General features: G+C 68.3%; 103 protein-coding genes (2 of these 103 cut by a window edge). 40 read left to right on the forward strand and 63 right to left on the reverse strand.

The window, feature by feature from the left end:
• From EZE58_RS08565 to EZE58_RS08590, 6 genes are all read right to left on the reverse strand, one after another.
• Positions 1–745, reverse strand: partial view of an SDR family oxidoreductase gene (locus EZE58_RS08565; protein WP_009380125.1) — the 5' portion only. The gene continues 29 nt to the left of window position 1, outside the view; 745 of the gene's 774 nt are visible here — the first part of the coding sequence; it begins with the start codon at positions 743–745; its stop codon lies off the left edge, out of view.
• Between the two features lie 26 nt (positions 746–771).
• Positions 772–2,115: an MFS transporter gene (locus EZE58_RS08570; protein ID WP_063248708.1), complete on the reverse strand. Its 1,344-nt coding sequence runs from the start codon at positions 2,113–2,115 to the stop codon at positions 772–774.
• A 76-nt stretch (positions 2,116–2,191) separates the two neighbouring features.
• Positions 2,192–3,322: a LacI family DNA-binding transcriptional regulator gene (locus EZE58_RS08575; protein WP_167560280.1), complete on the reverse strand. Its 1,131-nt coding sequence runs from the start codon at positions 3,320–3,322 to the stop codon at positions 2,192–2,194.
• A 54-nt stretch (positions 3,323–3,376) separates the two neighbouring features.
• On the reverse strand, positions 3,377–4,306 hold the full coding sequence (locus EZE58_RS08580; protein ID WP_009380136.1) for a universal stress protein: 930 nt from the start codon (positions 4,304–4,306) through the stop codon (positions 3,377–3,379).
• Entirely contained in the window at positions 4,303–5,748 is a 1,446-nt protein-coding gene (locus EZE58_RS08585) for an amino acid permease (protein WP_095375236.1), read from the reverse strand. The genes EZE58_RS08580 and EZE58_RS08585 overlap by 4 nt, the downstream gene beginning before the upstream one ends.
• A gap of 179 nt (positions 5,749–5,927) precedes the next feature.
• Positions 5,928–6,482, reverse strand: a complete 555-nt coding sequence (locus EZE58_RS08590) for an ABATE domain-containing protein (RefSeq protein WP_119296982.1) — start codon at positions 6,480–6,482, stop codon at positions 5,928–5,930.
• Between the two features lie 85 nt (positions 6,483–6,567).
• Between EZE58_RS08590 and EZE58_RS08595 the strand changes: the two genes are divergently transcribed.
• From EZE58_RS08595 to EZE58_RS08605, 3 genes are all read left to right on the forward strand, one after another.
• Entirely contained in the window at positions 6,568–7,803 is a 1,236-nt protein-coding gene (locus EZE58_RS08595) for an MFS transporter (protein WP_009380142.1), read from the forward strand.
• Positions 7,804–7,875: 72 nt separating this feature from the next.
• Entirely contained in the window at positions 7,876–8,319 is a 444-nt protein-coding gene (locus EZE58_RS08600; protein WP_197464151.1) for a metalloregulator ArsR/SmtB family transcription factor, read from the forward strand.
• Position 8,320: 1 nt separating this feature from the next.
• Positions 8,321–8,812 (forward strand): SRPBCC family protein, encoded by a 492-nt coding sequence (locus EZE58_RS08605; RefSeq protein WP_009380144.1) that lies wholly within the window; start codon positions 8,321–8,323, stop codon positions 8,810–8,812.
• A gap of 64 nt (positions 8,813–8,876) precedes the next feature.
• Here EZE58_RS08605 and EZE58_RS08610 read toward each other — a convergent pair whose 3' ends face one another.
• The gene (locus tag EZE58_RS08610) at positions 8,877–9,539 is read right to left on the reverse strand and encodes a GntR family transcriptional regulator (RefSeq protein ID WP_167560282.1); all 663 of its coding nucleotides are present in this window, start codon (positions 9,537–9,539) and stop codon (positions 8,877–8,879) included.
• Between the two features lie 5 nt (positions 9,540–9,544).
• Entirely contained in the window at positions 9,545–11,413 is a 1,869-nt protein-coding gene (locus EZE58_RS08615; RefSeq protein WP_009380146.1) for a gamma-glutamyltransferase, read from the reverse strand.
• A 139-nt stretch (positions 11,414–11,552) separates the two neighbouring features.
• Here EZE58_RS08615 and EZE58_RS08620 point away from each other — a divergent pair, with 139 nt between their 5' ends.
• The gene (locus EZE58_RS08620; protein ID WP_063248710.1) at positions 11,553–12,254 is read left to right on the forward strand and encodes a YoaK family protein; all 702 of its coding nucleotides are present in this window, start codon (positions 11,553–11,555) and stop codon (positions 12,252–12,254) included.
• 342 nt (positions 12,255–12,596) lie between these two features.
• Here the strand turns inward: EZE58_RS08620 and EZE58_RS08625 are convergent, their stop codons facing one another.
• From EZE58_RS08625 to EZE58_RS08635, 3 genes are read right to left on the reverse strand one after another with little or no spacing between them, the layout of a single operon-like run.
• Complete coding sequence (locus tag EZE58_RS08625; RefSeq protein WP_167560284.1) at positions 12,597–15,149, reverse strand: FAD-dependent oxidoreductase; 2,553 nt, start codon at positions 15,147–15,149, stop codon at positions 12,597–12,599.
• A gap of 47 nt (positions 15,150–15,196) precedes the next feature.
• Positions 15,197–16,636 carry an iron-sulfur cluster-binding domain-containing protein gene (locus EZE58_RS08630; protein ID WP_167560286.1) on the reverse strand — a complete coding sequence of 480 codons (1,440 nt, stop codon included), beginning with the start codon at positions 16,634–16,636 and terminating at the stop codon, positions 15,197–15,199.
• Positions 16,633–17,880, reverse strand: coding sequence for an aromatic ring-hydroxylating dioxygenase subunit alpha (locus EZE58_RS08635; RefSeq protein ID WP_167560344.1), 1,248 nt, complete (start codon positions 17,878–17,880; stop codon positions 16,633–16,635). The genes EZE58_RS08630 and EZE58_RS08635 overlap by 4 nt, the downstream gene beginning before the upstream one ends.
• A 247-nt stretch (positions 17,881–18,127) precedes the next feature.
• Between EZE58_RS08635 and EZE58_RS08640 the strand changes: the two genes are divergently transcribed.
• Together EZE58_RS08640 and fdhA are read left to right on the forward strand one after the other, a co-directional pair.
• Complete coding sequence (locus EZE58_RS08640; RefSeq protein ID WP_167560288.1) at positions 18,128–19,060, forward strand: LysR family transcriptional regulator; 933 nt, start codon at positions 18,128–18,130, stop codon at positions 19,058–19,060.
• Positions 19,061–19,258: 198 nt separating this feature from the next.
• Positions 19,259–20,473 (forward strand): formaldehyde dehydrogenase, glutathione-independent, encoded by a 1,215-nt coding sequence (gene fdhA / locus EZE58_RS08645; RefSeq protein ID WP_009380155.1) that lies wholly within the window; start codon positions 19,259–19,261, stop codon positions 20,471–20,473.
• Between the two features lie 171 nt (positions 20,474–20,644).
• On the opposite strand, the gene EZE58_RS08650 is transcribed toward fdhA, so the two are convergent.
• From EZE58_RS08650 to EZE58_RS08680, 7 genes are all read right to left on the reverse strand, one after another.
• Positions 20,645–21,691 (reverse strand): LLM class flavin-dependent oxidoreductase, encoded by a 1,047-nt coding sequence (locus tag EZE58_RS08650; RefSeq protein WP_009380156.1) that lies wholly within the window; start codon positions 21,689–21,691, stop codon positions 20,645–20,647.
• Between the two features lie 172 nt (positions 21,692–21,863).
• Positions 21,864–22,061 carry a tautomerase family protein gene (locus tag EZE58_RS08655; RefSeq protein ID WP_009380157.1) on the reverse strand — a complete coding sequence of 66 codons (198 nt, stop codon included), beginning with the start codon at positions 22,059–22,061 and terminating at the stop codon, positions 21,864–21,866.
• 4 nt (positions 22,062–22,065) lie between these two features.
• Positions 22,066–23,547 carry an aldehyde dehydrogenase family protein gene (locus EZE58_RS08660; RefSeq protein ID WP_009380158.1) on the reverse strand — a complete coding sequence of 494 codons (1,482 nt, stop codon included), beginning with the start codon at positions 23,545–23,547 and terminating at the stop codon, positions 22,066–22,068.
• The gene (locus EZE58_RS08665) at positions 23,544–24,341 is read right to left on the reverse strand and encodes an alpha/beta hydrolase (RefSeq protein WP_040342254.1); all 798 of its coding nucleotides are present in this window, start codon (positions 24,339–24,341) and stop codon (positions 23,544–23,546) included. The genes EZE58_RS08660 and EZE58_RS08665 overlap by 4 nt, the downstream gene beginning before the upstream one ends.
• 11 nt (positions 24,342–24,352) lie before the next feature.
• On the reverse strand, positions 24,353–24,904 hold the full coding sequence (locus EZE58_RS08670; protein WP_009380160.1) for an amino acid synthesis family protein: 552 nt from the start codon (positions 24,902–24,904) through the stop codon (positions 24,353–24,355).
• Positions 24,901–25,587: an amino acid synthesis family protein gene (locus tag EZE58_RS08675; protein WP_009380161.1), complete on the reverse strand. Its 687-nt coding sequence runs from the start codon at positions 25,585–25,587 to the stop codon at positions 24,901–24,903. The genes EZE58_RS08670 and EZE58_RS08675 overlap by 4 nt, the downstream gene beginning before the upstream one ends.
• Positions 25,584–26,273, reverse strand: coding sequence for a GntR family transcriptional regulator (locus EZE58_RS08680; RefSeq protein ID WP_009380163.1), 690 nt, complete (start codon positions 26,271–26,273; stop codon positions 25,584–25,586). Before EZE58_RS08680 ends, EZE58_RS08675 begins: the two co-directional genes overlap by 4 nt.
• A 116-nt stretch (positions 26,274–26,389) precedes the next feature.
• On the opposite strand from EZE58_RS08680, the gene EZE58_RS08685 reads away from it, so the two are divergent.
• Both EZE58_RS08685 and EZE58_RS08690 read left to right on the forward strand, forming a co-directional pair.
• Positions 26,390–27,364: a flavin reductase gene (locus EZE58_RS08685; protein WP_051995598.1), complete on the forward strand. Its 975-nt coding sequence runs from the start codon at positions 26,390–26,392 to the stop codon at positions 27,362–27,364.
• Between the two features lie 122 nt (positions 27,365–27,486).
• Positions 27,487–29,169, forward strand: coding sequence for a BCCT family transporter (locus EZE58_RS08690; RefSeq protein ID WP_100227522.1), 1,683 nt, complete (start codon positions 27,487–27,489; stop codon positions 29,167–29,169).
• 107 nt (positions 29,170–29,276) lie between these two features.
• Here the strand turns inward: EZE58_RS08690 and EZE58_RS08695 are convergent, their stop codons facing one another.
• Positions 29,277–30,473 (reverse strand): M20 family metallopeptidase, encoded by a 1,197-nt coding sequence (locus EZE58_RS08695; RefSeq protein WP_167560290.1) that lies wholly within the window; start codon positions 30,471–30,473, stop codon positions 29,277–29,279.
• 179 nt (positions 30,474–30,652) lie between these two features.
• On the opposite strand from EZE58_RS08695, the gene EZE58_RS08700 reads away from it, so the two are divergent.
• The gene (locus EZE58_RS08700; RefSeq protein ID WP_009380172.1) at positions 30,653–31,219 is read left to right on the forward strand and encodes a dihydrofolate reductase family protein; all 567 of its coding nucleotides are present in this window, start codon (positions 30,653–30,655) and stop codon (positions 31,217–31,219) included.
• A gap of 86 nt (positions 31,220–31,305) precedes the next feature.
• On the opposite strand, the gene EZE58_RS08705 is transcribed toward EZE58_RS08700, so the two are convergent.
• A complete protein-coding gene (locus EZE58_RS08705) occupies positions 31,306–31,662 on the reverse strand; it encodes a VOC family protein (protein WP_009380173.1) in 357 nt (118 codons plus the stop codon).
• A gap of 121 nt (positions 31,663–31,783) precedes the next feature.
• On the opposite strand from EZE58_RS08705, the gene EZE58_RS08710 reads away from it, so the two are divergent.
• From EZE58_RS08710 to EZE58_RS08735, 6 genes are all read left to right on the forward strand, one after another.
• A complete protein-coding gene (locus EZE58_RS08710) occupies positions 31,784–32,545 on the forward strand; it encodes a SurA N-terminal domain-containing protein (RefSeq protein WP_009380174.1) in 762 nt (253 codons plus the stop codon).
• A 261-nt stretch (positions 32,546–32,806) separates the two neighbouring features.
• A complete protein-coding gene (locus tag EZE58_RS08715; RefSeq protein ID WP_167560292.1) occupies positions 32,807–34,180 on the forward strand; it encodes an OFA family MFS transporter in 1,374 nt (457 codons plus the stop codon).
• 14 nt (positions 34,181–34,194) lie between these two features.
• A complete protein-coding gene (locus tag EZE58_RS08720) occupies positions 34,195–34,365 on the forward strand; it encodes a hypothetical protein (RefSeq protein WP_164672063.1) in 171 nt (56 codons plus the stop codon).
• 208 nt (positions 34,366–34,573) lie between these two features.
• Complete coding sequence (locus EZE58_RS08725; protein ID WP_009380178.1) at positions 34,574–35,005, forward strand: MarR family transcriptional regulator; 432 nt, start codon at positions 34,574–34,576, stop codon at positions 35,003–35,005.
• 75 nt (positions 35,006–35,080) lie between these two features.
• The gene (locus tag EZE58_RS08730) at positions 35,081–35,689 is read left to right on the forward strand and encodes a DUF998 domain-containing protein (protein WP_009380180.1); all 609 of its coding nucleotides are present in this window, start codon (positions 35,081–35,083) and stop codon (positions 35,687–35,689) included.
• 92 nt (positions 35,690–35,781) lie between these two features.
• Positions 35,782–36,546 carry a TVP38/TMEM64 family protein gene (locus tag EZE58_RS08735; RefSeq protein ID WP_259863928.1) on the forward strand — a complete coding sequence of 255 codons (765 nt, stop codon included), beginning with the start codon at positions 35,782–35,784 and terminating at the stop codon, positions 36,544–36,546.
• Between the two features lie 56 nt (positions 36,547–36,602).
• Here the strand turns inward: EZE58_RS08735 and EZE58_RS08740 are convergent, their stop codons facing one another.
• From EZE58_RS08740 to paaA, 9 genes are all read right to left on the reverse strand, one after another.
• Complete coding sequence (locus EZE58_RS08740) at positions 36,603–37,379, reverse strand: enoyl-CoA hydratase-related protein (protein ID WP_009380184.1); 777 nt, start codon at positions 37,377–37,379, stop codon at positions 36,603–36,605.
• A 10-nt stretch (positions 37,380–37,389) separates the two neighbouring features.
• Entirely contained in the window at positions 37,390–38,250 is an 861-nt protein-coding gene (locus EZE58_RS08745) for a 3-hydroxyacyl-CoA dehydrogenase family protein (protein ID WP_205618383.1), read from the reverse strand.
• A gap of 50 nt (positions 38,251–38,300) precedes the next feature.
• Entirely contained in the window at positions 38,301–39,044 is a 744-nt protein-coding gene (locus EZE58_RS08750) for an enoyl-CoA hydratase/isomerase family protein (protein WP_051995608.1), read from the reverse strand.
• Between the two features lie 122 nt (positions 39,045–39,166).
• The gene (locus tag EZE58_RS08755) at positions 39,167–40,333 is read right to left on the reverse strand and encodes a thiolase family protein (protein ID WP_009380191.1); all 1,167 of its coding nucleotides are present in this window, start codon (positions 40,331–40,333) and stop codon (positions 39,167–39,169) included.
• A 201-nt stretch (positions 40,334–40,534) separates the two neighbouring features.
• On the reverse strand, positions 40,535–41,629 hold the full coding sequence (paaE, locus tag EZE58_RS08760; RefSeq protein ID WP_009380193.1) for a 1,2-phenylacetyl-CoA epoxidase subunit PaaE: 1,095 nt from the start codon (positions 41,627–41,629) through the stop codon (positions 40,535–40,537).
• A 1-nt stretch (position 41,630) separates the two neighbouring features.
• Positions 41,631–42,152: a 1,2-phenylacetyl-CoA epoxidase subunit PaaD gene (gene paaD / locus EZE58_RS08765; RefSeq protein ID WP_009380195.1), complete on the reverse strand. Its 522-nt coding sequence runs from the start codon at positions 42,150–42,152 to the stop codon at positions 41,631–41,633.
• Complete coding sequence (gene paaC, locus EZE58_RS08770) at positions 42,152–43,156, reverse strand: 1,2-phenylacetyl-CoA epoxidase subunit PaaC (RefSeq protein ID WP_009380197.1); 1,005 nt, start codon at positions 43,154–43,156, stop codon at positions 42,152–42,154. Before paaC ends, paaD begins: the two co-directional genes overlap by 1 nt.
• A gap of 14 nt (positions 43,157–43,170) precedes the next feature.
• The gene (gene paaB, locus EZE58_RS08775; protein WP_009380199.1) at positions 43,171–43,506 is read right to left on the reverse strand and encodes a 1,2-phenylacetyl-CoA epoxidase subunit PaaB; all 336 of its coding nucleotides are present in this window, start codon (positions 43,504–43,506) and stop codon (positions 43,171–43,173) included.
• Positions 43,503–44,501 carry a 1,2-phenylacetyl-CoA epoxidase subunit PaaA gene (paaA, locus tag EZE58_RS08780; protein WP_009380201.1) on the reverse strand — a complete coding sequence of 333 codons (999 nt, stop codon included), beginning with the start codon at positions 44,499–44,501 and terminating at the stop codon, positions 43,503–43,505. Before paaA ends, paaB begins: the two co-directional genes overlap by 4 nt.
• Positions 44,502–44,727: 226 nt before the next feature.
• On the opposite strand from paaA, the gene EZE58_RS08785 reads away from it, so the two are divergent.
• The 7 genes from EZE58_RS08785 (at position 44,728) to EZE58_RS08815 (ending at position 55,727) form a co-directional block, all read left to right on the forward strand.
• Positions 44,728–46,446, forward strand: coding sequence for a hypothetical protein (locus EZE58_RS08785; RefSeq protein ID WP_009380203.1), 1,719 nt, complete (start codon positions 44,728–44,730; stop codon positions 46,444–46,446).
• Between the two features lie 252 nt (positions 46,447–46,698).
• Positions 46,699–48,303: a stealth family protein gene (locus EZE58_RS08790; RefSeq protein WP_009380205.1), complete on the forward strand. Its 1,605-nt coding sequence runs from the start codon at positions 46,699–46,701 to the stop codon at positions 48,301–48,303.
• A 12-nt stretch (positions 48,304–48,315) separates the two neighbouring features.
• Positions 48,316–51,072, forward strand: coding sequence for a CDP-glycerol glycerophosphotransferase family protein (locus EZE58_RS08795; protein WP_009380207.1), 2,757 nt, complete (start codon positions 48,316–48,318; stop codon positions 51,070–51,072).
• A 444-nt stretch (positions 51,073–51,516) separates the two neighbouring features.
• Positions 51,517–52,113, forward strand: coding sequence for a hydroxyphenylacetyl-CoA thioesterase PaaI (gene paaI, locus EZE58_RS08800; protein ID WP_009379668.1), 597 nt, complete (start codon positions 51,517–51,519; stop codon positions 52,111–52,113).
• A 117-nt stretch (positions 52,114–52,230) separates the two neighbouring features.
• On the forward strand, positions 52,231–53,526 hold the full coding sequence (paaK, locus tag EZE58_RS08805) for a phenylacetate--CoA ligase PaaK (RefSeq protein ID WP_009379670.1): 1,296 nt from the start codon (positions 52,231–52,233) through the stop codon (positions 53,524–53,526).
• Positions 53,527–53,582: 56 nt separating this feature from the next.
• Complete coding sequence (locus EZE58_RS08810) at positions 53,583–54,293, forward strand: TetR/AcrR family transcriptional regulator (protein ID WP_009379672.1); 711 nt, start codon at positions 53,583–53,585, stop codon at positions 54,291–54,293.
• A gap of 75 nt (positions 54,294–54,368) precedes the next feature.
• A complete protein-coding gene (locus EZE58_RS08815) occupies positions 54,369–55,727 on the forward strand; it encodes an MFS transporter (protein ID WP_167560294.1) in 1,359 nt (452 codons plus the stop codon).
• 100 nt (positions 55,728–55,827) lie between these two features.
• Here EZE58_RS08815 and paaZ read toward each other — a convergent pair whose 3' ends face one another.
• On the reverse strand, positions 55,828–57,861 hold the full coding sequence (gene paaZ / locus EZE58_RS08820) for a phenylacetic acid degradation bifunctional protein PaaZ (protein WP_009379674.1): 2,034 nt from the start codon (positions 57,859–57,861) through the stop codon (positions 55,828–55,830).
• A 227-nt stretch (positions 57,862–58,088) separates the two neighbouring features.
• On the reverse strand, positions 58,089–58,619 hold the full coding sequence (locus EZE58_RS08825) for an AAA family ATPase (RefSeq protein ID WP_081591030.1): 531 nt from the start codon (positions 58,617–58,619) through the stop codon (positions 58,089–58,091).
• Between the two features lie 331 nt (positions 58,620–58,950).
• Between EZE58_RS08825 and EZE58_RS08830 the strand changes: the two genes are divergently transcribed.
• The 3 genes from EZE58_RS08830 (at position 58,951) to EZE58_RS08840 (ending at position 62,150) form a co-directional block, all read left to right on the forward strand.
• Complete coding sequence (locus tag EZE58_RS08830; protein WP_082834837.1) at positions 58,951–60,291, forward strand: MFS transporter; 1,341 nt, start codon at positions 58,951–58,953, stop codon at positions 60,289–60,291.
• A 123-nt stretch (positions 60,292–60,414) separates the two neighbouring features.
• Entirely contained in the window at positions 60,415–61,140 is a 726-nt protein-coding gene (locus tag EZE58_RS08835; protein WP_063248733.1) for a class I SAM-dependent methyltransferase, read from the forward strand.
• Positions 61,137–62,150, forward strand: coding sequence for a serine/threonine dehydratase (locus EZE58_RS08840; protein ID WP_063248734.1), 1,014 nt, complete (start codon positions 61,137–61,139; stop codon positions 62,148–62,150). The genes EZE58_RS08835 and EZE58_RS08840 overlap by 4 nt, the downstream gene beginning before the upstream one ends.
• On the opposite strand, the gene EZE58_RS08845 is transcribed toward EZE58_RS08840, so the two are convergent.
• The 5 genes from EZE58_RS08845 to EZE58_RS08865 form a co-directional block, all read right to left on the reverse strand.
• Positions 62,143–62,550 (reverse strand): NUDIX domain-containing protein, encoded by a 408-nt coding sequence (locus EZE58_RS08845; RefSeq protein ID WP_167560348.1) that lies wholly within the window; start codon positions 62,548–62,550, stop codon positions 62,143–62,145. The two genes, EZE58_RS08840 and EZE58_RS08845, sit on opposite strands and share 8 nt — an antisense overlap.
• A 2-nt stretch (positions 62,551–62,552) precedes the next feature.
• Positions 62,553–62,747 (reverse strand): hypothetical protein, encoded by a 195-nt coding sequence (locus EZE58_RS08850; protein WP_063248735.1) that lies wholly within the window; start codon positions 62,745–62,747, stop codon positions 62,553–62,555.
• A gap of 101 nt (positions 62,748–62,848) precedes the next feature.
• A complete protein-coding gene (locus EZE58_RS08855) occupies positions 62,849–63,031 on the reverse strand; it encodes a hypothetical protein (RefSeq protein ID WP_009379686.1) in 183 nt (60 codons plus the stop codon).
• 181 nt (positions 63,032–63,212) lie between these two features.
• The gene (locus EZE58_RS08860) at positions 63,213–64,028 is read right to left on the reverse strand and encodes an ATP-binding cassette domain-containing protein (protein WP_167560297.1); all 816 of its coding nucleotides are present in this window, start codon (positions 64,026–64,028) and stop codon (positions 63,213–63,215) included.
• A 193-nt stretch (positions 64,029–64,221) separates the two neighbouring features.
• Complete coding sequence (locus EZE58_RS08865) at positions 64,222–64,803, reverse strand: dihydrofolate reductase family protein (RefSeq protein ID WP_009379690.1); 582 nt, start codon at positions 64,801–64,803, stop codon at positions 64,222–64,224.
• Positions 64,804–64,982: 179 nt separating this feature from the next.
• Here EZE58_RS08865 and EZE58_RS08870 point away from each other — a divergent pair, with 179 nt between their 5' ends.
• Positions 64,983–65,927, forward strand: a complete 945-nt coding sequence (locus EZE58_RS08870; RefSeq protein WP_009379692.1) for an IclR family transcriptional regulator — start codon at positions 64,983–64,985, stop codon at positions 65,925–65,927.
• A gap of 137 nt (positions 65,928–66,064) precedes the next feature.
• On the opposite strand, the gene EZE58_RS08875 is transcribed toward EZE58_RS08870, so the two are convergent.
• The 6 genes from EZE58_RS08875 to EZE58_RS08900 all read right to left on the reverse strand — a co-directional run bounded on the left by EZE58_RS08875 (position 66,065) and on the right by EZE58_RS08900 (position 72,493).
• Positions 66,065–66,319, reverse strand: coding sequence for a glutaredoxin domain-containing protein (locus tag EZE58_RS08875; RefSeq protein WP_101624258.1), 255 nt, complete (start codon positions 66,317–66,319; stop codon positions 66,065–66,067).
• Positions 66,320–66,445: 126 nt separating this feature from the next.
• Positions 66,446–67,291, reverse strand: a complete 846-nt coding sequence (gene purU / locus EZE58_RS08880) for a formyltetrahydrofolate deformylase (RefSeq protein ID WP_009379701.1) — start codon at positions 67,289–67,291, stop codon at positions 66,446–66,448.
• A 2-nt stretch (positions 67,292–67,293) separates the two neighbouring features.
• On the reverse strand, positions 67,294–68,031 hold the full coding sequence (locus EZE58_RS08885; protein WP_342474401.1) for a sarcosine oxidase subunit gamma family protein: 738 nt from the start codon (positions 68,029–68,031) through the stop codon (positions 67,294–67,296).
• A gap of 10 nt (positions 68,032–68,041) precedes the next feature.
• Entirely contained in the window at positions 68,042–70,963 is a 2,922-nt protein-coding gene (locus EZE58_RS08890; RefSeq protein WP_167560300.1) for a glycine cleavage T C-terminal barrel domain-containing protein, read from the reverse strand.
• Positions 70,960–71,256 (reverse strand): sarcosine oxidase subunit delta, encoded by a 297-nt coding sequence (locus EZE58_RS08895; RefSeq protein WP_009379706.1) that lies wholly within the window; start codon positions 71,254–71,256, stop codon positions 70,960–70,962. Before EZE58_RS08895 ends, EZE58_RS08890 begins: the two co-directional genes overlap by 4 nt.
• A 19-nt stretch (positions 71,257–71,275) precedes the next feature.
• On the reverse strand, positions 71,276–72,493 hold the full coding sequence (locus EZE58_RS08900) for a sarcosine oxidase subunit beta family protein (protein ID WP_009379708.1): 1,218 nt from the start codon (positions 72,491–72,493) through the stop codon (positions 71,276–71,278).
• 162 nt (positions 72,494–72,655) lie between these two features.
• On the opposite strand from EZE58_RS08900, the gene EZE58_RS08905 reads away from it, so the two are divergent.
• Positions 72,656–73,318 carry a GntR family transcriptional regulator gene (locus EZE58_RS08905; protein ID WP_009379709.1) on the forward strand — a complete coding sequence of 221 codons (663 nt, stop codon included), beginning with the start codon at positions 72,656–72,658 and terminating at the stop codon, positions 73,316–73,318.
• A gap of 67 nt (positions 73,319–73,385) precedes the next feature.
• Here EZE58_RS08905 and EZE58_RS08910 read toward each other — a convergent pair whose 3' ends face one another.
• Entirely contained in the window at positions 73,386–73,964 is a 579-nt protein-coding gene (locus EZE58_RS08910) for a TetR family transcriptional regulator (protein ID WP_131248212.1), read from the reverse strand.
• 84 nt (positions 73,965–74,048) lie between these two features.
• On the opposite strand from EZE58_RS08910, the gene EZE58_RS08915 reads away from it, so the two are divergent.
• Positions 74,049–75,026 (forward strand): alpha/beta fold hydrolase, encoded by a 978-nt coding sequence (locus tag EZE58_RS08915; RefSeq protein WP_009379712.1) that lies wholly within the window; start codon positions 74,049–74,051, stop codon positions 75,024–75,026.
• A gap of 206 nt (positions 75,027–75,232) precedes the next feature.
• On the opposite strand, the gene EZE58_RS08920 is transcribed toward EZE58_RS08915, so the two are convergent.
• From EZE58_RS08920 to EZE58_RS08930, 3 genes are read right to left on the reverse strand one after another with little or no spacing between them, the layout of a single operon-like run.
• Positions 75,233–78,001, reverse strand: coding sequence for a cytochrome b/b6 domain-containing protein (locus tag EZE58_RS08920; RefSeq protein ID WP_009379714.1), 2,769 nt, complete (start codon positions 77,999–78,001; stop codon positions 75,233–75,235).
• 1 nt (position 78,002) lies between these two features.
• The gene (locus tag EZE58_RS08925) at positions 78,003–78,989 is read right to left on the reverse strand and encodes an electron transfer flavoprotein subunit alpha/FixB family protein (RefSeq protein ID WP_009379716.1); all 987 of its coding nucleotides are present in this window, start codon (positions 78,987–78,989) and stop codon (positions 78,003–78,005) included.
• Between the two features lie 11 nt (positions 78,990–79,000).
• The gene (locus EZE58_RS08930; RefSeq protein WP_009379718.1) at positions 79,001–79,777 is read right to left on the reverse strand and encodes an electron transfer flavoprotein subunit beta/FixA family protein; all 777 of its coding nucleotides are present in this window, start codon (positions 79,775–79,777) and stop codon (positions 79,001–79,003) included.
• A 328-nt stretch (positions 79,778–80,105) separates the two neighbouring features.
• Between EZE58_RS08930 and EZE58_RS08935 the strand changes: the two genes are divergently transcribed.
• Positions 80,106–80,564: an Lrp/AsnC family transcriptional regulator gene (locus tag EZE58_RS08935; protein WP_009379720.1), complete on the forward strand. Its 459-nt coding sequence runs from the start codon at positions 80,106–80,108 to the stop codon at positions 80,562–80,564.
• A gap of 390 nt (positions 80,565–80,954) precedes the next feature.
• Here EZE58_RS08935 and EZE58_RS08940 read toward each other — a convergent pair whose 3' ends face one another.
• Positions 80,955–81,689 carry a TetR/AcrR family transcriptional regulator gene (locus EZE58_RS08940; protein ID WP_009379722.1) on the reverse strand — a complete coding sequence of 245 codons (735 nt, stop codon included), beginning with the start codon at positions 81,687–81,689 and terminating at the stop codon, positions 80,955–80,957.
• Between the two features lie 231 nt (positions 81,690–81,920).
• Here EZE58_RS08940 and EZE58_RS08945 point away from each other — a divergent pair, with 231 nt between their 5' ends.
• From EZE58_RS08945 to EZE58_RS08960, 4 genes are all read left to right on the forward strand, one after another.
• A complete protein-coding gene (locus tag EZE58_RS08945; protein WP_009379724.1) occupies positions 81,921–82,430 on the forward strand; it encodes a hypothetical protein in 510 nt (169 codons plus the stop codon).
• A 168-nt stretch (positions 82,431–82,598) separates the two neighbouring features.
• Entirely contained in the window at positions 82,599–83,702 is a 1,104-nt protein-coding gene (gene pdhA / locus EZE58_RS08950; protein WP_009379727.1) for a pyruvate dehydrogenase (acetyl-transferring) E1 component subunit alpha, read from the forward strand.
• Positions 83,699–84,724 (forward strand): alpha-ketoacid dehydrogenase subunit beta, encoded by a 1,026-nt coding sequence (locus EZE58_RS08955; protein ID WP_119297104.1) that lies wholly within the window; start codon positions 83,699–83,701, stop codon positions 84,722–84,724. Before pdhA ends, EZE58_RS08955 begins: the two co-directional genes overlap by 4 nt.
• Entirely contained in the window at positions 84,724–86,265 is a 1,542-nt protein-coding gene (locus EZE58_RS08960; protein WP_119297103.1) for a dihydrolipoamide acetyltransferase family protein, read from the forward strand. Before EZE58_RS08955 ends, EZE58_RS08960 begins: the two co-directional genes overlap by 1 nt.
• A 178-nt stretch (positions 86,266–86,443) precedes the next feature.
• Here EZE58_RS08960 and EZE58_RS08965 read toward each other — a convergent pair whose 3' ends face one another.
• The 8 genes from EZE58_RS08965 to EZE58_RS09000 all read right to left on the reverse strand — a co-directional run bounded on the left by EZE58_RS08965 (position 86,444) and on the right by EZE58_RS09000 (position 98,896).
• On the reverse strand, positions 86,444–88,483 hold the full coding sequence (locus EZE58_RS08965; RefSeq protein ID WP_119297102.1) for a heavy metal translocating P-type ATPase: 2,040 nt from the start codon (positions 88,481–88,483) through the stop codon (positions 86,444–86,446).
• 137 nt (positions 88,484–88,620) lie between these two features.
• Positions 88,621–89,826 (reverse strand): acyl-CoA dehydrogenase family protein, encoded by a 1,206-nt coding sequence (locus EZE58_RS08970; protein WP_119297101.1) that lies wholly within the window; start codon positions 89,824–89,826, stop codon positions 88,621–88,623.
• On the reverse strand, positions 89,823–91,163 hold the full coding sequence (locus EZE58_RS08975; protein WP_063248752.1) for a beta-ketoacyl-[acyl-carrier-protein] synthase family protein: 1,341 nt from the start codon (positions 91,161–91,163) through the stop codon (positions 89,823–89,825). The genes EZE58_RS08970 and EZE58_RS08975 overlap by 4 nt, the downstream gene beginning before the upstream one ends.
• Positions 91,160–92,755, reverse strand: a complete 1,596-nt coding sequence (locus EZE58_RS08980) for a class I adenylate-forming enzyme family protein (RefSeq protein WP_009379739.1) — start codon at positions 92,753–92,755, stop codon at positions 91,160–91,162. Before EZE58_RS08980 ends, EZE58_RS08975 begins: the two co-directional genes overlap by 4 nt.
• Entirely contained in the window at positions 92,755–93,249 is a 495-nt protein-coding gene (locus EZE58_RS08985) for a monovalent cation/H(+) antiporter subunit G (RefSeq protein ID WP_009379741.1), read from the reverse strand. The genes EZE58_RS08980 and EZE58_RS08985 overlap by 1 nt, the downstream gene beginning before the upstream one ends.
• Positions 93,250–93,640: 391 nt before the next feature.
• A complete protein-coding gene (locus EZE58_RS08990) occupies positions 93,641–95,035 on the reverse strand; it encodes an NAD-dependent succinate-semialdehyde dehydrogenase (RefSeq protein ID WP_009379743.1) in 1,395 nt (464 codons plus the stop codon).
• 336 nt (positions 95,036–95,371) lie between these two features.
• Positions 95,372–97,822 (reverse strand): pyruvate dehydrogenase, encoded by a 2,451-nt coding sequence (locus EZE58_RS08995; protein ID WP_167560302.1) that lies wholly within the window; start codon positions 97,820–97,822, stop codon positions 95,372–95,374.
• Positions 97,823–97,849: 27 nt separating this feature from the next.
• Positions 97,850–98,896 carry a 1-aminocyclopropane-1-carboxylate deaminase gene (locus tag EZE58_RS09000; RefSeq protein ID WP_167560304.1) on the reverse strand — a complete coding sequence of 349 codons (1,047 nt, stop codon included), beginning with the start codon at positions 98,894–98,896 and terminating at the stop codon, positions 97,850–97,852.
• A 253-nt stretch (positions 98,897–99,149) separates the two neighbouring features.
• On the opposite strand from EZE58_RS09000, the gene EZE58_RS09005 reads away from it, so the two are divergent.
• The 5 genes from EZE58_RS09005 to EZE58_RS09025 all read left to right on the forward strand — a co-directional run bounded on the left by EZE58_RS09005 (position 99,150) and on the right by EZE58_RS09025 (position 102,406).
• The gene (locus EZE58_RS09005) at positions 99,150–99,791 is read left to right on the forward strand and encodes a GntR family transcriptional regulator (protein WP_009379750.1); all 642 of its coding nucleotides are present in this window, start codon (positions 99,150–99,152) and stop codon (positions 99,789–99,791) included.
• A gap of 14 nt (positions 99,792–99,805) precedes the next feature.
• A complete protein-coding gene (locus tag EZE58_RS09010; RefSeq protein WP_100227502.1) occupies positions 99,806–100,321 on the forward strand; it encodes a tetratricopeptide repeat protein in 516 nt (171 codons plus the stop codon).
• 236 nt (positions 100,322–100,557) lie between these two features.
• Positions 100,558–101,172, forward strand: a complete 615-nt coding sequence (locus EZE58_RS09015) for a DUF6230 family protein (protein WP_009379755.1) — start codon at positions 100,558–100,560, stop codon at positions 101,170–101,172.
• Positions 101,172–101,681: a DUF6114 domain-containing protein gene (locus EZE58_RS17210; protein ID WP_009379757.1), complete on the forward strand. Its 510-nt coding sequence runs from the start codon at positions 101,172–101,174 to the stop codon at positions 101,679–101,681. The genes EZE58_RS09015 and EZE58_RS17210 overlap by 1 nt, the downstream gene beginning before the upstream one ends.
• Complete coding sequence (locus EZE58_RS09025) at positions 101,678–102,406, forward strand: hypothetical protein (RefSeq protein ID WP_009379759.1); 729 nt, start codon at positions 101,678–101,680, stop codon at positions 102,404–102,406. Before EZE58_RS17210 ends, EZE58_RS09025 begins: the two co-directional genes overlap by 4 nt.
• Before the next feature lie 60 nt (positions 102,407–102,466).
• Here EZE58_RS09025 and EZE58_RS09030 read toward each other — a convergent pair whose 3' ends face one another.
• The 7 genes from EZE58_RS09030 to eat form a co-directional block, all read right to left on the reverse strand.
• Positions 102,467–104,149 carry an alanine/glycine:cation symporter family protein gene (locus tag EZE58_RS09030; RefSeq protein WP_100227503.1) on the reverse strand — a complete coding sequence of 561 codons (1,683 nt, stop codon included), beginning with the start codon at positions 104,147–104,149 and terminating at the stop codon, positions 102,467–102,469.
• Positions 104,150–104,224: 75 nt separating this feature from the next.
• Positions 104,225–104,983 carry a type 1 glutamine amidotransferase gene (locus EZE58_RS09035; protein ID WP_009379763.1) on the reverse strand — a complete coding sequence of 253 codons (759 nt, stop codon included), beginning with the start codon at positions 104,981–104,983 and terminating at the stop codon, positions 104,225–104,227.
• A gap of 111 nt (positions 104,984–105,094) precedes the next feature.
• The gene (locus EZE58_RS09040) at positions 105,095–105,871 is read right to left on the reverse strand and encodes a 3-oxoacyl-ACP reductase (RefSeq protein ID WP_009379773.1); all 777 of its coding nucleotides are present in this window, start codon (positions 105,869–105,871) and stop codon (positions 105,095–105,097) included.
• 111 nt (positions 105,872–105,982) lie between these two features.
• Positions 105,983–107,350, reverse strand: coding sequence for an aldehyde dehydrogenase family protein (locus EZE58_RS09045; protein ID WP_167560306.1), 1,368 nt, complete (start codon positions 107,348–107,350; stop codon positions 105,983–105,985).
• 14 nt (positions 107,351–107,364) lie between these two features.
• Positions 107,365–108,153 carry a gamma-glutamyl-gamma-aminobutyrate hydrolase family protein gene (locus tag EZE58_RS09050; RefSeq protein WP_167560308.1) on the reverse strand — a complete coding sequence of 263 codons (789 nt, stop codon included), beginning with the start codon at positions 108,151–108,153 and terminating at the stop codon, positions 107,365–107,367.
• Complete coding sequence (locus EZE58_RS09055) at positions 108,134–109,618, reverse strand: glutamine synthetase family protein (RefSeq protein WP_240941205.1); 1,485 nt, start codon at positions 109,616–109,618, stop codon at positions 108,134–108,136. The genes EZE58_RS09050 and EZE58_RS09055 overlap by 20 nt, the downstream gene beginning before the upstream one ends.
• A gap of 92 nt (positions 109,619–109,710) precedes the next feature.
• On the reverse strand, positions 109,711–111,147 hold the full coding sequence (gene eat / locus EZE58_RS09060; protein WP_167560310.1) for an ethanolamine permease: 1,437 nt from the start codon (positions 111,145–111,147) through the stop codon (positions 109,711–109,713).
• Positions 111,148–111,299: 152 nt separating this feature from the next.
• Between eat and EZE58_RS09065 the strand changes: the two genes are divergently transcribed.
• Positions 111,300–112,076, forward strand: coding sequence for a GntR family transcriptional regulator (locus tag EZE58_RS09065; protein ID WP_342474399.1), 777 nt, complete (start codon positions 111,300–111,302; stop codon positions 112,074–112,076).
• Between the two features lie 7 nt (positions 112,077–112,083).
• Here the strand turns inward: EZE58_RS09065 and EZE58_RS09070 are convergent, their stop codons facing one another.
• A complete protein-coding gene (locus EZE58_RS09070) occupies positions 112,084–113,574 on the reverse strand; it encodes an 8-oxoguanine deaminase (protein WP_167560314.1) in 1,491 nt (496 codons plus the stop codon).
• 489 nt (positions 113,575–114,063) lie between these two features.
• On the opposite strand from EZE58_RS09070, the gene EZE58_RS09075 reads away from it, so the two are divergent.
• Positions 114,064–114,242, forward strand: the 5' portion of a protein-coding gene (locus EZE58_RS09075; protein ID WP_009379791.1) for a nucleobase:cation symporter-2 family protein. Its footprint extends 1,432 nt past the window's final position; the window shows 179 of its 1,611 coding nt (coding positions 1–179); its start codon is at positions 114,064–114,066; its stop codon lies off the right edge, out of view.

Below are 114,242 nucleotides of genomic sequence, written 5' to 3' on the forward strand. Positions count from 1 at the left end.
CGGCCATAGCCTGGCCCGTGACATGGGAGGCCATCGTCGAGGCGAGGAAGACGGCCATGTTGCCGATGTCGGCGGCCGTGGCGAGCTTCCCGAGGGACGCCTGCCCGGTGTAGAGCGCGGTGACCTCGTCGACGGAGACTCCGAGCATCTGCGCCTTCGAGGCGATGACCGCCTCGATGCGGGGACCGTCGACCGCACCCGGACAGATCGCATTGCAGCGGATGCCTTCGGGACCGAGTTCGATGGCAAGCGTCTTCGTCAGTCCCACGACCGCCCACTTCGACGCCGAGTACGGACTGCGTCCGGCCATGCCGAGACGCCCGGCGGCCGAGGAGAGGTTGACGATCGAGGCGCTGCCGCTCGTGCGCAGGAGCGGCAGGAAGTGCTTGACGCAGTAGAACTGGCTGTGGATGTTGACGTCGAACGTCGTGAGCCACGCTGCGGTCTCCAGCGTCTCGATCGGTCCCGTGGGACCGGCGATCCCGGCATTGTTGACAAGCACGTCGAGTCCTCCCCACAGCCCCGCCACCTCGGCGGCGAGCGCCCTGACCTCGTCCTCCGAGGCGGCGTTCGACACGGTCGCCCGCAGGCCGGTCTCGGCGGCGTCGGCGACGGCGGTCTCGGCGATGTCGGTCACCCACACCTCGGCGCCGGCGTCGCGGAACCGCTGGGCGATCTCCCGCCCGATCCCCGCGGCTCCCGCCGTGATGAGCACTCGTGCTCCGGTCAGTCCGAGCATGTCCATGGTCTCTCCTGTCGCTGTCGTCGAGGTCACTTGTGATCGGGATCCGCCGAGGTGGTCGGCACCGTCGCCGGGTCGGCTTCGTGTCCGCGCCTGAGGAACGGGATGAGGCACGCGCCGACGACGCAGACGGCGATGATGAACCACAGTCCCGAGGTCGCCGACCCGGTGAGGTCCTCCATGTAGCCCATGATGTAGGGCCCGAGGAATCCGCCGAGGAGGCCGATCGTGTTGACGAGGGCGAGGCCTGCGGCAAGGCTCACTCCGGTCAGGCGGGTCGCGGGGAAGGTGAAGAGGATCGGCTGGAGGACGAAGAAGTTGAAGGCTGCCAGGGAGAAGCCGATGAGGCCGAGGACGGGTCCGCCGACCGCGCCGATGATGTAGCCGGCGATGATGCCGATCATCGCGGCCAGGGCGATCTTCTTCGACATCGACGCCGACGTCGCGAAGCGCGGGAGCAGGAGCGCGCCGATTGCGGAGAAGACCCACGGGACGGCGGTGAGCAGGCCGATCTCGACGGTGTTCATCTCGCCCCAGCTGCCGACGATCGTGGGGAGGAAGAAGTTGAGGGCGTAGACGGCGAGCTGGTGTCCGAAGTACACACAGATGACGAGGATGATCTGCGGGTCGCGGACGATGTCGAGCAGCCGGTGGTTCGAGGCCCCGGAGGCGCCGGCCCGCTCTTCGGCGGCGATGGTCTGCTCGAGCCATTCGGCTTCCTCGGGTGAGAGGAACTTCGCCTTCCGCGGTCCGTCGGGCAGGTACTTCCAGACGACGAGTGCGAGGAAGCAGGCGGGCAGGCCTTCGATGAGGAACATCCACTGCCAGCCGTGGAGGCCGAGGAACCCGTCCATCGTCAGCAGCAGACCGCCGATGGGGGCGCCGATGATGTTGGCGATGGAGACTCCGAGGAGGAACATGCCGTTGGCCTTCGCCCGGTCCTTCACGGTGAACCACTGCGTGAGGTAGTACATGACGCCGGGGAAGAGTCCGGCTTCGGCGATGCCGAGGAGCATGCGGAGGATGTAGAAGGACCATTCGCCCTGGACGAACATCATCGCAGCGGAGATGAGCCCCCACGTGATCATGATCCGCATGATCCACCAGCGGGCGCCGACCTTGTGCATGATCATGTTCGAGGGCACCTCGAAGAGGGCGTACGTGAGGAAGAAGAGCCCGGCACCGATGCCGTAGGCCGTTGCGGAGATCCCGAGGTCGATCTCGAGACGGTCCTTGGCCATGCCGATGTTGGTCCGGTCGAGGAACGCGAGGATGTAGGCGGCGATGAGCAGGGGCATGAGGCGGGCGAAGATCACCCGGTTGAGGACGGCGGGCGGCCTCAGGCCTGTCCTTGCGGAAGCGGTGTCGGACATGGTTCTCCTTCGGGGTCGGATCGAACGGTGTGGTCGCGGCGGCGGTGCCGGACGGGGAGGAACGTGCGGGGGCGGCTCAGCGGGCGGCGAGGGCGTTGAAGTCCTCGGGGTGGCAGCCGCAGCTGGTGCCGATGTGGAGCTGGTGGGGGCAGATGACCGTGCGGGCGGGGGTGCCCGGTTCCGTGATGCGTTCGAGGAGGACGCGGAAGGCGGTCGTCGCCATCTCGACGACGGGTTGGACGATCGTGGTCAGCCCGAGCAGCGGTGAGCGCGAGCGGGCGAGCCCGTCGCTGCCGACGACGATGAGCTCGCCCGGGATGTCGATGCCGTTGACGACCGCGTGCTCGATGACGCCGAGCGCGACCTCGTCGGAGCCGCAGACGATGGCCTCGGGTCGGTCGTCGGGATCGGCGAGGAGCTCTTCGGCGGCGATTCGCCCGCCGCCCCGGTGCAGGCGGGTGCTCACGCGCCATCGCCCGGGGACGGGGACGTCGTGCGCGGCCGCGGTGTCGATGAACGCCGCTTCCCTCGTCGCCGAGGCGGTGGAGAAGCGCGGGCCGATGACGGTGGCGACCTTCGTGACTCCGTGTCCGAGGACGTGGCCCATGAGTTCGCTGGCGGCCTGGGCGTCGTCGATGCCGATGAAGCTCGCATCGGCATGTTCGACGGTGCGGGAGAGGTTGACGACGGGGATCCGGGCCGCGCCGAGAGTGCCGTGGATCCGCGCGTCGAGGCGCATCCCGCCGGTCGAGATCACCCCGTCGACGTTGCGGGCGGCCATCGACGCGGCGACGTGGGCGAGGCGTTCGGGGTCGTCGCCGGTCGTCGAGACGAAGACGTCGAACCCCTCTTCGGCGGCGGCGTCGATGATCGCCTGCGCCCAGTGCATGTGCATGTAGTTGAGCATCGAGGGAACGATGAGTCCGACGACGCGGGTGAGGGAGCGGTTGTGCTTCGCCGCCGTCAGCGGCGACCGGTATCCGAGCTCGTTGGCGGTTTCGATGACATGGCGGCGCACGACCGGCGAGACGCCGGGCTTGCCGTTGAAGACGTAGCTGACGGTGGCTGTGGAGACTCCGCAGGCGCGTGCCACCTGAGCCACTGAGACCCGCGGTCTGGGCTTGCCCGTCGACTGTTCCTGATGCATCGTCGCGTCCTTCACGTCCTTGTGGAGTTCGAACTCATTGCGCAGTCCGAACACTGCCATTGGACGACTGGAACGGTTCGTTAAGCAACGTTAAGTCGAGGCGGTCTCCTCCGTCTACGCCTCCGTGTCCTCCCGCGCCCGGGACGTGTACCGCGCTTTCGCGCGTCGGGGAACGACGACGACGGGCACCGGCGAGTTCTGGAGGATCCTCGTCGCATGGCTGCCGAGCGACACCCGCTTGAGCGTGCCGAGACCGGAGGACCCGAGCATCATCACCTCGGGGTCCTCCCAGCCGATGCTCGTCAGCGCTGCCGCCCAGCTGGGTCCCGTGCCGATCGCCACCTCGGTCTCCCCGGGGCGGATGTCGAGTTCGTCGATCGAGCAGAGGATCCGGTCGGTGTCGCGGCGCACGACCCGCGTCCACTCGTCGACGATGCCCGCCTCGACGTCGCGTCCGATGCTCGCCGCCGAGAGCACCCGGGACCGGGGGGCGAAGGAGGCGATGCGGAAGGGGATTCCGGATTCCGCGGAGACCATCGCGGCTCCGAGGATGAGGTCCGCCGAGGTGGACGACCCGCTGTAGGCGGCGGTGATCCGTTTGAGCTTCGCCCCCGCCGAGGCGGTGAATCCCTCGGGCGCGAGGACGACGGGGAGTTCGGCGCTGTGGAGGAGTCCGGTCGAGACCGATCCCAGGGTGATCCGGCCGTCCCGACCGTCGTCGGCGGAGCCGACGACGAGGCGGTACGCGTCGACGCGTCGGCTGACCTCGAGCAGCCCCCGCCGCGACGAGCGGGCCGGGTGGACGATGTAGGTCGCCTCGATGTCATCGGGAACGAGCGCCCGCACCTGCTCAAGCGACGCCTCGGCGACGGTGTGGACATACGACTGGAATTCCGCGTCGATCTTGTCCCGGTTCGGCGGCCACGCCGTCGAACTCACGGACACGAGAGTGAGCGTCTTCGCGTACGAGCGGGCGAGGACGACTCCGAGCTCGACGGCTGAGGTGTCGTCCTGACCGGGGGCGACGCCGACGACGATGGTCATGACCGTCCTCCCGTGGGGTCGGTGGTGCCGCGTTCGGCTGCGGCCTGCTGCTTGCCGAGGACCGAGTTCCTTCGGCCGAAGACGAGGTAGAGGCCGATGATGGCCGCAGTCCAGACGACGAAGACGACGATCGTGATCGGCCGCAGGCTGCTGATGATCCACAGGCAGCCGAGGATCGAGAGGATCGGCAGGACCGGGTAGAACGGGACCTTGAAGCCGCGCTCGAGGTTCGGTTCGCGCACGCGGAGGATGATGACGGCGAGCGAGACGACGACGAAGGCGACGAGGGTGCCGATGCTCGTCATCTCGGCGAGGAAGTTGAGCGGGATGAACCCGGCGAGGATCGCGATGACGACCGTGACGACGATCGTGCCCTTGACGGGGGTGAGCGTGCGGGGGTTGACGTCCTGGAAGAGCTTGGGCATCATCCCGTCGCGCGACATCGTGAAGAGGATGCGGCTCTGACCGTAGATCGAGACGAGGGTGACGCTGAAGATCGAGATCACGGCGCCCGCGGCGACGACGGTGCCCGGCCAGGTCGAGCCGACGATGTTCTCGAGGATCGCCGAGAGGCCGGCGTCCTGCCCTTCGAACTCCTCCCACGGCTGAGCGCCGAGCGCGGCGACGGCGACGAGGACGTAGACGGAGGTGATGATGAGGAGCGCGAAGATCAGGGCCTTGGGCATCGTCTTCTTCGGGTTCTTCGTCTCATCGCCTGCGGTCGCGACGGCGTCCATGCCGACGTAGCTGAAGAAGATGAGGCCGGCACCGGCGACGACCCCGGAGAATCCGAAGGGGGCGAAGTTCGCGAAGTTGTCGGAGTTCCAGCCGGTGAGGCCGACGACGATGAAGAAGACGAGGACGCCGACCTTGATGCACACCATGATGGTGTTGACGACGACCGATTCCCCGGTGCCGCGGACGAGGAGGAAGCAGCACATCGCGAGGAGGAGGATCGCCGGGAGATTGACGATGCCGCCCTCCTCGGGGGCGTAGGCGAGGGCGTCGGGGATCTGGAAGCCGAAGAGGTTGAAGAGGAGCTGGTTGACGTACTGCGACCAGCCGACGGCGACGGCCGCTCCGGCGACGCCGTATTCGAGGAGCAGGCAGGCGGCCACGCCCATCGCGGGGAGTTCGCCGAGGGTGGCGTAGGCGTATGAGTAGGACGAGCCGGAGACGGGGACGCTGCCGGCGAGTTCGGCATAGCAGATGACCGCGAGACCGGCGACGACGCCGGCGATGACGAACGACCAGATGACCGCTGGCCCGGCGACGGGCACCGATTCGGAGAGGATGAAGAAGATGCCGGTGCCGATGGTCGATCCGACGCCGATCATCGTCAGGGAGAAGAGACCGATCGTGCGCTTGAGGTCGCTTGCCGCCTCCTCGCTGTCACGAGGCACCGGTTTGACCCGGAAGAGCTGCTGTCTGAGGGTTGCCATGACTGTCCTTCCCGACATCATCGTCTTCGGCCAGACCGTGCAAGCGGCCGAATCGGGGATTCAATTCGCCGCACCCTGCACGTCGTCTACGGTGACCCTACTGCACCATGGTTCAACAAGCGAGACGGGACGGCGAAATTCCCCGGATTGTGTCTCGCTCTCCGTGTGTCGCGGGTGGGTCAGTGCTGGGCCCGGGTATTGCGATAGTGCCGCAACGCCTTGTCGCGCCCCCCGCACATGCTCATCGAACACCAGCGCCGGCTCCGGTTGCGGGTGGTGTCGATGAAGAGCCACCGGCAGCCGGGGCACGATTTGACCCGGTCGAGGCGAGAGCCGGTGAGCTCGTCGATCGCCGATTCGGCGAAGAGCGCCGTGAGCGAATCCGCATCCCAGACATCGGGCCACTCCCGCGCGACCCCGGTCGTGGTGGGACCGTAGCCATATCGCGACAGCCCAGATGCATGGGCGTCGGTGACCACCTGGAGACCCTCTGCGGGAACCGCGTTGCCTTCTGCGACGGCGGCGAAGACGGCGAACACCGACTCTCGGAACGATCGCAGGTCGGCGAGCTCCTCGCCCGTCAACTCTCGCACCGGCCCCAGCCCGAGAGACACTGCCCACGCGCGGGCAGTGTCTTCGTCACCGAGCCAGTCCCGATCCCCACCCTCGATGCGGTCGGGCACCGAGTTCACCAGCTCGAAGCACTGGGCATTGCCGACATGCTCGAAGTCCATACATCGACTTTACCACCTATCGACTCTTGACTGGTGATGTTCGACGATGAAGACTTAACCTACAAACAAGTTTTAGGTGGTTAGAATGCGTGCATCGTTCCGCTGGCTCTGGACCAGCGCAGGCACCGCCAACCTCGGCGACGGAATCACCGTCATCGCGCTCCCCCTCATCGCCCTCGCCGCGGATGCGCCCCCGGGGCACGTCGCCCTCGTCACCGTGGCTGCGACGATTGCGTGGCCGATCTTCGGCCTGCACGCAGGCTGGATTGTCGACACGGTCTCCCCGGCGAAGCTGCTCATCGCCGTCAACGCCATGCGGGTCCTCGCGCTCACCGCTCTTCTCATCGCCATCGCCGCCGACTTCGCGGTCTACGCGTTCACCATCGCCGCCGCGTTCGCCTACGGGCTCGCGGAGACCCTCGTCGACACCGCCCTCATCGCCACGGTTCCTCGAACGGTCGACCCCGGGCGGCTCACTGCAGCCAACAGCAGACTGGAGGCGACGATCAATGTCGCCAACCAGCTCGCCGGGCCTCCGCTGGCCGGCCTCCTCATCGGACTCTCGAGTCTTGCGGCCGCCGCCTCCGGAGCGGGGCTCTACGCCATGTCGGCGCTGGCCGCAGTCGGGCTCGCACTCACACTCCAGCGCGGCGGGAACCCCGGTCGGGAATCCGGCGCAGCACTCCCACTTCGAGTTCGCGAGGGCATGCGCTTCCTCTGGAACCATCGGCTGCAGCGCGAACTCACGCTGCTCACCGCAGCCATGAGTGTGGTCTGGGGAGCTTGGACGTCGACGTTCGTCCTCTACGCCGTGGCGCCCGGCCCACTGGGTCTGTCGCCGGAAGCGTACGGCCTGCTCCTCACGGGCATGGCCGTCGGCGGGATCGCCGCCTCGATGCTCACCTTCCGCCTCGAGCGCCTGCTCTCCCCCGCCGTACTGCTCTTCGTCGACACGGTCGGGACGGTGGGTCTCGTCCTCCCCGCGGCCCTCGGTGCCCCGGTGCCCGTCATCGCAGTCGGCATCATTCTCGCGGGATCAGGGGCGACGGTCTGGCGGATCATCGTCGCCATCGTCCGCCAGCAGGCGACGCCGCCTGATCTCCTCGGGCGCGTCTACTCGGCGTCGCGCGTCATCAGCTGGGGAGCGCTGCCGCTCGGTGCGAGCCTGGCTGCCGTCGGCGTGACCACTCTCGGCATGCAGCCCGTCCTGTGGATCGCCAGCGGTGTCGCCGTCGCCGTCTCCCTGTGGTTCGCTGCGCGTCTGCCGATGACCGCGCCCCTCATCAACGCCGCCGCCAGCGAGGCCGACGGGAACGGCTAGGGACTTTTATTCAACCAAACGGTTGACTAGGTGACTCGACGGGTCTATCGTCGTAATCAACCAACAGGTTGAATGAGAGAGGGGGGCTCAGTGGACGATCAGCTCTCGAAGGTGTTCGCGGCACTCGCGGACCCGACCCGCAGGGACATCGTCGCCCGGCTCAGCGTCGCCGACGCGACCGTCGGCGACCTCGCCGAACCCTACGAGGTCAGCCTGCAGGCCGTGTCGAAGCACCTCAAGGTCCTCGAGGACGCGGGACTCGTCACCCGCAGCCGGGACGCCCAGCGCCGACCGGTGCACCTCGAGGACAACGTCTTCGACCTCATGACGAAATGGATCGAACGGTACCGACGCCAGGCGGAATCCCGCTATCAGCGCCTCGATGCCGTCCTCGAAGCGATGGACGCGGACGAGGACGGTTCGGCACCCGACTCAGGGGCCGCCTCGGCGAGGGAAGTCGGCACTTCGGCACAACCCACACCACCCATCACAGGGCAATCACGCAAAGGAGCATGACATGACCACCGACACCGATCACAGCCAGGTGAAGCTCGACGTTCCGGAGGGAACCCAGTCGCTCGAGATCACCCGCGATTTCAACGCGAGCCCCGACAAAGTGTTCCGCGCGCATATGGATCCGGAGCTCTTCGTCAAGTGGAACGGGCCCGAGGAGATCACGAACACAATCCGCGAATGGGACCCGAAGACCGGTGGGAACTGGAGCTACGTCTCCCGCGACGACAACGGCGAGTACGGCTTCTTCGGCTCCTTCCACGAGGTCCGCGAGAACGAGCGCATCGTCCAGACCTTCACCTTCGAAGGCTTCCCCGACGCGGTCAACCTCGAGATCATGACGCTGACCGACCTCGGCGACGGACGGACACGGCTGTCCTCGACGGCGATCTTCGACTCGGTCGAGTCCCGGGACGGCATGGTCGCCGCGGGCATGGAGTCCGGCATCGTCGAGGGGTACAACAAGCTCGACGCCCTCCTCGCCGAAGGCGTGTGAGGCCGGGGACCGGCCTTGGCTGGGGACCGCCCGCACCCAGCCGGCGGTCCCCATCTGTACGCGCCTAGTCGGCGGTCTCGGCCATCATCGCGAAGTACGCGTCGCGGCTGCGACCGACGTGCTCACCCATGAGCTCGGCGGCTGTCGCCTCCTGACCGGCGTCGATGGCGGCGAGGATCGCGCGGTGCTCAGGCCAGGCCCTCGAGCCGCGGCGGCTGACGTTGAGCGAGTAGAGCCATTCGATCTTCCCCGAGATCTGCCGCAGCAGGCTAATGAGCGAGAGGCTGCCGCTGAGCTCGGCGATGGCGAAGTGGAACCGCATGTTGAGCACGGCGAGCTCCTCGAACCGCCCATCGGCGATGACGACCTCACCGGCCTTGAGGATGTCGTTGATCTCCTTGCGCACCGCTCGCCAGCGCGGATCGGGCTCCTCACCGTCGGCGAGGGCGGCCGCGCGCTTCGCCGCCCGTCTGGCGGTCGCGGATTCGAGGACGATGCGGATCTCGAAGAGGTCCTCGGCGTCCTCGATCGGCGACGACGCGACGACGCTGCCGACGTAGGGTCGGGATTCGACGAGCCCCTCGGCTTCGAGCGAGCGCAGCGCCTCTCGGACGGGGATCCGGGAGACCGCGTACTGCTTGGCCAGCGCCGTCTCCCGCAGCTTCGTCCCGGGGGCGAGGACACCGGAGATGATGTCGGAGCGGATGCGCGCCCCGACTGCGTGCATCGGCATCATCGCCCCGCCGCGTAGCCCTGGGCACCGCGCGGGTTGGCCGCGGCGGCCAGCGTCCCGGTCTCCGGTTCGCGTGTCACGCACGAGAGTCGTCCGAGCTCCCAGTCACCCGCCCGCGTCACCTCGTGACCGCGTCGGCTCAGCCCCTCGATGACCTCATCGCCGAGGCGGTCCTCGACGACGGCTCCGGCCGGCACCCAGGTGCGGGGCCAGAACGAACCGGCCAGGGCGGTCGTATGCAGCGCCGGGGCGTCGATCGCCTGTTGCGGAGCGTAGCCGCCGACGAGCATGCGGAGGATCATGAGCAGCTGCCACTGCTCCTGCTGGTCACCGCCTGGCGAGCCGAGTGCGATGACCGGCTGCCCGTTCTTCGAGATGAGTGTCGGCGTCAGGGTGGTGCGTGGCCTCCTGCCTGGTCGCAGTGCCGACGGGGAGGTCTCGTCGAGCCACATCATCTGCAGGCGGGTGCCGAGGCAGAAGCCGAGATCGGGCACGACGGGCGAGGACTGCAGCCATCCTCCCGACGGCGTCGCCGAGATGATGTTGCCCCACCGGTCGACGACGTCGATGTGGCACGTGTCGCCGTTGTTCGTGCCGTTCTTCTGCACGGTCGGTTCGCCGATGCCCGCCTTGATGAGCTCCTCCTTGTCCGCCCCCTCGGGCACGAGCGGAGGAGTGAAGACCGGGGCGTCGCCGTTCCTGTCGGGCCCGGGCCGGAACTCGTCCGAGGCAGTGTCGGCGATGAGCGCTCGCCGGCTCGCGGCGTAGTCCTCGCTGAGCAGCCAGTCGAGGTCGACGTCGGCGTCGCCGTAGTAGGCGTCGCGGTCGGCCATTGCGAGTTTGAGAGCCTCGAGGATCGTGTGGGCCCCGATCTCGGTCGAGGGGTCAAGGCGCTCGTCGTCGAAGCCCTCGAGGATGCGCAGGGTCTGGAGCAGCGCCGGTCCCTGTCCCCACGGGCCGATCTTCGCGATCTCGTACCCGCGGAAGGTGATCGTCACCGGGGTCTCGAACTCGGCGTCGAAGCCTGACATGTCGTCCACGGTGATGACCCCGGCGTGGTCCCCTCCGGTCGAGTGCCGGTGCGGGGTCGTGACGAACTCCGCGATCGCCTCGGCGACGAACCCGGACTTCCACGCCGTCCGTGCGGCCCGGATCCGCTCGACCCGAGCATCCCCGGAACCCTGCGTTTCGCTGCCGCTGTCGGCGGCGTCGGTCCCTGCAGCACCAGCACCGGCCACGTCGTCACCGGCGGCGATGAGGCGGCGGAGCACCTCGGCGTAGGGGCGGTTGACGATGATCTCCCCGGCCGCGGGGATGCGGCCGCCGGGCATCCACAGCTGCGCCGAGGTCGGCCAGTGCTCGGTGAAGAGCTCCTGCACGCGTTCGATTGTGCCGACGACGCGGGCGAGGACGGGGTGGCCGTTCTCCGCGTAGTCGATGGCGTAGGCGAGGACATCGGCGAGCTCCCAGGTCCCGTGCTCCTGAAGGAGGAGAAGCCACGCGTCGACGGAGCCGGGGACGGCTGCGGCGAGCGCTCCGGCGCCGGGGACCATGTCGAGGCCCTCGCTGCGGTAGTGCTCGATCGTCGCCCCGGCCGGGGCGGGACCCTGACCCATGAGGATCTGGGGGTGGGAGGGATCCTCGGCGGTCGCAAAAACCCCGGTCATGTCCCCGCCGGGGCCGTTGAGGTGGGGTTCGACGACATGGAGGACGAAGGCGCCGGCGACGGCGGCGTCGAAGGCGTTCCCGCCGCGTTCGAGGACGGACTGCGCCGAGGCGGTCGCGAGCCAGTGCGTCGATGCCGACATCCCGAAGTGGCCCTCCAGGGTGGGGCGGGTGGTGAAAGCGGCCGGCGGCGTGTACGCCATGTCAGTGTCCTTTCATCGAGTTGGGGTCGAGGGCGTCGCAGATATTGCATACAATCTAACGTGTACTCACTGTTTTGTATACAAACAAACCCTGCTGTCCGAGTCGGACGGTCGGACCGCTGCGAAAGGGGGGGCCGCGATGGATCGCCGTCTCGACCTGGCCATGCTCCTCGTGCTCACCTTCTCCACCGGGATGGTCGACGCGATCGGCTACCTCGGCTTCGACAAGATCTTCACCGCGAACATGACGGGCAACGTCGTCATCCTCGGCATGGCGCTCACCGGCGCGGACGACCTGCCGGTGCTGCGGCCTGCGCTCGCGCTCGCCTTCTTCATGGTCGGCGCGGCGATCGGCGGTCGCGTCCTCGGTCAGCGCGGAGCGGACTGGCACCACCGCACGACGGTGATCTTCGCCCTCGTCGCGCTCGGCTGCGCGGGCCTCGCGGTCTACGTCGGCCTCGTCCCGAACCCGGAGATCGGGCTCGCGGGAACGGTCTTCACCTCGGCGCTCTCCGCGCTCATGGGAGTGCAGGCGGCCGCAGCGAGGCGGATGAAGATCGCCGACATCACCACCGTCGTCGTCACCTCGACGATCGTCGGCCTCGCCTCGGACTCGCGGCTGGCCGGCGGCGACAGCACGAACTGGGTGCGTCGCGTCCTAGCCGTCGCTCTCATCCTCGTCGGTGCCCTCGCCGGTGCCGCCTCCCTGCTCATCAATCAGTGGATCGGCATCGCGATCGTCGCCGTCATCATCGCCGTCGCCGCATTCATCGGTCACCGCGGGATGCATCGCCGCACACTCGCCGAGGCGGCCACCACTCCCGCCGACGCCCGTGCCTGACCAGCGTCGCTCCCCGGTCAGGGCCCCCGCCCAGGGCCTCCCCGCTCGATCCACGCCGCGCGTGAAATCCGCGTCGCCCGAGACGCGGAATTCAGGCCCCGCGTGGATCGGCAGCCGGCCGCGTCGCGAGCACGTCGATTTTCGAGCCCCGCGTGGATCGAGCGGGGAACCCGGCCCGGCAGCCGCCCGACTCCAACACGTTTCGAGGACGCTGAGTGTCGATTCTGAGGTCGCGGATCGACACTGCGCGTCCTTAGGTCCGTTCGGCGGCGGCGCGGACGGCGCGGCGACGCGGGCGGCGCGGGCGGTGCGCACCACCTGCGCCTCCTCAGCACTCGGGTCTCACCCGCGCAGGCGGGTCATCTCCGGGTCGTAGAGCGGTTCGGCCGTGACGGTGGCGGGCACTCGGCGGCCGAAGTACTCGATCTCGACAGCGTCGCCGACGCCCAAAGTGTTCGGCAGCCACGCGTAGGCGATCGCCTTCCCGATCGTGTACCCGTACGCCGCCGAGGTGACGTACCCGTCCGCCCGAGTCGCGGAGTCCTCGGATCCGCCGTTCGCCTCGGCGCTCGCGTCCTTCGACGCGCCGTCCGCGACGTACACAGGTTCCTTGCCGAGCACGATGTCGCTCGGCTCGTCGAGGGTGAGGCACGTGAGCCTCTTCGTCGTTCCCGCCGCCCGATCGGCGAGCGCCGCCTTGCCGACGAAGTCGTCGGTCTTCGAGGCCTTGACGGCGAACCCGAGACCGGCCTGCTCCGGTTCGTGCTCGCTCGTCATGTCGGTGCCGAATGACCGGAACCCTTTCTCGAGCCGCAGCGAGTTGAATGCCTCGCGGCCGGCGGCGATGATCCCGAACTCCTGCCCAGCCTCCCAGAGCACATCCCAGAGCCTGTGTCCGAGATCCGCCGAGGTGTAGAGCTCCCAACCGAGTTCCCCGACGTAGGACAGGCGCATCGCCGTGACGGGGATGCCCGCGACCGAGATCTGCTTCGTCCGGAAGTACTTGAGTCCCTCGTCACTGAGGTCGTCGTCGCTCACGGCGGCGATGACGTCGCGGGCGCGCGGTCCCCACAGCCCGATGCAGCATGTGCCCGGGGTCGTCTCCCGCACGGTCACCCACTGGCTTGGGTCCTCCTCGGTCTGCCGCTTGGCCGCCCTGGTGATGTAGGCGAGGTCGATGTTGCTGTTCGCTCCCACCTGGTAGGTCTCCTCGTCGAGGATCGCCACGGTGATGTCCGAGGTGATCCCGCCCGCCTCGTCGAGCAGCAGCGTGTAGCTCACCGCCCCCGGTTTGCGCAGCATCGACGACGTCGTCAGCCCGTGGAGCAGCCGGCCGGCGCCGGGACCCTTGACCTCGAAGCGCTTGAGCTGGGTCATGTCGTACATCGCGACGTTGGTCCGCGTCTTCCACGCCTCGACCGCGGCGATGGGCGAATGGAACTGGTTCGCCCAGTCGTCGCGCTCGGGAGCCCGCCATTCCTCGGGCAGCTCGTCGAGCAGTGCGGCGTTCGCCTCGTACCAGTGCGGGCGCTCCCATCCCGCGGCCTCGAGGAAGAACGCGCCGAGCTCCCGCTGCTGGGCATTGAACGGGCTCATCCGCACATCGCGGGGCGAGACCCTGGGCTGGAGCGGGTGGAGGACATCGTAGATCTCGCGGAAGTTCTGCTGCGAGGTCTCGCTGACGTACTCGGGAGCCGTCTGGATGTCTTCGAACCGATTGAGGTCGAGGCCCGAGAGGTCGGTCTCGGAGTGGCCGTGCGCGATGAGCTCGGCGACGGCCTTCGCGACACCTGCGGCATGGGTGACCCACACCGCCTCGGCGACGAAGAAGCCGTCGACGTTCCGGGACTGCCCGACCAACGATCCGCCGTCAGGGGTGAAGGAGAAGATCCCATTGAATCCGCGCTGGATCTGCGTCTGCGCGAGCTCGGGGAGGATCTCCTGGCTGATCGCCCATTCGCGTTCGAAGTCCTCGGGAGTGAACGTCAGCGACGAGGGCATCCGCTCGTCGGTGATCTCATCGGGCGAATACCGCGGCAGCGTGTCGAGGTCGACGGGCATGGGGCGGTGCGCGTACGAGCCGATGCCGATCCGCTCGCCCCACTCCCGGTAGTAGAGGTCCTCGTCCTGGTAGCGCAGGATCGGGGCGCTCGCCCCCTTCGGCAGCTCGTTCTTGCCGACCAGACTCGGCACCTCCGTCGACCACGCGAACTGGTGGGCCAGGGGCAGCAGCGGGATCGGGGTGTCGGCCATCGCGCCGATCTTCGGGCCCCAGAACCCGGCACACGAGACGACGATGTCGGCGGGAATCCGCTCGTCGCCGGAGTAGACGGCGGAGACCTTCCCTCCCGTGTGGTCGATGCCGGTCACGACCGTGCGGTCGCGGAACTCGACCCCGGCCGCACGTGCCCGTTCGATGACGAGCTGGGTTCCCTGCGCAGCGAGCGCAAGCCCGTCACCGGGGGTGAAGAGCCCGCCGAGGACCTTCTCCGCGTTGAGCATGGGGAACAGCTTCAGGGCCTCCTCGGCGTCGACCACCTCGGCGTCGACACCCCATGACCGGTTCCAGCCGGCCCGCCGCTCAAGGTCGCGGAGGCGTTCGGGGGTCGTGGCGATCTCGAGCCCGCCGACGGGCAGGAACGAGCCGCGTCCGTCCGGTCCGGTGAGCGAGGTGAGCTTCTCGATCGTGTACTGCGCGAACTCCGTCATCGACTTCGACGGATTCGATGAGAAGACGAGGCCCGGAGCGTGCGAGGTCGATCCGCCGGGGATCGTCAGCGGTCCCTGCTCGATGACAAGCGTGTTGGTCCAGCCCAATCGGGCGAGTTCGTCGGCGAGGTTGGCCCCGACGATGCCTGCTCCGATGATGACGACCCGTGGGGAGGGATTCGACACTGGGTTCTCCTTGCTGTGGTGAGGCTGCGATGGAATTGGTAGTGCGCTCAGGCGTCGATGACGAGGTCGGTCTTCGCCGTCGAGCAGCAGGGAAGGAACTTCCCCGCGTCGATCTCGCGGGCACGGATGCCGCCCTGATGGTTCATCTCAACCTCTCCTTCGAGTCTGACGACCTTGCACGAGCCGCACATGCCCTCCTGGCAGTTCGCCCCGATGCGCACCCCGGCCTTCCGGGCCGCGTCGAGGATGACGACGTCCGGGGCGACTCGGACGTTGATCCCCGACCGGAGGAAGGCCATGGTGAGCTCGCCTTCTCCCACGGTAGCGAAGCCGTCCGGGTCTGCGGGTCTCGATTCGCCATCGACTTCGGTCTCCCCTGCCCCCGCCTCGGCGAGGGCGGCTGGGGCGTCGACGGGAACGGCGGCGTCGGCGGGCACGGCCTCGAGCGGGGCACCGACCGTCTCGACGGCGCCGCCGGAGTCGTGCTCGGGTTCGTAGAGGTCGAAGGCGGAAGGCTGCTGCTCGTAGTACTCCTCGGCCGAGGACGCGAACTCCTCCGCGATCTCCCCGGCCAGGGCGACCTCCTCGGCGTATTCGAGGCGGGTGGCACGGTCGCCGGAGAAGAACTCCATGAAGATCGAGGTGTCGTCGACGCCGACGCGGGCGAGGCACTCGGTGGCCGTGTTGAGGTATCCCTCCGGCCCGCACGCGAAGACCTGGCGGCCGTTGGCGTCGGGGACCACCTCGTCGAGGAGATCGGCAGACAGTCGCCCGGCCCTGCCCGTCCACTTCGCACTCCCCTTCTTCGTCGTCTGCTTCCGATCGCCGAGGCAGTAGACGAGCTGGATCCGGAAGTCGGCCTTCTCGAGGAAGTCGAGTTCGTCGGCGAACGCGAAGCGGTCGGGCGCCGAGCCGTGGTAGAGGAGGATGACGTCGGCCTGGCCCGGAAGCGAGTGGACCGTGCGGATCATCGACATCAGCGGGGTGATCCCGGCCCCGGCGGCGAGCAGGAGGTAGCGGGCGCGCCGGTCGTAGTCGGCGAGGTGGAAGGCCCCGACGGGTCCGAGCATCTCGAGCACCGTGCCCGGTCGGATCGACTCGTGCGCCCACGGGGAGACGAGGCCTGCCGGGTCGCGTTTGATCGTCACGGAGAACGTCCACGGTTCGGTCGGGGCGGACGAGATCGAGTAGCTGCGGGACTCCGGCTCCGCCTCGGCACCGTAGATGGGGAAGTCGATGTTCATGTACTGCCCCGACCGGAACGCCAGCGGCGCCCCGTCCATGCGGCGGAAGACGAAGGTCATCATGTCCCCGGCCTCGGGGATCGTCTCGACGCATTCGGCGGTGAACTCCTGGGGATGCCACGGACCGAGCGCGGTCGCGGCCCCGGCCGGTCCCGCCGTCGACCCGAGCACCCGGTTCCACGGCATCTCGAGGCCCCGGATCCGCTGCGCGAGCGGGATCGTGGGGTCGTCGACCACCCTCATTCCACGTGCTCCCGCATCCGGTCGATGTACCAGCCGATGAAGGCCTCGACCTGGTATTCGCTCTTCATGTACGGCCCCTGCTCGTAGAAGGGGCTGCCGGCGCCGGTCTGGCACAGCTCGACGAACGCCTTGTCCTGGAGGTTCGTCTGCTTCCACGTGTGGGTGAGCGTCTCGAGGTCGTAGTCGACGCCTTCGACGGCATCGTCGGCGACGAGCCAGGTCGTGCGCACGAGCGTCTGGTGCGGGTTGATCGGGTACGCCCCGAAGGTGATGACATGATCGCCGAGGAGGTGGAACCAGCTGTTGGGCTGCAGGTGCATCGAGCACCGCCCGAGCCGGAAGTCCGGCAGATCGCCGAGGAGCTTCTTCGACAGCCGGCGACCGTCGGCGGAGAAGGACTCCCCTGCCCCGTCGAGGGACTCCCGGGAGATGCGGATGCCCGCGACCCGGCCGAGATCCTCGATGACCTCGTAGGGCAGACCGTAGCGGCGGCACCGGAACTCCAGCGCCGCCTGCGCGGCCTGGTTGCGCTCCCACACATCGGTCAGATGCGTCGGCACCGTCTCATCGGTCAGCCCCCACGTCGGGAAGAGCGAGCACGCGAGCTCGGGGTGGCCGTCGCAGTGGTAGCACTCGCGGTTGTTCTCCATGACGAGCTTCCAGTTGCCCTCCTCGACGATGGTCTGCTGGTAGGCGACCTTCGTCTTCGCCAGCTCGTGCGGGGCGATGTAGGGGGCGAACAGCTGCGCCACCTCGGCGAAGTCGGTGGGCGGATCCTCGGCGAGGCAGAGGAAGACAAGGCCGGCGACGACCTGCACATGGGCTCGTTTGAGTGCATAGCAGGCCTTGTCGAAGGTCATCTCCCCCGGCGCCGAGGCGTGGATGAGGTCGCCGTCGGGCGAATAGGTCCACGAGTGGTAGCCGCACACGAGGTTGCCCGTCGTGCCCGAGGACTCGGTGAGGACGCGGGCGCCGCGGTGCCGGCAGACGTTGTGGAGGACGTTGACCCCGCCGTCGTCGGTGCGCAGGACGATGAGCGAGTACGGCCCGTAGTCGAGGGTGACGTAGTCGCCGGGTTCGGGGATTTCGGCGACGCTGCACGCGAAGACCCAGTGCTGGGAGAAGATCGCCTGCATGTCGAGGTTGAAGAGGTTCGCGTCGGTGTAGAACGGAGCCTCGAGTGAGAAGCCGGTGCGTCTGGTGTCGAGGAGCAGCCGGATCTCGTCGAGGCGCTCTTCGGTCATCCCTGCGGGGAAGCCCTTCTTCGTCGGTGCCAGATTGGTAGCGGTCAAATTCCCATCTCCCTTGATCCCCTGAGAATGCGCGCGGTCAGGGATGCCGTCTGCTCGTGGTCATCGCTGCCTCCGGCTGCCGGGCACGCCCATCGCCCGATCCCGCCGCGTCGCTGCTGTCACGATAGAACAGCCGAACACTGCGGGAAAAGCGCGAGATTCCGAAGAACAACATGCAGGAAAAGTGCATAATGTGAGCATGATCGATCCGCGTCTCATCACGCTGCGGACCTTCGCCGCCTCGGGCACGATCGCGGCCACCGCCGAACTCACCGGATACTCCCCCTCGGCAGTGTCCGCGCAGCTGCGCGACCTCCAGAATTCGCTGGGGATGACGCTCCTGACCAAGGACGGGCGGGGACTGCGGCTGACCGCGACGGGCAGGTACCTCGTCAGGCGTTCGGACCGGCTGATCTCCGTGTGGGAGGAGATCCGCGCCTCGTCGTTCACCGCCGGGGACCAGGCGCCTTCCCATTTCGGCATCGGCGGCTTCTCGACCGCCTCGGCGAACCTGCTCGCCCCGCTCGCGGCACACCTCCGCAGCACCCATCCCGACGTCAAGGTCCACGTCGTCGAGGCGAGCCCTTCGCGGTGCTTCGACCTCCTCGTCGCCGAGCGCATCGACCTCGCCGTCGTCGTCTCCCCGCAGGGCGACGCCCGGGTCGAGGACGACGCCCGGTTCGAGAAGATGGACCTCCTCGACGACCCGCTCGACGTCATGGTGCCCTCCGATCATCCGGTGGCCGGACTCGATGCGGTCTCGCTGTCCGAGCTCGCAGGCGAGGACTGGATCACCGCGGTGCCGGGCTCGCCGTACCATGCGCTCTTCATCGCCGCGTTCACGGCGGCCGGGGTGACGCCGACGATCTCGCACGAGTCCGTCGAGTGGGAGACCTCGGCCGCACTCGTCGGCGCCGGCGTCGGGGTCAGTCTCGTTCCCCGGCTCGCGAACCTCTCCGGCGAGGACAACGTCACCCGCGTGAGGCTGACGGGAACGGGGCGTCTGAGCAGGAAGATCATCGCGGCCGTGCGCACGGGCAGCCGGGGCTCACCGCTCATCCGCGAATCCCTGCGGCACCTGCGGGCGACCTCGCAGCGGATCCTGGCGACCCGCCTCGGCGAGACGGACTGAGACGCCGGATCTCCGCCCTCGGTATGCCCTTTCGGCCTCGCGTGGGTTCGATTAGCGTGGCAAGCGACGGGGTGTTGACAAACGCTTCCCTGCGCAACGAGACTGACACCACGTCTGATACAAGACTGATATTTCAGGAGGCCGTTCGGCACTCCCGCCGATTTCGCCTCACGATTCCGTCCGAACGGAGACTCAACGATGAGCAACAGGGCAATCAGCTACGCAGGTCCAGGCAAGGTCGAGGTCATCGACACCGACTACCCCGAGTTCGTCCTCAAGGACGGCCCCGGCGTCAATCCCGCCAACGTCGGCCGCAAGGTCGACCACGGCGTCATCCTCAAGACGGTCGCGACGAACATCTGCGGCTCCGATCAGCACATGGTCCGCGGTCGCACCACTGCGCCGGAAGGGCTCGTGCTCGGCCATGAGATCACCGGCGAGGTCGTCGAGGTGGGCCGTGACGTCGAGTTCGTCAAGGTCGGCGACCTCGTCTCCGTGCCCTTCAACATCTCATGCGGCCGCTGCCGCAACTGCAAAGAAGGCAAGACGGGCATCTGCCTCAACGTCAACCCCGACCGGCCCGGATCAGCCTACGGCTACGTCGACATGGGCGGCTGGGTCGGCGGGCAGGCCGAGTACGTGCTCGTGCCCTACGCCGACTGGAACGTGCTGAAGTTCCCGGACAAAGAGCAGGCGATGGAGAAGATCCTCGACCTCACGATGCTCTCGGACATCTTCCCCACCGGTTTCCACGGCGCGGTCGGTGCGGGCGTGCAGGTGGGGTCGACGGTCTACGTCGCCGGTGCCGGTCCCGTCGGACTGGCGGCGGCCACCTCGGCGCTGCTGCTCGGTGCCGCCGTCGTCATCGTCGGCGACCTCAACGAGGACCGGCTCGCGCAGGCTCGCAGCTTCGGCTGCGAGACGGTCGACGTCTCGAAGGGCGATCCGAAGGATCAGATCGAGCAGATCCTCGGCACCCCCGAGGTGGACTGCGGCATCGACGCCGTCGGCTTCGAGGCGCGCGGGCACGGCAAGGATGCCAGCCACGAGGCCCCGGCCACCGTGCTCAACTCGCTCATGGACATCACGCGGGCCGGCGGCAGCCTCGGCATCCCCGGGCTCTACGTCACCGGTGACCCCGGCGCCGTCGACGAGGCGGCGAAGGAGGGGTCGCTGTCGATGCGCTTCGGCCTCGGCTTCGCGAAGTCGCACGTCTTCGTCACCGGCCAGTGCCCGGTGATGAAGTACAACCGCGGCCTCATGCAGGCGATCCTCCACGACAAGGTGTCGATCGCGAAGAACGTCAACGCGACGGCGATCTCGCTCGAGGATGCTCCGCAGGGCTACGCCGACTTCGACTCGGGGGTGGCGAAGAAGTTCGTCCTCGACCCGCACGGCCTCATCCGCGCCTGAGCGGAAAGCCGCGCGCTGAGAGGGCAGCGCCCACACTCATCGAGACCGCCACTTAGCGTCGAGACCACCTGTCACACGGTGCAGTCTCGGCGCGAAGTGGCGGTTTCGACGCGATCCGCTCGACGACGAGCGCAGTGCGGCGACCCCTTGTCGCCGCACTGCGCGCACCCCTCACCGGAAGTTCGGGACGACCTCGTCGATGAAGAGCTGCAGGGACGCCTTCTTCTCCTCGTGGGTGAGAGCGTTGTCCGACCAGAAGCTGTACTCGTCGTAACCGAGGTCCTCGTAGTGCCTGATGCGTTCGGTCACCTCGGCGGGGGTGCCGATCATCGCGGACTTGTGCAGTGACTCGAGTTCGAACTCTGGGCGATCGGCGAATCGCTCCTCCGGCGTCGGGTCGAGGAACCCGTTGACGGGGTCCTTCTTCCCGAACGCCCACGCGGAGAACGTCCGGTAGTACTTGTTGATCCCGGCGGCCCCGACCTTCCAGCCCTCGGGGTCTTCGGGCGAGTGGAGGTAGGTGTGCCGGAGCACCATGATCTCCGGTCGCTTCTCCACCTCGGGGTGGGCGGCGAGCGCGGTCTCGAACTTGTTCATCAGGTCCTCGACCTCACGGTCGTCCTTCATCAGCGGAGTGACCTGGACGTTGCAGCCGTTGGCCACGGCGAAGTCGTGGGTCTCGGGACTGCGTGCGGCCAGCCAGATCGGCGGTGTCGGCTGCTGGACGGGCTTCGGCACGGCGGTCGAGACGGGGAACTGCCAGTGCTTGCCCTCGTGCGCATAGTCGCCCTGGAGCAGGGCCCGCATCGCAGGCACGAGCTCGCGCAGGTACTCGCCGCCGTCAGCCGCCGGCATTCCGCCCGCCATCCGATCGAACTCGAACTGGTAGGCGCCGCGGGCGATGCCCACCTCGGCGCGGCCGCCGCTGATGACGTCGAGGAGCGCGACCTCGCCGGCCGCGCGCAGCGGATGCCAGAACGGGGCGATGATCGTTCCCGAGCCCAAGCGGATCGTCGACGTCTGTGCGGCGAGCGCGGCAAGCTGCTGCATCGGTCCAGGTGAGGCGACGTACTCCATCGAATGGTGCTCGCCGATCCACACTGTCCCGAAACCGCCGGCCTCGGCCAGCTGCACGAGTTCGACGAGGTTCTGCCAGTGCTGCTCGGCGCTGATCGAATCGTCCCAGCGTTCCATGTGGACGAAGAGGGAGAAGCGCATGAGTGGTCCTTTCCTTCGGTTCCGGGTCACCCCGGAACACTGCTCAGTGTGTGTCTGTGTCTGTCGGCCGGTGATCGTGTGCTCCGTGTCCGCGTCCGCCCGGCATCCGCGGATCAGTAGCTCGCTGTCCGCGTCCGGCTCCTCACCCCCGCAATGGCGGGGCAACTCACCCTCAGCCGGCGCTTTCGCGTTCGGCGATCGTCGTGTTCGTGCGCGACCAGAGTTCCTTCTCCACTTCCCGCACGATCACGGTGATGTTCTCGTCGGCGGCGCCTGTGGTCGCAGCGGCGACCTCGTGGACTCCGGCGATGAGGGCCCGCAGCTGTTCGGGCGTGCGACCTCGGCCGATCGAGATGTCGATGAGCGGCATGTCCTCACCTTCCCAGCACGAAGGGGTCGGCGACCGGCCCTTCGTCCGTATTGATCCAGATGCTCTTGAGCCGGGTGTACTCGTGCATCGATTCGATGCTGTGCTCGATGCCGACCCCGGAGTTCTTGAACCCCTGTCGCGGCGACATCGGGGACATGGCCCGGTACATGTTGATCCAGATGGTCCCGGCCTCGAGCCGCTGCGACATCCGCATGCTCCGGGCCAGGTTCGTCGTCCACACGCCGGCGGCCAGTCCGTATTCGGTGTCGTTGGCGAGCGCGAGGACCTCCTCCTCGGTGTCGAAGGGCATGATCGCGGCGACCGGCCCGAAGATCTCCTCCTGGGCGATGCGCATGTCGTTCGTCGTGTCCGTGAGCACGGTGGGCTGGAAGAAGTAGCCGGGCAGATCGACGTCGGGTCGTCCCCCGCCGTAGGCGATCCGTCCGCCCTCTTCAACGCCGATCCCGACGTATTCGCTCACCTTGTTCAGCTGCGCCTCGAAGGCGAGTGGGCCGAGCTCGGTCTCCGGGGCGAGCGGGTCGCCGATGACGATCGAGGCGGCCCGCGCGGTGACCTTCTCGAGCAGTTCGTCGTAGATCCCCCGCTGGGCGAACACCCGTGATCCGGCGATGCACGTCTGCCCTGCGGCGGCGAAGATGCCGGCGATGACGCCCATCGCGGCATTGGAGACGTCGGCGTCGTCGAAGACGATGTTCGGGCTCTTGCCTCCCAGCTCGAGCGTCGATCCGATGAATCGCCCTGCCGCCGAGGCGGCGATCGCTGCCCCGGTCCGCGTCGATCCCGTGAAGGAGATCTTCGCAAGCTTCGGGTTGTCGACGAGCGCCTGTCCCGCCTCGGCGCCGAGACCGGTGACGACGTTGACGACGCCCGCAGGGAAGCCCGCCTCATACGCGAGTTCGGCGAGGCGGAGGATGGTGCGCGAGGTGTACTCGCTCGGCTTGATCACCGTCGTGTTCCCGGCGGCCAGCGCCGGGGCGAGCTTGGACAGGGTCAGCGTCATCGGCGAGTTCCACGGGGTGATGAGCCCGACGACGCCGAGCGCCTCACGCTGGGTGAAGTTGATGACCTCGGGTGAGTTCGTCGGGATCTGCGAACCTTGGACCTTGTCGGCCAGCCCACCGAAGTAGTAGAGGTACTCCGGGAGGCCTTTGAGCTGCCCCGTCATCTCCCGCAGCAGTTTGCCGTTGTCCTGGCTTTCGAGCCGCGCGAGTTCCTCGGCGTTCTCCCCGATGAGGTCGCCGAACCTCCGCAGCAGGTGACCCCGCTGGGTCGGTGTCGTCCGCTGCCATCCGGTGGATTCGAAGGCCGCTGAGGCGGCATCGACGGCCCGTGCGACGTCGGCTTCGGTGCCGCGGGCGAATTCGTAGAGGGTCTCAAGCGTGGCGGGGTTCGTGCTCTCGAGGTAGTCGCCGTCAGCCGGGGCACGGTGCTCACCGGCGATGAAGTGGTCGAGCCTGATCGTCATGTCCGGCTCCTCTCTGTGGTCGATGGCGTCGATGAAGGCGATGTGGACGTGCTGTTCCGGGCCCGGAGGTCGATGAGGTTCTCGAGGCGGTCGGCGAGGTCATCGGGATGGGTGACCGGCAGCATGTGCCTGGCACCGGGCACGATGGCGACCTCGGCATCGGGTATCCGGCGGGCCAGCCGTCGGCTCATCTCCGGTGTCGATCCCGGGTCGAGTTCGCCGGTGATCGCGAGCGCGGGCACGGAGATCTCCGGCAGTCGGGCGGCGATGTCACGGTCCCCGGTGGCGAAGACCGCGTACGCGTGCAGGTAGGAGTCGGGGTCGTTGGCGAGCAGCACGGCGCGCGTCTCCTCCCTCCAGGCGGCTGTCTCCTCGGCCTCGCCCGCGGGAAACCACCGGTCGAGGGCGCGGTCCATGCTGCCGGCGAAGTCCCGCGCCGCACCGTCGAGTCGGGCCTGCACTGCCGCAGCCTCCTCGTCGGTGCGCTCGGCGACCGAACTCACGCACGTGAGGCTGCGGACCCGGCCGGGCTGGTCGACCGTGAGCCGCTGCGCGACGAGCGCACCCAGGGAGAACCCGACGAGGTGCACGGGTCCGGCAGGCAGCCGAATGGCGACGTCGGCAGCCATCTCGGCCAGGGTCGTCGGGGAGGTCAGCGCAGGCTGCTCACCGTGACCTGGCAGGTCGAGCGCAACGGTGGGGCGCCCGAGCCGCTGTTCGACTCGGCCCCACACGCTGCGATCGAGCCCCACCCCGTGCAGCAGCACAACGGGGACGTCATTGTCTTCCCGCATCGCGTCGCCGCCTACTGGTCGGCGGCGAGCGGCGCCAGGCGCTGCTGCGGTCGGCCGCCCGTGGACCCGGCGAGGGCGACGAGGATCTCGTCGGCGTGCGGGGCGTCGGAGACCCTCCACTCGAAGGTCTGGTGGTGCGAGCGGATCGTCGCATCGGTGAAGTGCTTGAGCGGGATGTCGAAGACCGCCCCCGCCTCGGCGCGCTTCTCCACGGCCGGCAGCAGGGTGCTCGCCGAGGCGGCGTCCCGGAAGTGATTGCCGAACTTGAGGGTGTGGATGAGTGCTGAGCCGTGCTCGATCTCTCCGCCCTGACCGACGATCGCCGCCTTGCCGTAGGCTTCGAGGTCACCCCCGAGCGCTTCCATGACGCGGGGGGCGAGCAGGGCGCCGAGTTCGCTGGCGGTGGCGTCGATGCCGGGACCGAGGTCCTCGACGAATCCCTGACCGTGCCACGGGTTCTCGATGACGGCGGCGACGGCGGCGACCCGGATCGGCGGGTCGACGGTGCGTCCGCCTTCGGTGAGGACGTCTTCGACGACGGTGGTGAGCTTGCGGATCTTCATGGGAGGAGTCCTTTCAGGATGTCGGTGGTCACGGTGCCGTCGGTGCGGCGGTCGCCGATCCGCGCGAACGGCCGAGGACCGTTCGCGGCGGCGGCGATCACGCAGATCTCGTCGGGCTGTGGGGCGTCCGGGAGTCGGACGTCGATGGACTGGTAGTGATCCCGCGAGGTGGCGTGGGTCTTGTGCCACATGGGAACGCGGATGCTCGCCGAGGCGGCCGCGCGGCCGTCGGCGAAGCAGAGCACCGAGGTGCCCTCGAGCAGCTCCCGCATGATGTTGCCGAAGAACGGGGTGTGGATGAGGGCTCCGGCGTGCTCGAGCTCCCCGGCCGTGCCGACGACGGCGGCTTTGCCGAAGGCCTCGACCGCTGTCGCAGGTCCGATGGCTGCGAGCAGGCGATCGGTGAGGACCTTCGCGAGGACCGGGGCGATCGCCTCGGTCTCGGGTGCGAGGTCGGCATCGGGTCCGGTGCCGATCCACGGGTTCCTCAGCACGGCCACGGCGGCCGCCTGCACGAGGGGGCGGTCGAGCGGGGTCCCTGCCTCGGCCATGGTCTCCTCACGGTTGAGGGTGAGGGATCGGACGCCGAGGCTGCGGGCGAGGTCGTCGAAGCTCTGCGGACGGGCGTCGGGTTCGGCTGCGGATGCGGCAGTCGGCACAGCTGACTGGGACTGTGCGCTCACCGGTCCTCCTCCTGCTCGGAGAGCTCATGCTGTTCGCTCAGCGACAGGAGCGCAGCTCTGCTCGAGGCGTTGACATGCTCGCGCATGGCGATCTCCGCGCCGAACCAGTCCTTGTTCTCGATCGCCTCGATGACGGAGTGGTGCTCTCCGACCGATTCGCTCAGCCGGCCCGGGCGCTGCACGGCGCGGAGCACGATGCGGTGGTAGGCGAGCTGGTGCATGAGCCGTTCGTAGGTCTCGGCGAGCTTGATGTTGTCGGCGCCGCGGACGAGGGTCGCGTGGAACTCGTGGACGAGCCGCGCGTAGGTGTCGGCGTCCCCGGCGAGCGCGGCCGCATCGGACGCGTCGGCATTGTCCTTGAGCATTGCGAGCTCCGGGATGGCCCCGCGCCGGGCGAAGAGGTTCGCCGCCAGCCCCTCGAGGGATTCCTTGAGCTGGAAGAGCTCGACGATCTCACGTCGCTTGGGTCGCCTGAGGAAGGTGCCGACGCGCGGTCGGATCTCGACGAGGCCTTCGTATTCGAGCTGCTTGAAGGCCTCCCTGATGGGGGTGCGGCTGACGCCGAAGGACTCCGCGAGACTCGATTCGGGAATCATGTCCCCGGGTTCGTAGCCGTCGCTGAGGATGAGCGCCCGCACCCTGTCGAGGAACGACTCGCTGGCCTGAACATCGGAAATCTGTTGCATACAAGAAACGTACTTGCATACATCGACAGATGTCAACAATCTTGACCAATCCCAGTATTCACGGACTTAACCGAATCTATTGACGGATGCATAGCGGTCATTCTATGGTCTCTGGTATGCAACAAACACATGACACCGCCCTGCGGGGTGTGAAGCAGACCATCACCGACGCCTGGCACGCCGTCTGGGACAGCGACGATCTCGACGCCTTCGATTCGCTCGTCACCGACGACTACGTCCGTGTCTCGACGAATTCCGGCCAGGCGAAGGACGCGCAGGCCATCAAGGACGAGATCCGGGAGATCCGTTCGGCCTTCCCCGATCTCACGACGACGATCGACCACATCCTCATCGAAGGCGACGAGGGTGCGATCTACTGGCATTCCGTGGGAACGTTCACCGAGCCGATGGGCGACGTCCCGCCCACGGGTCAGCAGGTGACGACGCACGGTTCGAACCTCATCACCCTGAGGGGGTCGCGGATCGCCCGCGAGGAGGTCACGTGGGACGCCCACGAGCTGCTCGCCGACCTCGGGCTCAAATCCCTGTCGTCGGCCTTCGAGGCCGGCCCCGAGGACGTCGTCACCGATGACCTGTCCGGACGCCCGTCGGCGGACTCGCTCAAAGCGTTCAACCGCCAGTTCATCACGGGCGTGACCGTGGTGACGACGACCGACGACGAGGGCAAACCCCGCGGCCTGGCGGTGAATTCCTACAACTCCGTCTCCCTCGACCCGCCGCTCGTCCTCGTCTGTGTGCAGAAGACCTCGTCGACCTATCCCGCGCTGTTCCGGTCGACGCATATGGGCATCAACATCATGAGCCGCAATCAGCGGGAGACGATCGGCGTCTTCGCTTCGAAGTCGCCCGACAAGTTCGCCACCCTCGACTGGCATGCCGGAGCCAACGGCTCTCCGCTCATCGACGGTTCGGCGGCATCGATCGAGGTCGAGATCAAGGAGCGCTTCCAGGCGCTCACCCACACCGTCTTCATCGGTCGCGTGCGCAGCGCGGAGACCTCCGAGGACTCCCCGATGATCTACAAGGCCGGCAAGTTCTTCGACAGCGAGGACCTCAGCTCACTCGACTGACACCTTCTCACCTCCGGCTCTCCCCTCGAGCCCCGGACTTACCCCGGTCCACCTCATCACAGCCCGACCCATCCCTGCATCAACCGGGCGCCAGAACGATTCACAAGGAAGTGGAGTTCGCCATGCAGTACGAATCCGGTCAGTCCGACGCGGAGGACAGCGCGTCGAGACCACAGCACCGCCACGCTCAGCTGCCCGGCCACGGCATGGATTTCCCCGGCGGCATCTCACCGGCCATGGCCGAGGCGAACGCGCTCCGCCACCGACCGGGGTCGGTGTTCTGGATCTCGATCGCCGGGGTCGCCGCATTCACCCTGTGGGGAGTCCTCTCCCCCGACGGCATGGCCACGACGATGACGAACGCGATGAACTCCGTCGCAGCGAGCGTCGGCTGGACCTACCTCATCGTCCCCCTGGGATGCATCGGCCTCCTCCTCTACCTCGGCTTCGGACGCTTCGGGCGGGTCCGCCTCGGCGCCGAGGACGACCGTCCGGAATTCAGCACGTGGGCCTGGCTGGCGATGATCCTCTCCGCCGTCATGGGCATCGGGCTCATCAGCTACGGCGTGGCCGAACCGATCTCGCACTTCACGACCCCGCCCCACGATCTCGCCGCGCCCGGCACCACCGAGGCCGCCGTCGTCGCGCTGCAGTACTCGTACTTCGACTGGGGTCCGCACGCGTGGGCGGTGTTCGGGGTCTTCGGACTCGCGATCGCCTATTCGACGCACAAGCGCGGGAACACAGGCCTCATCTCTCCGATGCTGCGGCCGCTGTTCGGCAAGGCGATGGGCGGATGGCTCGGCAAGCTCGTCGACATCATGGCCGTCGTCGCCACGCTCTTCGGCACGACCACCTCGCTGGGCCTCGGCGCCTCGCAGATCTCCGAGGGACTCAACCGGGTCTTCGGGATCCCCAACGAGCTCTTCGTCCAGATCATCATCATCCTGGGCATCACCGTCGTCTTCACGCTCTCGGCGCTCTCCGGCGTGAACAAGGGCATCAAGTTCCTCAGTCAGACGACCGCGGTGCTCTCGATTTTCCTCGGCCTCTTCGTCCTCATCGTCGGTCCGACCGGGTTCATCGGCAACCTCTTCTTCCGCGCGACCGGCCAGTACCTCGGCGAGTTCTTCACCATGAGCCTACTCACGCCGCTGACCTCCGACGCCGTCGGCTGGTACCAGTACTGGACGTACTTCATGATGGCGTGGTGGCTGAGCTGGGGCGCGTTCGTCGGGGTCTTCCTCGCGAAGATCTCCAAGGGACGCACCGTGCGGCAGTTCGTCCTCGGCGTCATGGGCGTGCCGAGCCTCGTCTTCTTCGCCTGGTTCACCGTCTTCGGCGGGACCGCGATCAAGATCGACATGGACGGCGGCGGACAGATCGGCAAGGCGGCCGCCGAGAACGTCAACTCCGCGTTCTTCGAAACCCTCGGCAACCTGCCCTGGACGGGACTGACCTCGGTGATCGCGATCATCCTCGTCGTCCTCTACTTCGTCTCCGGAGCCGACGCGAACACCTTCGTCCTCAGCATGCTCACGTCCCGCGGCACGCTTGAGCCCAGCCGCTGGGTGCTCACCGTCTGGGGTGTGCTCACGGGTACGACGGCGATGGTGCTCTTCTTCGCCGGTGGGCTCGCGGCTCTGCAGCAGGCGGCGATGCTCTCGGCGCTGCCGTTCGCGATCATCGTCGCCCTGCTCGGGATCTGCATCGTCAAGACCCTCCACGAGGATCATTCGATGGACGCGTACCGCACGGTCAGGCGCAAGGACCTCCCCGAGGAGTTCGCCACCACCGAGGTGTGAGGCGGGACAGCCTCGCTTCACTGCCCACACTCATCGAGACCGCCACCTAGCGCCGAGACCGCCAGTCACAAGCTGCAGTCTCGGCGCAAAGTGGCGGTCTCGACGCTTCAGCCGGCCTCGTCGGCGAGGCGGGCGAAGGCGAGGTGGGCGAGCGCGGCGGCCTGATCGCCGAGCAGCGCATCGTCGAACTGCACCCTCGGCGAATGGTTCGTCTCGGCATCGGGATCGATGCCCTCAGGGGTGGCGCCGAGGAAGACGAACGCGCCAGGCACCTTCTCGAGCACGAACGAGAAGTCCTCCGAGCCCATGCGCGGATGCTCGAGCACTTCGACCTTCTCCTCCCCGAACATGCCGCGCAGGCGCGAGACGGTCAGCTCCGCCTCGGCGGGGTCGTTGACGGTGACGGGGAAGCCAACCTCGAAGTCGACGGTCGCCGTGCACCGGTGGGCGCGGGCGATGCTCTCGACGATCTCGGGCACGCGCTGCTGGAGGAGGGCGAGCGAGTCGGCGGAGAGGAAGCGGATCGAGGCGGCGAGCTTCGCCTCGTCGGGGATGACGTTCGTCGCCTGCGCGCCCTCGAGCTGGGTGACCGAGACGACGACAGGGTCGAAGATGTCGAACGACCGCGTCGTCATCGTGTTGAGCGCCAGCGCGATCTCGGCGACCGCAGGCACGGGGTCCCGCGTCGACTGCGGCTGCGAACTGTGACCGCCGGCCCCGTGGACGGTGACGTGGAGATCGGCGAACCCGGCCATGAGCGATCCCGGTCGCGTCGCGAACCGGCCCCGTTCGGCGGCCTCGACGTGGATGCCGTAGGCCGCGACCACTGGGACCCCTGCCGCCTCGAGCACGCCTTCGGCGATCATCGGCTCGGCCCCGCCCTCGACCTCCTCGGCGGGCTGGAACATGAAGGTCACCGAGCCTGACAGTTCGTCGCGGTGCGCGGCGAGCAGCTTCGCCGCCCCGACGAGCCCGGCCGTGTGCATGTCGTGCCCGCATGCGTGCATGTTCCCGTTCGTCGACGCGAAGTCGAGCCGGGTCTCCTCGACCACCGGGAGCGCGTCCATGTCCCCGCGCAGCAGCACCGCAGGTCCGGGCTTTCCGCCCTTGAGGACGGCGACCACCGAGGTGAGCGCGCTGCCCGTGCTCACCTCGAGTCCCAGCCCCGCGAGCTCATCGAGCACCTGCGCCTGCGTGAACGGGAGGTCGTAGCCGAGTTCGGGATTGGCATGGAGGATGCGGCGCAGGACGGCGAGGTCGGGCTGGAGGGTTCGCGCTTCGCTGCGGAAATCGGGGATCGTCATGGTCCCGATCCTAGTTCCGTCGATGCCGAGGCCACGTGCGCGTCCATCCCCACCGTCCCCCACCTGTCCGCAGACACCAACCGACCCTCGTGCTCGCCCCGGAATCGGCGTAGCGTGAACGGCACGCACCCACCGTCCGCCCCCACCGCCGGGATCCCGCTCGAAAAGGAGTCCACATCGTGCGCATCATCATCACCCAGAACACCACGCTCGACGGTCGGGTCGAGATGCTCGATGACTGGTTCGATCCGCAGGCCCAGGACGACGAACTCCTCGCCGAGGTGCGCAGCCAGACCGCACGAGAGCAGATCCTCCTCCTCGGGCGACAGACGTTCGAGGACTTCCGCGGCTTCTGGCCCCGGCAGACCGCCGACACCACGGGCATCGCGGCGCAGCTGAACAAGGTCGACAAATGGGTGTTCTCGACGACGATGACCGATCCTGAGTGGGAGAACTCGCGGATCATCGCCGACGACCCGCTGCTCGCCGTCGCCGCACTGCGCGAGCAGCCCGGCCTCGACGCGATCCTCACCGGCAGCATCAGCCTGGCCCACACGCTCATCACCGCCGGCCTCGTCGACGAGTACCGCATGTTCACCTACCCCGTGTGGCAGGGTCGCGGCCGCGGCTTCTTCCCCGGCGGCCACCCGCAGCCCCCGCTCGCCCTCCTCGACTCGCGATCGTTCCGCAGCGGCGTCGTCTACTCCGCCTACACTCCCGCAGGTCAGGTGCCGACAAGCCTCTGATCTCCCCCGCCGAGGCGGTTCCCCAGTTCCCAACTCCCCCGCCGAGGCGGTGCGGAAGTTCCGACCGACCCTCGCCGACTCCCGCTCTACGCGGTGCCGAACATGACCTGTCTACCGTCCGGGTCGGCCACCGTGACGACGACGTCGTCGATCGCGGTCGGGATGATCCCGGCGGCATCGAGCCGGTCGAGGAACGCGGTGCGGTCGTCGATGCGGAAGTAGAGGTGGGTGAGGTTCGACGCGGGAACGGTCGGGTGGGTGTAGTCGGCGAACGCCTCGGCGTCATGGAGGGCGAGCTGGATCCCACCGACCTCGAGGACGTAGTACGTGTACTCGTCATCGCCGGCCGCACTGAGCTCGAGCCCGGCGATGTCGCGGTAGAAGTCCGCCGTGTCCTCGAGTTCGCCGCAGGTGAGGAACACCCCGCGCAGCTTCGCGTCCATGCGCGCAGTCTAGACCCTGCTCAGCCCCGGCTCCCACTGCGCGTTCAGGTTCGACCCCGCGCGCTCAGGCCTTGATGATCCCGAACTGTTAGCGTGGACGGCTGAATCGTTAGGAGTGAGTGTGCAGAGGATCAAACGCTGGGTCGGCGTCGCTATGGCCTTCTCGATCATCGCGGTCGCCGGGTGCAGCGCAGCCGGCAGCGGCGGCAGCCCCGAGGAGACCGCCGGAGCCGAGCAGTCCCAGACCGGTCAGTCCCAGGACGGCAAGCCGAACACCGACAGCATCCCCGAGGTCGTCGCCGAGGTCAACGGCGAGAAGATCACGAAGGACGACTTCGTCCCCCTCTTCGAGACCCAGTACCAGCAGATGATGGTGCAGGCGCAGCAGGCCGGTCAGCCCGTCGACGAGGAGGGGCTGAAGAAGCAGACGGCCGAGAACCTCGTGAGCACGAAGCTGCTCAGCCAGGAAGCCGACAAGCGCGGGATCAAGGCCTCAGATGATGATGTGACGAAGGCCCTCGACGAGGCGGCGGCCTCGAGTCAGATGAGCACGGAGGACTTCCTCGGCGCCATGAAAGACCAGGGCATGGACGAGAAGAAGGTCCATGAGGAGCTGGGCACCCAGTTGAAGATCGAGGATCTCATCGTCGACGAGTTCGGCGAGTTCGAGGTCACCGATGAGGAGATCGGCGCCGCGTACCAGCGGGCGAAGGACCAGCAGGAGCAGATGGCCGCGCAGTCGGGTCAGGAGGCGCCGGTGCCTTCGCTCGAGGAGATGCGACCCCAGCTCGAGGAGCAGGTCAAGGGCGAGAAGTCGACCGAGGCGACGCAGAAGTTCGCGGGCGACCTCCGCGAGAAGGGCGACGTGACGATCAACCTCTGATACCGGCGCCTACGGAATCCGTCGTGACAACCTCACCTGAGGACAACCTCGGTGAGGATGCCCATGCCTGCGCCGATCCCAGGCGTAGTGGACATTTCAACCATCTACTCCACGATCCTCGATTCGGGCGAGTCTGAAGAAAGTCTTTCAGGATCTCGCAAAATCGGTGTGCGCGTTCTAGTCTGTATGGGACCAACGCAACCCGACTTCCCCTCGCCGATGATGGCGACCAGGGCAGCGGCGCTGACCAGAAGGATCCTCATGGCTTCCGTACTCTCCCGTTCGGCGATCATCGCGCCGAAGGACTTCAACCGCTGGCTGATGCCGCCGGCCGCATTGGCCATCCACCTGTGCATTGGCCAGGTCTATGCGTTCAGCGTCTTCAAGATCCCGTTCATGTCCCGCTTCGACGCCGGCGAGGTCTCGATCGGGTGGATCTTCTCGATCGCGATCCTCATGCTCGGCATCTCCTCGGCGATCTTCGGGACCTGGGTGGAGAAGGCCGGCCCCAGGGCTTCGATGGTCGCCGCCGGGTCGTGCTGGGTCGCAGGCTTCCTCATCGCCAGCCTCGGCATCATGACCGGGCAGCTGTGGCTGGTCTACTTCGGCTACGGCTTCGTCGGCGGCATCGGACTGGGCATCGGCTACATCTCGCCCGTCTCGACGCTCATGAAGTGGTTCCCGGACCGGCCGGGACTGGCCACGGGCTTGGCGATCATGGGCTTCGGCGGCGGCGCACTCATCGCCAGCCCGATGTCGAACCAGCTCATGTCCTTCTACGGCGGAGGCACCGAGCCTGCGAACCTCGTCGCGGGTCTGACCCGGACGTTCGTCACCCTGGCCATCGTCTACGCGGTCGTCATCGCCGCCGGTGCCTACGTCATCCGCGTCCCGCACCCGGATTGGAAGCCGGCGAACTTCGACCCGTCGACGGTCAAGGCGAAGCCGCTGCAGACGACCGGCAACGTCTCGGCGAAGAACGCGATCCGCACCCCGCAGTTCTGGCTGCTGTGGATCGTCCTCTTCCTCAACGTCACCGCGGGCATCGGCATCCTCGAGAACGCGGCGCCGATGATCCAGGCCTACTTCGGCATCACCGCGGCCGCTGCTGCCGGCTTCGTCGGACTGCTCTCGATCGGCAATATGGCCGGACGGTTCGTGTGGTCGACGACTTCGGACTACCTCGGGCGGAAGAACAACTACATGATCTACCTCGGCGGCGGGGCGCTGCTCTACCTCGTCGTCGCGCTCTTCGGCGGCGGGTCGATCGTCCTCTTCGTCATCGCGACCCTGTTCATCATCTCGTTCTACGGCGGCGGGTTCGCGACCATCCCGGCCTACCTCAAGGACCTCTTCGGCGTCTATCAGGTCGGGGCGATCCACGGTCGTCTGCTCACCGCATGGTCGGCCGCCGGCGTGGCGGGGCCGCTCATCGTCAACTCGGTCGTCGAGGCCGGTGACAAGGCCGGCAAGACCGGACCCGAGCTCTACACGCCCGGCATGTTCATCATGGTCGGGGCACTCGCCATCGGGTTCGTCGCGAACCTCCTCGTCCGCCCGGTCAAGGACAAGTACCTCGAACCCACCACCGCCGAGGCGGCACCGACGTCCCCGTCGACCGCTGAGAAAGACTGAAGGAAGGACGCAGCATGAGCACATCGCAGACATGGTCCTCGGTTCCCCCCGAAGGCTCCCCGCAGTCGCCGGTGGGCGGGGCGTACAAGGTCATCGGCTCGGCCCTGACCGTCGTGGTCGTCGGCGGCCTCGCCTGGGGCCTGACCCTGACCGTGATCAAGGCAGTCGCGATCTTCACGAGCTGAAGTCGCTCCCCGCCGAGGCGTGTCGCCGCTGACGGCGCATGACTTCCGCGTCGAGCGCGGCAGGAGACATCCAACGGCCCCGCACCAGACGAACAGTCCGGTGCGGGGCCGTTCGCATTCAGGCGTGCGATCCTCGGCGACCGCCGCCTCTGCCCAATGTCAGCTCACCTCTTGCGCCCGCATTAACTTAAGTGCTTAACTTACTGGCATGGACCTGGCATTCGAACTCCACGATTTCGTGCGCACCCTCGATCGGTGGGCGGAGAAGATCCTCCAGCCCGAGGGACTGAGCTACAACCAGTACGTCGCGCTCGTCATCCTCGGCCAGCATCCGGGCATCACCGGTCGTACCCTCGCCGGCGCCCTCGGCGTCACCGAGGCGGCAGGCAGCGGCATCGTCAAGGTCCTCCTCGGGGCCGGCTACGTCGACAACCTCGCGGCGGCCGGATCGGGCAACCGACGTGAACTCCACCTCACCGAGGTGGGCGCCGAGAAGGCCGCCCACTGCGGTCGCCTCCTCGGCAGCTCGCTCGACGACAACGCGCGCACGATCGGCCTCGACCCCCAGGTCCTCGCGCAGACGATCCGCGATCTCCACGACGAGGTCCGCACCGTGCGCTCTTCCTCTCCCGACAGCTGACGCCGCTGGCCGGTAGCCCACCAACACCCCATCGGCAACCCGCCTCTCCACTCCCACTCGTTCCCAGGAGCACTCATGGCCTTTACCCTCGCCCTCCTCGCCCTCGTCTTCGGCCTCGCCCGCCTCGGCGTGTTCATCGCCCTCCACCTCGTGCCCAGCGAGTACACGATCGTCGGCCACGCCGTCAGCGACTACGCAGTCGGTCCCACCCGGCGCCTCTCGAGCGCCATGACATGGCTGACCGCGATCTTCTGGGCGCTGCTCGCCGCCGCGGTCGCCCTCGGTGTGCCCGACTGGTCCGACGCCACAGGGATCACGATCGCTCTGGCCGCACTCGCAGTGATCTTCATCGTCCTGCCCCTGGCGCCAACCGACCTCGAAGGCGAGAAGGCCACGATGATCGGCCGCATCCACTACGTCCTGGCGATCGCCTGGTTCGCGATCAGCTACGCGTGCATGGGCAACTTCACCCGCCTCTTCACCGCCGAAGGTCCCACGTGGCTGGCCGGCGCACTGGGCGTCATCGCCTGGATCGCCGCCATCTCGCTCGCAGTCAGCGTGCTCGTCCTCATCGTCAAGCGCCTGCGCCCGAAAGTCTTCGGCATCTCCGAACGCATCTTCATCCTCGCGGTCAGCCTCTTCTACCTCGGCGTCGCCGCCGGACTGATGATGCTCACCGCCTGAGGGCAGCCGGCTCCGCCCCGCTCACCCCGCCCCACTTCCCGACCCGAACCCGCCCCGGCCCCTCCGACGTCCCCGAGGCGTACACTCGATCCGTGCCGACGACGAACCCCGAGACCCCACCCCGCAGACGCGGACGCCTCGCATGGGGGTCTATCGTGCGCAACGCGGCCCTCGCCGTCGTCGTCCTCGCCGGACTCTGGCTCGTCGTCAACGTCCACCTGCCCACTCCCCGCGTGCTCCAGGATGAGATCGCCGAGGCGGGCGCGTGGGGCTTCGCCGTCTTCGTCGCCCTCGCCACGGTGGTCGCCGCCACCCCGATCCCGGTGACGATCATCGCCGTCGCCGGTGGGCTCGCGTTCGGTCTGCCGCTGGGGACCCTGCTCACGCTCATCGGCATCGTCCTCGGCGGGTATGCCGGCTACTGGATCGCCCGCGGCCTCGGCCGACCGACGGCGAGGAAGATGCTCGGCTCCCACGCCGAGGCGGTCGAAACCCAACTCCACGGCGGCGGCTTCTACGCGGTGTGCACTCTCAGACTCCTGCCGGGGCTGCCGTACTGGCCGGTCAACTACGGCAGCGGCGCCTTCGGCATCGACAACCGCACGTTCCTCACGGCCGCGACGATCTCCTCGCTGCCGGGTCTGTTCGCCCTCGTCGGCATCGGCGCCTTCATCGGCGACCCGAGCATTCCCAACGGGATCGCCGTCGGTGTCGCCTGGGTCCTCGTCGGCACCCTGACGATCCTCGCCTTCCGCCGGTGGCGAGCGACAACCCGGGAACCTGCCGCCCAGAACGACATCGACGAGCGCGACAACAGAGAGAATCCCGGACCCGTCACCGAGGCGGCCGACGGCTGAGGCCAACCGGACGCCCTGTCGCATTGAGTCAGCGCAACGGCGGGTCCGGCTTCGCCCTACCCGAAGTTCGGCTTGCGGCGCTCCTGGAAGGCGCGGAATCCCTCGGCGTAGTCCGGGGTCTGCCGCGCTGACTCCTGCAGCCTGGCCTCGGCGTCGAGGACCTCGGTGAGGGTCGGCTGTTCGTCGGTGAGCTTCTGGACGAACGACTTCTCCATCGCGTACGCCTCGGCGGGCCCGGAGACGATCCCGTTGAGTTTCTCCTCGACGAAGTCGGCCAGCTCATCTGCGGGAACGGCACGGGAGACGATCCCGGCGGCGGCCGCCTCGGCGCCGGACATGAAGTCACCGGTGACGATGAGATCCATCGTCCGGTGGTAGCCGAGCCGATCGAGGAACACATGGTGGGCGCCGGAATCGAGCATCGCGCCGATCGCGGCGAACGGGGAGCCGAACTTCGCGTTCTCGGCCGCATAGACGATGTCGGCGGCGGCCGCGATCCCGAACCCGAGGCCGAGCGCCGCCCCCTGGACCTGCGCGACGACGGGGATCGGCAGCCCGCGGATCGCCTGGAATACGGGGGTGAACATCTCGGCGAGGAACGCGTACGCATCATCGGTGGCGACGTCGACGGCGGATATGTCACGGCCGGAGCAGAACACCTTGCCCTCGCCGCGGATGAGCATCGCACGGACCCCGGGCACCGCCTCGGCGACCTGGGCGACCGCCTCGGCGAGATCCCGAAGATTGGCGGCGTTGAGCGCATTGCGGGATTCGGGTCCGTCGAGGACGATCTCGGCGATCTGCCCTCGGATGTGCAGGCGGATCTCGGTCATCGCTGCTCCCTCACCACTCGTAGAATCCGCGGCCGGACTTGCGTCCGAGCTCCCCGGCGGCGACCTTGTCGCGCAGGATCTGAGGCGGGGCGAAGCGCGGGCCGAGTTCCCGTTCGAGATGCTCGGCGATGCCCAGGCGCACGTCGAGACCGACGATGTCGGTCGTCTTCAGCGGGCCCGCCGGATGCCGGTAGCCGAGAACCATCGCGGTGTCGATGTCCTCAGCACTGGCCACACCTTCCTCGACCATCCGCATCGCCTCGAGTGCCAGGGCCACGCCGAGGCGGGAGGAGGCGAATCCCGGCGAATCCTGGACCATGATCGGCGTCTTCCCGAGACCGGCGACCCAGTTGGCGGCGGCGGCCACGAGCTCCGGGGAGGTGCGGGAGCCGACGACGATCTCGACGAGATCGGACACCGGCACCGGGTTGAAGAAGTGGAGGCCGATGAGGGCCTGCGGGCGCGGCAGGACGGTGGCGAGCGCGTCGATCGACAATGAGCTCGTATCCGTGCCGATGCTCGCGGCAGGCGCGAACTTCGCGATGTCGGCGAGCACCCGCTGCTTGAGCGCGACGTCCTCGGGGACGGCTTCGATGACGAGCAGCGCCTGGTCGAGCAGGGTCGGATCCCGGTGGACCTCGATGCTGCCGGGCACCGCGACGCCCTTGGCCTCGGACTTCGCGATCGACGCGGCGATGCGTTCGCGGGCGGCGGCCGCCGTGTCCTCGGTGTTCTCGATGACGATGACACGGGCGCCGGCGGTGGCGAAGGCATGCGCGATGCCCGCACCCATCCGACCGCCGCCGTAGACGCCGACCGTGTCGGGGACGTGGGCGAGATCCGCCGCGGCGGTCTCGGGGGATTCCGAAATGGTCGCCGAGGTGGTCGCCCCGGGGGTGGGTATCTCAGGGGATGGTGCGCTCACTGCTCTCCGGTCTCTCTCTTCGCCTGCTTCTTCTCGCGCCGTTTCGCCTCACGCCGGGCGAGGAAGGCGTCCATGCGCGCGAACTTCTCATCGGTCTCGAACAGCACCGCCTGGGCGACGTTGTCGATGAGCGGATGAGCCTCGCGTGGGGCGTGGAACGCCGACTTCGTCAGCCGCACGGCCAGCGGCGCGAAGCTCGCGATCCGATCGGCCAGCGCCTCACCGGCGGCTTCGAGATCCTCGGGGTCGACGACGTCGTTGAGGAGACCGATCGCTCGCGCCTCATCGGCGTTGACGGTGCGGCCGGCCAGGAGGATCTCCTTCGCCCGGGGTTCGCCGACGAGTTCGCGCAGCCGCCACGCGGCCCCGGCGGCGGCGAGGATGCCGAGCCCGGGTTCGGGGTTGCCGATCTTCGTGCTCGGTGTGCCGATGCGGAAGTCGCATGCGAACGCGAGTTCCGCTCCCCCGCCGAGCGCATAGCCCTCGATGAGGCCGATGACGGGCATCGGCAGGTCGAGGATGCGGCTGAAGATCTTCGAGTTGATCCCGGCCAGCGCGTCGTCGCGGCGACGTTCACGCAGCTGCCCGATGTCGGCGCCGGCGGCGAAGGTGCCGCCGGTGCCGGTGAGGATCGCGACCTGCGGGTGCGCTTCGAGTTCGGCGCACACCTCATGGAGCGCCTCGACCATGGTCAGGTCGATCGCGTTGCGCACCTCGGGTCGGTTGAGCCGAATGATCATCCGGTCGGGGCGGCGCTCGATGAGCAGCGGGCCGTCGGTGCCGGCCCCAGTTTCTCCCGCCGAGGCGGTGGATCCAGCGTCCCCCGCCGAGGTGGTGTCGTCCTCCGGTCGCGATCCCTCGCTCATGCGCGTTCCAGCAGAACGGCCGAACCCTGGCCCACGCCCACGCACATCGTCGCGAGTCCCCGCTTCTCATCGGACTGCTCGAGGCGATTGAGGAGGGTCAGCGCGATCCGGGTTCCCGAAGCGCCGAGCGGGTGGCCGAGAGCGATCGCCCCGCCGAACTCATTGACGATGTCCGGGTTGAGGCCGAGGTCCCGGATGCACGCGAGCGACTGCGAGGCGAAGGCCTCGTTGAGCTCGACGGCATCGAGGTCGTCGACGCTCCAGCCGACCCGGGCGAGCGCCTTCTGCGAGGCGGGAACCGGGCCGATGCCCATGATCTCCGGGGGCACACCGGCGCTCGCACCGGCGACGACGCGGGCGCGCGGGCTCAGCCCGTGCTCCTCGGCGTATCGGTCGGAGACGAGGATCGTCACAGCCGCACCGTCGTTGAGCGAGGACGAGTTGCCCGCGGTGATGACGCTGCCCGGCCCGTGGAGGGTGCGCAGCTTCGCGAGCTTCTCCGGGGTCGTGTCCGCTCGCGGTCCTTCGTCGGCGGTGACATCGCCGATGGGCAGGATCTCGGGATCGAACTTCCCCGCGGCCTGCGCGGCGAGGGCCTTCTGGTGGGAGGCGTAGGCGAAGGCGTCGAGCTCTTCGCGGGTCAGTCCCCACTTCTCGGCGACGCGTTCGGCCGTCTGCGGCATCGTCAGGGTGACATTCTCCCCGAACTGCGGATTGGGGAAGCGCCAGCCGATCGAGGTGTCGAAGGTCTTGCCCGGCTTCGCCCACGCCTTCGACGGCTTCTCCGTCACCCAGGGGGCGCGGGTCATCGATTCGACACCGCCGGCGACGACGACGTCGGCATCTCCGGCCGCGATCATCGCCCGGCCCTGGATGATCGAGGTCAGTCCCGAGGCGCAGAGGCGGTTGACGGTGAAGCCGGGGATCGAGTCGGGCAGTCCGGCGAGCAGCACGGCCATGCGGGCGACGTTGCGGTTGTCCTCGCCGGCCTGGTTCGCGGCCCCTATGATGACCTCGTCGATGTCGGCCGGGTCGATGCCCGAGCGGTCGACGACGGCCCCCAGCGTCGTCGCAAGCAGGTCGTCGGGCCGCTGGTCGGCGAGCGCTCCGCCGTAGCGGCCGATCGGGGTGCGCAGTCCGTCAAGGATGAATGCCTCGGGCATGGTGCTCCTTCTTCTCAGGGTCCGACGAGTTCGTCTCTGGCTCCGACGAGGTGGTGCGTGCGGGCTCCGGCCAGTGGAGCCTCGCCGCAATGATCGTAACGTGTATCACTGAATGGGACAGCGGCGGCCCAGGACGCGGGATCCCTCGGTCGCCAGGTCGTGGCCCACCCCTGCCGTGACCGGCCGGTGCCACCCGGGTGCCTACGAGTCGAAGTCGATCGTCACTTCGTCGCTGACCGGGAACGTCTGGCACGTGAGCACGAAGTTCGCGGCCACCTCGGCGTCTTCGAGGGCATAGTTGCGGACCATGTCGACCTCGCCGGCGCACACCTTCGCCCGGCAGGTTCCGCACACCCCGCCCTTGCACGCGAACGGCAGGTCCGAGCGCGACTCCTGAGCGGAGTCGAGGATCGTCTTGCCCTGTGACATCGCCGAGGTGGTCCGCCGTCCGTCGAGGACGACCGTGACCTCGCTGGTGGCCCCCTCGAGGACCTTGTCGGCGTGGACGACCTCGGGTGGGGGTTCGTCGACGTAGAAGAGCTCGAAGTGGACCTTGGCCTTGTCGACACCGAGTTCGTCGAGGACGGTGCGGGCGTCGGAGAGCATCCCGAAGGGCCCGCACAGCCACACGTGGTCGATGTCGGTCACGGGCACGAGGACGGAGAGCAGCTCCCGCAGCTTCTCCGCGTCGAGGCGGCCGGAGAAGAGCTCGACCTCGCGGGGTTCGCGGGAGAGGACGTGGATGAGGTCGAGCTGCTGGTTGCGCGCGTCCTTGAGGTCGGCGAGCTCCTCGGCGAACATCACGGTGTTCGTCGTCCGGTTGCCGTAGAGGAGGGTGAGGGAGGCCTCGGGGTTGGCGAGCACGGTCGTCGCGATCGAGAGCATCGGGGTGATCCCGGAGCCGGCGGCGATGCACAGGTGCCTCCCGCCGAGGCTCGCATCGGCCTGGAAGCTGCCGCTGGGCGGCTGCACCTCGATCGTCTCACCGGGGCGGACGTCGCGGACGAGCCAGCGGGAGAAGAGGCCGTCGGGGATCTCGCGGACCCCGATGCGCGGGTCGGTGCCCGCGGGTGCGCAGATCGAGTAGGTGCGGCGGTGTTCGACGCCGTCGATGATGCGTCGCAGGGTCAGCGACTGTCCCGCTGCGAAGTCGAAGAGTTCGCCGAGGTGGTCGGGCACGTCGAAGGTCACCGCGGCCGAATCCTCGGTGAGGTGCTCGACCGACTTCACCGTCAGCGGGTGGAATCCGGTCCTCTCGGCGGTCTGGCCGGCGCCCGTCTCGAGCGTCTCGGTCATCTCAGATCTCCTTCACGTGTTCGAACGGTTCGAGGCAGTCGCGGCACTGGTACATGGCCTTGCACGCGGTGGGCCCGAACTCCGAGGTCAGGGTAACGTTGCCGGAGCCGCACAGGGTGCACACGATCGCGCGGCGGGTCGGCATGAGGGTGAGTGCGACCGGGCCGGTGCGGGTGGGAGCCTGCCCGGGCGGGGAGATCCCGGCGCCCGAGAGGGCGGCCCGACCCTCCTCGGTGATCCAGTCGCTCGACCAGGCGGGGGTGAGCGAGACGCGGACCTCGGCGTCGGGGAAGCCGGATTCCGCGAGCTCCCGTTGGAGGTCATCGCGCATCGTCGCCATCGCCGGGCAGCCCGAGTAGGTGGGGGTGATCGTCGTGACGACGTGGCCGTCCTCGATCGTGACATCGCGCAGCACGCCGAGGTCGACGAGCGTGAGCATCGGCATCTCCGGGTCGGTCACCCGGGCGGCGGCGGCACGGGCCCGGTCGACCGCCTCGGCGGGGGTCTCCAGGGTCGCGTTCATCACCACTGGCCTTCCGGGTGGGCGCGGGCGACGACCTGCATCTCGGCGAGCATGCGGGACAGGGCTTCGGTGTGGAGGCCATCGCGGCCCTTCTTCCCGCGCACCCCGGCGAGCGCGCCCGCCGCGGGGCGGTCGATGCCGGAGGCGGCGAAGACCTGGTCGAGGATGACCCCGGCCTCGTCCTCGACGGTGGCAGGGTCGACGCCGATGCCGGCGGCGGCCACGTCGGCCTCGACCTCGTGGGTCTCGAAGAGCTCGGCCCACAGCGGCCACAGGCCGTTCAGTGCGGTGAGCAGGCGGGTGCGGGACTCCTCGGTGCCGCGGGCGAGGGTGAGGACCCAGCGGGCGGCGAAGTCGCGGTGGTAGGACATCTCCTTGACGCCCTTGGCGGCGATCGCTGCGAGCACGGTGTCGCGGCTGGTCACCAGGCGTTCGAAGAGGGCGAGGCGCCAGGTGGAGAAGATGAGGATCTTCGCGACCGCCTCGGCGAAGTCGCCGTTGGGCACCTCGGCGAGGCGGACGTTGCGGAAGTCGAAGTCCTCGCGGAAGTAGGCGAGCCGGTCCTCATCGGGCACCGGGGAGCCTGCGGGCAGCTCGGGCACGAGCGTCGGATCCGCGGCGGCGGCGCGGGCGAGGAGGAGGCGGGCCTGGCCGAGGAGGTCGAGGGAGATGTTCGCGAGCGCGATGTCCTCTTCGAGGTCGGGGGCCCGCGAGCACCATTCGGCGATGCGCTGGGAGAAGACGAGGGCGTCGTCGCCGAGCATGAGGCAGTACTGGGCGAGCGCGCTCGGGTCGACCCCGTCGGGCACGGTCGTGTCGACGCCGGCCAGGGGGTCCTCGAAGTCGGTGCCGAAGGCCCAGTGGGCGTCGTTGACGAGCAGGCCGGAGTAGGCGTTGTCGTGCTCGTCGTGGTCGACGGTCGTCCCGGCTTCGTCGTGCTCGACGTGGACCTTCGGCGCGTTGTCGGTCGGCTTGCCCGCCGAGGCGGTGTTCGGGTTCGTCATGTGATCCTCAGTCCTCACATGTGGGGGACATCGTCGGGGATGTCGTAGAAGGTAGGGTGACGGTAGACCTTGTCGCCGCTGGGGGCGAACATCGGGTCCTTCTCGTCGGGGCTCGAGGCGGTGATGTCCGAGGAGCGGACCACCCAGATGCTCACGCCTTCGTTGCGGCGGGTGTAGACGTCACGGGCGTGCCGGATTGCGAGCTGGTCGTCGGGGGCGTGGAGTGAGCCGACGTGGACGTGGTTGAGGCCGCGCTTGCCGCGGACGAAGACCTCGTAGAGGGGCCATTCGCCGCGTGGAGCTGCGGGGGCCGCGTCGGGGGTGTTCGTGTCGGGGGTGGATTCAGTCATTTCGCGGCCTCCTCGGCGGTGGGCCCCGCCTGGTCGGGAACGTCGGTGTCAGCGGGGGCGGCGGCCTCCTCGGCGGACTTCTCTGCGAAGGCGAGCGCAGCCTCACGGACCCACGCCCCCTCATCCCATGCGCGCTTGCGGTGGGCGATGCGCTGCTCGTTGCAGGGGCCGTTGCCCTTGACGACGGCCCAGAACTCGTCCCAGTCGGGGGTGGAGAAGTCGTAGTGGCCGCGCTCCTCGTTCCACTTGAGGTTCTCGTCGGGGAACGTCACGCCGAGCGCCTCGGCCTGCGGGATCGACATGTCGACGAACTTCTGGCGCAGCTCGTCGTTCGTGTGGGTCTTGATGCCCCACTCCATCGACTGCGCGGTGTTCGGCGAGTCGTCGTCGGGGGGTCCGAACATCATCAGCGCCGGCCACCAGAAACGGTTGACCGATTCCTGGACCATGGCCCGCTGTTCGTCGGTGCCGCGCATCATCGTCATGAGCAGTTCGAAGCCCTGCCGCTGGTGGAAGGACTCCTCTTTGCACACGCGGATCATTGCGCGGCCGTAGGGGCCGAAGGAGGTGCGGCACAGGGGGACCTGGTTGCAGATCGCGGCCCCGTCGACGAGCCAGCCGATCGTGCCGACGTCGGTGTAGGACAGGGTCGGGTAGTTGAAGATCGAGGAGTACTTCTGCTTGCCGGCGATGAGCTTCTCGGTGAGTTCGTTGCGGCTGGCCCCGAGCGTCTCGGCGGCCGAGTAGAGGTAGAGGCCGTGTCCGGCTTCGTCCTGGACCTTCGCGAGCAGGATCGCCTTGCGGCGCAGCGAGGGGGCGCGGGAGATCCAGTTGCCCTCGGGCTGCATGCCGATGATCTCCGAGTGCGCGTGCTGCGCGACCTGTCGGATGAGGGTCTTGCGGTAGGCCTCGGGCATCCAGTCGCGCGGTTCGATCCGGTCCTTCGACTCGATCGTGGCCTGGAACTGGTCCTCGAGCTGTGCTTCGGTTGTCATGATCACTCCACCCCGGGCGACGTCGCCCGCCCCGGCATCCACTGACCGTTGGTCAGTCACTGCCTGCCCGTCATTTACTGACCGTTTGTTCTGTAAAGTTCTCCACAAGTGTGGCACACCCCACGCCGAGGCGCAATGTCCGGGGGCGGCGGTTGCCGGGGGGCGGAGTGCATCACCGGCAGGGAGCGCACGGCGGCAACCGTCTCGGCGCGTCTATCATCGGACCATGAGCGGCAGCGCGGCCCCTTCCGACGATGACCCTCGCACGCCGACGTCCGCATCGTCCGGTGCGCGCTCCGACCTGCCCGGCCGCGCCCGCCCAGGCCGCAACCGCTTCGGCACAGCGCTGACGATCACGATCCTCGGGATCGCGGCCCTGAGCATCGGCGTGCTCCTGCCGAATCCGTTCCTCTTCGTGCCCGGCTCGCTGGCCGTGGGCCTCGGAACCGGGTTGGTCGTCCACGCGATCACGGGGCGCAGAGCCGCCTCGGCGGGGACCGTCTTCGTCCTCGCAGTCGTTCTCCTCGCCGCACCCGCGGTCGGGAAGTCCACCGTCACCGGCTCATCTGTCGCGTGGACCGCCGCGGTCGCCGGCGACGACTTCACGGTCGTCGACGGCCGGATCTTCACCTTCGCCTACTCCGCACGCGACGGACGGACCCAGAGATCGGTGCGGATGCTCGATCCGGACGACGGCTCGGTCGTCCGGTCATGGTCCGCCGAGGCGCTCCAGAAGCCCAGCATCACCGGCGACGGCGGGGTCGTCTTCACATCTGCGGCGGTGAGCACACAGGCCTCGGCGACGACGATCACGATGTTCGACGCAAGCGGTCGGCGTCTGTGGGCGACCCCGGTGAGCGTGGAGGTCAACGCAGACATCGTGGTCACTGCGGCGGCCGGGGGCGCGGCCAACGTCGTCACCTGCCCGCGCACGCAGTCAGGCAGCGACCGGCAGGGGTGTCGATTGCTGACGATCGATGCGACGGGGGCGGTCGTCGACGACCGAGGCGTCGGCTTCGAATGGGATCGCAGAGACGGGACGAGCTGGTCCGACCTGCCCGGTCGCGCACTGCCGCAGGCCACGCTCGTCACCGACGGTCGCACCGGGATCGACATGTACTCCCCGGCCGCAGTCGGCCCCCTGACGACGATCCCCTTCGCAGAGACCGTGGAGGACTTCGGTTCCCGCTTCGCAGGCGATGCCCTCATCACCGCCGAACGCCGAGGTGACCAAGGGTGCCGGGTCGTCGCCCGGTCGGTCGTCACGGGCGCTCAGGTGTGGTCTGCCGATGTCGCGTGCACTCCGATGACGGACATGCGCCTGTGGGCGACGACCGACGACGGCGGCCCGCTCTACCTCAGACTCGACGAACTCGATGAGCGGACGGTCTCTGTGCTCGCCCTCGATCCGTCCACTGGGGAGCTCACCCGCATCGCCGAGGCGGCCTATCGCAGCCGTGGACCGCATCCTCCGGGGACCGACGACCTCGTCCGTGAGGCCACGGCCGGACGCTTCGTCGTCACGGCCACCGGCGGCCGGCTGACGTCGACGGCGGTCTGGGGAGCAGGCGCAGCGAGAGGCGGTGGCTCGGTGGGCGGTAGCACGGTGACGGTCACCGTGCCGGGGATCGTCGATCTGCCCGCAGTGGCCGGGGGCGACGTGCTCGCCGTTATCTCCGACACATCGGGTGGGCGCCAACCGTGGCTCACCGCGCACAATCCCTACCTCTTCTCGCGGTGGTTCGACAGCCTCGGCGAGGATGCCGGATCGACGTCGTCGGAATCCCGACCCCCCGGGCCGCAGTACCTCACCGTGATCGACGCGACGACCGGCAAGGAGCGCTCTTCGACCCTGTTCACCTCGCCTATCACGTACTTCACCGTCCTGCCGGGTGGGCAGACCTTCGCCGCGACCGAGGACGGGAAGATACGGGTCGTCAGCTAGGGCAACGGCCCAGCTCACACATGGGGATATTCGAGGAGAGTGAGAAAACCTTCCCGAACAGGTCACTAACCGTCATTCCGCGTCAATGGCGGGTGGGGACTTCAAACTACTTCTGGTTTTGACCGTGGAGTTCCATGATGAAAGGATTGCTTCGCTTAAAATGAAGTGAACTCTGCACATCGCACGGAGGTACGGACGGTGAACGGTCGTAGGTCGACGGTGGATTCTCTCGTCGGCGGCACTCGAAGGAGGATGGCCGATCTCCTCAATGACAGACAGAAGCTCTGGCTGTCCGAAGTCCGCCACGGAGAAGCCGAATGGCAGCACAGGATCCGGACGACGATCCGACCCGGGACGAATTCGGTCACAGGAGCAGTGTCCGAGCACGCTCATGACTGCCTCGCCGCCCGCGAGGACAATCTCGCCGAGATCCGCCGGAGACTGAGACTCGCCGGTGTCGAATTCGTCGAACTGCCGCGCAGGTCACGTGAACAGACCCGACTGGTCATCCCCCAGTCCCGATTGAGGCGCACGCTCAGCGCACTGTCGTCGTTGGACGCCGACGAAGGCTGGAGCAGGGAATACCGCGATCGCCACTCGTCGACGCTGAGCCTGCGCAAGGTGCGTCGCGATCCGCAGGAGATCGCCGCCATCGTCTGCCGCAGAAGGGCAACGGCACCTGACGGACGTGTGCTGAGCACCGAATCGGAGAACGTCGTCATCGAAGCGTGGTCCGCGCTCGGACCCAGAGAGCCGCGAGTGGACGGCTCGACTCATCTGCCGGGGACGCTGCATCGGGTTCTCTCCCAGCCCCGCACCCTGGTCGAGTACTTCACCCCCGAGCACTGGGAAGCATCGGTTGCCAACGGCAATCTCACCCTGCTGCCGGATGCCCCTGATCTCTACGAGGTTCCCGCGCCCGTCGACCTCGTCTACACGTGGGTCAATGGGTCGGATCCCGCGTGGCAGCTGAAGAAGCTGGAAGCGCAGGCTGCGTTGAGCGGAATGACCATCAACAAGTCCGCGCTCTCCGAATCCCGGTTCGCCGACCGCAACGAGCTTCTCTATTCGCTCCGCTCGGTCGAATCGTACGCAAGCTGGGCCAACCACATCTACCTCGTCACCGATGCACAGGTCCCCGAGTGGCTCAACGTCGACCACCCCAAGCTCACGGTCATCGACCACCGCGACATCTTCACCGATCAGGACAGCCTGCCGGTGTTCAACTCCCACGCGATCGAGTCACAGCTCCACCACATTCCGGGGCTGAGCGAGAACTACCTCTACATGAATGACGACCTGTTCTTCATGCGTCCCACCGAACCGGACCTCTTCTTCACCGGCAGCGGACTCTCCAGGTTCTTCCCGTCGACGGCCCCGCTCGACCTTGCCGATCCGAGCGCACGCGACATGCCGGTGCTCTCGGCGGCCAAGCACGGCCGCCAGTTCATGCTCGATGAGCACGGTCGTCGGGTCGGGAACAAGTTCAAGCACACGCCTCACCCCCAGCTGCGCTCCGTCATGGAGGATTTCGAGGCAACGCACCAGGACATGTTCGACGCGGTCGCGCGCTCGAAGTTCCGGCATCCTGACGACTATTCGATCGCCTCGGCGCTCTATCATTTCCATGCCTACGCGCAGGGCAAGGCCATCGATTCGCCGATCCGCTACGCCTACATGGACATCTCGCGGCCCGACGCGGAGCTCTATACGCGCAGGCTGCTGCGGCGAACCGACCTCGATGTCCTCTGCCTCAACGACACGGACTCGTCGCCGGAGTCCCAGGAACGGCTCGACGAGATCGTCTCGTGGTTCCTCAACGAGAAGTTCCCCCTGCCGAGCTCTTTCGAGAAGTAAAGGCCACCACGGATGCCGCGTTTCACCCTGATCTCTGCTGTCTACAACGTCGGACGCTACCTGCCCGATTTCCTCGGTTCGCTCGATGGGCAGACGGTCGACCACAGCGAGGTCGAGATCGTCCTCGTCAACGACGGGTCGACGGATGCGTCTGCTGACATCATCGCAGAGTGGAAGGCAACCACCGACTACTCGGTGATCGTCGTCGATCAGGCCAACGCCGGTCAGTCGGCGGCGCGCAACGCCGGCCTCGACCATGCTCACGGCACATGGGTCAGCTTCCCCGATCCCGATGACATCCTCGACCCGGCGTATCTGGCGTCGGTCCGCGCCAACCTCATCGCGAACGATCAGGCGGCACTCGCAGCTGCCCACCTCGTCGACTTCTGGGAGGCAGAGGGCGAGATCCGCGACTCGCATCCGCTGCGTTTCCGGTTCAGAGGGGGCACGCAGGTCGTCGACCTCGACCGGTTCCCCAGGAACATCCACCTCCACGCCTCTTCCGCGTTCTTCCGCCGCGACCGCGTCGACGAGTTCGGGATCCGGTTCGACTCCCGTATCAAGCCGGTGTTCGAAGACGCCCATTTCGTGCAGAGCTACCTGCTCTCGAGCCCTGTTCGCTCGGTGATCTTCGATGACGATGCCCGCTACCTCTACCGGCGTCGCGCCGATGGCACGTCGACCCTGCAGACGAGCGGCATCGACGCGAGACGCTACACGGATGTCCTGCGCTACGGGCTCCTCGACCTCCTGCGCCGGGCCGCAGCTGACGGACCTGTTCCGCGCTGGCTGCAGAACACGGTTCTCTACGACCTGTTCTGGATCCTCCGCGCCGAGGAATCCCTGTCCCCGAAGACAGGTCACCTGCCCTCAGCAGCCGCGGACGAATTCTGCGTGCTCATGACGGAGATCTGCTCACTCCTCGACCCCGACACAATTGACGCTTTCGACCTCATCAAAGTATCGCTAACCCAACGAGAGATCCTTCTCCACGGGTTCGCCGATCGCGATTGGTATTGGGACTTCGTTCAGGTAGAGGAGTTCGATGAGAAGAAGAAACTCGTCAAACTCAGATACCACTACACGGGTGAGCAACCGACGGAGTTAATCAATTTCCGGGGTCTCAATGCCGAACCGATGTATGCCAAGACTCGCGCGATCAAGTACCTCGGGCGACCGCTCATCTTTGAACGGATCCTCTGGATGAGTGCACGCGGAACCATCACCGTGAACCTCAATGGCGTCGACGTACCGATCAACGAGACGCCACCGCATGCGAAGAAGTTCGTTCTGCGGCCATCCCGCTCAGCTGCGTTGGGCGCGAGGAAGGCCACCCCGTCGAACCGTCGTCGGCGACACAGGGTGTCCGCCTCTGACCGTACCGTGTCAGCAATGGCCGACTCAGCGTTCCTTCGCCGTAAATTCACCGGAGCATGGGTGTTCATGGACCGCCCCGACCGTGCTGGTGATAACGCCGAGCATCTATTCAAGTACATGCGGGCCCGCCATAGAAGTCGCAATGCTTGGTTCGTCGTCTCCAAGGACTCACGGGATTGGAACCGGCTCAAATCAGAAGGGGTCGACCGGCTCATTGCCTACGGTTCGCCTCTTTGGAAGTCCCTCTGCCTCAACGCCGAAGTACTCGCCTCCTCTCACATCGACGCAGATATCCTCACCCCGTTCGTGCTCGGAAATGGCCGCAGACCTCAGTGGGACCACGTCTTCCTCCAACACGGGGTGACGATGAATGATCTGTCTGCGTGGCTGAACACCAAACGTCCCCGATTGGTCATCACGACAACGGATCCCGAACACCGATCAATCGTCGGAGATGGCAGCTCATACAATCTCAGCACGAAGGAGACGGTTATGGCTGGGATGCCTCGGTATGACCGGTTGAATGACCTCGATGCGAATTCGACTGCCACCCGGTCCTCGACGATCACAATCATGCCGACCTGGCGCAAGCAGTTGGATGATGAACTGAGCTCGATCACCGATCCCGAAACCAGGTTCGAAGCCTTCCGGCAGTCGCAATGGTGGAGCCAGTGGTCCCTACTTCTGAATTCGCCCTCTCTTCGCGAGACCGCAGTTGCCAATTCGATGTCGATCAGATTCGTGCCACACCCTCGGCTCGAGTCATTCATTCCGCCGAACGCATTGCCGGATTACGTCGACGTGGCACATCATTCGAGTAACGACTTCCAGTCAATGCTGGTCGAAGCCTCAGTGCTCGTCACCGACCTGTCCTCTGTCGCGTTTGATGCGGCCTTCATCGATCGTCCGGTCGTGTACTTCCAATTCGATACGGAGTCGATCTACGGCGGAGGCCATACTACGAAACCCGGATACTTCTCGTTTGAGAACGATGGGTTCGGTCCGGTTGTCTCCACTGTCGCCGAGGCGGTCGATGCGATCGGTTCGCTCATTTCAGGCGACGATCCTCGTATTGCGGAGTTCGCGGAGCGCCGAAAGGCAACGTTCACGCTTCCGAAGACCGGCAACTGCGAACGGACGTACAAGGCGATCGTGCGGTCTCTCAAGTTGGTCTCGCCGAAGGACGGAACGACGCTCAGGCCCAGTCCGACGGCACAGCCCACCCGGTATCTCGACGAGCCGTCACGACCCGACTCCTCGCTGAAATCAGAGCCAGTCGCTCACACGGCGGCCGAGCGCGAATCGACGCCAGACGTCGTGCTGCGAGCGACGACCGGACTAGTGAAGCCGACAGCTGACGAGGACCCGGCGAAGACCGCACCCGCAGGTTGATATCGAGGTCGGTGGCTGCCTCCGAACCTCGGCGATGAGCCTGTGCCCGTGTGCTCTCGTTCGCCATTGGCAATGTCAGTTCCTCAATTCGCGCGCTTGCGGTCAACCGACAAGAGCACGGTCTACCGACAGTTATGCGGTGAACCGACAGCGGCACGGTGAACCGTTCTCCGGGCATTGCTTAGGTGGAGGATCCCACTCGATTTTCGGCCGATCTTCGAGTGGGATCCACCATTTTGGGGCATCCTCGCGCTGCTTCGCTCTACTTCGCCGACGGGCGCATCCCGCGCACGTCCGCCACCCCCGCGACTTGACAGAGACGCCGATCACAACGATATTTATTGACCAGATGGTCGTTTATTCCGACCCCGCTTCCTGCCCGAGTCACCCCAAGGGTCGGGCGACGGAGACAGTGCATTGCAGCGACTCGAGGAGGAGCCTGACATGGCGACGACCCGCACCGACGACGTTCCGACCGCGTCTGCGGCAGGCGAGACCACCGCAGACGATCGCAGCGAAGGGCACGCCTCCAGCACAACCGACGCCACAGCCTCGGCGCCGGGCACCACAAACGAAGCCGACCCCAATGTCGCCGGCCAAGCCGAACGAGAAGCCAAGCCGGGCATCGGAAACGAAGCGAACACCGGGCCCGCCGCGATGTACGCCAACGACCGGGCCTCCCAGCATCTCGGCATCACACTCGACGACCACGGTCCCGGCTGGGCGCAGTGCTCGATGACGGTCACCGACATCATGGCCAACGGCCACGAGATCACCCACGGCGGCTACATCTTCCTCTTCGCCGACACGACGTTCGCGATGGCGTGCAACTTCTCCGGCTCGGTCACCGTCGCCTCGGGCGGAGACATCACCTTCCTCAAGCCCACGCGCGTCGGCGACCACCTCGTCGCCCATGGCCGGGAGGTCGTCAAGCAGGGCCGCTCGGGCATCTACGACGTCGAGGTCAGACGCGACGACGAGATCATCGCCGTCTACCGCGGACGCTCCCGCACCCTGCCCGCACCCAAGCCCACCACCTGATCCGCGGTCCGCGCCCACCCGGCGTGACCCGTGACGCGCCGCCACCTCGGCGCTCTGACTCTCCGCACCTGCAGCCCCACTGCAGGCAGCCCCCGCAACGAACCACAGGAGACCACGATGACCGCAACCGACACTGACGCCGGTGCGACGATGAGCCTCGATGAGCTGCGCGCCCATCAGCTCGCCAACCTCAAGACCACGGTGACGACCGTCTACGAGAAGGTGCCGCACTACCGGAAGGCGTTCGACGACCTCGGCGTGGTCCCCTCCGACATCACGAGCCTTGACGACATCGCGAAGCTGCCGTTCACGAACAAGCAGGACCTGCGGGAGAACTACCCGTTCGGGCTCTTCGCCGTCCCGCGCGAGGACGTCGCGCGCATCCACGCCTCCTCGGGCACGACCGGTCTGCCCACGGTCGTCGGGTACACGCAGAACGACCTCGACGTGTGGAGCGGGCTGATCAAACACTCGATCCTCGGTGCGGGCGGCAGGCCCGGCCAGATGCTCCACAACGCGTACGGCTACGGGCTGTTCACCGGCGGACTCGGCGTCCACGGGGCCGAACGCCACGGCTTCACCGTCGTCCCGATCTCCGGGGGACAGACAGAACGCCAGGTCCAGCTCATCCAGGACTTCCAGCCCGACATCATCACCGCCACCCCGACCTACCTGCTCACGATCCTCGACGAGTTCCACAAGCAGGGCATCGACCCCACCTCGACGAGCCTCAAGGTCGCCATCTGCGGCGCCGAACCGTGGACGGACGAGATGCGCCGGGAGATCGAACGCTCCTTCGCCATCGACGCCGTCGACATCTACGGCCTCTCCGAGGTCATGGGCCCCGGCGTCGCGTGCGAATCCGCGGAGACGAAGGACGGCCCGACGATCTGGGAGGACCACTTCTACCCCGAGATCGTCGACCCCTTCACCGGCGAAGTGCTGCCCGACGGCGAGGAGGGCGAACTCGTCTTCACCTCCCTGACGAAGGAGGCGCTGCCGATCATCCGCTACCGCACCCACGACCTCGCGAGCCTGCTGCCGGGCACCGCGCACCCGAACTTCCGCCGCATCTCGCGCATCACAGGCCGTTCGGACGACCTCATCATCATCCGCGGCGTCAACGTCTACCCCGCCAACGTCGAGTCCGTGCTCTTCGAGTTCGAACACCTCAGCCCGCACTTCCAGCTCGTCCTCACCCGCCCGGGCCGGATGGACGAGGTCACCGTCGAAGTCGAATGCCGCGAGGGCGTCGACGCCGCCCAGCGTGAAGGGCTCGGCGTCCGGGTGGCGTCCCGGATCAAGGAGCGCCTGGGCGTCTCCTCGACCGTCGACGTCAAGGATCCCGGATCCCTGCCGCGCTCGGTCGGCAAGCTCAAACGCATCATCGACCGCCGCGAGAACATCCGCTAGGTCCGCTGTGACTCGGATCGCGGCACCGCCGGCTTCCGCTGATTAGACTGATTCCCATGTCCAAGAGCTCGTCACCTGCACAGACTCCGTCGACCGCGACGGAGTCCGTCGCCGGTGACCTCGCCGAGGCGGGAGCTGGGTCCGGATCCGCCGCCGAGGCGGGGGTCGGGTCGGAGCCGAAGCGGACCCGCCGCGGTCGTCCCGGCTACGACCGGGAGACGCTCATCAACAAGGCCACCGAGGTCTTCGTCTCCCGCGGCTACGACGGCACGTCGATGGACACGGTCGCCCGCGAGCTCGGGATCACGAAGTCGGCGATCTACCACCATGTGAAGTCGAAGGAGGAGCTGCTGCAGCTGGCGATCAACCGCGGCACCGACGCTCTCGCCTCGGCGGTGGAGTCCGAGTCCCACCGGCAGGATCTCAGCGCCCTCGAGCGCCTGCGCCACGCCGTCCACTCGAGCGTGCTCATCCTCATCGAATACCATCACTCGGTCACCCTGCTCCTGCGGGTGCGCGGGAACTCCGCGGTCGAACGCGACGCCCTCGAGCAGCGCCGGAAGATCGACATGAAGATCCGCGCGCTCGTCACCGCGGCGATCGAGGAGGGCGGCGTCCGCGCCGACTTCCCGCCGGGCCTCGTCACCCGCCTCCTCTTCGGCATGGTCAACTCGATCACCGAGTGGTACCGCCCGGGCTACCCCGTCGATCCGGAGACCATCGCCGAGGCGGTCACCGCGATGGCCTTCAACGGCCTCGCCGAATAGAGCGCGCACACGCGCCCGTGCGATCGGGGCCGCCGACAGTGCTGATCACGGTCGTTTCCGGCGTACTCTGACAGGGTGACCTCTCGGATCCTGTGGATTGCCGTCCTCGCCTCGTTCGTGGCGTTCCTCGACGGCACAATCGTCAACGTCGCCCTGCCCGCGATCGATCGCGAGCTCGGCGGCGGGCTCGTCACCCAGCAGTGGGTGGTCGACGGCTACTTCATTACGCTCGGGGCGATCATGCTCGTCGCCGGATCCATCAGCGACGCCTACGGCCGCAGCCTGGTGATGAGGATCGGCCTCATCGGCTTCGGCATCGCCTCGGTGATCATCACCGTCGCCCCCGATCCCTTCATCCTCATCGCCGCCAGGATGCTTCAGGGAGCTGCCGGCGCCTTTCTCGTGCCGAGCTCACTGGCGCTCATCAGTGCCCACTACTCCGGAGCCGCCCGCGCGAAGGCCATCGGCACCTGGACGGCACTGACCACGGGCGCGATGATCGTCGGACCGCTCATCGGCGGCCTCCTCGTCGACTTCGCGTCATGGCGCTTCGCCTTCCTCATCAACGTCATCCCGATCGCGATCACCCTGTGGCTCCTGCGCAAGGTTCCCGATCCTCCCCGCCGAGACAAGGCCCACATCGACATCCTCGGCGCTGTCCTCTCCATCCTCGGGCTCGGCGGCATGGTCTTCGGCCTCATCGAACAGCCCCGGCTGGGTTGGGGTCATCCGGCGATCCCGATCACCCTCCTCGGCGGGGGTGTGCTCTTCATCCTCTTCCTGCTGCGTCAACGGCGGGTGAGCGACCCGATCCTGCCGCTCGATCTGTTCCGGGCGCGGAACTTCTGGGTCGGCAACATCACGACGACGCTCATGTACGGGGCGCTCTCGCTCAACGGCTTCGTCCTCGCCATCTACCTGCAGGAGGATGCGGGGCTGACGGCGACGGCCGCCGGGCTCGCGAGCCTGCCGACGACGATCATGATGATCCTCTTCAGCTCCACGAGCGGACGACTGGCCGGGAAGTGGGGGCCGCGCCTGTTCATGGCCTTCGGCCCGATCCTCATGGGTGTGGGGTCGCTCATGTTGCTGCTCGTCAGCCAGGACTTCAACTACTGGTGGCAGGTGCTGCCGGCGATGATCGTCTTCGGCCTCGGGCTCGCCGCGACCGTCTCACCGCTGACGGCGACGATCCTCGGCGCGATCGAGGAGGAGCGCAGCGGGATCGCCAGCGCCGTGAACAATGCGATCTCCCGCGTCGCAGGGCTCATCGCCATCGCGCTCGTCGGCACGGTCGTCGGCGGCACCCTCGACCTCAGCGGCTTCTACCGCGCCGCCGTCTTCGTGTCCGTGCTCCTCATCGCCGGCGGGCTGGTCTCGCTGGTGGGAATCCGGAACCCGGCCGTGCCCGCCCCGGAGGAATCGCGCCCCTGACTGGGCTGACCACCGACGCAGCGAGTCGAGGACGCTCAGTGTCGATAATGCTCAGCAGAATCGACACCGCACGTCCTCGACTCGAGGAGTCAGCGCCCCCTCACTCCTTGGCGACGAGGGTGAGGACGTCGTAGTTGGCGACGGGTTCGCCGTCCTGGTTGACGACCTCGGCGTCCCAGCGGACCTCGCCGTACTCGTCGGTCTCGCGCGGGGTGATGCGCTTCGCGGTGAGCGTCACCTTGAGCTTGTCCCCTGGTGAGACGGGCGTGACGAAGCGCAGCCCCTCGAGGCCGTAGTTCGCGAGCACCGGCCCGGGATCCGGCTGGACGAAGAGACCCGCGGCGAAGGAGACGATGAGGTACCCGTGGGCGACGCGGCCGGGGAAGAACGGGTTCGCCGCTGCCGCCTCCTCGTCGGTGTGGGCGTAGAACGTGTCGCCGGTGAACTCGGCGAAGTGCGCGATGTCCTCGAGGGTGACCTCGCGCCACTCCGACTCCAGGGCATCCCCGATCTTCAGATCGGCCAGAGACTTGGTGAACGGATGCTCGCCGAGGTGGCGCTCGGCTCCCGCGACCCACTCCCCGCCGATCGCGGTGAGCATGTTCGGAGAGGCCTGGATCGCGGTGCGCTGCATGAAGTGTGTGATGCCCCGCAGACCACCCATCTCCTCTCCGCCTCCGGCGCGGCCGGGACCACCGTGGACGAGGGTGGGCAGCGGGGAGCCGTGCCCCGTCGACTCGTCGGCGTCGTCGCGGTCGAGGACGAGGATGCGCCCGTGCCAGGGAGCGACGGCGCGGACGAACTCCGCGGCGAACGCCGGGTCGTGGGTGACGACCGAGCCGACGAGGGACCCGCGCCCGCGAGCGGCGAGGTCGACCGCCTCGGCGAGGGTCGAGTACGTGATGAGTGTGGTCACGGGACCGAAGGCCTCGACGTCGTGGACGGCGTCGACCCACGGATCGTCGGCCTGGAGGACGGTCGGGGCGACGAACGCCCCGCCGAGGGAGGACGCGAGATCGTCCGAGGCCTCGCGACCGCCGGTGAGGAGGTGGGCACCGCCGGCGATGATCTCATCGACGGCGTCGAGGACGTCATCACGCTGCTTCGTCGAGATGACCGGGCCGAGTCGGGTCGACTTCTCCCGCGGGTCGCCAGCGGTCACGGTCGCGAGCTTCGCGGTCAGGGCCTCCCCGACGGCCTCGGCGTGCTCGGCGGGAACGAAGGTGCGCCGGATCGCGGTGCACTTCTGACCGGCCTTGACGGTCATCTCGGCGACGACGCTGTCGACGAAGAGGTCGAACTCGGGCGTGCCGGGGGCGGCATCGGGACCGAGGAGGGAGAAGTTGAGGGAGTCCGCCTCGGCGAAGAAGCGGGTGCCGCGTTCGGTCACGCAGTTCAGCGATGCGAGTCGGCGGGCGGTGCCGGCTGACCCGGTGAAGGCGATCGTGTCCTGCTCGGCGAGCAGATCGAAGAGCGGGGTGATGTCGCCGGTGACGACCTGGATCGCGCCCTCGGGCAGGAGCCCGGAGGCGAGCATGTCGGCGACGACGGCGCGGGTGAGGTGCGCGGAGTCGGTGGCGGGCTTGACGACGACGGGGACGCCGGCGACGAACATCGGGGCGAACTTCTCGAGCATGCCCCACACGGGGAAGTTGAAGGCGTTGATCTGCAGGGCGAGGCCCTGTCGGGAGGTGAGGATGTGACGGCCGACGAAGGTGCCGTTCTTCGACAGGCGCTCGACCCCGCCGTCGAGGAGGACCGTCGAGTTCGGCATCTGCCGCCTCGCGACGCCCGAGTACGTGAAGAGCGTGCCGATGCCGCCTTCGATGTCGACGAAGGCGTCGCGCTTCGTCGTGCCCGTGGTGAAGGAGATCTCGTGGTAGTCCTTCGCCCGTTCCATGAGGTACGCGCCGAGCTGCTTGAGGATGACCCCGCGCTGATGGAACGTCAGCTTCCCCAGCTCCCGGCCCCCGACCTCACGGGCGAAGTCGGCAACCGCAGTGAAGTCGATGCCGGCCGAGGAGACGCGGTGGAGGAGGTCCCCGGTCGTCGAGTCGCGGACGTCTCGCGCGTCGGCGGCCTCGCTCGGGGTGTGCCAGGTGCCGGCCGCGTAGGAACTGAGGGTCTCGGTCATGGGGGCCTCCCGTTGTCGGTTGGTCGCTCGAAGCCGCTCAGCCTCGTCGCCGCTGTCCTGCTGCGGCCCGGGACGCACCCGAGCTCGCCGATCAGTCCATATACTAACCAATCGGTCGGTAATTGTCATCGGGTGCTGGGGGCGGTTGCACCCGCCTGCCACGACGCCATCACGACCCTGATCCGCGGAATGCCATCGCAGAGCTTCCAATGCGACGACAATGGGCCCTACGCCACGGGAATCCCAAGCGCGTCTCGCACCTGCGCGAGCACCTCGGGACCCGACACTGCATCGGAAATGCTGCTCGTGTCGACTCGCACGATCGGACCCAACGCGAGCGGAGCGCTGCGTCGCCACAGATCCACGTCGTTCGGATCGTCTTCGTGGATGCCGTGGCGGTCGCGGTTCTCGTACCGCTCGACGGCCTCGTCGACCGGAGCATCGCACCACACCTCGACCACCGTCTCAGCTCCGGCGACCCTCAGCCCGTCCCTGACGGTCTCGAGATCGCGCTCACGGGCCCAGAACGACTCGACCACCACCGTGTCGTCGACCAGGGCGGCCAGTCGCCATGTCACCGTGTTCGCCAGCTCATGGACCGGTCCCCTGGGGAAGCGGTAGTCAACGGAATCGACGAGGCGTTCGAGCACTTCGTCCACGGACAGGAACGGAACACCTGCCGCCTCGGCGAGTTCGGCACCAAGCGTTGACTTGCCCGATGCGGGGATCCCATTCACCAGGATCACTGCTGTTGCCATTGTCCATCCTCTCCACTGCCCGCGGTCACACTCTCGGTGACGGTACCGGTCACGACAACCCTACGGAGCGAACGCAGGGAAACTGTGCATTCGACCGCCTGCAATCGGCGCGCCCCGCCAGTGGCGCGGGTCACCCTCGTCGGCTATGATCAAGCGCATTAACTGACCAAACAGTCACCAAAGGTCGACCCGAGGACACACGGCGGGCACAGCCGCCCGCCGGAGAGCACCCACGCAAGCCCACCGGAGAGCACAGCCGCTCCCCGCACAGCACCCGCGCTCGCCCCAGCGTCGACCTGACGGACTTCGGATTTCGATGGAGAGATCAGCCATGTCCACCGCCTCACCCACGTCCTCGACGATCACGCGCGAGGAGCGCAAGGTCCTCGCGGGCACCCTCGTCGGCACCACGATCGAGTGGTATGACTTCTTCATCTACGCCCAGGCAGCGGGCCTCATCCTCTCGGTGCAGTACTTCGGCCCGCTCGCCGCAGACAACCCGGCGCTCGGCCAGATCATGGCGTGGGCCTCGCTGGGCATCTCATTCCTCTTCCGGCCGCTCGGCGCGATCATCGCCGGCCACCTCGGCGATCGGATCGGACGCAAGCGGATGCTCGTCCTCACGCTCATCCTCATGGGCGCGGCGACCTCGCTCATCGGCCTCCTGCCGACGTACGCGGCGATCGGCGTGGCAGCGCCGATCCTCCTCACCCTGCTGCGCATCCTCCAGGGCTTCTCGGCCGGCGGCGAATGGGGCGGCGCGGCACTGCTCTCAGTCGAACACGCCCCCGACGACAAACGCGGCATCTTCGGGGCCTACCCACAGATCGGCGTGCCCGTGGGCATGATCCTCGCGACCGGAGTCATCTGGATCCTCACCACCGTGCTCACTCCGGAGCAGTTCGCGAGCTTCGGCTGGAGGATCCCGTTCCTCTTCTCCGTCGTCCTCGTCGTCGTCGGCTACTACATCCGCAAGCAGGTCGAGGAGAGCCCCGTCTTCGCCGAGCTCGCCGAACGCCGCGCCGAGTCCTCGGCTCCGCTCGGCACCCTGTTCCGGAAGAACACGAAGGAGGTCGTGCTCGCCGCGGTCATCTTCATCGGCAACAACGCCGTCGGCTACATGATCATCGCGTTCTTCGCCGCGTACGCCTCCCGCCCCCTCGCCGAGGGCGGCATGGTCGGCCTCGACCGCGCCCCCGTGCTGCTCGCGACAACGCTCGCGAGCTTCGGCTGGCTGATCTTCACGATGTGGGGCGGGGCGCTCTCCGACCGACTCGGTCGCGTCCGCACCTTCCAGATCGGCTACATCCTCCTCATCCTCTGGCTCATCCCGACGTTCCTCATGATCGATTCCAAGAGCATCTGGATGTACGGCATCGGCATCTTCGTCCTCACCGTCGGCATGGGGCTCAGCTACGGCCCGATGTCGGCGATGTACGCGGAGATGTTCCCGCCGCAGGTCCGCTACTCCGGAGTGTCGATCGGGTATGCGCTCGGCGCGATCCTCGGCGGGGCGTTCGCCCCGACCATCGCCGAGACCCTGCTCGCGAAGACCGGCAACTCCCTGTCGATCGCGATCTACCTCATCATCGTCTGCGTCATCTCCCTCATCGGCGTCAGCCTCGTCAAGGAGACGAAGGGAAACCCCCTCGGCGTGCCCAAGCACCACTGAGTCTGCGGACCCATCCCCTCGCCGAGGCGGCCGACCGTAACCGCGCAGCCTCGGTGAGGGTGATCGCCCACCTCGCCGAGGTGAGCCGACGACGCTCGTGCACGTGTTTGCTAGCCTGAGCGCATGGTCGACAGCGATGTCTGGACACGCGAGCAGGCGCAGAACTACGACGATGCCGAGGATCCGATGTTCGCCCCGGCGCTCCTCACAGCGACGACGGCCTTCCTCGCCGAGGCGGCGGCCGGGGGAAGCGCCGTCGAGTTCGCGATCGGGACCGGGCGGGTCGCGATCCCCCTGCACGAGCGCGGAGTCCCGGTCTCGGGCATCGAGCTCTCGGAGCCGATGGCCGAGCGCCTCCGGCAGAAGGCCCCCGACATCCCGGTGACGATCGGCGACATGACGTCGACGCATGTAGCCGGAGGGCACTCGCTCGTCTACCTCGTCTACAACACGATCGGCAATCTCGTCACCCAGGACGCGCAGGTCGCCTGCTTCGCCAACGCTGCCTCCCATCTGCGTCCGGGCGGACGCTTCGTCATCGAGAACACCGTCCCACCCCTGCGACGGCTGCCGCCGGGCCAGACCGCTGTCCCCTTCGACGTCACCGACGAGCACGTCGGCTTCGACACCCTCGACCCCATCACGCAGCGGGCGACCTCGCACCATCTCACGAGGGACGGCGCGACCTTCCGCTATTCACCGCACCACTTCCGCTACGTGTGGCCCTCCGAACTCGACCTCATGGCCCGTCTCGCCGGGCTCGAGCCCGAAGGGCGCTTCGCCGACTGGGAGAGGACGCCGTTCACCGCCGAGAGCCCCTCACACGTTTCCGTCTGGAGGAAGCCGTGACGCACCCGGACCCGCTCACCTACCCCGACATCGAAGCGGCCGCCGAACGGATCACCGGTCGCGTCCGCCCCCTCGCGGTCGCCTCGGCGCAGCCAGGACGCCGCCCGCACGCGGAGACGGACACGGGCGCGACGTGGGTCGCTCCCCCGACGAGCGACCCCGAGGCCTCGGGTCTCTACTTCGCGCTCGAGTTCATGCAGTACACGGGGACGTTCAAGGCGCGCGGGGCGCAGAACTTCATCCGCCCCCACCTCGCCGAGGGGACGTTCCCCGATGCGGGTATGACGATCGCCTCCGGCGGGAACGCGGGACTCGCATGCGCGTGGGCCGCCGCGGAGGCCGGGGTCCCGGCGACGGTGTTCGTCCCCGCGAACGCCCCGACCGTCAAGGTCGATCGGCTGCGCTCGTACGGTGCCGAGGTCCGGCAGGTCGGAGCCGAGTACGCCGAGGCGGCGCTGGCGTGTGCGGAGTTCGCGGAGTCCTCGGGGGCTCTGTCCTCGCACGCGTACGACCACCCGCTCATCGCCGCAGGAGCGGGGACCGTGTTCACGGAGCTGCTCGCGCAGGTGCCCGATCTCGACACCGTCGTCGTCTCCGTCGGCGGGGGCGGACTCTTCGCGGGTGTCGCGACGGCGGCGACGTTCCACGGGGTGCGAACGGTCGCCGTCGAACCCGTCGGCAGCCGCGCCTTCAATGCCGGACTCGAGGCCGGCCAGCCCGTCGACGTCGCCGTCGACTCGGTGGCGGCGGATTCCCTCGGGGCGCGGCGGGCCACTCCCCTGGCGCTGGACGCCGCGCAGACCGATCTCGTCACCTCGGTGCTCGTACGCGACGAGGAGATCATCGCGGCACGCCGACATCTGTGGGCCGACCATCGTCTCGTCGTCGAACATGCCGCGGCAGCCGCGCTCGCAGGGATCCGCAGTGCGGAGGGCTACGTGCCCGAGCCCGGTGAGAAGGTCGGTGTCGTCCTCTGCGGGGCGAACACGGGCTTCGACGGGCTCACCTAGCCGCGGTGCCGGGCCCGAAGACCTCGGCTCGGCGGAGGCAGCCGGCAAGGTCGTGGGTGAGGTCGAGGGCATCGAGTTCGGCCTCGGCGAACCAGCGCGCCTCGGCGGCGTCGTCGCCGGCGGAGAGCTCACCGCCGATGACGGTGGCTGCGAAGTCGTGGACGTCGTACTCGACTCCGTCGCCGATCGGGATCGTCAGCGACCAGAGCTCGCGGCCGATCTCGACGCGCAGCCCGGTCTCTTCGTACGCTTCCCGGGCAGCCGCCTCGGCGAAGGACTCACCGGGTTCGCACTTGCCTCCGGGCACGGACCATCGTCCCTTGTCGGGGTTCCTGCCGCGCTGGACGAGGAGCACGCGCGACCGGTCGTCGACGATGACGACGCTGGCCGCGCGGATCATCGTCACGGAGTCGGGCGCTGCCGATCCTTCGAACGGAAGGCGCCCTTGATGAAGCCGAAGACGATCGCGGCGACGGCGATGACGATGACCGCCTTGACGAGGAACCACGCGATCGAGAACACGGCGCTGACGATCCACCACGCGATGATGATCGCGAGGATCGCGCCGAGGACGCTCCAGACTGTGCTCATCTTCATGGCTCCAGCCTAGGTCTCGGCTGCACCGATCTGCAACGGAGCCGCCCGCAATGAGCCGACCCGCACTGCGGCGGTCGGGTCACCGCACTGAGGCGGTCGAGTCACTCCTCCTCGTCGGCGCGGGAGGCCGGGTCGAGCCCGTCCTTGCGCCGTTCGTCCTGCGAGCCCTGGTCGTCGACGTCGCCGTCGGTGTCGGCGAAGACCTCGTCGCGCATCTCCTGGCGGGCCTTGTCCTGCTCGAAGCGGTCCTCGCGCAGTTCGTCGTTGTCCTTGTGATGTCCCATCGGGTCCTCACTTCCCTCGACCGGCGGGCGACGCTCGCCCGTCCCCACAGTCTGCCCGTCTCTGGGCGTCCGCACCAGACCCCTTGTCGGGGAATCACGACCCTGTGTCGGCGATCCCCGTGTCAGACATCGGCGGTGTCCCCGGCAGACCACGGCGGCGTCCGCTCACCTGAAGGCGACTCTAGACCACGGCACTGCCCGCGGCCGGCATCGTCCGCACCGCTCGCGCCGACCAGCGGCCGTCTGCGTGGCCGACCTCGATCGGATGCTCGAAGGCGGCGGAGACGGCCTCGGTGGTGAGCACCTCGGCGATCGGGCCGTTGGCGGTGAGCCGACCGCGGGAGATGATCACGGCGTGCGTGGTCGTTTCGGGGATCTCCTCAAGGTGATGGGTGACGAGCAGCGTCGTCAGCTCCGGCGAGCTCACCGACAGGGCGTCGATGGTCTCGAGCAGCTGCTCGCGGGCGGCGACGTCGAGGCCAGTCGTCGGTTCGTCGAAGAGGAGGAGTTCGGGCGCCGAGACGAGAGCGCGGGCGACGAGCGCGCGACCCCGCTCGCCCTGGGAGAGGATCCGCCACCCGGCGTCGGCCCGGGAGGCCAGACCCACCTCGGCGATCATCGCTTCGGCACGCGCGATCTCCTCAGGGTTCGCCTCCCACCGCAGAGGCCGCTCGATCGTCCCGGTCACCCCGGTGAGGACGACGTCGCGGACGGTGAGGTTCGACCGCAGTGGATGCCGGGGATTGACGTGCCCGATGTGCCGTCGCAGGGCCGCGAGCTCGACCCTGCCCATCCGCCTGCCGAGGACGTCTACCGTGCCCGAGGTCGGGAACACCTGCGCCGAGGCGAAGCTGAGCAGCGTCGACTTCCCCGCTCCGTTCGGTCCGAGGAGGACCCAGTGTTCGCCGCGGTCGATCCGCAGGTCGATGCGGTGGAGGATCTGCGTCTGCCCGCGCCTAAACGTCACCTCGCTGAGGTCGAGGACCGCCTCACCCACGTCGTCTCCTTCGCATCGTCGGGATCGCCGCGACCCGGATGGGGCCGCGTTCGTCCGGGCAGTGGCACTCGGGACCGGACGATGCGAGTCTAGGACGGAACCGCGCCGAGGCGGCCGGACCACCCGGACGCTGAGTTCCACATCATGGATCGGATGGGGTCGGTCCCGCCGAGGCAGCCCACGATTCCCGTCGTCAGTGCAGGTGAGGACGGTAGATGAGTTCCTGTGTGCGCCCGTCGAGGGTGCGGGAGTAGAGGAGTTCGAGGTCGAAGTCCTCGGTCCCGTCGAAGATCGGCTCGGTGCCGGTGCGGCCGGTGAGCGCCGGGAAGATCGTCACCTGGAGGCGGTCGACGAGTCCGGCCGCCATGAGGGAGCGGTTCATCGACAGGCTCCCGTGCGAGCGCAGCGGGACATCGGACTGCTCTTTGAGCCGGGCGACGACGTCGACGGCATCGCCGCGCACGAGCGTGGCGTCCGGCCAATCCAGGGGCTCCTCCAGCGTGTCCGAGATGACCGTCGTCGGCAGGTTCCGCATCTCTGTGACCCACGGGTCGAAGACGTCGTCGCCCTCACCGGCGTTCCTGACCATCGCCGCGAACGCCCGGTACGTGTTCGCGCCGAGCACGAGCCGCTGGTCGCCGGAGTACTCGCCGAGGCGCTCCTCGAGGAGTTCGGGTCCCTGCTTGCCCCAATAGCCGCCCCAGTCCGCGTCCTCGGTGACGCTCGCCCGCGAGTCGAGGCTGCTGAAGACATCGAACGTGTACGTGACGGTCATGGTTCCTCCCGAATCCGTCGTGCTTCGACAATAGTCCTCGAACCAGCGCAATGACAGGGAAACCTGAGACTGATCCGTCCCGGCTCGCCATGTGAACGACCTGTCACCGGGTCCGGACGAAAGGTTCCACATCATGGATTCCGTGCGGTGCGCTCAGAACCGCGCGCGATAATCGGAGCATGGGCAGCGGCGTGGACCCCGACGACCTGGGGCGGGTGAGGATGCGCGGGAAGATCCTGCGCCGATCGGCGTCGTTCAACGTCGCCCACGCCGTCGATGATCTCGAGCCGGGCACCGGAGCACAGAGCATCCAGCGGGCGCTGTCGCTGCTGGGCCTCGTCGGGCTGCTTGCCAGTGAACGCACGGGCGGGGCCGGGCTGTCGGAGATCGCGACGATCAGCGGACGTCCGAAGGCGAGCGTCCACCGCATGCTCCAGGCCCTCATCGCGATGGGCTACGTCGAACGCCTCGAGGAGGGCGGGTACCGCCTCGGCGTGCAGTCGCAGATCCTCGGTCAGCTCGCGCAGAAGTCCGTCGACCCGCTCGTCATCGAATCGGAGTCGAGCCTGCTGCGGCTGGCCGAGATCACTCAGGACACCGCTTTCCTCACCCTGCGCACCGGCAGCTTTGCGATCTGCGCACGGCGCGAGGAGGGCTTCGGCGACATCTTCAACAATGCCCTCGCCGTCGGCGACCGGCATCCGCTCGGGATCGGCGCGGGCAGTCTCGCGATCATGGCTGAACTCTCCCCCGCCGAGGTGGACGCCCTGTTCGAGGCGAACGAGCAGATCCTCGCCGAGCGGTACCCGAAGGTCCGCATCGACCAGCTGCGCGACATCATCGACCAGGCCCGCATCGACGGCTTCGTCCACAATCCCGGGCTCTTCGCGCAGGGTTCGTGGGCAGTCGGCGTCGCGCTCAGGGTCCGTGGGGGCCGTCCCCGCGCGGCCCTGTCGATCGCGTCGATCGCCGACCGCGTCACCGGTCAGCGGGTCGAGCACCTCGTCGCCCTGCTGCGGCGTGAGGCGAAGATCATCGCCGAGGCGCTCGCCGCCGACGCGGAGCCTGCGAGCTCAGAAGCCTCCGCCGAGACAGACACTTCGCGCCGAGACCGACAGTTCTGAGTGTCGGTCTCGGCGCGAAGTGTCCGTCTCGATGCCTCTCCCGTGGTCGAAGGGACCGCTGAGCGGCGAGCGCGCGCCTCCCAGCTGGCTCCCTCGCCATCAGGTGGTCCCCTCGGCGGGCGAGCGCAACGAGAGGGTCAGACGAAGGAGAGGTACTTCAGCTTCGCGAGCACCTCGGGGTTCGTCGGTTCGACCTGGTGGGAGCCGTCGGGGTAGACGACGACGGGGATGTTCGTCCTACCCGAGATCTCCTTCGCCTCATCGGCCTTCTCCGGCTCGACGACGAGGTCGATGTAGTCGAAGTCGACGCCGAGTTCGGTCAGCTGCTTCTTCGTGCGACGGCAGTCCCCGCACCACTCCGCCCCGTACATCGTGATGGTGTTCTCAGCCATGACCGTCCTTTCGCTCGGGCGCTCCAACGCGCGGTATCGCCGGAGTCGACCGGCGCATTCATTCGAACCGCGCACAGACACCGCCTATTCCGCGCGCCCGGAAGTTGAGACCGGCACCCCCGCCCCTCACCTCAGGACGACGGTCCGCTTCCCGTTGAGGAACACCCGGCCCTCGCAGTGCCACTTCACGGCGTTCGACAGCGCCTTGCATTCGGTGTCGCGGCCGGCGGCGACGAGGTCCTGCGGGCCGAAGGCGTGGTCGACCTCGGTGACGGCCTGCGCGATGATCGGCCCCTCGTCGAGCTCGCTGTTGACGAAGTGGGCGGTCGCCCCGACGGTCTTCACACCCCGCTCGTACGCCTGGTGGTAGGGCTTGGCGCCCTTGAACGAGGGGAGGAACGAGTGGTGGATGTTGATCGCCTTGCCCGTCAGCTCGCGTGCGAGGTCGTCGGAGAGCACCTGCATGTACCGGGCGAGGACGACGAGGTCGATCTCGAACCGATCGACGAGGTCGAGGAGCTTGCCCTCGGCCTCGGGCTTCGTCTCCGGGGTGACCGGGATCCGGAAGAACGGCACGTGATGCCATTCGACGAGCTCCCGGTGGTCGGGATGGTTCGACACGACTGCCGCGATGTCGACGGGCAGCTCTCCGATGCGCGCCCGGAAGAGGAGGTCGTTGAGGCAGTGCTCGAACTTCGAGACCATGACGAGCACGCGCCGCTTCTCCCCCTTCGGCCAGAGGTTCCACTTCGCGTCGAGGTCCGCGCCGAGCCTCTCGATCTCGGCACGCAGGTCCTCGAGGGCCTCGGGTTCGAGCTCGAACTCGACCCGGAGGAAGAACCGCCTGCTCAGCGCGTCGTCGAACTGCTTGAGCTCCCTGATGTCGCCGCCGTGGTCGAGCAGCGCCCCCGTGAGCGAGTGGACGATGCCCCGACGCTCATCGCATTCGAGGGAGAGGACGTATTCCGGCATTGTCAGCCCTTCCGGTCGTTGTCTGCTGTGCGCGAGGCGGCGTCGCGCTCCGCGCCGCCGTGCCCCGCCGACCCGTCATCGTGCGCGTGCCCGACGACGTCGTCGAACGCGTCGATGCCCTCCCCGGTGAACTCGGCCATCCCGTCGATGAGCCAGCGGACCATGAAGTCCGCGAAGCTCGAGCGCGGCAGGATCCGGAACTCCTCGCCACCGGAGCGGTGGAGGATGACGGGGACGGGCCCGAGCTGCGTGACGATCGCCGTCCCGACGGGAAACGCCCGTGGGTGGAGGTCGGCCCGGCAGCTCTTCTCGAGCACCTCCCGGGCCTTCGACCCGGTGAGTTCGAGGATCGTCCGGTTCGCCGAGAGTTCGACGACCTGCCCGGGCAGCCCCTCGAGCGCGGCCTCCGCCTCGTCGGCCTCCCCCGGCCGCTGCGGCCGGGAGACGTCGATGACGAGGAACTCGTCCGGGCTCAGCCACACCGTGTGCCGACCGTCCGCCTCCCCCGTCACCTCGCCGACGACCTCAGGCAGGGTGATCCCCAAGGCCCCTTCGATCGCCCTCGCCGAGGCGGTCCCCGGCTCCGCGCGCACCCCGATCTGCACGGCGAAAGGACGCTCCCGCAGTCCCACGGCACCCCCGCCTCCCGCGCTGGCCTCAGCCATCGCCTCGGCGAGGTGGGCCGTCGGGGACACCCGCAGCTCCTCGAGCACGGTCGTGGACTCTTCAGTCTCAGCCATCGCGTCAGTCTCAGCCATCACGGCGCTTCCCTTCGGGATCGTAGAACACGGGTGAGGTGATCTCGACGTCGATCACCTGGTCACCGAGCGGTGACTGGACGACCTCGCCGAGGCGGTTGCGGCCGTTCTCGACGAGCGCGAGCCCGAACGGCCGGTTCAGTGTCGGGGAGAGATAGGACGAGGTGACGTGCCCGATCATCGGCACCGGCCCGTCCTCCGGGGTGATCGGGGTGCCGGCCGCGACGAGCTGCGCCCCCTCGATGAGCCGGGTCTCCCCGTCGACGGGGAGGACCCCGACGAGGTGCTTGCGGTCCTCCCGGGCCGTGTCGAGGCGGGAGAACGAGCGCTTGCCGATGAAGTCCTTGACCTTCGAGATGATCCATTCCATGCCCGCGTCGGCGGGAGTGACGGTGCCGTCGGTGTCCTGTCCGACGATGATGAACCCCTTCTCCGCGCGGAGCACGTGCATCGTCTCCGTCCCGTACGGGGTGATGTCGAACTCGGCTCCCGCCTCGGCGACCATCTCCCAGACGGCGAGTCCGTAGAAGGCTTCGACGTTGATCTCGAACGCGAGTTCCCCGGAGAACGAGATCCGGCAGATCCGCGCGGGGATTCCGTTCGCGAGCGTCGTGTGCCGGAACTCCATGAAGCCGAACGCCTCGTTCGACACGTCGAGATCGGGGGCGACCTTCGCGATGACCTCCCGCGACTTCGGGCCGGCGACGGCGACCGTCGCCCATTCCTCCGTCACCGAGGTGAAGGCGACGTCGAGGTCGGGCCATTCCGTCTGGTGCCATTCCTCGAGCCATTCGAGGACCTTCGCGGCCCCACCGGTCGTCGTCGTCATGTAGTAGCGGTCCTCGGCGACCCGCAGGGTCACGCCGTCGTCGAAGATCATCCCGTCGGGGGTGCACATGAGACCGTAGCGGGCCTTGCCGACGCCGAGCTTGGAGAACCCGTTCGTGTAGATCCGTCCGAGGAACTTCCCGGCATCGGCACCGCGGATCTCGATCTTGCCGAGTGTCGATGCGTCCTGGAACCCGACGGACTCCCGCACGGCCCGGCATTCGCGCAGCACCGCAGCGTCCATGTCCTCGCCGGGCAGCGGGTAGTACCACGGCCGCTTCCACTGCCCGACGTCCTCGAACTCGGCGCCGTGGGCGACGTGCCACGGGTGGATCGACGTCACCCGGGCGGGGTCGAAGAGCTCCCCCTTCCGCCGTCCGGCGAGCGCGGCGAAGGCGACGGGGGTGAAGGGCGCCCGGAAGGTCGTGTGCCCGACCTCGCCGAGGTCGTCCTCCCCGAGGACGGCGGCGATCGTCCCGATCGTGTTGACCGCACTCGTCTTGCCCTGGTCGGCGGCCGTCGAGATCGACGTGTAGCGCTTGATGTGCTCGACCGAGCGCATGCCTGCGTTCATCGCCCGGAGGATGTCGGCGACGGTCTGATCGCGCTGGAAGTCGACGAAATGCGAGGTCAGGGCCTCGGGGTCGTCGTCCGAGGTGACGACCCAGAGCGGGCGCTGGGGTGCGTCCGCGCCCTCCTCGGTCGTCGTCGGCACTGTGGGCTCGGTGTCGAACCCGGCCCGCTCGGCTGCCTCACTCCCGGCTTCCGCTCCCTGCCGCAGGGCCGTGGCCAGTGCGTACTCCCCGGTCATCGCGCCGACCGTGAACTGGTCGCGGACCGGTCCGGCAGGGACGAACGCGGCGATGTCCGCGTCCCACTCGATGGGTCCGCGGCGCTGCCCGTGGAGGTGGATGACGGGAGAGAACCCCCCGGAGACGGCGAGGAGGTCGAGGGCGATGTCCTCCCCCGCCGAGGCGGCCACCCCGTCCTCATCGAGGGAGGCGACCGTGATCCCGGAGACCCGTCCCCCCGGGCCCTCCCCGGCCGTGCCGGTGACGGCGGAGCCGAGGATGAGCCGCACCCCGGTATCGGAGGCGACTTGAGACGCCCTCGCCGAGGCGGTCGGGCGGGAGTCGACGACCGCGGCGACGTCGACGCCGGCAGCGACGAGATCAGCGACGAGCGCATAGGCGGAGTCATTCGTCGTCGCGATCGCGACCCGCTCACCGGCGAGAACGCCGTACCGGCCGAGGTAGGTCCGCACGGCTGAGGCGAGCATGATGCCGGGACGGTCGTTGTCGGCGAAGACGATGGGACGCTCATGCGCACCGGTGGCGAGGACGACCTGCCCGGCCCGGATGTGCCACACCCGCTGCCTCGGTCCCGCCTCGGCGCCGGTCCGGTCCTCGAGGGCGACGAAGTAGTTCGAGTCGTAGCTGCCGAAGACGGTCGTGCGCGGGGCGTACGTGAACTCCTCGGCGGCGGCCGCCTCGGCGAGCGTCGTCTCGATCCACTCCGGGGCCAGGATCCCGTCGATGACGGCGTGCGGATCCGAGAGCAGGGACCCGCCGGGGATGACGCCGTCGTCGAGGAGGAGGACGCGGGCCCCGGACTGTGCGGCCTCACGGGCGGCGGCGAGCCCGGCGGGACCGGCGCCGACGACGAGGACGTCGGTGTGGGTGTGCCGGTGCTCGTAGGTGGCGTCGTCGCGGCCGGGGTCGAGGATGCCGAGGCCCGAGAGGTACTCGGCGGTCAGGCCCTCGCGGATGAGGACCCGGGTGGCCTGGAGCATCGACTCGGCCACCTCGGCGGAATCAGGGGCATGGACGCGGACGAGGGCGTTGGGCTCCTCGACTCCGGCGGCCAGAATCCCCCGAGGCCGGTCGAGGTAGGTCGACGGTCCGCAGTCGAGGCGTCCGGCGGCGATGAGGGCGCTCGCGATCGTGTCCCCGGCGAACCCCGAGTAGGCGACGCCGTCGACGGTGAAGCCGATCGGTCGGCTGCCGTCGATGCCGGTCGCGGTCTCGAGCCGAGCTGCCAGAGGGCCCAGGGTCGCACCGGTCCGGTGCGAGTCGGTCGTCGTCATCGTCCTGTCGCTCCTTCGAAGGTCGCGGGCCGGGGCTGACCCATCGGGTAGACCCCGGCGAAGTCGTAGGTCACGGTGTCGCGCACGGCGTTGAACCACTTGCGACAGCCGAGGCTGTGGCACCAGCGTTCGGCGAAGAGCCCGCGGTCGTTGTCGCGATAGAAGAGGTACTCGGCCCATTCGCGGTCGGTGAGCGCGTACGGATCCTCGGGGTAGGGCACATGCGCCTGGCCTCCGTAGGTGAATTCGGATTCGTCGCGGGATCCGCAGTTCGGGCAGATGATGAGCAGCATGGCGGTCCTCTCTGGTCGGTCAGTGGGCGACGGCGGCCGCGCCGTGCTCGTCGATGAGGTGGCCGGTCTCGAAGCGTTCGAGCGCGAAGGGCGCGTTGAGCGGGTGCGGTTCGTCGGTGGCGATCGTGTGCGCGTAGGTGAATCCCGCACCGGGGGTTCCCTTGAAGCCGCCGGTGCCCCACCCGCAGTTGACGTAGAGTCCCTGGACTTCCGTCTTCGACACGATCGGGGAGGCGTCGAGGGTGACGTCGACGATGCCGCCCCAGGTCCGCAGGACGTGGGCGCGGGCGAAGATCGGGAAGAGCTCGACCGCGGCGGCGAGCTGCTCCTCGATGATGTGGAAGCCCCCGCGCTGCCCGTAGCCGTTGTACGAGTCGACGCCGGCGCCCATGACGAGTTCGCCCTTGTGCGCCTGGGAGACGTAGACGTGGACGTGGTTGGACATGACGACGGTCGGGTGGACGGGTTCGAAGAGCTCGGAGACGAGCGCCTGGAGCGGGTGGGACTGGATGGGCACGCGGATGCCCGCCATGTCCGCCACCACCGAGGTGTGCCCGGCGACGGCGACCGCGACCTTCTCCGTGGCGATCCGTCCGAGGGTCGTCTCGACTCCGGTGACCTGGTCGCCGTCGCGGTGGATGTCGGTGACCTCGCAGTTCTGGATGATGTCGACGCCCATCTCGTCGGCCTTCCGGGCGAACGCCCATGCGACGTGGTCGTGCTTGGCGATGCCGGCCCGCGGCTGGAAGGTCGCGCCCATGACGGGGTAGCGGAGGTCGTCGCCGATGTTGATGATCGGGCAGACCTCCTTGACCTGCTGGGGATCGAGCCATTCGGCGTCGACGCCGTTGAGGACATTGGCGTTGACCCGCCTGCGCGATTCCCGGACGTCGCCGAGGGTGTGGGCGAGGTTGAGCACGCCGCGCTGGGAGAAGAGGAAGTCGTAGTCGAGCTCCTCGGGCAGCTGCTCCCAGAGTCTGAGCGAATGCTCGTAGATCGCCGCCGACTCGTCCCAGAGGTAGTTCGAGCGGATGATCGTCGTGTTCCGGGCCATGTTGCCACCGGCCAGCCACCCGCGTTCGAGGATCGCGATGTCCGTCATCCCATGGTACTTCGCCAGGTAGTAGGCGGTCGCGAGTCCATGCCCGCCGCCGCCGATGATGACGGCTTCGTAGGACTTCTTCGGCTCCGGGTTGCGCCAGAGGAAGTCTGGATGTTCGGGAAGCTGCTCAGCCATGCGATCTCCCTCGATCGTTAATCGTCAACTAATATATCAGCTGTGTTCCTGTAGTCTAGGCCCAGATTCCCGGCGCTGGCAATGGTTCGCGCGAAGCGATTTCCGAGCGGGCAGGAACGCCCCGGAATACTGCTGGGACGCATGACGAGGACGGAGGGCGAGATGACATCGGTGACGGACACCTCGGCGAGCAGCACGTCGCTGGCCGATCGCGCGTACGAGGCGCTGCGGCACCGGCTCATCATGCTCGACATCGCCCCCGGCGATGTCATCAACGAGGCGGCGCTGAGCGCGGAGCTCGGGGTCGGGAGGACGCCGATCCGGGAGGCCCTCAAACGACTCGAGGGTGCGCACCTCGTCGTCTCGTTCCCCAGGCGCGGGACGTTCGCCTCCAACGTCGACATCACCGACCTCGCGGCGATCACGGAGATGCGTGAGGCGCTCGAGCCGATCGCGGCCCGGCGCGCGGCGCGGAACATCGGCCCCGAACTGCGGGAGGAGTTCACGACGACGATCGCCGAGCTCAGCTCTCTCGAGGCGGGGATGGACGCCCGCCTGCTCATCGAACGCGACCTCGAGGTCCACCGGCTCATCTACGGCGCGGTCGACAACCTCCACCTGCAGGAGACGCTCGTGCGCCTCGACGACCTCGCGACGCGGATCTGGTGCCTCGTGCTCCCGAAGATCCCCGACCTCCTCGGCCACATCCGCGAACACATCGCTCTGCTCGAGGGCATCCTCGCCGGTGACGAGGATGCGGTGGGCCGGGTGGCCGGTGAGCATGTCCGCGAGTTCGAGGCGACCGTCCGCATGGCACTGGCGTAGCCGCACCGCGTCACCGACACCGCCGCGCCACCTCGACCGGGGGGCGCCTGCCCCCTGCTCGCGCGGATCACAGCCCCGAGGCGAACTCCCTCATCGCACGGTCGAGATCCTCGCCGATGCCCTCGGCTCCCCGTGCGCGTGACTCGCGCATCGCGATCGTCAGCGCCGCCCCGCACGCCCTGCCGATGACCTGGGCACGGAAGGGCTCGACGCCGCGCTTGCCGAGGACGGCGGCGACCGCCTCGGCGAGGATGTCGACCTTCGCGATGAACGCCGCCCGCAGTGACGGGGTGGAGTCGATGACCTCGTCGAGGGCGAAGCTGTCGGCCCGCCGGTCGGGGTCGGCGTAGTGGTCGACGATCCCCGACATCGACGCGCGCACGGACGTCCACGGATCCTCGTCACCGGGGCGGGCGAGGAGCCGGGCGATCATGTCCTCCCCCATCCCCACCCACTTGCCCGAGATGACGTCCTCCTTGGACGGGAAGTAGCGGAAGAACGTCCGCCGCGACATCCCCGAGGCCGCGGCGAGATCGTCGACGGTGGTCTCGGAATAGCCCCTCTCGCGGAACAGCCTCAGGGCGATCGCGGTGATCTCGGCCTGCATGAGGCGGCGCTTGCGCTCACGGAGGTTCGGGGTGCTCATCTGAGCATTGTAGGCGAAGGACAACGATGGCACTGAGTGTCATTCTTGACTTATAGTGTTCCTGTGACTGCGCGAGGAGGATCCATGACAGCACCGCTCTACCGCGACCAGCAGGCCTGGCAGGATCTCCAGGAGTTTCTGCCGGAACGACTGCGGCTCGACGAATCGACGGCTCCGCAGGAGGAGATCTGGCGCTGGCGCGGCCACCGCATCCATCTCGACCGCTATTCGCAGCCGGAGGCTTCGGCACGTGTCGTCCTCCATCACGGGGTCGGGACGAACGGGCGCCAGATGTCGCTCATCCTCGGCGCTCCTTTGGCGCGCCGCGGGTATGACGTCGTCTCCCTCGACAATCTCGGCTTCGGAATGACCGAGATGAGGTCCGGGTTCACGCCGTCGTACTCCGACTGGGTCGAACTCGTCGTCGACTTCCTCAGCGCCGAGCAGGCGAGGGATCCGAAGCCGACCGTCCTCTACGGACTCTCCGCCGGGGGCATGCTCGCCTTTCACGTCGCGGCGACAGCCCCCGCGGGCGTCCTCCATGGAATCGTCGGCATGACCTTCCTCGACCAGCGCTGCCCGGAGGTCCTCGAGCGCACGGCGCGCAGCCGTGCCACCGCACGCGTCGGCGCACCGATCATGGCGGCGCTCGCGAGGACCCCGCTCGGGCGTCTGCGCTATCCGATGCGCCTGGCCTCGAAGATGTCGGCACTTGCCAACGACCGCGGGGCGATGGAGGTCCTCCTCGGCGACCCCACCTCGGCGGGGAATGCGATGCCGCTGAGATTCCTCGCGGACTACCTCGCCTACGCCCCTGCGATCGAACCGGCGCGCTTCCGCGCCTGCCCGGTCCTGCTCACCCAGCCGGCTGCAGACCGGTGGTCGCCGCGCGAGCTCTCCGACCCGGTCGTCTCCCGCCTCGACCCCGCACTGTTCGAGGAGGTGAGCCTGCAGGGAGCAGGCCACCTCCCGCTCGAAGACCCGGGCCTGCGTCAGCTCGAGCTCGCCGTCGCCGAGTTCGTCGACCGGGTGACGAACTGGACCAGGACGCCCGCGCGGTGAGCGCCGGGCATCGTCGCTGAGCGCGAGGGCACGCAACGCACGGCCGCAGCTGCAGCCTCCCGAGCCATCCGATCGCAGACGGCCCCGGCCTGCGCGACTCAAGACTGGGCGGCCCAGCCGCACCCTGCGTGAATCGCAACGGCCCGACCGCAGCCTGAGAGGGCTGCGATCGGGCCGTGTGCTGTCCGCTGCTGACGGAGCCGGGTCTACCTGCTCGAGACGCGCCCGAAGAGGTTGGCGATCGGAGCGAGCAGCAGCGGCCTCGCCGCGAACCAGCCCGCCACGACGACGGCCATCGCCACGATGAACCAGATGACTCCCGCCCAGCCGAGCACGTTCGTCCCGGCGAACATGTAGCCGAGGTTCTGCCGCAGTCCGGTCGCGAAGACGAGGAACACGTGGACGGCGATGAAGAACACGAAGAAGAGCATCGTCGGGAAGTGGATCGCCCGCGCCAGCGGCGCCGGGTAGATCTTGTTCAGCGTCGCCGCGTCCTTCGGCCACCACTCGCTCATCCGCACGCCGGTGATCGCAGCCAGGGGGGCGGCGATGAAGACGACGATGAAGTACATGAGCTGCTGGAGCGCGTTGTAGTTGACCCACGCGTCCTCCATCGGCCACTCGAGCGTCGCGTACTGAAGCATCGCCGACAGCGCATTCGGGAAGACCTCCCAGCTCGTGGGCACGATCCTCGCCCAGTGCCCGGAGGCGAAGAGGAGGACGACGAAGACGACGCCGTTGATCAGCCACAGCACATCGAGGCTGGTGTGCAGCCATAGGTTGATGCTGATCTTCTTCCCGCCCTTCTTCGGCGTGTAGAACGCAGGCGGCTTCTGCTGGTGCCGCACCTGCAGACCCGTGCGGATGATGAGGACCATGAAGAAGAGGTTGAGGAAGTGCGTCCACCGCGCCCACGCCGGGAATCCCGGCTCGACGAAGTCGGGCAGGTGGTACTCGCCCGGGTAGCGCTCGAGGAACTCGGGCACACCGGGCAGGGTCGTGACGCCGCGCGCGGCGAGGATGAGGATTCCGCCGACGACGATGAGTCCGCCGAGGCCGAGGCTCACGAGCTTGCCCCACTGGCCGAGCGACTTGGACCCGATCATGATCGGTTCGCGTGCCGGCTGGGCCTTCGCCTTCTCGGCTGTCTTCGGCTTCTCCGCCGTCTTCGTCGGAGCAGCGGTCTTCGCCGTCGATCCCGCCGAGGCGGCCGATGCCTTCGCGGGTTCCGTCGGCTTCGCGTCGGCCTTCGTCGCCGAGGCGGTCCCGGCCGAGGTCGCCGCCGCAGGCTTCTGCGCAACAGGCTTCTCGCCCGGCTTCGAAGCCGGGCCTGCGGTCTTCGGCAGACCGGTACGGGCTGCGGGCTTGGCACCGGGCTTGCCCGTGTCCGGTCCGGTCGACTTCGGCAGCCCCGTCCGGGTCTTCGGCAGACCTGAGCGTGCCGCCGGCTTCGCGGCCGTGCCAGCGGCGGCCGCGTCCTTGTCTGTTGCTGCTTCCGTGCCTGCGGCATCGTCGGCCGTCGCCGAGGCAGCGGCCGTGCCAGCGGCGGTTCCGGCCGCAGCGGTGTCGGTTGCGGAGGTGTCGGCTGTCGCAGCTTCGCTCGAGGCAGCGGGCGCCTTCCCGGCGGCAGGCTCTGCAACAGGGGCGGTCGGTGCTGCAGCCGTCGAGGCAGCGGCGGTGACCGGGGCGAAGCCTTCGGGCGGCCAGGGGTCGCCGCCGGAGGTGCGCGGCAGTCCGCGGCGCAGGGGAACGTCGCTGAGTTCAGAGGCGCCGGCGGGCCGGCTTGCCGTTGCGGCCGCGCCAGCGCCCGCTGTGACAGCACTGCCCGCAGCAGGTGTCGCACTCGTCTCAGCGGCGGGAGTCGTCTCGGGCTCCGCTGCCGAGTCAGCAGCCGTCGTAGACGCGCCAGCGGCTGCCGCCGGGGCGCCCGACTCTGCGGGAGCACCGGTCTCGGCGGACGCACCGTCTGCCGAAGTGGATGGTGCCTGTGCGCCGGCGCTCTTCACACCGGCGGGAGCGAAACCTTCCGGCGGCCACGGGTCGCCGCCTGACTGCCTGGGCAGTCCGCGGCGTAACGGCACCGAGGCGTCCTCGCCCGCAGTTCCCCCACTCGAGGCGGCAGCGATCCCCGCTCCGGCGACGCCGGCACCGGCGGCCACTCCCGCAGCAGCACCGGCAGTCGGCTGTGTCGCGTCGGCCGCGACAACGTCGCTCGGCGCCTCTTCATCCTGTGCAACCCCATCGGCCTGCGCGCTATCGACATCGCTCGCACTCGACACGAGCTCGGATTCGGAGACAGCGACCTGCTCCGATGAAACTGGCTCTGACGAGACCTGCTCCGACGCTTCGGCTGCGGACACGCCCGGCTCAGGCGCGGCCGTGGGCGCACCATCGGCCGAGCCAGCGGCGGGACTGCTGGCCGAGGACCTCGCGCGGACGGAGGCAACGCCCTCGGGCGGCCACGAATCTCCTCCGCTCACGCGCGGCAGACCGCGTCGCAGCGGAACGTCGATGACTTCGGTGGCAACGGCTGCCGCCACCCCTCCTCCAACTGCCGCACCGGAATCTTCGGCGCCGAACTCATCGGCTCCGCGATCCTCGATCCCGAGGCCCGAATCACCGAGATCCTCAGCACCGGGTTCAGCGGCACCGTGATCGTCGGCACCGACGGCCGACACGTCGCCGGGGCCGGCCTCAGGGACCGACGAACCGGCATCGTCCGAGGTCACCGGGGCACGCACCTCGGCGGCACCGGATTCGATGACATCCGCCTCGGTGGGCTCATCGACGATCCCAGCCGAATCGGACACTGCCGACTCGGACGCAGAGGGAGCGGCTCCGGAAGCAGCCTCGGCGCTCACCCATTCGCGGGACTCCCATTCGACGGCCTGTCCGACGGTCCCCTCCGGGGGCCACGGATCGCCGCCGGAGACCCGGGGCAGGCCGGCACGCAGCGTGGTGGAGAAGGTGGACATATCAGGACTGTTTCGCTTTCAAGGTCTCGACGGCCTGGGGCACGACCTTGAACAGGTCACCGACGACGCCGTAGTCGGCGATGTCGAAGATCGGCGCCTCGCCGTCCTTGTTCACCGCGACGATCGTCTTCGAGGTCTGCATACCCGCCTTGTGCTGGATCGCACCCGAGATGCCGAGCGCGACGTAGAGCTGCGGGGACACGGACACACCGGTCTGACCGACCTGGTGCGACTGGGCGATGAAGCCGGCGTCGACAGCGGCGCGGGAGGCGCCGACGGCGGCACCGAGGACGTCGGCGAACTCGCCGACGAGCTCGAAGGACTCCTCGGAGCCGACACCGCGACCACCGGAGACGACCTTCTGGGCCCCACGCAGCTCGGGACGCGACGAGGTCTCGACGATCGGCTCGAACGCCGTCACCTGGGCTGCGCGCTTGCCGGAGTCGGCGACCTCGAGGACCTGCGAGTTCGCGGGCTGGGCCTCACCGCGGTTCTCGATCGAACCGAGGCGGATCGTGATGACCGGGGCACCGAAGGTCGGGGCGGACTGAGCGGTGTAGCCGCCGCCGTAGACCGAGTGGTCGGCGACGATGCCCTCGGAGTCGCGGTCGACGCCGATCGCGTCGACCGACAGCGCCGATCCCGAGCGCACGGCGAAGCGACCGGCGAGGTCACGGCCGTCGATCGTGTTCGGGATGAGGACGGCATCGGGGGCCGTGAGCTCAGCGGCTGCGGTGAGAGCGTCGACGGCGAAGGACCCGAGCGCGGTGTTGCCTTCGGGCACCTCGGCGACGAGGGTCTGCACGGCGCCGAGAGACGAGGCCGTCTCCGCGGCGGCGTCACCGCTGCCGGAGGGCGCGATGACGAGGGCGACGGGGCTGCCGATGACACCGGCTCCGCCGAGGAGTTCGGCGGCCGGCTTCTCGAGTGCGCCTTCGGGGTCGACCGTCAGGGCGACGAGGATGGTGTCCTGGGGGAATTCAGACATGGGCGTTCTCCTTAGGCCAGACGGTTCTTGATGAGGAATTCGGCGAGTTCGACGCCGCCGTTGCCTTCGTCGACGACCTTCTCACCGGCTTCGCGCGGGGGCTTCTCGGCGACGGAGACCATGATCGAGCGCGCCGTCGACTGATCGGCGGCATCGACGTCGAGGTCGGCCAGGCCGATGACCTCGAAGGGCTTCTTCTTCGCCGCCATGATGCCCTTGAAGTTGGGGAACCGGGCCTCGGGCAGCGCCTCGGTGATCGAGATGACGGCGGGCAGCTCGGCGGTCACCTGCTGCTGGCCGCCGTCGACGGCGCGGGTGCCCGAGACGGAGCCGTCGGCGATCTCGACGGCCGAGAGGTTCGTCAGATGCGGCAGATCGAGATGCTCGGCGAGCATCGCCGGCAGCATGCCGGCATTGCCGTCGGTGGAGATGTTGCCGGTGATGACGAGGTCGTAGCCGCCTCGGCGCACGGCTGCGGCGAGGACTTCGGCGGTGAGGCCGAGGTCGGCGCCGAGGAGTTCCTCATCCGCGATGTGCACGGCGTCGCCGGCACCCATCGCCAGGCCCTTGCGGATCGTCGCCGTGGCACCCGAGGGCGCCATCGAGACGACGGTGATCTCGGTGCCGTCGTGGCTGTCGGCATAGGACAGGGCGACTTCGAGTGCGCGTTCGCCGATCTCGTCGAGCACGGCCTCGGAGGCGGCACGATCCGCCAGACCGGTCTCGAGATCGAGCTTGCGATCCCCGTACGTGTCCGGGACCTCTTTGACCAACACAGCGATCTTCAACGTGGCTCCTTATCAATGACGCAGGTCCGCCGTCGAGCAGTCAGGCCTGCTGCGAGTCGTCTCCGACCATAATCTACAGTCGGGAAACAGCCGTCCGTCAGTGGGATCGCGGCTCGACCCCACCGTTCCTCCGCCCCATGCTACGTGGTGGAGGACACATCGGCGTCACCGGGGCGTCCGATCGGTCACAGCGGCCATGATACTTAACGAACGTTTACTTAAGTGTAGGTCGAATCCCCGGTGCTCGCATCCCCGCCGAGGCGGCCGACCGCGATCGCACCCCGTCCGACCTAGAATGGGGGCACCGACCCGCACCAAGGAGATCCCCGTGTCCTTCGACCTCGACGACATCGACCGCAGCATCGTCGCCGCTCTCGTCGAGAACTCGCGCCTGAGCGTCCGCCAGCTCGCCGAACGTGTCCATATCTCCCGGTCAGCCGCCCACAAACGCTTCACTGCGCTCATCGAATCCGGGGCGATCAAGGGCTTCACCGCCGAGGTGGACCGCGGTGCGCTCGGCATGACCGTGACCGCGGTGGTCGTCGTGAGGATCGGCGATCGGCCGTGGCCCGAAGTGCGCGACGATCTCGCCGCGCTGCCGTTCGTCGAGAAGGTCCAAGCCGTCAGCGGTGACATCGACGCTCTCGTCACCGTCAATGCGCCTGACAACACGGCGCTCTCCCAGGTCATCCTCCGCAGGATCCACGAGGTCCCCGGCGTCACATCGTCGCGGTCGCTGCTCATCCTCGACGAGGCCGACGGGCACAGACCCGGAGCACAGGGCTGAAGCGCGCTGAAACCCTCGGAGCGACCACCGTCGCCTCCGCCTGGCGCAGTGAATCGGCAACATCTGCATCGGTCGGGAAACGCGGCGCATATCGTCGGCTCCGAGGGTTCCTGGCGAATGAAACAGTGAGACATCGGGCCCGCAACTCCAAGCAGGTGTGTCAACTGCCTGAGGCAACAGGAACGTGCCCTCTATCTCATAGGTCAGCCTAACCTAAGGATTCGGCGAGCACAATCCCCCGCTGAGACTCGCGGGGAGGCCCCGCCGAAACCTGCATCCCGGTCGCCCGCGATCGCCCGATCGCAGCGAAGCCGCTGGCGGCGGGGGACTCCCGCGGCGAGGGGCGCTCCCGAGGGGCGCTCTCGAGGCGGCGCATGATGTCAGGGCGACTCAGGTGCCCGGCGCCTCGAGTGTGCGCCGGACCGCACGAATCGTCAGGGCGAGCGCCTGAGCACGGGCATCGCGATCGGCGATCCCGGCGCTGACGGAGAACAGATGCCCGGAGCCGATGGTGAGGAAGACGTACATCGCCGCCCACCCGACGGGCACGTCAGCCGTGATCGACCCGTCGGCCTGGCCGCGCGCGATGACCGCCTCAAGCTGGTCGTCGTCGGACTCGGTCGTCGCACCCCCGGGACCGAGGTCGTCCGCGTCGCCCTCGCTCTCCGCACCCGAGGGGCCTCGCGACGCCTCGGCGCGGTCACTGCGTTCGCGCTCCGCCACGGCCCGTTCGCGCTCAGCCACGGCACGTTCACGCTCCGCTTCGACCCGTTCGCGGGCCACCTCGGCGAAGGTGTCGTCGGTGATGATCGGGTTGTCCGCGAAGAGGAGGGTGAGCACGTCGGGGACGGTGAAGAGCTGGGTGCAGATCCGCTCGACGGCATCGAGCCCGGTTCCGACCTCGGGACGGGCGCTGAGGAACGCATCCCCGAACATCCGCGCACCGAGGCGGGCCACCTCGGCGATCATCGCCTCGCGATCCCCGAAGTGCCGATACAGGGTAGTCCGTCCGACGCCGAGACCATCGGCGAGGTCGGTCATCGACGCGGTCGAATCGGCCGCGAGCAGCGGCAGCGCCCCGTCGATGAGGGCCGTCCTGCCCAGCCGCCCCATTCCCTTGGCCATATGCACCTTCCGTCGTCGTTCGCACTCATGCGTGCCTTCCCATCCTCGCCGATCACCGCACGCGGATCGACTCCGTCCAGCGTCGACCCTCCGCCTGCACCATCAACCGGCCATTCCTCCACCCTTGCCTAGAGGAACATCATTGTTCCACTTTGGTACACTTATGTTCCAGTACGCGAGCTGACGCGCTCGGACCGCGCCCAGAACGCACATCCAGACCAGGGAGGAACGATGCCCACCACGCCAGACGCCGACTCCGGACACGTCCGCGGCGAATCGGAGGTCTTCGAGCTCAAACGATCGGACGCCGTCATCATCGGTCTCGTCTGCGTGGCGGCGGGCATCGCGCTCGGCTTCTTCCTCCCCGCGCTCGGTTCCGTTGCGGCACGCTTCCCCATCCCCTTCGGCGATGCCATTGAGAAGCTCAGCGGATTCGACGAGCAGTGGGTGGTCATCGCCCGGCCGTTCGTCGGCGCCGTCCTCGGGGCCGTCGCCGCCCTCGTCATCTCCGCCTCGGTGCCGCGGCTGCGCATCGACGACGACGCGATCACGGTGGACACACGCAACGGCCATCCGGTGCGGATCTCGCGGGAGTCGTTCTCGACCGCCTACTTCGACGGCGGCAAGTTGACGATCCTCACCGCCGGCGGACATCAGGCGTTCCATGGCAGTGTCGAAGGGAAGAAGGACCGGGTCGCCGCGGCGTTCACCGCTCGAGGCTACCGCTGGGGCGAGATCTGAGCGGCGCCCGCGAGCCCCTCCAACACCCCTGAATCCCCAGTGCCAAACGTCCACCGAGACCGCCTCCGATCACTCACAACGTCCACCTTTGCCGACACGATCGGCACCCCTGTCCGTGACCGATCTCAGAGCCTGGATCGGTGATGCGGCTCACGTCATCATGAGGGTATGACCATCGACGTTCCCACCACCGGCCGCTCGCTGCCGCAGCTGCAGCCCATCAGCTTCATCGGCCCAGACGGACAGCCCACCGACACCGACACCGACGGGCTCGAGATCCCGAGCGACCGGACCCTGGCCGGCCTCTATCGGCAGATGGTCCTCGTGCGCCGCTTCGAAGCCCAGGTGACCCACCTGACCAGGCAGGGACGCCTGGCCACGTACCCGTCCGCCGCCGGACAGGAGGCGTGCGAGGTGGGGGCGACGACCGCGCTCGCACCGGGCGACTGGCTCTTCCCCACCTACCGCGACTCGGCCGCGCTGCTCACCCGCGGTGTGCCCGTCGGAGAGATCCTCGCGGCCTTCCGCGGCGACTGGCACTGTGGCTTCGACCCGCAGGAGTACCACACCTCACCAGCGGCGACACCGCTGGCCACCCAGACCCTCCACGCCGCCGGTTTCGCGATGGCGTCGAAGCTCAAGGGCCGGGAGGCGTGCACGCTCACCTTCCTCGGCGACGGCGCGAGCAGCGAGGGCGACACCCACGAGGCCTTCAACTTCGCCTCGGTGTGGCAGACCCCGACCGTCTTCGTCCTCCAGAACAACCAGTACGCGATCTCGACCCCGCTGCGCGAGCAGTCGAATGCGACGATGCTCGCCGACCGCGCGGCCGGCTACGGGATGCCGGGCATCCGCGTCGACGGCAACGACGTCGCCGCGGTCTTCGCCGCCGTCTCTGCGGCCCTCGAACGCGGACGCGAAGGCGACGGCCCGACCCTCATCGAGTGCCTCACCTACCGGATGGAGTCGCACACGAACTCCGACGATCCGACGAAGTACCGCGACTCCGAGGAGGTCGAGCATTGGAAGCAGTTCGACCCGATCACCCGCCTCGAGGCGTTCCTCCGCGCCCGCGGAGTCCTTGACGACGAGGCCGTGGCGACAGTCGCCGACGAGGCTGAGACCCTCGCCGCATCGGTGCGCGACGCGATGAACACCGAGGCCGAGATCGACCCGACCGAGCTCTTCGCCTACGTCTACGCGAACCCGCGCCCCGCCCTGCGCGAGCAGCAGGCCCAGTGTGAAGCCGAACTCGCAGGTGCCCACGCATGACCGCGACGACGGACGCACCGACGACCGAGGACACGACTCCGGCACCGACCTCGGTGACGATGACGAAGGCGCTCAACCAGGCCCTGCGCGATTCCCTGGCCGAGGACGAGAACGTCGTCGTCTACGGCGAGGACGTCGGCCGCCTCGGCGGGGTCTTCCGCGTCACCGAAGGCCTGCGGAAGGAGTTCGGACCCGAGCGCGTCTGGGACTCCCCGCTCGCCGAGTCCGGCATCGCCGGAACCGCGATCGGCATGGCGATGGCGGGCATGCGCCCGGTCATCGAGATGCAGTTCGACGCGTACGCCTACCCCGCGTTCGAGCAGATCGTCTCCCACATCGCGAAGATGCGGAACCGGACGAAGGGCCGCATCAGCCTGCCCATCACCATCCGCATCCCCTACGCCGGCGACATCGGCGGCGTCGAACACCATTCGGACTCCTCCGAGGCATACTGGACGTCGACGCCGGGGCTGACCGTCGTCACCCCGTCGAACCCGGCCGATGCGTACTCGCTGCTGCGCGAGTCGATCGCCTCCGACGACCCCGTGATCTTCATGGAGCCGAAGTCCCGGTACTGGATGAAGGACAAGCTCAGCCTCCCGGTGACCACGGCCCCGATGAACCGCGCCGAGGTGATCCGCGAGGGCACCGACGCCACCCTCCTCGCGTACGGTCCGACCGTGCGCACGGCCCTCGAGGCCGCCGAGGCGGGACCCGAGCACGGCCTGTCCATCGAGGTCATCGACCTGCGCACGCTCTCTCCGTTCGACGATGAGACCGTGTCCGCGTCGGTCCGCAAGACCGGCCGCGCCGCCGTCATCCATGAAGCCGCCCAGTTCGGCGGATACGGCGCCGAGGTGGCCGCTCGGGTCACCGAACGCAACTTCACCTACCTCGCCGCCCCGATCCTCCGGGTCACCGGCTTCGACGTCCCCTACCCGTCCCCCAAGCTCGAGGAGTACTACTTGCCGACCGCCGAACGCGTTCTCGACGCCCTCGAATCGTGGGATTGGGATCTGTGATGAGTGCCGTGACGAGCGCGGGTGCCCGCGACTTCATCCTCCCTGACCTGGGAGAGGGCCTCACCGAGGCGGAGCTCATCAGCTGGAAGGTCGCCGTCGGCGACACCGTCCACGTCGACCAGATGGTCGTCGAGGTCGAGTCGGCCAAGAGCGTCGTCGAACTCCCATGCCCCTTCGCGGGCACGGTCGTCGCCCTCCATGCCGAGGCCGGAGACACGGTCGAGGCCGGGCAGGCTCTGCTCTCCGTCGCCGAGGCGGGGGCTGAGGCCGGAGGTTCGCCCGCCGGCGCGGGTGGTTCGGCTGCCGCTGCGGGCGGCTCGTCTGCTGCGGCGGGCACCGGCGCCGAGGAGGATCCGACCGAGCCGCCGGCCGCCGATGACGCAGAAGATCCGGTCGGCGTCGAAGGCGGCGGTGCGAACCTCATCGGCTACGGCGCTTCGGAGCCCAAGGCCCGCTCGGGCAAGAAGCGGACGTTCGGCGGCAAGCGCAGTGCCGGGAGCGGCAGCAGTGCTGAGACCAGCAATGCTGGAAACAGCAGCGCTGCGGCGACTGCCCCGGAAACGGCTACGACGCCCGCCCCGGCGCAGTCCGCATCCGCAACCGCCCAGCCCGCTGCACCGGCAGCACCGTCGTCGCCCACAACCTCGCCGGTCACCTCGCCGATCGTGCGCCGGCTCGCCCAGGAGCATGGGCTGAGCGCGAAGCACCTCACGGGCACGGGTCCCGGCGGAGTCGTGACGAGGGCCGATGTCCTCGCGGCGATCGAGACCGGCACGACCACCGACCTCACCAGCAGCACCGCCGGACAGCCGGCCGCCTCGGCGACGGCTTCGACGGTCGAAAGCACCGACCCTGACACCCGGACTCCGATCACGGGTCTGCGGAAGGTCGTGTCGGAGAGGCTCACGCAGTCGCGGAATGAGATTCCTGAGGCGACGATCTGGCTCGACGTCGACGCGACCGAGCTGCTGCGGACGAAGAAGGCCCTCGAGGCGCGCACGGGTGAGAAGTACTCGCTGCTCGCACTCGTCGCGCGGTTCGTCATCGCCGGGCTCAAGCAGTACCCGATCCTCAACTCGTCGATCGACACGGCGGCGAACGAGATCGTCACCCACGGCGACATCAACCTCGGGCTCGCTGCGCAGACCCCGCGCGGGCTCATGGTTCCCGTCGTCCACGGAGCCGGCGAGATGAATCTGCGGCAGCTGCGCGACTCGATCGTCGACACCGTCGGCAAGGCGTCGACCGGCAAGTTCGCGGCCTCGGAGCTCTCCGGCGGCACGTTCACGCTCAACAACTACGGGGTGTTCGGCGTCGACGGGTCGGCACCGATCATCAACCTGCCCGAGGTCGCCATGCTCGGCCTCGGCCGGATCAAGGACCGGCCGTGGGTCGTCGACGGCGAGCTCACCGTCCGCAAGGTGATGTACCTGAGCTTCGTCTTCGACCATCGCGCATGCGACGGTGCGGAGCCGAGCGAGTTCCTCACCTTCGTCGCCGACTGCATCGAGAACCCGATCTCCCTCCTCCCGGAGGTCTGAGCACCCACCCCGGACGCGCGTTGAGGACGCGCGGTGTCGATTCCCGAACGAGAAATCGACACTGCGCGTCCTCGATTCGCGCCGGGCGTCCTTCCCGCACAGCGTTCGGTCCGCGCACAGCTGTCGGGCTGTGCGCGGACCGAACCGAGGATCGGCCGGCTTCGAGGGGAGAGCCGGTCTACTCGGGCCTGGCTTCGTGAGCGATGCCCGAGTGCTCGTCGCCGTTGCCGAAGCGCAGCAGCCGCAGTGCATTGAGCACGACGAGGAAGGTCGAACCCTCATGGATGAAGACGACCGGACCCATCTGCAGGCCGAGCAGGCTTGCGGGAACGAGGAAGGCGACGATGACGAGGGAGGCGATGAGGTTCTGCCGGATGATCGCCGAGGAGGCTCGGCTGAGCCGGATGAGGAACGGGACCTTGCCGATGTCGTCGCTCATCAGCGCCACGTCGGCGGTCTCGAGCGCCACCGCGGAGCTCGCCGCGCCCATGGCCACGCCCACCGAGGCGTTGGCCATCGCCGGTGCGTCGTTGACGCCGTCGCCGACCATCGCGGTGTCGCCCTGCGAGGCGAGGCGGCGGATCGTCGACACCTTGTCCTCGGGCATGAGGTCGCCGGCGGCGGTGTCGACACCGACCTCGGAGCCGATCGCATCCGCGACGCGCTGGTTGTCCCCGGAGATCATCACGAGCTCGTCGACGCCGGAGGTCCGCAGTGAGCTGATGACGGCCTTCGCCTCGGAGCGGGGGGCGTCCATGACGCCGAGGGCGCCGAGGAACCGTCCGCCCCACCGCACGACCATGATCGTCCGTCCCTCGTCCTGCAGCTGAGTGACGAGACCGTCGATCTCCGGGGTGAGGTCGCCGGCGAACATGCGCAGGCTGCCGAGTTCCGCCGGTTCGCCCGCGATCGTTGCGGTCACGCCCTGTCCCGTGACCGATTCGACGTCGCCGGCCTCGAGGCGATCCGCGGCCGGAATCTGAGGTTCGAGGCCGGCGACGATCGCCGTGGCCAGGGGGTGGTCGACGGAGGATTCGAGGGCGAGCGCGACACGGGAGAGTTCGTCGGCATCGGCGCCCTCGGCGGGTCGGATGTCGGTGAGCCTGGGCAGACCCCACGTCAGTGTGCCGGTCTTGTCGAAGGCGATCGAGCGCACCTTGCCGAGCGTCTCCAGCGGTCCGCCGCCCTTGATGAGCAGGCCCGCGCGGGCCGCCCGGGCGACACCCGAGAGTACGGCGGCGGGAGTGGCGATCGCGAGCGCACAAGGGCTCGCGGCGACGAGGACGAGCATCGCCCGGTAGAAGCTGTCGGCGAACGATTCGTCGAGGAAGAGCCACCCGAAGGCGAGGACGGCGACGACGAGCGCGATGACCGCGGGCACGTACCAGCGCTGGAACCGGTCGATGAATCGCTGGGTCGCGCTCTTCGTGTCGTCGGCCTCGCGGACCATCGTGACGACGCGGGAGAGCGTCGAATCGGCGGCCACAGCGAGGACGACGATGTCGAGGGAGCCCGAGCCGTTGACGGTGCCGGCGAAGACCCGCGAGGCCGTGTCGATGCGACCCGGGTTGTCGAGGGCGTCGCCGGGGTCGGCGACCGGGGACTTCTCGGCGGGAATGCTCTCACCGGTGATCGCCGCCTGGTCGACGGCCGAATTGCCGACGGCGACGAAGCCGTCCGCGGGGATCCGGGCATGAGGTCGGACGACGACGGTGTCGCCGATCTCCAATTCCTCGGTCGGGCGTTCGACGACGTCGTCGCCGACGCGGACCAGCGCTGTGGCCGGGGCCAGTTCGGCGAGCGCTTCGATCGACTTCTTCGCTCGGCCCATCGCATACTCCTCGAGCGCGTGCCCGAGCGAGAAGAGGAAGAGGAGGACGGCGCCCTCGGCGAAGCGGCCGACGCTTGCGGCACCGATCGCGGCGACGAGCATGAGGAAGTCGACCTCGAACCGGCCGTGTCGCACGGAGTTGATCGCGGTCGCGAAGGTGAAGAACCCGCCGAAGAAGTACGTGGCGAGGAAGAGGGGGATGGCGATCTGCGTCAGAGGTGCGCCGGGGACGAAGTACTCGAAGATCGCCCCGGCGATGTACGTGACACCGGAGGTGATCGCGAACCCGAGTTCCCAGGCGGGCCCGCCGAGGCGACCGTGACCGTGTCCGTCATCCTTCGGTCGAGTGGTCGTCGGTGTCCCGTCCTTGCGTGCTGCCGTGTCCATAGTTCCATCGTATGCACGTATGTTTATACGTCAATATGTTTCCGCGGACACATCGGAAGTGCACAGAGGGCTGCCAGAGAGGATCGACGTCGGCGGCCGACCCAGTGATCGAGAAGGCCTCAGTGGTCGAGGATGCCTCAGTCGTCGAGGAGAGCGGCTGCGTACATCGGGCGCGCGGCGTCGGCGCTCGGCGGGTGGAAGAGACCCGCGGTCGCGTCCCGGTAGAGGCGGGAGGCCTCATGCGCGTTGTCGAAGCCGCTGCCGCCGGTGCTCATCAGGGCGATCTCCGCCGCCGAGCGGGCCACCTCGGCGGCCTTGATCCGGGCGGCCACGAGACGCAGCGGCCACCCGGCGCCGTGGTCGACGAGGTCGTCGAAGTCACGGGCGTACGCGTCGATCATCGCGGGCACGGCCTGGTAGTCGAGGTGGGCGTCGGCGAGCCGGGCACGGGTCTCGGGCACCTCGGCGAAGGACGTTCCCGCCTTCGCCGACCTCCGCTTCTTCAGCGCCGCCGCCCCGATCTCGAGGGCGCGGGCGGCGACCCCGGCGTAGACGGCGGCGATGAGGAGCTGGAAGTTGCTCGTGATCGCGAAGGTGAGGAGGTCCGGGTGACGGCCGGCCGGGATGATGCGGGAGACGCGGTCGGGGCGCATCGGCACGTGGTCGAGGATCGTCGCCCGCGATTGTGAGGCCCGCATCCCGAGGACGTCCCACTGGTCGGAGACCGTGATCCCCGGGGCCCTGCGGTCGATGAAGCCGTAGACGAGCTCCCCTTCGGCGGGGGCGTCCGCGTCGGGGCCGGCGATGCCGTCGTCGTCCGGGGTGATCGCACCGTGGACGATGAGCCGGGTCCACACCGGGGAGAGCGAGGTGAAGATCTTCACGCCGGTGAGCTCGTATCCGCCGTCGGGTGTCGGCACCGCCTCGGTGGTCGAGCCTTGGAGGACCCAGTCGTTGCCGGGCTCCGAGATGCCGAAGGCGAAGATCTCCCCGGCCATGGTCTCGTCGAAGACCCAGGTCAGGGAGTCATCCCCGCGGTCGGCGAGCGCTTTGGCCACACCCGTGGTCATGAGGTGCATGTTGACCGCCAGTGCCGTCGCCGGGGCCGTCCCGGCGAGGCGCTGCTGGAGGCGGGCGACCTCGAAAAGACTGAGCCCGGGTCCGCCGTGGGACTCGGGGACGAAGAGCGTGAGGTAGCCGAGGGCGCGCAGCTCCTCGAGGTCCTCGTCGAAGAACGTGTTCTCCCGGTCGTAGACGGCCGCGCGCTCGCGGAAGCGCTCGAGCGCATCGTCGGGAAGGTACCGATCGCCGAGTTCGGCGATGCGGGTCTCACGGTCGCTCATCGATTCTCCTCTGTGGGGTGCTCTGTGCTCTCGGGGCGCTGCCGAGCCGGCCGCTCGGGGTTCCGCAGGATGATCGCGCCGTTGTGCCCGCCGAAGCCGAACGACGTCGAGAGGACGGTGTCGAGCCGGTTCTCGCCAGGACCACCGTCGGCCGAGCTGCCGTCGGCGATCCTGCGGGCCTGGCCTGCGACGATGTCCCAGTCTGGGAACTCCGGTGACTCGAGGTTGAGCGTCGGCGGCAGGGTCTGGTCGCGCAGGGTCATCACCGCGATGATCGCCTCGACGATCCCGGAGGCGCCGAGGAGGTGGCCGGTGACCGACTTCGTCGCACTCATCGGGATCCGGTGGGCCGCCTGCCCGAGGGCCGACTCGAAGGCGGCGAGTTCCGCCCTGTCGCCGGCCGGGGTGCCGGTGGCGTGGGCGTTGATGTGGTCGATGTCGGCGGGGTCGAGGCCGGCGTCGGCGAGGGCCTCGCGCACGGCAGCGGCGGCACCCCTGCCCTCGGGGTGCGGGTTCGTCGGGTGGTGGGCGTCGCTCGCGGCACCGAACCCGGCGAGTTCGGCCATCACCTCGGCGCCTCGCGCGGCGGCGGACTCGGCGGATTCGAGGAGGATCGCCCCGGCGCCCTGGCTCATGACGAAGCCGTTCCGGGCGGTGTCGAAGGGTCGGCTCGCGGCGGTGGGGTCGTCCTCGAACCCTGCGGCGAGTGCCCGCATATTCGCGTTCGAGGCGAGGTTGACCGGCCCGAGGCAGTCCTCCATGCCGACGACGAGCACGGCCTCGGCGTAGCCGTGGCGGATGCGGCGCAGCCCCTCGCCGAGGCCGATCGCCCCGGACGCACATGTGGCCGAGACTCCCTGTGCGGGTCCCCGGAGGTCGTGTCGCTGGCTGATGAGCGCGGCCGCGGAGTCGGGGGCGCCGTGGATGGCGAGGGTGATCGGGACCCCGCGCGGCCCCGATGTCTCGAGGGCGCGGGTGGCCTCCTGCATCGCGTCGACAGGACCCGATCCCGTAGCGGCGATGACGGCGACTCGGTGGCGTTCCCACGGCAGGTCCTCGGACGGGGTGGGGATGCCCGCCTGGGTGAGGGCTTCGTCGGCGGCGGCGATCGCCCAGTGCTGGACGGGGCTGAGCCTGCGGGCGAGCGCTCGGGGTAGGACCGCCTCGGCGTCGAAGTCCCTGATCCGGCCGCCGATGCGCACGGCGAGGTCGGCGAACTGCTCCCCGTCGAGGACGTCGATGGCGCTGCGGCCTTCGCGCACCGATTCCCACAGTGCGCCGGCGTCGAGCCCGCTCGGGGTGATCGCACCCATGCCGGTGATGACGACGCGGTTCACAGTCTCGTTCCCTCTCCGCTCACGATGAGGTCAACGGTCTCGGTGCGTCGGATCTTCCCGCCGACGGTCCGCGGCAGCCGGGGCAGTGCGTAGAACCGGCGCGGGACGAACTGCGGTGCGAGATGTGACCGGGCGTGGGCGAGCAGGGCCGCCTTGTCGGGGTGCTCGGGACCGTGGCCGCCGGCGCCGGGCTTGTCGGCGCCGGAGTCGCCGTCGTCGACGACACCCGCGTCTTCGACGACGAGGGCGATGAGGCTGCCGAGCGTGGAGTCGGGCAGAGCGATCGCGATGGCCTCGCCGAGGTGGGGCAGAGTCGCAAAGGCCCGTTCGATCTCGGGTAGCGAGACCTTGTGTCCGCCGGTGACGGCGATGTCGCCGGCGCGGCCGGCGAGCTGGAGGCGACCGTCGACCATGCGACCCTGGTCGTCGACGCTCGCCCAGCCGTCGGGTCCGCGCAGGACGGCGTCGGTCGTGCCTGCGAGGTAGCCGTCGGAGCATGCGGCGGCGAGGATCCACAGGGTGCCGAGCTCGCCCTCGGGCACGGGGTCGCCGGTCTCGTCGCGGATGTCTGCGGCGATCGTCGGATAGATTTCGATCCACGTCCCGTCGCCGTCCCGGCTGTCGCCGATGAATCCGATCTCCGCGGCACCGTAGTAGCTGATGAGCCGGGTGTCCGGGAGCACCTCGGCGAGGCGGTCGCGGATGGTTGTGGGGAGGTTCGCTCCCCCGGTGACGACGAGGTCGAGGCCTACGAAGCGGTCGGGATCACGGTCGGCCGCCTCGGCGAGGGCCGCGACGACGGCGGGGACGGCGACGATCCGGGTGACGGACTCCTCGGCGATGCGGCGTCCGAGGGGAAGCGGTGCGAACTCGTCGGCGACGTGGATCGTCCCGCCGGTCGCGAGGCTCTCGATGACGGCATAGAGGGTGAGGCTGTAGGAGACGGGGCCGGGGGCGAGCGTGACGACGCCGGGCAGGGGTTCGAGGTGCGCCGAGGAGACGGCGACGTTGGCGCGGTACTGCTCGCGGGTCTTGAGGAACGCCTTGGGGTCGCTCGTCGTGCCGGAGGAGAAGAGCATGAGGAACGCCTCGTCGGGGCCGCGGACGGACGGCGACGGGAGATCGGGACCCAGGGCATGAGCACGGTCGCAGCGGCGCTCCTGCGCGGCGGCGAGTTCGGCGGCGGTGACGACGGTGCCGGTCCAGCCGGACGCGGCGAGCGCCTCGGCGAGGGTCGGGGAATCGCTGATGACGAGCCCGATGCCGGTCGCGGTGATGACGCCTACCTGGTGGTTCAGCGGCCATCGAGGGTCGATCGTCGCCGAGACGGCGCGGAAGCCGGCGAGCCCGGCGACAATGCGGGCGGTCGTGAGCGCCGAGGTGAGGCTCACCGCGGTGATCGGGATGCCCGCAGTCTCCGGGGCCGGGCGCGGCGGGTGCGACTGAGCGCGGTGGAGGGCATCGACGGCGGCGGCGAGGCTGCGGGAGTCGGCGACGAGCCCGGCGTAGCTGAGGCGGGCATCCTCACCGACGATCGCAGGTCGGTCGGGGTGGGTCCGGGCGGTCTCGAGGATCGCCTCGGTGATGGGCATCAGGGAGCCTTGGCGGCGACCGGTTCGCTCGTCTCGATGCCGGAGCGGGCGACGAGGACTTCGCCCTCGGCGACGGGGATGACGGTGCCCGTCGCGTCGGGGATGCCGGCCTCGGCGTAGAGGCGGGTGACCTCGGTGCGCAGGTGGCGCATGATGAAGATCGCGACGATGGGGATGAGGACGATGATCGCCACCGAGGTGATCCCGACGGTCAGGGACACCGAGTTCGCGACTCCGTACATCGGGAGGCCGAAGAGACCGAGGACGACCCCAAGGGTCGCGAGCACTCCGAGTGCGACGAAGACGATCGACATCCGGCTCCACAGGCTGTCGAAGCGTCCGATGTGCTCATCGAGGGTGATGAGGTTCTGCAGTGAGGGTCGGCTGGTCGTCTGGTAGCGGCGATACGCCTGCTGACCGTCCTCGTGCGACCACTGCCGGATGACCTCGTTCTTCCCGGTGATGTGCCACCGCGATGTCCACTCTTCCGTCATACTCCGCAGTCTAGACGGCGAAGGTTGCGCAGTGGCTGAACATGATCCCCGCCGAGGTGGTCGTCACCGCAGCCGTCGGACGCCGGCGTCGCGCTTCCCGAGGAGGATCCGGTTCGATTTTGGTGCCAGATTCGAACCGGATCCTCCTCGGGGGCGCGGCAGGGGGCGCGGCAGGGGACGCGGCAAGGGGCGCAGTGGCGTGCGCGGCGCCACCGGGCACCCGAAAGACGAGCCCGGGCACGCGAAGCGGGCGCCGCACCCAGCCCGGGAGGACTCTCCCGCACCGGACGCGACGCCCGCTCACGTGCAACCGAATGTGCAACCGACCGACCGTGCCCCGCCGCCTGAGTCAGCGACTAGCACTGATCAGCGGCGCACCCCGGTCAGGGTGTCACTCGGCGACGTAGTACATGCGCTTGTTGACGAACTCGTCCATGCCGTAGGGGCCGAGCTCGCGGCCGAAGCCCGAGCGTTTCGTGCCGCCGAACGGGATCTCCGCGCCCTCACCGGCAGGGGTGTTGACGTTCGACATGCCGACATCGAGCTGCTGGGCGATCTTCGCCGCGCGCTCCTCGTCCTTCGAGAACACGGCGCCGCCGAGGCCGAAGTCCGTGTCGTTGGCGAGCTCGAGGGCCTCGTCGTCGCTCGAGACCTTGTAGACCGTGGCCACGGGACCGAAGAGCTCCTCGCGGAACGCATCCATGTCCGAGGTCACGCCGGTGAGCACGGCCGGGGTGATGTAGGCCGAACCGTCGTCGGCGAGTTCGCCGCCGACGAGGGTGGCACCCTGCTCGACCGCGCGCTCGAGCTGCTTGCGGAGGTTCTCCGCGGCAGACCGCGAGGACAGGGGCGAGTATCCGCCTTCGACGGGCTCGGACGGGTTCGACTTCTCCGAGGACTTCGCGCGCTCGGTGATCCCGGCGACGAAGTCGTCGTAGATGTCGTCCATGACGATCATGCGCTTGTTCGCGTTGCAGACCTGGCCGGTGTTGTACAGGCGGGTGCCCCATGCGGTGTCGACGGCCTCGTCGAGGTTGTCGGTGTCGAGGATGATGTACGGATCGGATCCGCCGAGCTCGAGCACGGCCTTCTTGAGGTACTTGCCGGCGAGTGCGCCGACGATCGACCCGGCACGCTCGGAGCCGGTGAGCGAGACGCCCTGGACGCGGCGATCGGCGATGATCGTCTCGATCTGGTCGTGCGAGGCGTAGACGTTGTTGTACACGCCCTTGGGCACGCCGGCGTCATCCATGATCTGCTGGATCGCGGCCGCCGAACGCGGGCAGATCTCAGCGTGCTTGAGGATGATCGTGTTGCCGAGCACGAGGTTCGGCGCGGCGAAGCGGGCCACCTGGTAGTACGGGAAGTTCCACGGCATGATGCCGAGGATCACGCCGACGGGACGGCGCTGGATGTAGGCCTTGCCGCCGGAGAAGGACTTGATCTCCTCGTCCTTGGAGAACTCGGGCCCGTTGTCGGCGTAGTAGTTGAAGATCGCCTCGCAGAACTCGGCTTCCTCGATGCCCTCGGGAATGGGCTTGCCCATCTCCTCGGCGATGATCTTCGCGAGCTCTTCCTTGCGCTCACCGAAGAGGGCGGCGACCTTGTTGACGATCGCGGCACGATCCTCGATGCTCTTCTCACGCCACTTCAGGTAAGCAGCCTGAGCTTCGTCGATGACCTGACCGATCTGCTCGTCGGTGGCGGTGTCGAACCGCTCGACGATCTCGCCCGTGGCCGGGTTCTCGACCCGGTAGCCGGTCGCGGCGCTGACTGAACTGCTCATTCCAGACTCCTTTGACTCATGGCACCCTGGGTGATTCCAGGGAAGCGGTTGCCTACTGCGACGCCGCCCGAATCGACGGATCGCGTATGCCTGCCTCTCACGCTATCAACACGTGACCTGAGCAACAAGTGCCGGAACCTGGGGGTATCATCAGCACTCCGAGCCTCCCGATGCCCCCGCCGAGGTTGTGCGGATTCCGCGCATCAAGCGACGGATTCCGTAGGTGAGGACTACGGCTGTCACGGTTTCGGCAGGCCGGTTCGAGGACCCCCGCATCTGCCGAATCAGGGGTCCGCACCCGCCGAGGCGGGGGACCCACTTCGGCGCCGGTGACGCTCACCTCCCGAGCAGGTCGAGGGCGTTCGAGACGATCGAGACCGTGTCGATGCCGTGGATCTCGTGGGCCTCGGAGACCGAGGAGGCCTGCCCGAAGTCGCTGACGCCGAGGTTGCGCGTCCGGTCTCCGCGGATGCCGGCGAGGAACGACAGCGTGTGCGGGTGACCGTCGAGGACGGTGACGAGCGGTGCCGGGTGCGCGGCGGGGAAGAGCTCATCGGCGATGGCCGAGCGGGGGCTCGGACTCACCCGGGTCCGCTCCTGGACGGCCCGGAAGATCATCGACGGCGAGGTCAGGCACACGACACCGGCGCGGATGCCGAGACTCTCGAGCCTTTCTGCGGCGTCGAGGACCTCGGTCATCATCGCCCCGACGCCGACGAGCGTCACTGCGTCCTCACTCGCCGGATGGTCGCTCAGCCGGTAGCCGCCGGCGATCACCTGCTGCCTGCGGCGCTCCCGCAGGAGCGGATCGGTGGGGACGGCGGCACGCTCCTGGGCCACCGGCCGGGTCGTCAGGCGGAAGTACGCGGAGTCGCCGTCGGGATCGGCGAGGTCGCGCAGCGCTTCGAGCAGCGTCCATTCGAGGTCCTGCGCGAACGCCGGTTCCCAGCTGGTGAGCTTCGGGATCTCGAGGGTGACCGAGGGGGTGTTGAAGGACTGGTGCGCCCCGCCTTCGGGGGCGAGGGTCACACCGGAGGGAGTGCCGACCATGATCGAGCGTCCGCCCGCGTAGAGCCCGAACGTCCACGGCTCGAGGGCGCGGTTGATGAACGGGTCGTAGATCGTCGCGATCGGCAGCAGCGGCTGACCCCACCGCTGCCCGGTGGTGCCGAGCTCACCGGCGAGGGAGACGAGGTTGATCTCGGCGATGCCCATCTCGATGTGCTGCCCGCTCGAGTCCTCGTGCCACTTGAGCACCCGCTCCCGGTCGTCGGAGAACCAGTCCTCGCGTCCGGCCGGTGACCACACGCCGGTCTTGTTGATCCATCCGCCGAGGTTGGTCGACGTCGCGACGTCGGGTGAGACGGTGACGACGCGGCGGGCGACCTCGGGGGCGACGTTCTTGAGGTCGGCGAGGAACCGTCCGAGCGCGGCCTGCGTCGAGACGACGGCCTTCGGGGTGAACCCGAGCTCGGCGGGCACCTCGGCGACGGCATGGGTGGTGATCGGCTCCCGGCACAGGCGCTCGGCAGTCTCGACGCAGAGCCGCCCGGCCGGGGTGTCCGCGTCGAAGGTCTGCCACGGGTTCTCGAGGTCCATCCCCGAGGCGGCGGCGAGGTCGCGCATCTGGTCCTCGGTGAGCTGCGCGGCGTGGTTGCCGGGGTGGCCTTCGGTGGCGAGGCCACGACCCTTGATCGTGTAGGCGAAGACGACGGTCGGACGCGTGTCGTCGATCTGGTCGAACGTGTCGACGAGCTGGCCGAGATCGTGACCGCCGAGGTCGCGGATGAGGGAGGCGAGGTCGTCGGGGGCGAAGCGGTCGGTGACGGTGCGCAGGGAGGCGGCGTCCGCCTCGGCGAGGCCCGCGAGCAGACGGTCGTGGACTTCGGTGGGATGGGCACGCAGGAGACGCTGGTACTCGGGGTTGGGCATCGAGACGAGCCGCTGCCGCAGCGCCTCACCTCCCTCACCGGCGAAGACGGTCTCGAGCCTGCGCCCCCACTGACACGTGAGCACCTGCCAGCCGGCAGCGGCGAACATGCCCTGGAGGCGCTGGATCTGGACGTCGGGGATGACCCGGTCGAGGGACTGGCGGTTGAGATCGACGATCCACGTGACTTCGCCGAGCGCGCGGACTTCCGGGTCGATGATCGCCTCCCACACCGCGCCTTCGTCCATCTCCGCGTCGCCGAGGAGGGAGTAGAAACGACCGGCTGAGGGGGTGTCGGGGAAGCGGTCGGAGACGTACCGGTGGGCCAGGGCCGCCCAGATCGGGGCGGTCGCGCCGATGCCGACGGATCCCGTCGAGAAGTCGACGGTGTCGGGGTCCTTCGTCCGCGAGGGGTACGGCTGGAGGCCGCCGCGGGAGCGCAGGGTGTCGAGGTAGGAGACGTCGAGGTCGCCGAGGAGGTAGTTGATCGCGTGGAGGACCGGGGAGGCGTGCGGTTTGACGGAGACGCGGTCGACAGAGCGCAGCGTCGTGAACCAGAGTGCGGTCATGATGCCGGCCATCGACGCCGAGGACGCCTGATGTCCGCCGACCTTGACGCCGTCGCTGTTGGCCCGCCCGCGGTTGGCGCGGTCGATGATCGAGGTGGCGAGCCAGAGCACGCGCTGGGCGATCTCGTCGAGGACCTCGTCCTCTCCCGACGCCGAGGCGGTCAGCGGCCTGTCGTTCGTGCCGGGCGGGCTGACCTGGATCGACGTCTCGAACTGGTGGAGTTCGTCGGCGTCGCGCTGGTCGGTGCTCGGCGTGTTCACGGTGCTCTGCTGGTCGTTCGCGGCCATGGTCGTGTGCCTTTCGAGAAGGGGGGATCAGCGGGTCGTGGCGGGGGTCGGAGCCTCGGAGAAGATCGAGCTGTACGCGTTGAGGGCGAGCTGTCCGCCGAGGTGGGCGTAGAGGACCGTCGAATCCGCGCCGATCGTCCCGTCCCCGACGAGGTCGATGAGTCCGGCCATCGACTTGCCCTCGTAGACGGGGTCGAGGATGACGCCTTCGAGTTCGGCGGTCGTGCGGATCGCGGCGACCGTCGTCTCGTCGGGGATGCCGTAGGCGGGTCCCTGCCAGCCGGAGCGGATGTCGACCTCGGCCGGTGTGATCTCGCGGCCGAGCCCGATGAGGTCGGCGGTGCGGTTCGCGATCCGCTTGACCTGCTCGCGGGTCTTGTCCAGCGTCGCCGAGGCGTCGATGCCGATGATCGTCCGGGGCCGGCCGCCGGCGGCTTCGACGGCGGCGAAGCCGGCGATCATGCCGGCGTGCGTCGATCCGGTGACCGTGCAGACGACGATGGTGTCGAAGAAGACCCCGAGCTCGGCCTCCTGTCCGGCGACCTCGTACGCCCAGTTCGCGAACCCGAGTCCGCCGAGGGGATGCTCCGAGGCTCCGGCCGGGATCGGGTACGGGGTGCCGCCGGCGGCCTCCACCTCGGCGATCGCGTCCTCCCAGCTCGAGCGGAAGCCGATGTCGAAACCGGAGTCGTCGAGGCGGACGTCGGCGCCGATGATCCGTGAGATCTCGATGTTGCCGACCCGGTCGTTGACCGGGTCGTCCCAGTCGACCCAGCGCTCCTGGACGAGGCGGGACTTCAGCCCGAGGTGCGCGGCGACGGCGGCGACCTGGCGGGTGTGGTTGGACTGGTAGCCGCCGATCGAGACGAGCGTGTCCGCGCCCGAGGCGAGGATGTCGGGGACGATGTACTCGAGTTTGCGGGTCTTGTTCCCGCCGAATGCGAGACCCGAGTTGACGTCTTCGCGCTTCGCCCAGATCGTCGCCCCACCGAGGTGGTCGCTCAGTCGGCGCAGCTCGTGCACGGGGCTCGGGCCGAAGGTCAGGGGGTAGCGCTCGAAGTCGGTGATGGCCATGGCGTCCTTGTCTCTGGGGGCGGTGCTGGGACTGTGTCGCTGTCGGTCGGGTCACGGGCAGTGGTGGATGGGCCTCGTCGTTGAGACCCACCTCACGATATGCAATATATTGCATTCCGAGCGTCGCTACAATGAGGAGCGACCGACCATCCCACATGTCAGGATTCACAGGGGCTGGCCAACCAGCCGTCACCGCACAGATCAGCTGTCACCGTACAGACCAACCGTCACCGCATAGACAGGGAGAGCAGCCGTGCCGATACCCGAGGCGTCACCGATCCCGCACCGCACGCTGCTGCGCGACGACGTCTACCGGTCGATACGCGATGCCATCATCCGCGGTCAGCTCGCACCGGGAGAGCAGCTGCGCGATCAGGAGCTCGGGTCGTGGCTGCGGGTCTCCCGCACCCCGGTGCGCGAGGCCCTGCAGCGCCTCGCCCAGGCCGGCCTCGTCGTCGCGGAGCCGGGGAAGATGACCCGCGTTGCCCCGGAGAACCCTGCGGCGATCATCAACGCCCGCCAGGTCGCCGCCGAACTCCATGCGCTGGGGATGAAGCTCGCACTGCCGCACCTCGACGCCGACGATGTCGCCGAGATGGAGGAGGCGAACGCACGCCTCCAGGCCGCGCTCGAGGCCTCGGACAGCGAGGCGGCGATCGCCGCCGACGACGACTTCCACGCGGTGGCGCTCACGCGCAGCGGCAACCCGCTCATCCTCGACCATCTCGAGGTCGTCACCGCGACGCTGCGCCGTGCGGAGTACCTCCACTTCGATTCGGAGAAGGGGTCAGCCTCGCCGGAGCAGCACATCGAGATCCTGGCCGCGATCCGCGCCGACGACCACGATCTCGCCGTCACCCTGACCAGGGAGAACTGGTCCGTCCTCGAGGGGTGAACGCGATGTCGGAGATGGCAGAGCAACCGCCTGAGAGCGAAGCGCCGCCGACGGAGATCGCAGACGTCGTCGGCGGTCAGGGGTGGATCCTGCGGGGCAGCGATCTGCGACCGGCGATCGTCGACCTGCAGGCGTTCCGGGCGGGACTCGCCGAGGATCCGTTGTGTCCGGTCCTCGAACGACTGTGGTCCGACGAACCTGCCGCAGCTCTGCGCATGCTCGACGACCATCCCCCAACGCTGCGCACCCGCGCGCTCAGAGCCGACTGCCTGCGCGAACTCGGCGCACCCGGCGAGGCCGCGGACGTCTATGATCGCCTCGTCGCGGAGACCGCCGGAACCCCGCTGGAGGCCACGATGCGACAGCACCGGGGAAAGGCGCTCCTGGCAGCTGGTCGCGTCGACGACGCGATCGACGATTTCCGCATCGCGGTCTCGATGCGCCTCTCCGGCGACCCCGCACTTCTCGAATCGGCCGAGCAGGCGCTCGCCTTCGCTCTGCGCCGCCGCGCGGTCGACCCCGAGCGCTGAGGGGCCCGGTTCCCCACCCGCATTGATCGCGACCTGCCCGCACGACCCGACGAGCACCGCCGCCCGATCCCGCAGCCCCTCTTGGCGCACTGCGGGCAAGAAAACCTCGCCCATCGGCGACCTCAGAGGGTGTTGCGTCTGAAAGGACGATCGATATACTCGCCAGTAACACCCCGTAGTAACTTACGTCACATATTGAGGCGCCGACGCAGTCGTCGGCGTCGGGAAGAGGATCGATGAAGTTCCCGAAGTTCCGCCACATCAGCAAGCTCACCTCGTCGTATGCCGGACGGATCGCGCTCGTCGCGATTCCCGCCGGCGTCGTCTCCGCCGGTCTCATGGGAGGTGTCGCGCAGGGTGCCGTGCCGGTCTCGTTCTCGGTGTCGGGAAGCCAGTTCCAGATCAGCGCCTCCCAGCTCGAGGGCACGGGGTTCTCCCAGTACGGCGGCACCGCCGAGGACAGCGAGGGCGGCAAGCACACGGTCGCGATCGCGAACATCAAGAGCGCCGAGCTCAGCGATCTCTGCCAGTCCGCGGTCACCGACACGCCACTCGGGAAGGCCGGTGTGCTCATCACCGCCGGCGGTGGCGGCCAACCGGCGACGGCGAGCGATCTGCAGATCGGGATGACCGGACTCAAGGGCGACGCCGAGTTCTCGAACATCCGCATCGGCGTCGACGCCTCCGACGTCAACACCAAGGCCAAGGGCACTGCGGGCGACTTCGCCCAGGATTCGGACACCATCTCGATCTCGGGACTCGAGCAGACGGCGTGGAGCACGCAGGCGTCAGTCTTCACCCTCAAGGGGATGAAGCTCGAGCTCACCGACGGATCGAAGACGTGCTTCTGATGGCGAGCGCACAGACACGACGAGCGAACACACAGTCACGCCGCGGTCGCCACCGGACGGAGCGGACCGGCGGCTTCCGACGCTGGCGCCGGCAGCGGCCGTTCATCGGCGGCCTCCTCGTCATCCTCGGCGGGATCGAGCTCTTCTTCTCCGGTCAGCTCGACACGGGCAATCTCCACATCCAGCTCGGCATCGAGGGACTCCAGGCGACGATCATCCCGATCACCCTCGTCGTCCTCGGCGTCCTCGCGATGGCGATGCCCGTCCACCACGTGTTCTACGGGATCCTCGCGCTCATCATCGCGGTCTACTCGCTCGTCGGGGTCAACCTCGGCGGCTTCATCCTCGGAATGCTGCTCGCGAGCATCGGCGCCGTGCTCGTCGTCGCGTGGATGGGTCCCCGCGAACCGAACGGGGCATCGAGCGGGGAACCGAGCGCAGAGTCCCTCGGATCGGTGGACGAACGGAGGGACGTCGCGGAGACCGCGAGCCGGGAAGGCACCGTATGAGGGCGCCCGTCCGCAGCGCCGCGCTGGCTCTCTCGGCACTCGCCCTCACCGTTCCCGCGACGGTGCTCACGTCGATGGGGGCCTCCGCCGCCGAGGTGGGGCCCGGTTCCGGGGCGCTGTGCAGTCCGCAGTCCCCGTGCGGGGATCCGGCCGAACCGGGACCGAGCGTGGGACCGACCCCGACGGAGTCACCCACCGAGTCCCCGACGCCTGGTCCGACCGAGTCGCCGACGGAGGCCCCGGAGCCCACGGAGTCACCGCAGCCCACTGAGTCCCCGGACCCCGTCGAGGCGACGGAGGACGACGATGCGCCGATCTTCGCGAAGACCCCGGCGTCGCTGGGCTCGGAGAAGCTCTCGTTCACGGGGCTGAGCGGCGTCTCGATCGTCTCGGTGCCCACCGCGGACGGGGGGTCGATCCGGGCGCTGAAGATCACCGCTGATTCGATCACGATCACCGGCTTCTCACTCACGGTCCGCCCGCCCGGTGAGCCGGGCCTCGTGACCAAGGCGGACGAGATGACGCTCAAGGGAGATGTGAGCGTCTACATCGGGTCGATCACCGCGACGACGAAGGACGGGAAGTCGCTGACCATCGGCACCGACACCCCGCCCCCGCTCGACGACGTCGAACCGGGACTGGTGCGGGTGACGATGGGCCTCGTCGGCTCGATGGCCGATTCGATCAGCTACTCGAACACCGATCAGAAGATCGTCAAGCCCTGAGCCACGGAGCGGCCCTGAGCCGCGGAGTGAGGTGGCCGACCGGACAGCCGGTCGGCCGCTTCACTCGCCCTTCTTCGCGCGGGCGAGCTTCTTCTCCTTAAGCGTGCTGCGCACCTCGCGGAGCCGGTCGCGTTTGCGCCGGCGTCCCGCCTCGGCGGCGGCGACCTGCTCCGAGGTGGGCTCATGGTCGCCCATGCCCACCTGGAGCTCCGGCGGGCTGATCTCGGTGACCACCCCGACGTCGATCTTCTTCCGCAGCCGGAGGATCTCGAGGCGGAGGATGCGGCAGAGGAAGTAGATGCCGAGCAGGTTGGGAAGGGCCATGAGGAAGAAGATCGCATCCGAGAAGGCGATGACCGACTCGAGCGACATCGAGGCGCCGACGATGACGGCGAGGATCCAGAAGATCTGGTACGCCTTGTCCGCCTTCTTCGAGTTCCCCGTCAGGTAGCCCAGGGCCTGCTGCCCGTAGTAGCCGTAGGCGAGGATCGTCGAGAACGCGAAGAGGACGACGGCGACGGTGAGCAGGATCGGGAACCAGCTGCTCACAGTGCCGAATGCCTCGGCGGTCAGCCCGATGCCGTCCTCGGTGCTCGTCGTGTAGAGCCCGGTGGTGATGATCGCGAGCGCGGTGAGCGTGCAGACGATGACGGAGTCGATGAGCGGCTCCCACATCGCGACGAAGCCCTCGGTCGCCGGCTTCGTCGTCTTCGACGCGGCATGGGCCATCGCGGCCGAGCCGATGCCCGCGGCGTTGGAGAACAGCGCCCGCTGAATGCCGACGATCGCGACGCCGACGATGCCCCCGGCGATGCCGTCGGGGCTGAACGCGCCCTCGACCATGAGGACGAACGCGCCGGGGATGGCGCCCGCGTTGACGATGAGGATGACGATGACGGAGAGGAAGTAGAGGATCGCCATCATCGGCGTGAGCTTCGACGTCCACTGCCCGATCTTCCGGATCCCGCCGAGGATGACGAGCGCGGTGAGGGCGGCGATGACGACGCCGATGAGCCAGAGCCTGTCGGCGAGGAAGCTGTCCTCGCCCCCGGTGGCGCCGACGAGGATCGACGCCGCCTGGTTCGCCTGGAACAGGTTGCCGGCACCGATGACGCCGATGACCGCGGTGAGGGCGTAGAACGCGGCTAAGAACTTCCCGAGCTTCGGGCGTCCGATCTCGGCGAGACCGTCGCGGAGGTAGTACATCGGCCCGCCGGCGACCGTGCCGTCGTCGTTGATGCGCCGGTACTTCACGCCGAGCGTCGCCTCGGCCATCTTCACCGTCATCGCGAAGAAGCCGAAGATGATGATCCACAGCGCAGCGCCCGGTCCGCCGACCGTGATCGCCACGGCCACACCGGCGATGTTGCCCAGGCCCACGGTGCCCGAGAGCTCGGTGGCGAGCGCCTGGAAGCTCGAGACCTGACCGGGGTCGGTTTTGCGGGTGAAGCGTCCGCGGATGATGCCGAGCGAGTACTTCAGACCGGTGACCGGATGGAAGCGGAGGTAGATCGTGAGGAAGACCGCGGCGGCCATGAGCCAGACGACGATGAGCGGGATGCCGAGGTCGCCGATGCGCAGCTCGAAGAAGACGATGCTGCTGAAGGTCTGCGCGATCGGCCCGAGGAAGGACTCGATCGCCTGGTCGATTCCGGCGGCCTGCACTGTGTCGGCGGCCTGGAGTGTGCCGGTCGGGGCCTCGACGGCCGAGAGCTGGGACAGGTGTTCAGTTATGGAATTCATGCGCACGGGTGCGAGTGAGGGATTCGTCCGGAGGATCGGTCCGGGACCGGCACCCAGCATCAACCTAACAAGCGCTCAGCTCGTTGTCAGGTTGACGTCATCCGCCCCAGCGCCGTTTCGGCCCTCTCGCCTGCGCAGATACTCGACGAATCTCTGCGCGAGCTCGCGGCCCCACGCGATGAGCTCCGCGTCGGCGGCGCGGACCTCCTCGACGATCGACTCGGCCGTCTTCCCCTCGGGCAGCGGGACCGAGTCCGAGGACAGCCAGCGGGCGATCTGCACGGCGTCGGTCTCCGGGTGGAACTGCGTCCCCCACGCGAACTCGCCGACCCGGAACCCCTGCACAGGCGCGTCCGAGCCGGTGACGAGGAGTTCCGCACCCTCCGGCAGGCTCATCTCCTCCTGATGGAAGAGCACCGAGGGCAGCGTCCGTCCGGCGAGTGCGGCGAAGACCGGGTCCGACTCCCCCGCCGAGGTGGTGCGGAGATCGTAGATCCCGATCTGCGGGCGCTCCCGCCGGGAGATCCGCGCGTCCGTGGCCGCGGCGAGCAGCTCCCCGCCGAGGCAGACGTTGAAGCTCGGGAACTCACCGCCAGCAGAGCGCTGCAGCAGCTCCCTCACCTGCGGAAACCACGGATTCGCCGTGTCCTCGAGGGGACCTGCGGCGCCGCCGAGGACGAGGAGCGCAGCGTAGTCGCCGGGGGCCGGGATCGCCTCGCCGAGGTACGGACGGACGACGACCACCTCGGCGCCGGCCTCCTCGAGCCACTGCCCGAAGCGTTCAGGACCGGTGCCTTTCTCGTGTTCGATGACGAGAATCCTCACGTCTGCCATGGCCTCATTCTCCTCGGTCAAGCCGGCGAGCACTTTGCGATGCGAGGAACGCCCGAAAAGTGCGCTCCGGCTTGACCGAGAGCCCCGCACGCCCCAACTCAGCCGCCGCCCTCACTCCGCAGTGACGTACGCCGAGGTGATGCCGCCGTCGACGGTGAACGTGGAGGCGTTGACGAACGTCGAATCGTCGCTGGCGAGAAACGCCACGGCCGCGGCGATCTCCTCGGGCTCACCGAAGCGGCCGCTGGGCACGTGGACGAGGCGGCGCTGAGCCTGCACGGGGTCGGCGGCGAAGAGCTCCTGGAGCAGCGGCGTGTTCACCGGTCCGGGACACAGGGCGTTGACGCGGATGCCGTCCTTGGCGAACTGGACCCCGAGTTCTCGGCTCATCGAGAGCACCCCGCCCTTCGAGGCCGAGTAGGAGATCTGCGAGGTGGCGGCCCCCATGAGGGCGACGAACGATGCGGTGTTGATGACCGATCCCGACCTCTGCCTGACCATGTGGGTGAGCGCGTACTTGCAGCAGAGGAAGACCGAGGTGAGGTTGACCGTCTGGACCTTCTGCCACGCGGCGAGGTCGGTCGTGAGGATCGAATTGTCCTCGGTGGGGTTGATGCCGGCGTTGTTGAACGCGACGTCGACCCGGCCGTAGTGCTCGACGGTGGTGTCGAAGAGGTTCTTCACATCCTCCTCGTCGGCGACGTTGACGCGGACGAAGAGCCCGCCGAGTTCCTCGGCGACCTCCTGGCCGCGAGCCTCGTCGAGGTCGGCGATGACGACCTTCGCGCCCTCTTCGGCGAGCCGCTTCGCGCTCGCCAGCCCGATGCCCGAGGCACCGCCGGTGATGACGCAGACCTTGTCCTTGAGTCGGGTTGCCGCTGTGGTCATGGTTCTCCTTGGTGATGTGTCTGAGGTGGTGTGTCTGAGTTGGTGTGTCTGAGTTGGTGTGTCTGAGGTGGTGTGGCTGAGGTGGTGGGTCTGGAGCTCGCCGAGCCCGGCTCACTCCCCCGGCCGGGTCGCGAAGAAGACGTTCTTGACTTCCGTGAATGACGCGACCGCGTCGGGGCCGAGCTCGCGGCCGAGCCCGGACTGCTTGAACCCGCCGAACGGCGTCCAGTACCGGACCGAGGCGTGCGAGTTCACCGAGAGGTTCCCGGCCTCGACCCCGCGGGAGACCCGCATCGCCCGGTCGAGGCTGTTCGTCCAGATCGAGCCCGAGAGCCCGTATTCGGTGTCGTTGGCGATCCGCAGGGCGTCGGCCTCGGTGTCGAAGGGCACGACCGAGAGCACGGGACCGAAGATCTCCTCCGTGAAGTCAGCGGTGGAGGTCGAAGCCGGGGTGAGCACGGTCGGCGGGAACCAGAACCCCGGTCCCTCCGGTGCCGTTCCCCGGAACGCGACCTCGCCGGCGGCGACGTAGGAGGCGACCTTGTCCCGGTGCGCCGCGGTGACCAGCGGTCCCATCGCCGTGTCCGGAAGCGTCGGATCGGCGGCGGCGAAGTCTCCGACGGACTCCTCGAGGGCGGCCATGAACTCGTCATAGATCCCCCTTTGGACGAGCAGCCGCGAGCGAGAGCAGCAGTCCTGTCCCGAGTTGTCGAAGACGCCCCCGGGGGCCGCTGCCGCAGCGGCGGCGATGTCGGCGTCGTCGAAGACGATGTTCGAGTTCTTGCCGCCGAGTTCGAGGGTGAGGTTCTTCACCTGCGCCGCACAGCCGGCCATGATCCGCTTGCCCACCTCGGTGGAGCCGGTGAAGACGATCTTCCGGACGGCCGGGTGGGTGACGAAGCGTTCGCCGACGACCGATCCCTTGCCGGGGATGACCTGAAGCACGCCCTCGGGGATCCCGGCTTCGCGGGCGAGTTCGCCGATGCGGATCGCCGTGAGCGGGGTGATCTCGGCCGGTTTGAGGACGACGGTGTTGCCGGCGGCGAGCGCGGGGGCGAACCCCCACGAGGCGATCGGCATCGGGAAGTTCCACGGCACGATGACCCCGACGACCCCGAGCGGTTCGGCGAAGGTGATGTTCACTCCCCCGTCGACGGGGATCTGCCGGCCGAAGAGGCGTTCGGGCATCGCCGCGAAGTACTCGATGACGTCACGGACGTTGCCCGCCTCCCACGTCGCGTTCGAGATCGTGTGCCCGGCGTTGGCGACCTCGAGTGCGGCGAGTTCGTCGATCGCCCCGTCGACAGCGTCGGCGAAGCGCCGCAGCAGCCGCGCCCGGTCGCCGGGGGCGACCTTCCGCCACACGTCGAAGGCCGTCTGCGCCTTTGCGATCGCGGCGTCGGTGGCGTCGACATCGGCGAGCTCCACCTCGGCGATCGACTCCTCATTGGCCGGGTTGACGACGGTGAACGTACTCACGTCACTGCTCTCCTTCACGTTGTGATCCTCTCGCCGAGGCGGACCCCGGTCCCGCTCATCCGCTGCCTGGCCGCGTCGACGAGGGCTGAGACGACGCGGGCGTCGTCCGGGTTGTGCTCGGGGTGCCACTGCACCGCGAACAGCCACCCGTCCTCGCCGGTCTCCGCAGAGTCGGCAGGGTCGGGTTCGATGGCTTCGATGAGTCCGTCACCGCTGCGGGCGGTGACGACGAATCCCTCGCCGAGACGGTCGACCGCCTGATGGTGATAGCAGGGTGCCGTCGCCGACTCCCCGAGGATGGCCCGGGCGAGGCTGCCCGGCTCCGTCGTCACCGCGACCTCGCCGTAGACGCCGGGGTTCGGCTGGTAGTCGGAGTGCCCGAGGACCTCGGGCAGGTGCTGGATGAGGGTGCCCCCGGTGGCCACGGTGATGACCTGGAGGCCCCGGCAGATGCCGAGGACGGGCAGCCCGCGCTCCCGCGCGCCGCGGAAGAGGAGGAACTCGGACTCGTCGCGGAAGGGCTGGGAGCCGGTGCGCTCGTGCGGAACCTGCCCGTAAGCCTCGGCGGCGACATCGGCACCGCCGGCGATAAGGAGGCCGTCGACGCGGTCGAGGACCTCGGGCGTCTGCCCGTGCGGGGGCAGGAGGACGGGGATCGCCCCGCACCCCGCGACCATCCGGACGTAGTCGGCGGGGATGAGGGCCGCCTCGGCGTCCCAGACTCCCCACTGGGCCTGCTGCATGTACGAGGTGATCGCGATGACCGGGGCGGCGTCAGCCCTCTCAGAGTCGTTCGAAGCCACGGATCCTCTCCCAGTCGGTCACGGTCGCATTGTAGGCGTCGAGTTCGACATCGGCGGCATGGACGTAGTGGCGAACGACGTCGTCTCCGAAGGCCGCCTTGGCGATCTCGGAGTTCTCGAGCAGGTCGCGGGCCCCGGTGAGCGTCGTCGGCAGGCGCTTCGCATCGGTCGTGTACGCGTTGCCTTCGGTGATCGGCGGGAGTTCGAGTTCGTTCTCGATCCCGTGGAGGCCGGCGGCGATGAGGGCGGCCGCGGCGAGGTAGGGGTTGAGGTCGGCGCCGCCGACCCGGCATTCGACGCGCAGGGACGGCCCCGAGCCGACGATGCGGAACGCGCACGTGCGGTTGTCGAAGCCCCAGGCCACGGCGGTGGGGGCGAACGAGCCCTCGACGAAGCGCTTGTAGGAGTTGATGTTCGGGGCGAAGAAGTACGTGAAGTCCTCGATGCAGGCGAGCTGGCCGGCGATGAAGTGCTCCATGAGTGGGGAGAAGCCGTGCTCACCGTCGCCGGCCATGACCATGTCGCCGTCAGCGGATCGGAAGCTCAGGTGGATGTGGCACGACGATCCCTCCTTCTGGTCGTACTTCGCCATGAAGGTGATCGACTTCCCGTGCTGGGCGGCGATCTCCTTCGCCCCGTTCTTGTAGACCGCGTGGTCGTCGCAGGCCTTGAGCGCCTGCTGATAGCGGAAGGTGATCTCGTGCTGACCGAAGTTGCACTCGCCCTTCGCTCCCTCGACGTAGAGGCCGGCACCGGCCATCGAGTTGCGGATGTCGCGCAGCAGCGGTTCGATCCTAGCGGTGCCGAGGAGGGAGTAGTCGACGTTGTACTGGTTCGCCGGGGTCATCCCCTGGTACTTCGAGGCGAACGCGTCCTCGTAGCTCGTATCGAAGGTGATGAACTCGAGTTCGGTGCCGACGTGGGCGCTCATCCCCGCCTCGGCCAGGCGGTCGAGCTGCTTCTTGAGTATCTGCCGGGGGGAGGCGGTCACCTCGGCGCCGGTGGTCCAGAAGAGATCGCAGTTGACCATGGCCGTGCCCGGCTGCCATGGGATGAGGCGCAGGGTCGCGAGGTCGGGCTGCATGACCATGTCGCCGTACCCGGTCTCCCACGAGGACATCTCGTAGCCGTCGACGGTGTTCATGTCGACGTCGACGGCGAGCAGGTAGTTGCAGGCCTCGGAGCCGTGCCCGGCGACGTCGTCGAGGAAGAACTGTGCGCCCAGCCGTTTGCCCTGGAGGCGTCCCTGGGCGTCGGTGACGGCGACGACGACGGTGTCGATCTCTCCGGCCTCGGTGAGTCGGCGCAGTTCGTCGAGGGTGAGCGACTTCGCCTGGAGGGATCCGCGGGTCGTCCGCTGCGGGGCGTGTGCCGTCGTGGGCGCCGAGGCGGCTGCCGGGGCGACATCGGCAGGGGCTGCCACCTCGGCGGGGGTGGCCTCGGAGGGCGTGGTCAGGTGGGTCATCGGTGGTACCTCAGTTCTCTGTGCGTGCTGTCTCGTCGGTCGTTGAGGTGGTCAGGATCTGTCTGAGTTCGCTGCCTGTCTGAGTTGGCTGTCTATTTGAGTTCGCTCTCGGCGGCCTCGATCTGGGCGAACTCCTCTTCGGGGGCGCTCGCGACGAGGTGGTGGCGGGAGTAGAACCAGAAGTAGGCGAGCGCGATGAGGAAGACGCCCGCGGCGATCGCGGCGGCGAGGATGTCGACGAAGAAGGTCGCGACGACGGCCACCGAGGCGAGGACGAGGGCGATGCCCGTCGTCACCACACCGCCGGGGGTGCGGTAGCCGCGCGGCAGGTCCGGCTCCTTGAAGCGCAGCCGGATGTGGGAGAGGTTGAGCAGGACGTAGGAGACGGTGGCGCCGAAGACGGCGACGTTGAGGAGGACTCCGCCGTTGCCGCCGGAGAGGACGGCGATGAGGAAGCCGATCGTGCCGGGGACGATGAGCGCGAGGACCGGGGTCTTGCGCTTGCCGGTCAGGGAGAGCCATTTGGGCAGGTAACCGGCGCGGGAGAGGGCGAAGAGCTGGCGGGAGTAGGCGAAGATGATCGAGAAGAAACTCGCGATGAGACCCGCGAGGCCTGCCCAGTTGACGAAGGTCGCCAGCCACGAGTTCTCGCCGTAGACGAAGCGCAGCGCCTCGGGCAGCGGGTTGTCGGATTCGCCCATGGCCGCCGAGCCCGCGATGCCGGGGACGAGGAGGAGCATGAGGGCGCCGAAGACGACGAGGATCGCCATCGCGGTGATGATGCCGCGGGGCATGTCGCGCTTCGGGTCGGCGGACTCCTCGGCGGCCAGGGGCACGCCCTCGATCGCGAGGAAGAACCAGATGCCGAAGACGAGCGAGGCGAGCAGACCGCTGAAGCCCATCGGCAGGAACGCGCTCGAGCCGAGAGCGGTCGTCGGTTCGATGTCGAAGAGGTTCGCGGCATCGAAGTGGCCGACCGCGGCGACGACGAAGACGATGAGGGCGATGACGGCGATGGCGGTGATGACGAACATCAGCCGCAGCGCCTCGCCCACGCCCCAGAGGTGGACGCCGACGAAGATCGCGTACGCGGCGAGGTAGATCGTCCACGTGGGGACGGATTCGGGGAGGATGCCGAGGGCTTGCACGTAGCCGGCGATGAACGTCGAGATCGCCGCCGGAGCCATCGTGTACTCGATGAGGATCGCCATGCCTGTGGCGAAGCCGCCGAGCGGGCCGAGCGCGCGGCGGGCGAATCCGTAGCCGGCGCCCGCGGTCGGCAGGGTCGAGGAGAGCTCGGCGAGGCCGAAGACCATGCACACGTACATGAGCCCCATGAGGAGGAAGGCGATGAGGAGACCGCCCCAGCCGCCTTCGGCGAGGCCGAGGTTCCAGCCGGAGAAGTCACCGGAGATGACGTAGGCGACGCCGAGGCCGGCGAGCAGGATCCACCCGGCCGCGCCCTTCTTCAGCTGCCGCTTCTCGAGGTAGTTCTCGTCGACGTTGCCGTACTCGATGTTCTTGCTCATATCCGCCCCATCACGTTCAATGGATCACAATCAGACCATTGGCTGGGGTCGAATGTAATATGACCCAGATCACGGTGTCAAGGATCTGCCGAAGGTCGAGACGAGCTCCGTCGAGGCCGCGGAGGGAAGTCGAGGTGAGAGGAGGTTTGAGCGTGGAACGGACTGCCGATGACGGGGACGAGAGGCACAGCGCCGCTGACTCCCCCACTCGCCCTGCCCGGATGCGCGGGGGCAACGTCTTCGAACACACGATCGCCGAGCTGCTGCGCGCGATCCGCCTCGGCCAGTACCTCGTCGGCGACAAGCTGCCGCCCGAGCGGGAGCTCGCTGCGCGGATCAACGTCTCACGGGCCACCCTGCGCCAGGCGCTGAGCGAACTGCAGACGGCCGGCGTCGTCGACGTCCGCCGGGGCCGGTACGGGGGTGCCTTCGTCACTCGGCTGCCGAGCGCGGACACGGGAGCCGGGGTCGACCTCGGCGAGCTCGATGATGCGGTCCGGTTCCGGCACATCCTCGAGACCTCGGCGGCACGGATCGTGGCCGGTCGCGAACTCGGCGCCGAGGAGCGGGAGAGGCTCATCTCCGCGGAGCGGAGCTGCTGGATGCCGCTGGGGTCCTCGGCCGAGGACATCGAGCAGTTCCGCGCCCTCGATGCCCGCTTCCATCTGACGATCGCCGAGCTCACAGGCATCCCGTCGCTCACGCATGCCGCGGCGACGACGCGGGACCGGATCAATGCGCTGCTCGATCGGATTCCGTTCATCCACACGAACGTCGAGCATTCGTGCACGCAGCATCAGCAGCTCGTCGCAGCGATCCTCGACCATGACGGCGAGGCGGCGGCGACGCTGGCGGCCCAGCACGCCGAGGGCACCGAGCAGCTCCTGCGCGGATTCCTCGAGGGGGACGGCTCGACAAAGGAGCGGTGAGCAGGACTCACCCGCTGACGAGCCGTCGCGCCTCCTCCTGGTGGGCGGCGATGAGGGCCTCCTTGTCGAGCGCCTGCCCGTCCGCGCCGATCGCGTGACCGTCGATCACGCGCCACTGCCCGCCGACCATGACGCGGTCGGCCTTCTCCGCGCCGCAGAGGACGAGGGCGGGGATCGGGTCGTGGGAGCCGGAGAAGGCAAGCCCGTCGAGGCGGAACAGCGCAAGGTCGGCCTGCCTGCCGACCGCGATGGTGCCGATGTCGTCGCGGCCGAGCGCTGCCGCCGAACCCGCGGTCGCCCAGTCGAGGACGCGCTCGCACGTGACCGCCTCGGCGCCGTAGCGCAGACGCTGGAGGTAGAGGGCCTGCCGGACCTCCCGGATGAGGTTCGAGGCGTCGTTCGAGGCGGAGCCGTCGACGCCGAGGCCGACGTGGACGCCCGCGTCCTCGAGTTCGACGGCGCGGGCGATGCCCGAGGCCAGGCGCATGTTCGAGGTCGGACAATGGGCGACGGAGACGCCGGCCGCGCCGAGGCGGGTGATCTCCTCGTCGTCGAAGTGGATTCCGTGGGCGAGCCACGTGCGGTCACTGAGCCAGCCGACGGAGTCGAGGTAGTCGACGGTGCGCAGGCCGAAGCGCTCGCGGCAGAAGTCCTCCTCGTCGAGGGTCTCGGCGAGGTGGGTGTGGAGGCGGACGTCGAGGTCGGCGGCGAGCGCCGCGGACTCGCGCATGAGCTCGGTGGTCACCGAGAACGGGGAACACGGGGCGAGGCCGATCTGCACCTGCGCGCCGGCACCGCGCTCGTGGTAGGTCTCGACGAGGCGGCGGGAGTCGGCGAGGATGACCTCGGGGTCCTGGACGGTCTGCTGCGGCGGGAGGCCTCCGTCCTCCTCGCCGAGGGACATCGATCCGCGGGTGAGCATCGCGCGCATGCCCAGGCGGCGGACGGCCTCGACCTCGATGTCGATCGCGTCGTCCATGCCCGTCGGGAAGAGGTAGTGGTGGTCGGCGGCAGTCGTGCAGCCGGATTCGAGGAGTTCGGCCAGGGCGACGGTCGTCGCGAGCTCGAGAGCCCGCGGGGTCAGGCGCGCCCACACCGGGTAGAGGTTCGTCAGCCAGCCGAAGAGCGGGAGGTCGGCGACGGGAGCCCAGGCGCGCGTGAGCGTCTGATAGAAGTGGTGATGGGTGTTGATGAGCCCCGGGGTGATGACATGATCGCTGACGTCGATGATCTCGTCGAAGGCTCCGGCGCGGCTGTGCGGAGATGCGTCGGCGGCATTGTCTCCGACCGTCTCACCGCCGACGCCATTCCCACCGCCGGGCTCACTGCCCACGGGCTTACGGCCGCCGGCGTTGTCTCCCCCGGGCTCACCGCCGGCCGGCACGAGCTCGACGATCGTCCCGGTCTCAGTGTCGATGACGATCCCACCGTCGGCGGTCGCGTCAGTACTGCGGCCGAGGTGGACGGCCCTGGGATTGCGCAGCCAGATTCTTGACATCTGCGTCGCCTCTCGTGCGTGTGCTCTCAGGTGGGCCACGGCCCGCCCGCTGTCGCGGCGACTGCGCTGGGGCGATCGCCGCCAGCTCAGGTTTCACGGCGTCTGCTGCTCCGCCGGTCGGTGCGCAGTCCCTCTTCGCAGGCTTCGATCCGAGTCCGAACGGAAGTCCGAGCCGCGTGCGATTTGTGCCTGCGGGGCACACCGACAAGACTGCACTCTAGCATGTGTTCCGGATCACGAATTCGAGTTGCCATCGCCGTTCACTTCGCCTAGTGTTCTGCGATAAGGAAACTTTCTTTCACATCTTGGAAGTTGTTCCCGAGAATCGAATGATGATGAGCAGAGGTGCCGACCCCTCGCAGGTGAGGTCTCGGCTCCGTGGAAGCCGCTGGCGAGCTCATGGAGGTCGGACTGACATCCGACCGCTCCGGTTCGAGTCCGGATACTCAGGCTCGCGCCCGGGGGCCCGGATCAGCGGGCAGGAATTCAATGGAGAAGCAGATGTCGGTGTCCAAGCAGTCACAGCAGAAGCAGCGTCGCCCCGAGGACGAGCGACTTCCCGTCGGGACGTCGTTCGCCTACGGGTTCCAACACGTCCTCACGATGTACGGCGGGATCATCGCCGTGCCGCTCATCATCGGCAAGGCCGCCGGACTCGACGACAGCGG

Source organism: Brevibacterium sp. LS14 (assembly GCF_012027885.1).
Lineage (GTDB): Bacteria > Actinomycetota > Actinomycetes > Actinomycetales > Brevibacteriaceae > Brevibacterium > Brevibacterium casei.

Coding starts and splice junctions, on each gene's coding strand:
- EZE58_RS08575 (WP_167560280.1), bottom strand. CDS start 3,322: ATGGCAGTGTTCGGACTGCGCAATGAGTTCGAACTCCACAAGGACGTG.
- EZE58_RS08650 (WP_009380156.1), bottom strand. CDS start 21,691: ATGCGCTTCTCCCTCTTCGTCCACATGGAACGCTGGGACGATTCGATC.
- EZE58_RS08685 (WP_051995598.1), top strand. CDS start 26,390: ATGCAACAAACACATGACACCGCCCTGCGGGGTGTGAAGCAGACCATC.
- EZE58_RS08620 (WP_063248710.1), top strand. CDS start 11,553: ATGGATCGCCGTCTCGACCTGGCCATGCTCCTCGTGCTCACCTTCTCC.
- EZE58_RS08945 (WP_009379724.1), top strand. CDS start 81,921: ATGCCCACCACGCCAGACGCCGACTCCGGACACGTCCGCGGCGAATCG.
- paaB (WP_009380199.1), bottom strand. CDS start 43,506: ATGACTGAATCCACCCCCGACACGAACACCCCCGACGCGGCCCCCGCA.
- EZE58_RS08810 (WP_009379672.1), top strand. CDS start 53,583: ATGTCCAAGAGCTCGTCACCTGCACAGACTCCGTCGACCGCGACGGAG.
- EZE58_RS08885 (WP_342474401.1), bottom strand. CDS start 68,031: ATGGCTGAGACTGAAGAGTCCACGACCGTGCTCGAGGAGCTGCGGGTG.
- EZE58_RS08690 (WP_100227522.1), top strand. CDS start 27,487: ATGCAGTACGAATCCGGTCAGTCCGACGCGGAGGACAGCGCGTCGAGA.
- EZE58_RS08660 (WP_009380158.1), bottom strand. CDS start 23,547: ATGACGATCAGGCTCGACCACTTCATCGCCGGTGAGCACCGTGCCCCG.
- EZE58_RS17210 (WP_009379757.1), top strand. CDS start 101,172: ATGGCGAGCGCACAGACACGACGAGCGAACACACAGTCACGCCGCGGT.
- EZE58_RS08915 (WP_009379712.1), top strand. CDS start 74,049: ATGACAGCACCGCTCTACCGCGACCAGCAGGCCTGGCAGGATCTCCAG.
- EZE58_RS09055 (WP_240941205.1), bottom strand. CDS start 109,618: ATGACCCACCTGACCACGCCCTCCGAGGCCACCCCCGCCGAGGTGGCA.
- EZE58_RS09035 (WP_009379763.1), bottom strand. CDS start 104,983: ATGGCAGACGTGAGGATTCTCGTCATCGAACACGAGAAAGGCACCGGT.
- eat (WP_167560310.1), bottom strand. CDS start 111,147: ATGAGCAAGAACATCGAGTACGGCAACGTCGACGAGAACTACCTCGAG.
- EZE58_RS08825 (WP_081591030.1), bottom strand. CDS start 58,619: ATGGCAACAGCAGTGATCCTGGTGAATGGGATCCCCGCATCGGGCAAG.
- EZE58_RS08610 (WP_167560282.1), bottom strand. CDS start 9,539: ATGCACGCAGTCGGGGCGCGCATCCGCTCCGACATCATCTCCGGTGTC.
- EZE58_RS08850 (WP_063248735.1), bottom strand. CDS start 62,747: ATGAAGATGAGCACAGTCTGGAGCGTCCTCGGCGCGATCCTCGCGATC.
- EZE58_RS09070 (WP_167560314.1), bottom strand. CDS start 113,574: ATGTCAAGAATCTGGCTGCGCAATCCCAGGGCCGTCCACCTCGGCCGC.
- EZE58_RS08750 (WP_051995608.1), bottom strand. CDS start 39,044: ATGATCATTCGGCTCAACCGACCCGAGGTGCGCAACGCGATCGACCTG.
- EZE58_RS08670 (WP_009380160.1), bottom strand. CDS start 24,904: ATGAAGATCCGCAAGCTCACCACCGTCGTCGAAGACGTCCTCACCGAA.
- EZE58_RS08655 (WP_009380157.1), bottom strand. CDS start 22,061: ATGCCGCTCATCGACATCTCGATCGGCCGAGGTCGCACGCCCGAACAG.
- EZE58_RS08790 (WP_009380205.1), top strand. CDS start 46,699: ATGGCCGATCTCCTCAATGACAGACAGAAGCTCTGGCTGTCCGAAGTC.
- paaE (WP_009380193.1), bottom strand. CDS start 41,629: ATGACCGAGACGCTCGAGACGGGCGCCGGCCAGACCGCCGAGAGGACC.
- EZE58_RS09015 (WP_009379755.1), top strand. CDS start 100,558: ATGAAGTTCCCGAAGTTCCGCCACATCAGCAAGCTCACCTCGTCGTAT.
- EZE58_RS08905 (WP_009379709.1), top strand. CDS start 72,656: ATGACATCGGTGACGGACACCTCGGCGAGCAGCACGTCGCTGGCCGAT.
- EZE58_RS08855 (WP_009379686.1), bottom strand. CDS start 63,031: ATGGGACATCACAAGGACAACGACGAACTGCGCGAGGACCGCTTCGAG.
- EZE58_RS09025 (WP_009379759.1), top strand. CDS start 101,678: ATGAGGGCGCCCGTCCGCAGCGCCGCGCTGGCTCTCTCGGCACTCGCC.
- EZE58_RS08630 (WP_167560286.1), bottom strand. CDS start 16,636: ATGAGGGTGGTCGACGACCCCACGATCCCGCTCGCGCAGCGGATCCGG.
- EZE58_RS08585 (WP_095375236.1), bottom strand. CDS start 5,748: ATGGCAACCCTCAGACAGCAGCTCTTCCGGGTCAAACCGGTGCCTCGT.
- EZE58_RS08835 (WP_063248733.1), top strand. CDS start 60,415: ATGGTCGACAGCGATGTCTGGACACGCGAGCAGGCGCAGAACTACGAC.
- EZE58_RS08605 (WP_009380144.1), top strand. CDS start 8,321: ATGACCACCGACACCGATCACAGCCAGGTGAAGCTCGACGTTCCGGAG.
- EZE58_RS08980 (WP_009379739.1), bottom strand. CDS start 92,755: ATGCCCATCACCGAGGCGATCCTCGAGACCGCCCGGACCCACCCCGAC.
- EZE58_RS08665 (WP_040342254.1), bottom strand. CDS start 24,341: ATGCGGGAAGACAATGACGTCCCCGTTGTGCTGCTGCACGGGGTGGGG.
- EZE58_RS09030 (WP_100227503.1), bottom strand. CDS start 104,149: ATGAATTCCATAACTGAACACCTGTCCCAGCTCTCGGCCGTCGAGGCC.
- pdhA (WP_009379727.1), top strand. CDS start 82,599: ATGACCATCGACGTTCCCACCACCGGCCGCTCGCTGCCGCAGCTGCAG.
- EZE58_RS08635 (WP_167560344.1), bottom strand. CDS start 17,880: ATGACCGAAGAGCGCCTCGACGAGATCCGGCTGCTCCTCGACACCAGA.
- EZE58_RS08955 (WP_119297104.1), top strand. CDS start 83,699: ATGACCGCGACGACGGACGCACCGACGACCGAGGACACGACTCCGGCA.
- EZE58_RS08870 (WP_009379692.1), top strand. CDS start 64,983: ATGGGCAGCGGCGTGGACCCCGACGACCTGGGGCGGGTGAGGATGCGC.
- EZE58_RS08580 (WP_009380136.1), bottom strand. CDS start 4,306: ATGACCATCGTCGTCGGCGTCGCCCCCGGTCAGGACGACACCTCAGCC.
- EZE58_RS08985 (WP_009379741.1), bottom strand. CDS start 93,249: ATGACGGAAGAGTGGACATCGCGGTGGCACATCACCGGGAAGAACGAG.
- EZE58_RS08795 (WP_009380207.1), top strand. CDS start 48,316: ATGCCGCGTTTCACCCTGATCTCTGCTGTCTACAACGTCGGACGCTAC.
- EZE58_RS08680 (WP_009380163.1), bottom strand. CDS start 26,273: ATGCAACAGATTTCCGATGTTCAGGCCAGCGAGTCGTTCCTCGACAGG.
- EZE58_RS08720 (WP_164672063.1), top strand. CDS start 34,195: ATGAGCACATCGCAGACATGGTCCTCGGTTCCCCCCGAAGGCTCCCCG.
- paaK (WP_009379670.1), top strand. CDS start 52,231: ATGACCGCAACCGACACTGACGCCGGTGCGACGATGAGCCTCGATGAG.
- EZE58_RS09040 (WP_009379773.1), bottom strand. CDS start 105,871: ATGACCACAGCGGCAACCCGACTCAAGGACAAGGTCTGCGTCATCACC.
- EZE58_RS08715 (WP_167560292.1), top strand. CDS start 32,807: ATGGCTTCCGTACTCTCCCGTTCGGCGATCATCGCGCCGAAGGACTTC.
- EZE58_RS08595 (WP_009380142.1), top strand. CDS start 6,568: ATGCGTGCATCGTTCCGCTGGCTCTGGACCAGCGCAGGCACCGCCAAC.
- EZE58_RS08590 (WP_119296982.1), bottom strand. CDS start 6,482: ATGGACTTCGAGCATGTCGGCAATGCCCAGTGCTTCGAGCTGGTGAAC.
- purU (WP_009379701.1), bottom strand. CDS start 67,291: ATGCCGGAATACGTCCTCTCCCTCGAATGCGATGAGCGTCGGGGCATC.
- EZE58_RS08895 (WP_009379706.1), bottom strand. CDS start 71,256: ATGCTGCTCATCATCTGCCCGAACTGCGGATCCCGCGACGAATCCGAA.
- EZE58_RS08640 (WP_167560288.1), top strand. CDS start 18,128: ATGATCGATCCGCGTCTCATCACGCTGCGGACCTTCGCCGCCTCGGGC.
- EZE58_RS08970 (WP_119297101.1), bottom strand. CDS start 89,826: ATGAGCGACCGTGAGACCCGCATCGCCGAACTCGGCGATCGGTACCTT.
- EZE58_RS08695 (WP_167560290.1), bottom strand. CDS start 30,473: ATGACGATCCCCGATTTCCGCAGCGAAGCGCGAACCCTCCAGCCCGAC.
- EZE58_RS09010 (WP_100227502.1), top strand. CDS start 99,806: ATGGCAGAGCAACCGCCTGAGAGCGAAGCGCCGCCGACGGAGATCGCA.
- EZE58_RS08725 (WP_009380178.1), top strand. CDS start 34,574: ATGGACCTGGCATTCGAACTCCACGATTTCGTGCGCACCCTCGATCGG.
- EZE58_RS08830 (WP_082834837.1), top strand. CDS start 58,951: ATGTCCACCGCCTCACCCACGTCCTCGACGATCACGCGCGAGGAGCGC.
- EZE58_RS08865 (WP_009379690.1), bottom strand. CDS start 64,803: ATGACCGTCACGTACACGTTCGATGTCTTCAGCAGCCTCGACTCGCGG.
- EZE58_RS09000 (WP_167560304.1), bottom strand. CDS start 98,896: ATGGCCATCACCGACTTCGAGCGCTACCCCCTGACCTTCGGCCCGAGC.
- EZE58_RS08990 (WP_009379743.1), bottom strand. CDS start 95,035: ATGAGCAGTTCAGTCAGCGCCGCGACCGGCTACCGGGTCGAGAACCCG.
- paaA (WP_009380201.1), bottom strand. CDS start 44,501: ATGACAACCGAAGCACAGCTCGAGGACCAGTTCCAGGCCACGATCGAG.
- EZE58_RS08785 (WP_009380203.1), top strand. CDS start 44,728: ATGAGCGGCAGCGCGGCCCCTTCCGACGATGACCCTCGCACGCCGACG.
- EZE58_RS08875 (WP_101624258.1), bottom strand. CDS start 66,319: ATGGCTGAGAACACCATCACGATGTACGGGGCGGAGTGGTGCGGGGAC.
- paaI (WP_009379668.1), top strand. CDS start 51,517: ATGGCGACGACCCGCACCGACGACGTTCCGACCGCGTCTGCGGCAGGC.
- EZE58_RS08755 (WP_009380191.1), bottom strand. CDS start 40,333: ATGCCCGAGGCATTCATCCTTGACGGACTGCGCACCCCGATCGGCCGC.
- paaD (WP_009380195.1), bottom strand. CDS start 42,152: ATGAACGCGACCCTGGAGACCCCCGCCGAGGCGGTCGACCGGGCCCGT.
- EZE58_RS08960 (WP_119297103.1), top strand. CDS start 84,724: ATGAGTGCCGTGACGAGCGCGGGTGCCCGCGACTTCATCCTCCCTGAC.
- EZE58_RS08965 (WP_119297102.1), bottom strand. CDS start 88,483: ATGGACACGGCAGCACGCAAGGACGGGACACCGACGACCACTCGACCG.
- EZE58_RS08730 (WP_009380180.1), top strand. CDS start 35,081: ATGGCCTTTACCCTCGCCCTCCTCGCCCTCGTCTTCGGCCTCGCCCGC.
- EZE58_RS08920 (WP_009379714.1), bottom strand. CDS start 78,001: ATGTCCACCTTCTCCACCACGCTGCGTGCCGGCCTGCCCCGGGTCTCC.
- EZE58_RS08890 (WP_167560300.1), bottom strand. CDS start 70,963: ATGACGACGACCGACTCGCACCGGACCGGTGCGACCCTGGGCCCTCTG.
- fdhA (WP_009380155.1), top strand. CDS start 19,259: ATGAGCAACAGGGCAATCAGCTACGCAGGTCCAGGCAAGGTCGAGGTC.
- EZE58_RS08995 (WP_167560302.1), bottom strand. CDS start 97,822: ATGGCCGCGAACGACCAGCAGAGCACCGTGAACACGCCGAGCACCGAC.
- EZE58_RS08615 (WP_009380146.1), bottom strand. CDS start 11,413: ATGGCGTACACGCCGCCGGCCGCTTTCACCACCCGCCCCACCCTGGAG.
- EZE58_RS08570 (WP_063248708.1), bottom strand. CDS start 2,115: ATGTCCGACACCGCTTCCGCAAGGACAGGCCTGAGGCCGCCCGCCGTC.
- paaZ (WP_009379674.1), bottom strand. CDS start 57,861: ATGACCGAGACCCTCAGTTCCTACGCGGCCGGCACCTGGCACACCCCG.
- paaC (WP_009380197.1), bottom strand. CDS start 43,156: ATGACGAACCCGAACACCGCCTCGGCGGGCAAGCCGACCGACAACGCG.
- EZE58_RS08925 (WP_009379716.1), bottom strand. CDS start 78,989: ATGTCTGAATTCCCCCAGGACACCATCCTCGTCGCCCTGACGGTCGAC.
- EZE58_RS08740 (WP_009380184.1), bottom strand. CDS start 37,379: ATGACCGAGATCCGCCTGCACATCCGAGGGCAGATCGCCGAGATCGTC.
- EZE58_RS08900 (WP_009379708.1), bottom strand. CDS start 72,493: ATGGCTGAGCAGCTTCCCGAACATCCAGACTTCCTCTGGCGCAACCCG.
- EZE58_RS08600 (WP_197464151.1), top strand. CDS start 7,876: ATGAGAGAGGGGGGCTCAGTGGACGATCAGCTCTCGAAGGTGTTCGCG.
- EZE58_RS08910 (WP_131248212.1), bottom strand. CDS start 73,964: ATGAGCACCCCGAACCTCCGTGAGCGCAAGCGCCGCCTCATGCAGGCC.
- EZE58_RS08845 (WP_167560348.1), bottom strand. CDS start 62,550: ATGATCCGCGCGGCCAGCGTCGTCATCGTCGACGACCGGTCGCGCGTG.
- EZE58_RS08705 (WP_009380173.1), bottom strand. CDS start 31,662: ATGGACGCGAAGCTGCGCGGGGTGTTCCTCACCTGCGGCGAACTCGAG.
- EZE58_RS08940 (WP_009379722.1), bottom strand. CDS start 81,689: ATGGCCAAGGGAATGGGGCGGCTGGGCAGGACGGCCCTCATCGACGGG.